Here is a 115,343-nt window from a genome sequence, read left to right on the forward strand (position 1 = left end):
TATCCTCAAACCTGTAATCTGCGGGTGTGGTTGTTGTCCCCTTTCCGTCAATGTACCCCACTTTTGACCATGTTCCGTCTAATACCTTTCTTTCTATTTCAAACCCTCTGTTGTTTGTTTCTCTTTCAGTCTTCCAGCTTAAGGATACATCACGCTTGTTTTCTATGTTCCCTGTAAATGATGCAAGCTGGACCGGAAGCGGGGTATCGGTTATTACCTCAAGTGTTCCCGTTGCTTGACTTGAACTCCATGGAGTTGCCGGGTCAAATGATGTTACTACAGTGCCTCCTACACCCGTAAGCCATGTCAGCCCGAAGTTTCCGCTGGTATTAGAAATTGTATATACCACAAACTGTCCGAGTTTATGCTTGCTCGGTGTTCCATCAATCTTTGCAATTCTTGAATTGAATTGTGTCTGGGTTGTAAACGTTGGCGGCTGCAAATTAATTATGAGCTGATTCACTGCAAGAAATGTCGGTGCAATATTTTCGTTATATGAAGTGGTTGCTGTTCCGTTTGAATTCCACAATTCATTCGACCCGTCTACGTACTCTATAGTTGACCCGGAAAAGTTTGCTACATTAAACGTAAACTTGAAATCAGAATTTGCAAGATATAATGGGCCCGTTCCTCCATCCTGCTGTAAGTACAGGTCAAAATACACACAGTTCCCGTATGTCGGATCTGAAAGAACTGCCTGTTGGTTTGTAATTGTTGCCTTGAACAACACCTGCGAAAACACATTCACGCTAATTATTAGCGTTATTACTGACACGAGAGAAAATAATTTAAATGTTTTCATGTTGTTGCTATTTAAATTGTTAATTTAATATTTATTTATGTGAATTTTATTCATTTATTATTGCTCTTTAATTTTCTTTTATATACTTCATATCATTTTTACAAACTTTTTACCAGTGAAAATCATTTTGCATCGTTTCTCACTTTTTTTTACTTTCTCACTGCTCGTAAAGTCACGCGTCACTGCTCTTCCATCAGCTACCAGCCATCAGCTGTTCTTATCTACTACTGCTTGTTGATTTTATTCCTTTTTGAATTCGAACCGTCAAGCTTTAAATCAAATCCTTTGTTCTTTTCTCTTTGGATTTCTTCATTACCTTTTTTCATGTTCATATTGTCACTTGCAGGTTTCTGTGCAGTTCTGTTCCTGTTATTCCAGCATATCGACCTATCCAGCGCTCCCACAGAACCATCACCGTCAAGGTCTGTTGAATAATAACCGCTTAAGTTCCTGTTGTTCCAGCAGGCTGACCTGTCAAGAGCTCCAACTGATCCATCCTGGTCGGCATCTCCGTTTATTATACAGTATTTTGTTCCTTTAAGAATCAGATTGCTTCCATATGCCTGTGTTATAGCTGTTGTGAAATCGTAACTTAACATTCCCGATACCTGACTGAATGAATTGCCTACTGCGCTCCATGTCTCAAGGCTGTTGCGGTGTTTAAATACTATCCAGTATTTTATCGAAGTACCTGTAAACTGGCCAGGGTATGCAGAGTAACTGTAAAATTCTGCCCCTCCAGTTGTGCTTGCACTGATAACAGTCTGGTCAATTAATGTGTATGGCGATGCTTCTGTTCTTAATTCTAAAGTGATTAAATCCGATACCATTGTGTTGGAAACATCATTATAGAATCCTGCTATTAATGCCTTTACATCAAGTCTCATCTTTTTCAACGGTGCTGTCTGGTCTGTTAGTGCAAATTCTGAGTAAAATGATGAGCCTCCGAAGTCTGTAAGTCCTGTAACTGTTACCGTTCTGTTTGCCCAGTTAACATTTGACTGGTATTCTCCTGTTCCTCTCGAATATGGTGTCCAAGTATGATTATTAGGGTCATACTTTGTCATTATTAGATTATTCTCAGGATCTGTTATACTGCCAAGTTCTTCATCTCCAAAGTATAGCGTTACAGCAAATGGCAACGAAGGTTGCGCGTCAACCGTTACTTTCCAGTACCCTGTGCCATATTTTGCGGGATTTATCCAGCTCGTTGTATCAACTTCATGCAATTCCGATCCGCTGTATTTCTGAACATTAACGTTTGCTGGCAATGATTCTGGATTCATAACTGTCTTCCATGATAATGCTCCCGAATGAAGTTTGTTCTCTTTCTTCTGCTTATTTTCAATTTCTTTCTTTATGGGTTTTTTATTCTCTTTGACGGATTCTCCCCACAGAATATTCAGTATGTTACGCTCTGACTGTGCATAAAATGTTGTATCCCCAGGAACAGGGCTCCCTGATGCCGAGGCTACTGGCGGAGCAACAGTAGAAGTAAATTCATACGCTCCGATACAGATTGATCCTCCTGCAACAGTTGTGCTTCTCGGCAGTCCGCGGATATCATTAGTAATAAAAGACAATGGGTATCCTTTTCCGTATAGGTTCCAGCTGTTAACAGATGTGGTATCAGGCAAAAGATTTGACGCCGAAATAAATCCCGGGTCGCCAAAATATGAATTCTTTTCTTTCCCTGTTACTTTTTGCCAGTTTGATAATGTTGAACAATTTTGAAGTGCAGCATAACCTATGTAATTATTTGTTTCTGAAACAGTGTAATAAGTATTGTGATTTAATTGTATTGGCGGGGACCCTCCTAAAAATATACAATATCTGCTGGAACCACTGTTTCCGGAAGAATAATTTGCAAATGCATTATTCATTATATTTGTACTATACCCGGGACCTGAACTATTATAGTAAAATACAGTTGATGACACTTTTGAATCTTCATCTATCCTTGCTGAATTGTTATATGCATTTACATCAATATGTTCCGTGTATATTCCATAAACGCAATTGGTATAACTTGGATTCTGAATATTCCAGTGATTTATTGCATAAATGATATTATTATTAATATTAATAACTGCTGCGGTATCCCAAGCCACGACATATATTCCGAAAACAGGTATTGAATAATGTGGTGACATAGTTTTAATATCGTGAACCATGCAATTAAATATTGATGAATTTCCCCCGCATAAAGATACATTAATTCCGTACACCTCATCATTATCCCTGTCTCCCAGGCAATTCCTGATTTCAGTATTGAATATTTTAAAATCATTCTGATATTTAAGGTTTATTCCATAAACATCATTTAAATTATCACTGCTGCTTATTGCACCAAGCACAGGAGCTCCGATCCTGGTTCCGATGCTTTCGGATGTGCTTCCTATTTCGCAATTTGAATCTTTATAAGTTATATCTCCGTACAGCCATATACCGTATCCTGCTTTTTGTACAGTGATATTATAATATTTATTATTTGAGTTTGTACCCGAATTTGAAGACGGTGTAATTCCATAACCATCGTAAATATTTGTTGACTGAAGAATACCAACTGAAAATTTGTAAATACCAGTATCACCGACAACAGAATTTTTAATCGTATTATTATTCGCACCGTCTGTTTCGGTTGCATTATTAATCAAATAACCATAGTCGAGAAGGCTTGAATTTGGTATGATATCGATTCCGTCAATCATAATGTAATCCCCGCCCTGTATCATAATACCTGCATCTTCTGAATATACATTATAATGAGTCGGTTTGATTAAAGGTTTTGAACCTGTATTATCCCTCTGAAAAATAATCGGATTTTCGGATGTTCCCGATGACCGTATGGCAGGACAATTCTCAATGAAAGTACATCCGTCTTTTATATTGAATGTAACGCCTCCTGTTCCAACACACTTTAAGTTTAAATCATTTATTGCAGATGTGAACGAAGAATAATTATTTTCTCCGCTTCCTCCAGGGTCAATTGTTTTTATTCCACTCAGAGGTCCATCTATATTGTAAATTGCTACCTGGTCAATACCTATATCACCGCTTCCTGAACTGACACGCGACGCAGTGAATTTTATTTTTATGTTATGCGAATTTATTGTGTTCAGAGCAACCGTAAATAGCGTCCAGCGTCTTGATATCTTTAAACATATTAACGATGTATCATAAGTAATTCCTCCGTCCGTGGATAGAAAAATATTTAGATAATCGTTTCCGTTACCATTTACATAATAGAATTGTAATTTTTAATACCCGGATACGACGAAAAATCTATTACCGGGGTTATCAAGTCCCCGTTACCAGCTGTTCCGTCGTAAGAATGAAATCTTGCCGATTGTGAAGTACTGTCAGCACCATTAGGGGGGCCATAAGAGCCATCGGAGCTTGTCCATCCGGTTGAATAATTATTCATATGCCATTCGTTATCACCTGTCTGAGGACAGGACCAGGCAGGATTTAATGTTGAAGGTGTTGTCCAGCTGCCTTCAAAATCCTCTTTAAAAATAATGAATTCATCCCGATAACAATAACTGTTCGGATTTGGCGGATGTGCAGTGATTGTATTAACATCCGTAGCTTCTACGCCTGAAGGATTTGAGCCAACGTTGGGAAGTATGATATTATCCTGTGCAATCACATAATAATAAACACTGTCACTTGAATTCAGCTGCCCGATTAACGATGTATCTATAGTAAAGTTCCAATTTTCCGTTGCTCTGTTTTCAGGATACTTTAACTCAGAATTTGACATCCGTATATTGCTCTTGTTTTCCTGATATTTTGAATTCCGTTCCGATAATCTGATATTGCTAATGTTTTCTGTCTGTTTTGAACCCTGTGTTGATACCCAGGAACCATAGTAATTCTTCTTGAAATAAATTCTCGGTTGATAAGAACCTGATTCAGGTACACCAGACGCATCGGAAATTGCTGTGATCAGTGTCCTGTTGCCTCTATATATCGTGTCTGACAGCAGAGTATAAGTAATAACAGGGGCAATTGTATCTCTAACAATAATTGTATAACTGTTCGGATTAGGCGGATGTGCAGTGATTGTGTTTACATCCGTTGCTGTTACCCCAGAAGGATTTGCACCGATGTTGGGCGGAGTTGATATATCCTGTGCAATCACATAATAATAAACACTGTCACTTGAAAACAACTGACCGATTAACGATGTATCTATTGTGAAATTCCAATTTTCCGTTACTCTGTTTTCAGGATACTTTAACTCAGAATTTGACATCCTTACATTGCTCTTGTTTTCCTGATATTTTGAACCCAGTTCAGATAAACTGATATGACTAATGTTTTCTGTCTGTTTTGAACCCTGTGTTGATACCCAGGAGCCGTTGTAATTCTTCCTGTAATATATTCTCGGCTGGAAAGAACCTGTTTCCGGAATACCTGAAGTATCGAATATTGTTGCAGTCAGTGTCCTGCTGTTCCTTGAAATGGTATCTGAAAGTGTAGTGTATGTAATGACCGGAGCAGTAAACTCATTACCTTTCTCATATGCACCTATTGATGGATTAGTACTGCTTCTTAATGTACCAAGATAATCATTTGTAATGCCTGTTACAGGAATTCCAACCGAAATAACAGGTGAATTCTGTTGCGGTATTAAAACAGTATCCGATTTAAGTACAGGATTTACGGATAAAGAATTACTGTCAGATGATAATGCAGCTTTCCATTCCTCAATTGTAATTTTATCAGCACCGTTATAATATCCTAACTTTCCATAAGGACCTGAGGCATAATAATCATTATAATTTATTTCACTAACTGAAGATGCGGACAATAGATATATTGCATACGATTTTGTACCGATTCCACCTGTCATTGAATTACATAACAAATTATCGAAGACACTACAATTAAGGTTCGCAGATATATAAAGAGAGTAAGATGACGTCGAAACATTGTTAATAAACTGACCGAATAAATTTACAGTGTTATAGTATATTTTATGATTATTACCTGCATTGATATTTATCCCTTTAACAGCATCAGAATTTCGATTGGAGTTAAGGTCATAAATAATATTATTGTATATAGTTATTGAGGTATCTTTTGAATCCCATATATCAATTCCAAAAGCAATTTGGTTTGAATTAAACATTCTAAAACCATGGATATTATTTGCCGATATATCAGCATAAGTTGTATAACCTATTGATATACCTCTTATATCATTAAAATTATCATCCGATCTTATATTGTATATTGTATTTTGTTTTATTTCAGGATTTAGGCAACCATTTATATCAATTCCTGAACGGGTAACAAAGTAAGCAGAATCATCAGAGCCAATATAATTTCCTATAATTTTCAGATTATCACTAAGACCATTTGAAAAACTTTCCAGATATATTCCGTATTCACACCTCGATATATTGTTATTTAAAATCACAATCCCATCATTATTCATTCCTTTCTGTTCGTCTAAAATATCAGGTCCTCCTATAAAAATACCACTGCTAATTTCTCCTACTGCTCCTACTATAATGCAATTCCTTACTGTATCATTTGTCACTCCGTTCGAATCCCCGATAAAATGAATTGCAGCTGTGTATGCTGATGTAGAATTATTTCTAATTGTTAAATATTTGCCTGAACCGTTATAACTCCCGTCAAGTGTAACTCTGTCACTATTATTAAATCGAATCAGCCCATTTCCACAGGAACCTGACAATGTTCTAGTAACAGCGGAATCCGGCTGGATTTTAATGTAATATTCTGCTTCCTCCTTCGTTTGATTTAAAGCAACGGTTCCGGGTTCGGTAATGTCTGATGTTATTTTTATTATCAGGTTTCCTCTTACAATTTCATTATTAATTGCGTTAAAAAGTCCATCGGAAGCGGTAAGAGTTGTATATCCCTTTCCCACACCAACTAATATTATATTAGAAATTCCGTAATTATTTATTGTTCCAACAATAGGATAAGCAGAGGATTCCAGATTCACACCTGATTGAGTTATACTGAATATTCCATTGTTAATACTTACATTCGGAACCGGTTCCAAATCCTGTGCTACTACAAAATATTGAATGACATCTCCTGAATCTACAGTCCCATCGGGATAAAGTTTTGAATAATCAATAATAAAGCTATATGGTGTAGAAGTATTTGTTGCTTCAGTCCATTTCCAGCCATTATTTATATTTGAATTTCCTGAATAAGAATTGTTATCTGAAGAATTTTTGTAATATATTCTGGGACGTTTTCCTGATGCTGTATCCACCCCCGATGAATCAGAAATCTGTGCAAAATTGTCAAGAGTTAAATTTGAAAACGAATTTTGTCTTAATATCTTGGTATATGAAATTACCGGACCTGACAAATCCCTGCTTTTTTCGTATGCACCTATTGATGGAGTGAATGTATTTCGAAGTGTATCAAGATAATCAAAATAATATCCAGATAAAGGTGTTCCGGCATTCAATAAAGAGGAATATAACTGCGGAATTAGATTTGTATCATTGTTATAATTTGGATTTACTGAAATTGAATTGCTGTCTTTCGGTACAACTGCTTTCCAGTCTGCAAGCGTAGTTTGATAATTTGAATTATAATATCCCACATAACCGTTAGAACCGCTTGTATAATAATCATTATAATTAATATTATTATTTGTAAAACTGCAGTTTGCATATATTATTGAATTTCTGATACTGGTTGACTGGAAACTGGCAAATGAATTGTTTTTTATATCGCAGTTTGAGACACCTGAACCCAGCCAAATGGTATAGACATAGTTACTTTGAAGCTGGTTAACATTTGTTGAATTGTAATATACAGAAATATCCGATCCGCTCTCTATTTTTATAACATATGTGTTATTGTCAGGCGTGTTATTGTAATCTCTAAAATCATATAAAATATTATCATAAATTTTTATATCGCTGTTTCCTGAATCGCCCCATAAATCAACACCCGTTCCCTGAACTGCCTGTATTGAGTTCTTGAATATTTTTACATCGTTTACCGAAGCCATTGCTATACCTTTTGACGGTGATTCATAGTGCAAATTTAAAATTTTATTGTCAGAGATAACAACAGTTGAACAGTATCCAATATTAATTCCAGAATTAGTAATAGATTTTTCATCAGTGTATGAACCTATTGTATTTCCCTTGATACACAGATTACTTATTACTGTATCAGGAAATCCTCGAACAAAGATGCCGTTATAGCAACTGGATATAATATTGTTTAATATCGCAATACTATCAGTTTTACCTCCAAAATAATATGAAGCGCCTCCCAGATAAATACCGTTATAAGGATATTCATAATCTGAGCTTTTTATTGTCTCGATATTACAATTTTTAATAGTATCTTTTGTAGCAGCATTTAATTTTGTCTCTAAAACCGAAGCGATTTGTATTGCTGCAGTATTACGAGTTAAACGATTTGTGTTTTTTATTGTAATATAATTTCCCGAGCCGTCATAACTCCCGTCAATAGTTACTCTGTCAGCAGCAAATAATTTTATTAATCCTTTATCGCAGGAACCGGATAATATTCTGTTTACAGGTGAATCAGGTTTGATTCTTAAAGAATAATTATTGGAAAATTCGTATAATGGATAAGTTCCGGGTTCAGTAATATCTGAAACAATGAATGCAGAAATATCTCCATTAACTATACCATTATTAATTGCCTGGAATAATCCTCCTTCTCCTGTGAGGGTAGTATAATACTGCCCAATACCAACATTGAATGTTCCTGATATGGATAATATTACTGAAAAGGAATCAAGTTTTCCTTCCATCGGGAAATTAGCAGGATTAAGGTTAATATCAGTCGGGGCTGAATCCAGCACTCCTTTATAATAACTGATATTTGCAGGGTTGTTTTGGTCTTCCGCAACAATAAAATAAATGATCATATCACCACGGGAAACCTGTCCGTTAGGGTAAAGAAGAGAATAATCAATTATATAACTAAAGGGTGAAGTCGTATTCGTCGCCTCCGTCCATTTCCATCCGTCATTAGAAGAGGAATTACCTGCATAAGTATTACTGTTGACGGATTTTCTGTAATAAATTCTTGGTCTTTTTCCTGAAGATGTATCTACACCGCTTGTATCAGATATGAAAGCAAAATCAGTCAATATTCTGTTGGTTGTGTCATTCTGGACGGATAAAGGTGTATATGTTATTAAAGGTCCGTAAAAATCAACACCTTTTTCATAAGCACCAATCGAAGGATGAATCGCGTTCCTTAACGAATCAATATAATCATCAGTTATTCCGGTAACAGGTATTCCTGCCGATATTAGTGGTGAACTAATATACGGAATAACATTATTTGATTTGAAAACAGGACCTTTAGATATAGAATTACTATCCTCCTGAACAGATGCCTTCCATTCCGCAAGAGAATATTTATCAGTACCCTGAAATTTTGCTATCCGGACTCCGGAATCTCTTGTGTAATAATCATTATAATTAATATTGTTATTCCAATCTGAAAACGAGCATTCAGAAATGATTGCATAAGCATAAATGCCACTAATACTATTGTGAGAATTTATTAATACATTATTTTCTATATCGCAATTTGTTATTCCGGACCCAAGAAATAAAGCGGAGGATAATACTTCTAACTTTGTAAGATTACTTAAATTTACTGTGTTATAATAAATTTTAACAGAATCTCCGTTCGCAATATTCAGTGCATTTACGTTACAATAATATTGACATTTAAAGTCAGATAAGATATTATTAAAAATCCTAATATTACTTATACCTGTCGACGACCATAAATCAATTCCCACAATATTATTGTAGTTTCTAAATACTTCAAAAGAGTGGATTATGTTTTTAAATATTTCGGCATCAGTAACATATCCAAGTGATATACCTCTAATCGTAATATCTTCACTGTAATCGGATATCATATTGTAAATATTATTTTTTGAAATAATCAGAGAAGTGCAGTATTTTATATCTAATCCATTCCGGGAAACACACAAATGTGAATAATCAGACCCTATTGTGTTTCCTGTTATCACCAGATTGTTAACTATGCCTGTATCTGCAACCCCATAAACAAAAATACCATTCTGACATTTTGATATATTATTATTTGAAATTACTATAAAATCATTATCATATCCTTTACCTGATGATGCGCAGGATGAATCACCGATAAATATACCGGAAGTAAACGTAATTAATGAACCTGCGGATAAATTACAATTTTTAATTGTATCATAAGTTGCTCCCAAATTATCTCCCATACTTGCAATTTGAACAGCAGCAGAATTAGCTGAGGAGTTATTATTTTGGATAGTCAGGTAATTACCTGAACCGTTGTAACTGCCGTCTATTGTAACCCTGTCGGCACCATATAATCTTATTAATCCTTTTGAACAGAAACCGGATAGAGTTCTATTCACAGGAGCATTGGGTTGTATTCTGATTTTGTAACCTGATTCTTCCTGTGTCTTACGCAAAGCAATTGTTCCGGTTTCGGTTAAATCAGATGTGATATTAACTATTAGATTCCCGGTAATTATACTATTGTTAATTTTATTAAACAATCCGTTCGCATCTGTTAATGTTTTTATCTCTTCCCCGATCCCCACATATACAGTTCCCTCAAGCCAATTTGGATTTGTCGTGAATTCAAATTCGTAAGGTCCTATACAGGTAGGACCGGTAAGCGGTGATGTGCTTCTTGGAATACCTCTGTAATCGGTAGGAACAATATCAAATGGTCTGCCTTTTTGATATAAATACTGACTTCTCGAATTTGTGCTGTCTATTAAAAAATCAGATGAGGAAATGAACGGAGGATATTCAGTATAGGAATCTATATCATTTGATGTTGCAGTTGTCCAATCAGATAATGTGTTGCGGTTTGCAGTTCCGTCATATCCTGCAATACAGCCGTTTCCGTTTATATATATATCATTATTATCGGAATTAAAATTATTCAGCATATTTACACTGTCAAGGTATAGCGCATAGTGTTTACCAGTACCCGCTCCGTTTGAACGTGTATTTATAAGTATATTATTATATACTGAATCATAACTCTGCCTGAATATATTGATACAGTACGAATTTCCGTTTATAATTCCCGACCCGCTGATTAAAACAAGATTGTTTAATATATTTATATAATTCAAATAACCACTGCTTGCAATTCCATAAACATATCCACGAGTATCGCTCGTATCAGGACATATTATATTATTAATAATATTAATCGTATCTTCTGCGGAGTTCACCAAAATTCCGTAATAGAAAGGAGAAAACCCCGAACTCTTGAAGTTATAAACCTTATTTCCGGATATGGTTGTATTTTTACATTCATATTGAAGGACAATTCCATATATTGTTTCATTAGTATTTGTTCGTGTCTGGTATATATTGTTACTCGTTATTTCAGTATTGTTAAAAAAATTACAAGAAATACCACAATATGAAAAATCAAAAATTTCATTCCTTATAATTTTGTTACTTGCTCCATATTTCAAAATATTTCCCATAAGAGATATCCCGAATGACGCCGCCGTATCTCCACCGTAAATCGAGCAATTCTCAATCACATTATTATTATATCCTGTTGCAATAATTGAATCTGAAAAAAATATTATCCCGTTGCTGCTGAGAGATGAACCGATTATATTGCAATTGATTATGGTATTGTAAGAAGCATCGTTCTTAAAACAAATTGTTACCCCATTATTTTCGCTTGTGCTTGTATTCTTAATAAAAAGATTCTTACCTTTTCCACCGTTTGACCCGTCAATTATTATATACTTACATTGATTCAGGTCCAAAATTCCACTCTCATTATTTCCACGGATTTCAGGTGATACACCAGAGTACGGCTTCAGTGTTAAAGTATTTGTTACTCCCGAGCCCGGTATCGAATCAATCTTCAGTGGAAAAGTTTCACCTGTTGAATACAATGTATCAATAAGTAGAAACCTCACTGTACCTGATATTCCCCTTGTTTTTGCATCACTAAGGGCTTCGGTTATTGTTGAGTAGTTTGATGCTGATGAAATACCGACTGTGTAATCTCCGGATGTCAGCGGAATGTTTAACAGCGGCTGATCGTTGTCAGTAAAAGCAAACCTAACATTGTCAATTTTGGTCAGACCATTTACAGTTATGGTTTTAGAAGAATGATCAACAATACTTACCCAGTTGCCCGAATATCCCCTGTAAAACGGTTTCCACATTTTTCTTTTAATGTCATACATTGCAAGAATGATATTGCTTGTATCCGTTATATTTCCAAGTTCGTGATTACCCCAATAAACTTTTATGGAATAAGGTGAAGCAGGATCGCGGTCAGTATCAACATAATAATACCCTTTCCCTATTTTTGCAACAGGAATATTGGCAGTATCTGGCGGAGTCTGCCCGCTGTAATACTGAAGCGATACGGTCGAAGGGAGCGTCAAAGGAGCCTGCCTGTTCTGAGATTTATTAATAGATTTTGATTTGGGTAATCCTCCTGATTTTAAAGTTTTATCCGATGCACCCCAGATAATTTCAAAAAGTTTTCTGTCTGACTGCGAATAAAAAGTTGTTCCTCCGGGTGAAGGCGCACCGGATGCAATTGTGACAGGAGGAGTTGTCAAAGTCGCAAATTCATATGCACCCAAACATATGGGACCCGAGTTTATTGAATTACTTCTCGGCAGTTCCCTGAAATCAGATGTGATATTTTGCACGGGTATTCCTTTTTTATATACATTCCAGCATCCGCTGTTTGTACTGTCAATTCTCAAAGTGGAGTCCGCAAGAAAATACGGATTGCCGTTTACAGAATAATTGTCCTGCCCAGTAGTTGCTTTCCAGTCCGCCAAAGTCGTTTTATCCACTCCTCCGGATCCATAGACTCCGTAATACCCAAGTGCTCCTCCTGTTCCCGATACATAATAGTCATTGAAGTCTATTGTGAGACGACTGGTTGACCAAAGGCTGATTGCATAATGCTTTCCTGTTCCAGTTGCGTTTGAACGGGCATTAGAAAATATATTATTTTTTAAATGAAGTTTATAAGTACCTGCTCCTATCCATTCATAATGATGATATATTCCGAAGGTATTCGATGATGAGCCTGTTATGCCGCTGCCACCTATATAGACAGAGTTATTAATTATAAAAAGTGAATCCCCTCCTTTTCCGTCTAAATAAAAACCATAAATTCCGCAATTCTTTGATACATTTGTCCCGATGTTAATTATATTATTGTTAAAATGCCTGATTTCGGTTGTGCCAGAAGTACCTATATCAATTCCTTTTAAAGCCGCATTTGAAGCCGAAGCAGCTAAAGTCAAATTATAAATCAAATTACCACTGATTTTTGAATTTGCTGGATGCCATCCATTTACAAAATATATCCCTGTTACATTAACAGCTTTTGCTCCGGTATATGTGTTTGACAGGTCATAAATAATATTATTGCTTACGGTAAGTGTATCGGGAGAACCTGAATACGCCGCAATATCTATAATTCCTGCTATTGAAACACTACTTGCGTAACCGTCGTATTTCGACGAAGTACTCAATTTTCTTATTAGGTTATTTTTGATCGCATAAAAACCATACCTTTCATTCCTTATACCATAAACGGAACTATATGATGTACCGCTTTCATCATTGTAAAGATTGCTGATAGTGTTTCCCGTAATAATCAGATACCCGTCTGATACATTAAAGATACCTCCCAGATCCTGACGGTCTGATATTGTGTGATTAGTAATTGTATTTATGCTTTTTTCAGTTTCCAGGCTTCCTATTAAATTATTTGAAACTGTCGATGCAACAACTCCATTACTGATTTGTGTGTAAATTCCCCTGAAACTGTGTGTCCCGGTACTGATGTTTGTCACGGTTATTGATCCGATAACATTATTTGATAAATTGACTACAGATGAGCCTGTTGATATACTATATATACCCGAGGACCACCCGCCGGCTGCAGTACATGCTGACTGAAGTAATATAGAACCTGTACCCGTTGACGAACCTATATAATTCGGGGATGATGTTCCTACGTCAAATTTCCCGTCAAGGAAATAAATTCCGTTAAACATAAACCTCGACGATGAATTTAATGCGGCAATATTTTTAATTGTGTTGCCCTGAATGGATGTAGTATTTACTGTATTATTATTTATATAAATTCCGTAAAAACCATATCCTGTTCCGTTAGCATCAATGGTCAGTGCGCTATCGCCGCATTGAGGCCCCCTGCCTCCTATATAATTCCCTGAAATATAAAAATTATCCCCGTTGCCTTCATTTGCCAAAATATAAATAAAGTAATCTGTTAAAGATGCCGTTAAGGTTTTCGGTGAAGTTTCATAGAAACTGTTGTCTGATACTGTCCATTGAGTGCTGTATCTGTTTATATTTAATCCGTAATAACTCGCATCAAGACGCAGTATATCGTAAAAATTATTTGCAGTGATTATATTTCCGCTGTTCAGGCGTCCTGAAGTCCCTCCCGAATATATTCCGTTATTAGCACCGTTTGTTCCTTCTTTGGTAATATCGCAGTACTGAACAGTATTGTTATCATTGCCGTTTCCTGTTGATGAAGTAGAGAAAAAGATAATGCCTGCAGTTGTGCATGTAGTAGAACCTTTTATATAACAATACTTAACAGCATTATTCTCCGACGAATTAATAAACCTGATTGTGCTCGTTCCGTCAGCGCTTCCGTTATTTGAGTTTGAAATAACCAGATTTTTATTTCCCGATTGATTTACACGTCCGTCTATAGTAACATTATCCGCACCGTTCAGATTAATCAAAGAACCCGATATATTTCCACTTATTGAATAGCCAGAACCTGTCGGATACACAAGTACAGAAGTATAATTTGCAGAACTGGAGCCGCTTACATTGAGTACAGCCGTTTCGGCCTCTGTCAGACTGCTTGTAATCTGCAGAACAACAGCACCCGTTAGCGTTCCTGCATTTATTGCGTCGAATGCAGATTTAAGGGTTGGATATGTCTGTCCTGCACCTACGGGTGTCTGTGCTTCAGTAGAACTGATTGAAGATAACAAAATAAATATCAGAATTGTAATGCGAAAATAAGACAATAAATTATTTTGGCTGTTTGTTGAGCCGCAGAGGGAATTGATTCTTACTTTCATAGCATTTTAGTTTTAGTTTAATAAAATAATTTTATAAACCGCTTCTGTAATGCAGAATGTGATTATCAACGGTATTTAGATGAATATCCGTATGCCCCTACAATTATATCGGAATAACCATCTCCGTTTACATCTCCTGCAGTTGATACACAACGGCCAAAATAGTTATCTGTTGCTTCTCCAGTTAAAATAATATCTGCGTTAAAATGCTGTGTTAATCCGCCGTAGTATATATAAACTCTGCCGGTACTTGATGAATATATATATGCCCCTACTATAATATCATCATACCCGTCCCCGTTTACGTCTCCCGCATTCGATACTGAATTACCAAAATATTCACCCGTTGTCATACCGGTATAAGTTCTGACTGATGTCGCTTCTATCGGTAAGGAATCACCCGGATTTAACATTCCATTTTCACCTGCATCCCCGAATAATTCCTGCGGCCTGAATTCCTCCGGATTAAACCCCGCTGAAATCAGAGTCCTCCTCGAGTCATAATTCCAGTCCCCGTTCTCTATAGCATTACCTTTTTCCCCGCCCTTATTAATCAATGATAATGGTGACTTTTCTTTTTTCAGCTCTTTTGCTGCCGATTTAAAATCTAAACTTAATCCGGCGCCTTTATTACTCATTGCATATAATCCATCTTTGCAGGATTCTATACCGAACACAATTAAACCCAGTAACAAACATGTAATTAGTATACGAAGTAAAAAAAATCTTGTCTTCATAATTCAAATAATTAAGTTCATAATTATTGTTTGTTAAAATAATTTTTTGAACCAATCTTCATCATGTCAATTTTTTATATACATCACACGTTATTCTCGAATTAAGTCAGTTTGTATTAAATTTCTGAAATATGCTGTCAGAATGCTCTTCTATGCATGGGATTACCTGTAGAACAATAAAAACAAATAAGGTAACTGAAGCCGAAGCAAATAATACCGGTAACCTTCTTTGTACTGCAATTATATCATATCGGAATTTTAATATTTCTAAAAAATGAAGCTTGAATAGGACGGTATAATCGTGATAATAAAATGGCTCAAAATTGATATTAGGATGCGATACATTAGAAATGTCTGACTTTAGAAAACTTTCCATGATGTTATCACAAGTTTTCATCTATCACTTGATTACATCTTTTTGCCTTTTTAGTTTATAATAAACTAAAGTAAATTAGTCAGAGCGAATTACACGGATAATTACATCAGATACAGATCACAGATGAAATACTCCATTAACTCAAGGGAATATAACTTATTATTATCATTTTATCAAGCAAAATTTTTTACAGTCGGATTTTCTATTCTGAATCATGCTTCGCAATATCAATCATAAAACCTTCATTCCTAAATACCCCCTCCTACTTATAATCACAAAATTTTTCGAAATCGTGCCACGAAAACTCTCATTTTTAAAATATTTTTCACCTTAAAAAAATCTTTTCCGTAAAATAAATCCCTGTATCTCCTGTCTTTTATAATTCGTACAAAAAAATCGACAAAAATACTCTTTGTCCAAGTTTTGGTTTTTGTTGTGATTATTAATGAAAGGAGTGTGTAAAATATGGTAATAAAATTTCTCTGTTATTTTTTAAGTTTTTAATCCCCGAAAATGTGCTGAAATCACACTTTCATTTTTTCTTAATCTTTCGGTTATCTTGTACTCAGATTGGTCTCAAATTGGTCTCGAAAAATATCAATCTGTGTTTTGTCAGATTTCTGTTCAAAGCGCGCTCTTTGCCTGCCTTGGCAGGACTTGGCGGAATTATTGCTCTACTGCCCTTAAGTTTTAACTATATGTTTTTAAGTTACTTAATCGCGAGTGTTGTTTGTTTTTCTTTTCGAGTCGCTTTTATAATTATGCCTTGAAAAAATCGTATTTTAGTTATATCTTTATTGATTATGATTACAATACTTATAATATTTTTGGTGCTCGTTTGCATCTTTATGTCAGTAGCGGTGCTTCTTCAATCATCAAAGGGTAGCGGTCTTGTTGGACCGATTGCAGGTACGGGTGTTACGACTATGTTCGGCGCAAGAAGAACTTCAGACTTTCTGTCGAAGGCAACGATTGTTATGGCTGTCATATTTTTGGCAGGCTCTTTATTACTGAATCTTTACATCAGCAAAGGCGGAAGCAGTACGGGCGAGAGTATAATTCAGAGGAATGCAGGATCGCAGACTTTGCCGCCTCCAAGCGTTCCTAACCAACAGCAACAACAGCCGCCTGCAGGAGATCAGAATCAGCAACAAAATCAAAATACGCCATAGAATTGAAACTTGAAGTATAGACTAAAGTTTGGGAAACCTGTTAAAAGCATCTTGCAGACGCAGGATGCTTTTTTCTTTTTGGGGTGTTTAATTGTTTTTCTGATGTTCAGCGGTGAGTCGAAAGCACAGCAGAAATTCTTTAATAGCACTCTTCCCGAATCAATGTATGAATTGAATGATTTTTTACTGAATGATACCATTACGAAAAAAGATACTGCGTTCACGTTTAAGATGACAAGGTCGCCCGGAAGGGCTATGCTTTACTCTGCCGTTATTCCGGGAGCAGGTCAGTTTTATAATGAATCATACTGGAAGATACCTATTATATGGGGTATCGGCGGATATTTTGTTTACGAGATTATAAAAAATAACAATAATTACATTGACTACAGGGATTTATACGCAAATTCACAAACGCCTGAAAATCCAAACGGGGATTTGCGTTACAAGAACTTGAGAGAATTTTATAGAGACCAAAGAGACCAGTTTTATTTGTATGCAGGACTGGTTTACCTGATTAACCTTGTTGATGCTTACGTTGACGCTCATTTGTTCGATTTTGATGTAAGCGATAAGATTCAGGTTCAGGGTTTAAAAGGTAGTAACAGTTTAATGAATTTAAAAATTAATTTATAAAATTATGTGGGTTTACATAGATAAGATAGCCGGCTTTGTTGACAAGGAAGTTACGATTAAAGGATGGCTGTACAACATACGTTCTTCGGGAAAGCTTATGTTCCCTGAGTTTAGGGATGGTACGGGCTTAATACAGGGAGTCGTTGCTAAGAACAGCGTTAGCGAAAAGATTTGGGAAGATTTCGGGAAATTGACTCAGGAATCTTCCGTCATCGTTACAGGCGTAGTCTCAAAACATCCTAAGAAGGAAAATGTTTACGAACTTCAGGTAAATGGTCTCGAGATTATATCAATTTCAGAACCCTATCCAATTACTCCGAAAGAGCATGGAGTCGACTTTCTCGCCGATAGAAGGCATCTATGGCTTAGGTCGCCAAAGCAGGCAGCTATTATGAGAGTAAGAAATGAGATTCTGCAATCCATACGTGAGTACATGTACAACAACGGGTTCATTCTTTTTGATGCTCCAATATTTACTCCTAATGCCTGCGAAGGCACATCAACACTGTTTTCGACCGATTACTTCGACCTTGGAAAAGCGTACCTTTCGCAGTCAGGACAGCTTTATGCTGAGTCGGGCGCACTTGCTTTAGGAAAGGTATATACACTCGGTCCAACGTTCAGAGCAGAAAACTCAATGACAAGAAGGCACATGACAGAGTTCTGGATGATGGAGCCCGAGATGGCATACTTTGATATAGACGATAACATGAATCTGATTGAGGATTTTCTTTCATACGTCGTGCAGAGGGTTATTAAGAACAAGAAACAGGAACTTGATTTTCTCGGAAGAGACCTTTCAAAACTTGAAAAGGTAGTTAAGCCGTTCCCAAGAGTAACTTATGATGAGGCAGTTGAAATTCTAAGAAAGAAAGATATACCATTAATAAGAAAAACTGATAACGGAGAAGAGCAAATCCGTCCGTTCCCATGGGGAGAGGATTTCGGTGCACCGCATGAGGAAGCTATCGTTGAGGATTTTGATAAACCTGTTATGGTTCACCGCTGGCCTTCGGAAGCAAAAGCATTTTATATGAAACGTGACCCCGACAATCCGAAGGTAGCGCTCGGAGTTGATGTGCTTGCACCTGAAGGTTTCGGAGAAATAATCGGCGGCTCGCAGAGAGAAGACAATCTTGATTACCTTCTTGAAAGGATTAAAGAACATAACCTGCCGATGGAAGAATTTGAATGGTATCTTGATTTAAGAAGATATGGCAGCGTACCGCATTCAGGATTCGGTCTCGGCATAGAAAGAATGGTTAGCTGGATTTGCAACCTCGAACATATAAGGGAAGCCATTCCTTTTGCAAGAAGACCAAACAGAATTAGACCGTAGTTAGATTGTTTTGATGATTGTTATATGAGAACAATAATAATAGATGGAAATAATTTGATACATAAGATGCAGGGCATAAGGAAACTCTTTTCGGAAAATCCCGAAGCCGCTCAGCTCTCATTGTATGAATCAATTAAAGGAAGAATTAACAAAAATGACAAACTCATTCTGGTATTTGATGGATTCAGCAATATTAAATCCAAAAATATTTTGTTCTCAGGAGTAAAAAAAGCCGACGATATTATTCGCGCCTATATCGAAGAAAATTATAATAAGAATGCTGTAGCAGTTGTCTCGTCAGACAATGAAATATTAAGCATTGCAAGAGCATGCGGCTGTGAAATACTAAAATCTGAAGACTTTATCCAGGAGAGAAAGATTAAAAGCACGGATAACATAAACCACTATATGCCGAAAAAGGAAGATGAAAAACCCGATGGCATGAGTAAAAAAGATTTTGATTTCTTTAAAAAACATTTCAGTTAAGATATGAATATTGAAAGAGATAGCTCGGTAGAACTTCTCGAAGAATATATTGAGAATCAAAACCTGAGGAATCACTGTTACCATGTTGAGAAATGCATGAGATACTATGCGGGATTATTAAACGAAGATGCTGATTTATGGGGCACTGCTGGCATGCTGCATGACCTTGACTGGGAAAAATTTCCCGACACGCATCCAAACACGGCAATTCCCGTATTAAAGGATAAAGGTTACAACGAGAATATTATCAACGCAATACTCGGACATGCGTATCCCGAAAGAACTGACGTACCGCGTGATACAACTATGGCAAAGTACTTATTCGCATGCGATGAAGTTACGGGGTTTGTGCATGCCTACAGTCTTATGAAAGAAAATGGACTTCAGGACGTACAGGCTAAAAGCGTCATAAAGAAAATGAAAGACAAAGCATTTGCTAAAAATGTAAACAGGGATGATATAAGAAAAGGTGCTGAAGAAATCGGACTTACACTGGAGGAACACATAACAAACATTATTAACGCAATGAAAGCCAACTGATAATAAATATGAATGTAATTGAAATTAATTCGCTGACGAAACACTTTCCGGGAAAAAAGTTTTCGGGTGATAAAATAAAAGCTCTTGAAAAAGTCTCTTTCAACGTTGGAAGCGGTGAGATTTTCGGTCTGCTGGGTCCTAACGGTGCGGGCAAAACCACCCTTGTAAAGATTCTCCTTGGGATTACTTTTGCAACAAACGGAAATGCAAAGCTTTTTGATAAACCCGTTACTAACGTCAGAAATAAGAAAAGAATCGGTTACCTACCTGAAAACCATAGGTTCCCCAATTATTTATCGGGTGAACAGGTTATTGACTATTTCGGCAGATTAAGCGGTCTTACTAAATCAGACCTTGATAAGAAAACATACAAGTATCTTAAGATTGTCGGTATGGACCAGTGGGGTACTACAAAAATTAAGAAATACTCTAAGGGTATGCTGCAAAGACTCGGTCTTGCGCAAGCTATGATAAACGACCCTGACTTGATATTTCTTGATGAACCGACAGACGGAGTTGACCCTATCGGGAGAAAAGAAATCAGAGATGTACTCCTTGAATTAAAAAGTCAGGGTAAAACTATTTTCCTTAATTCACACTTACTTAGCGAAATTGAACTAATCTGCGATAAGGTTGCCATACTTAACAAAGGCGAACTCATTGAAGTTGGCAGCGTTGCTGATATTACGACTTCAAGCAATAAATACATTTTCATTACAAGCGATTTATCTGAAGATATAATGAACAAGATTCTAACTGAATACAAAGGTACACTTCACGGGAAAAATGAATTTGAATGCATAATAAATTCAGTGGAAGATGTTAACAAGATAATTGACTATCTGCGCTCATCAAATGTACTGATACACGGTGTGTACAAAGAAAAGAATTCACTCGAGAGCATGTTTATTAACTTAATTGAACAAAAGAATTAGGAGGATATTATGGTATTAGCAGCATTTATAAAAGGAGTTTTCAAAGAAGCACTTGCCAAGAAAATTTTACTCACTATTTTCGGATTCTTTTCTCTGTTAATTATTCTGTCAGTTTTTGCACTGACAAACTCAACGGTTGAAGGTATGCAAATGATGCTTGAATCGAGCGGCGGAAACAGCCTGAGAGAAGCAGTCCTGACTTTTCAGTCGTACATCGTCGCAGGTATTCCTATGTTTATGCTTGTATCGTCCATGTTGATTATTACATCTTCGTTCATTCCGGATATGCTGAAGAAAGGTCATATAGATTTACTATTATCAAAACCGATATCAAGAACAAAAATTATTATTGGACATTTCCTTGCCGCTACATTAATAGTGCTGATAGCATTCACATTTTTGATGGGTGCTATCTGGATACTCGTTTCATCAAAAACAGGATTCTGGAATCCTTCATTCTTGTATTCGATATTATGGTTCACGCTTATATTCAGCGTGCTGTATTCTGCGGTCATGCTTATAGGAATTCTTTCAAGAAGCACTATACTTACTATTATAATTAACATGCTTTTGTTCTTTCCGGTAAGTTTTCTGCTGTATCTTGCCAACACATATTTTCAGAGTGATGAAAAGAGCATAGTTTTTGGTCCTGTTGCAGAATCATTGCTGAAATTCTTTTATCAGATACTTCCTAAGCCTTGGGATATGCAGGATATAACCGTAAGTTTTGTTACTCAGAATGCTGTTGTTAATTATATGCCTCTGATTTCATCGCTGTTGTTTATGACGATTATGCTCGTGCTTTCAATCTGGTATTTTAATAAAAAAGATTATTAAAAAATATATATGAGAAAGAATATTTATATACATTGTTTCATATTTTTTGCGGCAATTATATTTTTCTCATGCGGCTCAAACCCAACACCTGAAAAGCTTCCGTTATCGGTTAAGAACAACTTAAACCTTCTTCCGGAAAAGCCGCAGTTCGTTATGTACATCAACTTCAAGTATTTAAGAACTACAGATTTCTGGAAACAAAACATCGCCGATTCAATGCTTTCGAGCGAAAACACATTCGGCAGTATCTTAAATGTGTTCAAGACTGCAACAGGAGCTACTATATCAGACGGACTTGATGAAATATTTTTCGCTAATTCATGGACGGGGCAAAATGCTATTGTCATGAAAGGTTCTTTTGACAAGACTAAAATAACAGTATATCTGAGCAATGATTCTCTTTTCGAAAAGATTGATGGTGCAAACGGGTTCAGCTATTATAAGCATAAACCCAGCAACACAGCTTTCTTTTTGAAGGATAATTTTACCCTCTGTGCAAGCAACTACACTGAACAGCTGACGAAGATGAAGGATATATCCGACACCTCAAATACAGGGCTTGTCAGAAACGATGAGCTGATGAAAGCAATAAATGCAATTATGTACAAAGAAAGTATGTGGCTTGTTTCTGCAGAGAAAATGTTTATAAGGGGAATATTTGCAAACTTTATTGATATAAAATCCGGAAAAGCTTTTGATAAGGAAGGCACCGATACTTCAGCAACACAGCAGAAAGCAGATTCTTTATCCAAAACTGATGATGTGATTTTGAACAGGCTTTACGAAAAAGTTAATTCAATTTCGCTTAACGGAAAGATTAAAGAAGAAGTTGAGCTTGTTCTGCAGTTTGAATGTGCGGACAGGGAATCGACACTATACGTTGATAAACTCTTTAACGGGATTATCGGACTCGCTAAGATTGCATCTGCAGGAAATAAAGACAAAAAGGATACAGCATTCGAAAAAATACTGAACGATATAAACCTTCAGAATTTTGAGAATACATTTCTGATTACTGTTAAAATTGACAGCACAAATATTCAGGATTTCCGGAACAACAATCTGCTTATTAATAAATGAGAAAATAATAAATCCCCGAATGAATTCATCGGGGATTGTTTATAATTAAAGCATCAAAATTATATCGCTATTGCATTCCTTTTCTTTTTAGCAAAGCATCGATTGTCGGCTTCTTGCCCCTGAAAGCTACGTAATTTTCCATCGGGTCGCCATTAGCACCTTTTGAAAGTACGTTATCTCTGTATAGTTTTGCAGTCTTCTTATCGAAAATTCCATTTTCAACAAATGCCTGAAAAGCATCTGCATCGAGTACCTGTGCCCATATATAGCTGTAATAACCGGCTGAATAACCCGAGTTAAAAATATGATTGAAGTAAGTGCTCTTGTATCTTGATATAATTTCAGGAATTAAACCAATATCTGATAAGACTTTTTCCTCATATCCGATAGGGTTTTGTGTGAGTTCTTCCGTTCGGGTATAGTAAGCCATGTCGAGATAGCATGCCGCAAGATACTCTGTTGTTGTGAATCCCTGATTGAACTTAGAGCTTTTATCCATCTTGTCAAGAAGTTCTTGCGGGATCATTTCGCCAGTCTTATAATGCTTTGCGTAGAATGCCATTACCTCGGGCTCGCCTGCCCAGTTTTCCATAATCTGTGAAGGCAGTTCAACATAGTCTCTTGAGACATTAGTACCCGATGTACTTTTGTAGATACACTTCGAAAGAAATCCCTGTAAGGCATGCCCAAATTCATGGAAAAATGTTGCTACTTCATCATATGTGAGCAAGGCAGGCATATCACCTGTTGGTCTTGTGAAATTGCAGACAACACCTATTATTGGATAAACATTCTTTCCATTAAGTAAATACTGGTCACGGTAATTATTCATCCATGCTCCTCCCCTTTTAGTAGAACGGGGATGCATATCAAGATAAAATATTCCAATGTATGAACCGTCTTCATCCTTTACTTCATAAGTTGTAACTTCTTCATGATATTTCGGTACATCGGTTTTTTCCGTGAATGTAATACCGAACAGTTTATTCGCAAGTGTAAATATTCCATTACGTACATTATTAAGCTCGAAATATGGCTTAAGCATTTCTTCGTCAAGGTCATATTTTTCCTTGCGGATAAGTTCAGTGTAGTATCTCCAGTCCCATGGCTGGACTTTAAACTTGGCTCCGCTTTTATCGATTATGGACTGAATGTCAGCAGTCTCTTTTTTAGCCGTTTCTATAGAGGGCTTCCATAGTTTATCTAAGAGATCGTACACTCCGGCAGGATTTTTTGCCATATTATCTTCAAGTACAAAATCAGCATGTGTTTTGTACCCGAGCAGATTAGCACGCTCCATCCTAAGATTAACAATTTCTTTTATTATCTCATTGTTGTCGTAAGCGTTGCCGTTATTTCCCCTGCTCATATAAGCACGCCATATTTTCTCTCTTAATTCTCTGTTTGCTGAATACTGAAGAAAAGGCATTACACTGGGATTCTGTAATGTATAAACCCATTTTCCTTCCATGCCTGATTTCTTTGCCGTTTCAGCTCCTGCATCAATAAGTGACTGCGGAAGTCCGGCTAATTCATCCTTGCTTTCGAGTATAAGTTTATACCCGTTAGTTTCCGCAAGAAGGTTGTCACCGAATTTTAATCCGAGTAACGAAAGTTTTTCGTTTATTTCTCTTAATCTTGCCTGTTTTACATCATCGAGTCCTGCTCCGCCCTTGACAAACCTGTCATAGGTATCCTTTAGCAATTTCGCTTGTTCAACGTTAAGAGGTTCTTTGTTTTCGTAAACATACTTTACTTTTTCAAAGAGTCTTTTGTTTAAAAGAATATTATCGTTGTGACGCGATAACAAAGGTGCAATTTCCTTAGCTGCTGCTTGCAATTCCTCGCTGGTATTTGCGGAACGCATATTGAAGAAAACACCTCCTACTTCAGATAGTAGGATATCACTGTTTTCAAGCGCTTCAATTGTGTTCGAAAAGTCAGGAATAGATTTTTCACTTACTATGCGCTCTATGATTTGTTCCTGCTGCTTTATACCCTCTTTAAAAGCAGGAAGATAATGTTCTACTTTAATCTTGTCAAAAGGGGGTGCATTGAAAGGTGTTTCGTAAGGTTTTAAAAACGGATTATCCTCCGCAAACACATTCATAATAAAAATAAATAAAATTGAAAAAATGTTAAATAATGTTTTCATGGTAACAATACTTTGAAATTTATATTGAAGATCCTTTTATTTTCTATTTAATAAGTGTAAACTTTTTCTGCTCCGTAAAATTTCCTGCATGTAACCTGTAGACATAGACTCCGCTTGCAAGGTTGGACACGTTGAATTCCATTTCATAATAACCTGCGTTCATGCTTTTGTTTACCGGATTAGCTACTTCCTTACCTGTAAGGTCATATATTTTAAGTGTAATATTTACTCCTGATAATTTTACTGGAACAGCAAACCTGATTTTTGTCGTCGGATTAAATGGATTCGGAAAATTCTGCATAAGTGTAAGCTCTTCAGGCAGCAAAGTTGATATGAATATAATTCCGGTTTGCATGTTACTGAACCCAAGCAGATTAACTGTAATATTACTATCGGGATTTTGTATGGTTAACGCTCCGCTGTAAGTCTGATTTGTTTCTGTTGGCTTAAACTTAACCTTAATATACCTTAGTTCATTCTGAGGTATGCTTGTAGGAATAGATTCTACAATAAACTGTGGAGTGCTTGACGTAACTGAATTTATTGAAAGATTGCCAGTACCGTAATTCATCACTCCAACAAAATAACTTGCTGTATCATTAACTGCGAGAGTATCAAATATAACGTTGTTAGGCGAAGCTGATATTTCGGGTCTTGTTATTGCTGGTATTACAGAATAAGTGCTTTTGATACGATCAACTAATTCCGGATGATCAATAAAAGGATTAAAAACATTCTGGAAACTTTTTATTCTTGTATTTCTTAATCGTTCATTGGAGTTAACAGTATCAAGAACATTCCATTGTCTTAATATTCCTTCTTGCTTGGCTGTCATGAATCCTCCGTAATTTGCTGAGTATTTTACGCTGAAATAAAAAAGACTCCTGGCAACATTGCCCTTATGCACATTTCTTGGTTCAAAAACAGTTTCACCTTGTGAATCTTTACCGAGTTTTGAACCGCCGACATTATAAGTTATATTAGTAATAGGAAGTCCGAAGGGATAATTTCCCCTTGCATTATTTGCTGCATCATCTGTTGGATATAAATGAAATAAATCACTCACCATCGGGTCAGCTGAATTGAAAAAACCCTGAGGATAAGTATGCTCACAATTAAAACCTTGTGTCGTAGCTTGCGCTCTTGTCTTTACGTAAGCGCGCCTACCTGTGTAAACGCATTCGAGAGTATCGGGTGACTCGTAATGGTCTATCGTCCCGTACATGTGGTCACGAGCTGTATTGTAGCCCAGTGTAATGTACCCTGTTGTTGTAAAAGTCCGTAGTGCGGTTTTTAACGGTTCATCGATAAGTCCTTGAGTAAAGGAATATAGTGCATCAGGATATTTGGCTGTTGCTACAATATAGTACACTATAGGAGAATTCAGTCCATAATTCTCAAATATAATAAAATCTCTGTAAGTGATATTCTGATTGGTGTAAAAATTCATGGTTACTAGTACGCTATCGAATGGATTTATGTTAAAAGGTGCAGTACTACAAGTAAACTGTTGAGTTAATGTCCTTATGTTTGTAACTTGTATTACTCTATTAACCGGATTCTTCACAAAGAATGATTTGGATTTAATACTCTTTGTAACAGCAGTATCGACTGTAATAAGAGAAGGTGTATACTGTGCATATGTTCCTTTAATACAGAATATAAGAAGCAGAACGAAAAATTTGTTATACATTCGTTTATAAATTATTGTGGTTTATTTCGTAAAGTACATTAGGAAACTTTTCAGCAATGTGCTTTACCATCGCCTCAGCGGCATAAACCGACCGGTGCTGTCCGCCCGTGCATCCGAATGATATCATTAAATTTGTGAAATCCCTTTGAAAGTATTTTTCAATTGCATCATCCACAATTAAGAACACATTTTTCAAGAAACCGGTCATCTTTGTCTGCGTTTCAATATAAAATTTCACGTCAAAATCTTTACCTGTTTTTGTTTTAAATTCGGGATACCTGCCGGGATTTTCAATAAACCTGCAGTCAAATACAAAACCCCCGCCGTTTCCGGAATCATCTTTTGGAATACATCCGTGAAGGTAACTGAATGAAAATACTCTAACTTTTAGCAATATTTTTCGTTAAATTTAAAATAAGGACCCGTAATCAAAGGGAAATAAAGATAATCAATATTGACTTAAAATTAAACCAAAATGGATAAATCATTAATTACAACAGCTTTTGCAATTGACGGTTATAAAATAGTAAAAAACCTTGGAGTTGTGAGAGGAATAACCGTTCGCTCGAGAAACATGTTTGCAACTATCGGAGCTTCTTTGCAAACAATAGTCGGAGGAAATATAACTTTATTTACAGAACTTTGTGAGAAAACAAGAGTCGAAGCGTTTGAAATTATGGTAAAACATGCCGAAGAAATAGGAGCTAATGCCATAGTTGGTATGCGCTACGACGCAAACGACGTCATGTCAGGAGTAACAGAGGTCCTTGCGTACGGTACTGCTGTCATCATGGAAAAAGAATAAAATCCTTCCTAACGTATTAACCTTAAAAAGGTTTTTGATTATTGCTTTACGGATTTTTTCTGCTTTTTTCGTTGCAGAATTAATTTAATAATACGATAAAGGATGTATGCCAATAAAAGTACCGGTATTACAGAAATTACAAACATTATTAATACAGCTAGTACTTTTGTAAATCCGGACAATCCCTTCTTTATCGCTTGTTTAAGTTCATAAAAGAATCCTCCACCGGAGGAGGTGCTTAGCATTGAAGGCTCAAACACGTTAATAGTTAGAGTAGATAGATCTGACTGCGATTTGAGAAGTTTCATCTTGCCTTCTATACTTTCAATCTTTTGCCTGACAGAAGCAAGTTTTTCTTCTACTTCTATAACATCTGATAGTTTAACCGCTTTTTCATCTAGCAGTTTTATTAGTCTTTGCTCAAGCTCTTTCTGTGTTTTTAGACGTGATTCAAGGTCTACGTATTCTTCGGTAACATCGCTAGCCTGTATGTTCTGGTTTACAACTCTTCCGATTTTGCTGATTTCAATAACGAGCAAATCAAACTTATCAGTGGGTACTTTTACAGTAATTGTACCCGATTTGCTTCCGCTTGCATTCACGGTGTTATTGCTTTTAGACACGAATCCGCCCTGTGATTTTACAATCTCAAGAATTTTCACTTCCGTATCATCATACTTCTCTATATCAAGGCTCAAAGAACCTGTTTTAATTATCATTCTTTGGTCTTTTATTTCAGGAAGTTTGTCATCAGTCGAAGATTTATTGTCTGATAAATTGCCCGATTTAGAAGTTGAGGATTCGATATTCCTGGTCCCTGATTCCTGCAACAAATCAGTTGACTTCTCAACATTGACCGGTAGTTTGTCTGATTCGGTTTCACAGCCAAACAGAATCAAAACGAACAAGACCGGTGTTGCAAGATACAAACTTAATTTTCTCATATAATTGTTTTTGTTTAATACTATTGTTTTAAAAAGTATGTTCCCGATGAACGATAACACTACTATATGTGTTTGAATTTATGATTATAAATTAATTTTAAACGAAATAATATGAAAAATTATCAAGTAATGACTTTTAATGCTATTGTGTTAATAGCACTCGGAATATTTGGTTACATAACTTCCGGCAGTCCAACTGCTTTGATAGCTCCTGCAATCGGAGTAATTCTTCTCGGACTTGTAATACCGGTTAAAAAAGAGAATTCAATTACTGCGCATATTGGCGTAGGGCTTACTGGCCTTACTACATTAATGTTTTTCATTGTAGGGGGTATAAGAGGAAACACAATTATTATCATAATGGCAGCTGTATCCTTGATATCACTTATTTTTTACATCAATGATTTTATTAAGAGGAAGAAAGAAAGGGAAGCAGAATAAACTAAGTATTATAGGCGCACCTCTTAAATAAGTGCGCCTTTTTAAAATTTAAACCTTGTTTGTTTGAATTATATAGCCTTTGTTACCAACTTTATCGTAATCCATATCATTAATTCCGAATGCTTCTTTACAAAGTTCTGTAAATACTTCTTCAGAATTTTCAAATTTAAAATCAACTCCGAATACTTTAGCAATCTGTTTAAGTATTTTCCATGTCGGTCTTGCATTAAACCTGTTGTCTTTTGTCCATCTGTCATTTGGAGCACCGAATTTATCAAGTCTTGATAGCGAATATTCTCCCAGAAGCCTTTCCTGCTCAAGTGTTGCTAGAGCAGGTCTTAATCTTTGAATACGTCCCTGAAAATTCATGAACGTACCGTTTATTTCGGCATAAGATGATTCGGAAAATATTATATCCGCTATAGAATCCGAAAATTTGTTTTTAAGGCTGAGATGAAATACGGAAACTTCAAATTTTGAGATTAATCTTGAGAGTCCGGAATTCCTGCTAATATCATCATTTATCACGTATAAAGCCTTATATTTTCCCGAGTTAATATCATTCAGTGTGTCTTCCTGCAATGGCTTTATTCCAAGTGATTGCATTCCTTTGGAGTTAGGTGTTTTATCTGATTTCCTTAGTATATCGTCTCCAAAAGATTCATCAATTTGCGGAATGTAAAATACATCGCTGCTGTTAAACACTTCCTTTGCAAATTTCTTCAGCGCATAATTATCTTCAAGCGTTGAGAACGGAGAGGCGATAAAAAGTATATTTCCTTTCTTCCCGGTGAGTACAGATACTGCTTTTGAGACTGCCTCTTCCCATGCTACTTCTATTATTATTCGATCCTCAGATTCTTCCTCTTCGGATTTTATCATGGGTAGATTATATCTTTTCTCCGTATTACTTAAATCTTTAATAGTATTCAATCTACCCCAGTCGCAAAGCCACCAGTTATTCACTTCAAGGTTCTCCCTTGGTTCAATACGCAGTATCTCATTCTGTCTTACTCCTATAATACTATTGCATCCCCTTGAACAACCCGGACATATTGAATCAGTGAACGACATATCCCATACTCTGGAACGGAACCTGAAATGCTTTGATGTTAATGCACCGACCGGACAAATTTCAATAACATTCATTGAGTAAGGATTATCGAGTTCTTTTCCGGGAAATGTTTTTATTGTGACTTTCTCGCCTCTCTTGACAAATGTGAGCTGAGGTTCTTTTGCTATTTCATCACAAAATCTTATGCAGCGTGAACAGCTAATACATCTTTCTTGATCAAACAATACATTAGGTCCGAGTGATATTCTTTTATCTTTATGATTCTTCTCTTCATCAAAACGTGAAAGTCCTTTGCTGTATTTAAAAGAATAATCCTGAAGTTTGCATTCACCCGCTTCATCACATATAGGACAATCCAGAGGATGATTAATAAGAAGGAACTCCATAACAGCATTTTGTGCCTCTATTACTTTCGGAGATTTAGTATGAACAACCATGCCTTCTGTTGCTGCAGTCGAGCAGGCAATGGCAAGTTTCGGCAGCTTTTCTATTTCGACAAGACAGATTCTGCAGTTACCCGATACAGATAAACCAGGATGCCAGCAAAAATGCGGTATTTCAATACCGGAAGTCTTTGCTGCTTCGATTACAGTCTGCCCGGTATTGTATTCAACCTCTTTATTATCTATAATTAATTTCGGCAAATCTTAAAATATTTATATTAATAAATAAAGATAAAACTAAACACTGTATTCCTCGGTAATATCAGTCTTACTCTTAACAGTAAGAAAGCGAAAATCTGATAATGGAAGTTTTTCATCTACCTCAAGCTTAATTATTGTTCTGTATTTAATACATAACCGAAGAATCTTATTTATAAATCCACTCGTTAAATAATGTTTTATTAACGGATTTACGCGCATTCTCAGGAACATATCTCCGCCTCCACCCCTGAATCTTTGCAGCCATGTTTCAATCTCGGTAACAAATGCCATCTTAGACTGTACTCTGCCTGTACCAATGCACATAGGACAGTTGTCTGACATCCTGTTCAGAATGTTTTGCCTGATTCTCTGTCTTGTAATCTGAACCAGTCCGAAATCTGTCATTTGAAGAACTGTTATTTTTGCACGGTCTTTTCTGAACTCCCTTTTAAGCTCTTCGTGCAATTTCCTTTTGTTCGAATCCTCATACAAGTCAATAAAATCAACAACAATTATTCCACCTATATCTCTCAACCTTAGCTGTCTTGCAATTTCTTTTGCTGCCTCGAAGTTTATCCTTAATGAATTCTGTTCCTGGTCTCTTGATTTAGCATACTTCCCGCTGTTTACATCCACAACAGTCATTGCTTCCGTAGTCTCAATAACAATATAACCAGAATTCTTAAGCCATACTTTCTTGCTTAATGATTCTTCAATCTGCTTTTCAACATTGTAAACATCAAACAAAGGAGCTGAGTTTGAATATAACTCAACTTTTTCTGAAAATTCGGGAGAGTTAATATCAAGATTGCCTTTTATTTCCTTGTATAATTTTTTCGAATCAATTAAAACCCGCGTTACATCATCTCTAAAAAGATCACGAACAACGGAATTTGTTGTTGAAACATCTTTATACAAAATGGCCGGTGGTTTTAAAGTTTTCGCTTTGGCTTGCATTTCATTCCATGTGGAAACCAACTTCTTCAGGTCATCTTTTATAAGATTTTCGTCCTGAGATGCAGCAACAGTTCTGATGATAAGACCAAATCCTTCAGGAAGGAGAGGTCTGACTATCTGCTTAAGACGCCTTCTTTCTTTGTAATTATAAATCTTTTTGGAAATACCAATTCTTCTGTTGAAAGGAAGCAGCACAAGATACCTTCCCGGAAGTGAGACCTTGGAGGTTACGCGTACACCTTTATTACCTACAGGCTCTTTTATTATCTGGACAATAATATCCTGACCTCGTTCTATGTTAACCGGCGCTTTAGACCTGTTATATGCAGTCTTGACAGGGACAGTTGTTACTTCTTCCTCCTCATCGTCTTCGTCAACATCACTGTCATCTCCGAGTATTGAAGAATAATCATCAATTGATGTATCAATATCGGAAAAATGTAGGAAAGCATCCTGTTGGAATCCGAGATTTATAAATGCTGCTCTGATTCCCGGCATAACTTTCGCAACCTTGCCCCAGTAAAGGTCACCAACGTTTCGAGTTAAATCAGGGCTTTCGTAAAATAATTCTACAAGTTTTCCTTCTTCAATTATTGCAATTCTTACTTCATATGAAGTAGAATTAATTAAAATCTCTTTTTTCATTAAGAACTTATATATTCATTCAAAACAAGTTATGAATTCATAGAAGACAGGAACTCTTTATTTGATTTTGTTCCTCTCATTTTATCAAGCATGAACTCCATTGCTTCAACCGGATTTAGGTCAGAAGTAATTTTCCTTAGGAGATAGACCCTGTTAAGAACATCGGGTGATAATAAGAGCTCTTCTTTTCTTGTACCCGAACGATTAAGGTCGAGTGCAGGGAATACTCTTCGATCTGATAGTTTTCTGTCAAGAACACCTTCCATATTACCCGTGCCTTTGAACTCTTCGAAAATAACCTCATCCATCCTGCTGCCGGTTTCTACAAGCGCTGTCGCGATAATTGTAAGACTTCCGCCTTCATCGATGTTCCTTGCAGCACCAAAAAATCTTTTTGGTTTATGTAGTGCGTTAGCATCAACACCACCCGAAAGTATTTTACCACTGTGAGGAATAACGGTGTTGTGTGCTCTTGCAAGACGAGTTATACTGTCTAGTAGTATAACAACGTCTTTGCCTGCTTCTACGAGTCTTCTTGCCTTCTGAATAACTATTTCAGAAACCTGAACGTGCCTTTCAGGCGGTTCATCGAATGTAGAACTCACGACCTCAGCTTTGACGTTTCTCTGCATATCTGTTACTTCTTCTGGTCTTTCGTCAATCAGAAGAACAATTAATGTTACTTCAGGGTGATTTCTTGCAAGGCTGTTTGCAATGGTCTGCAGCAATATTGTCTTACCGCTTTTTGGTGGTGAGACTAGCAAGCCTCTCTGCCCAAATCCAAGCGGCATGAACATATCCATAACGCGCATAGAATACTCACTAGGAGTTGTTTCGATGTTAAATTTCCTAACCGGGTAAGTCGGAGTAAGATTATCAAAAAGTATTCTGTCCCTTATTTTTTCGGGATCACTAAAGTTTACTTCTTCTACTTTAAGAAGAGCAAAAAATCTTTCACCCTCTTTAGGCGGTCTTACCTGTCCTTTCACCGTATCACCGGTTTTAAGTGAAAATTTCTTAATCTGTGAAGGTGAAACATAAATATCATCCGGAGAAGGAAGATAATTATAATCAACCGACCTTAAAAAACCATACCCGTCGGGTAAGACCTCTAAAACACCAGATGAGAACGCAAATCCGTCTTTTTGGGTCTGAGCCTCAATTATTTTAAAAATAAGTTCCTGCTTTTTCAGATCACTATAGCCAGTTAATTTTAGCTCCTTAGCTATTTGAACTAACTCAGCTACTTTCTTTGTTTTTAAATTCTCAAAATTTTGAGCAATTAAATCATCTTTTGAATTCGTCCCCATTAGATCATAACCTTTCTTTCAATTTTAGTAAAAGGGATTAATTATTATTTGAAAACTATCAAACCGATAAATGTTTGGATAATTAAAATGAAATATTAATATTTATTTCTTGAAGTTTCAATACTGGAGTGTGATTAAGACATAACCCAGATTCCGATCAATCTATTAGAAATTAATCATACTTTCAAGTGAAAAAATGAAATTTTTGATAAAGAGGTTTTTTTCTGCTACTCTTCTTGATTTATTTTTAGCATTTTAAGAAAAGAAAATATTTATATTTACGATTTTTATGCCTTAAAACGGGATTGTTTTTAGAATAAATTTTGTTATCATTTAGTTATAGGGTCTTTTTTCAATTAAAATTTCTACCAATAGACCCAGCATTATTATGAAGGGAATAAATGTACAGAGAAGAAAATTTAAACAAAAAGATGGAAAAGACAAACACTGCAGTTTCAAAAAACGGAAAACTCACAGCCGAATATAAAATGGAGGCGCTTTCAGATTACAAAATTGCTTTTGAAAGTAGACAGTGCAGTATACTTGGAAGAAAAGAAACGCTCATGGGGCGCGCTCAGTTTGGTATATTCGGGGACGGAAAAGAACTTGCTCAGATTGCACTCGCTAAAACATTTAAGAAAGGTGATTGGCGTTCAGGATATTACAGAGACCAAACCTTCGCATTCTACACAGGAATGTCTGATAAACGACATTTCTTCTATCAGCTATATGGTGAAACAGACGTAAACAAAGAACATGCCTGCGGCGGAAGGTCAATGAATAACCATTTCGCAACAAGACTCCTTGATGAAAACGGCAAGTGGAAGAACCAGACTAAGATGAATAATACCACTTCCGATATTGCACCTACGGCTGCACAAATGCACAGACTCCTCGGACTCGCATACGCTTCTAAATTATACAGACTGAATCCAGAACTTGCATATTTAAAGGAGTTCTCCGTGAATGGTAACGAAGTTGCATTCGGTACTATAGGAAACGCAAGTACATCTGAGGGTGTTTTCTATGAAGCAATCAATGCTGGAGGAGTACTTATGGTACCTCTTGCAATGTCAATTTGGGATGATGGTTTTGGTATATCTGTACCGAACATTTATCAGATGACAAAAGAAAACATTTCTGAAATCCTTGGTGGTTTTGCTTACGATGAAAAGAAAGAACAGGGTTATAATATCTATAGAATTCCGGGATGGGATTATGAAAAACTTGTAAACACGTATAAAGAAGGAATATCAATAACCAGAGAAAGGCACATTCCTGCAATTTTTCATATTTTTGAAGTTACGCAACCACTTGGACATTCAACAAGCGGTTCACACGAAAGATATAAAACTAAAGAAAGACTGCAGTGGGAAAAAGATTACGATTGTATTGCACAGATGAAGAGGTGGATGATTGAGAAAGGTATTTCTACCAAAGAAGAACTCGATGAAATCGAAAAAGATATAATTGCAGACGTGAAGAAAACACAACAGGAAGTATGGAAAGAATATTGCGATCCGATTCTCAGCGAAAGAGCAGAAGTCAGCAAAATAATACTTGAGGTTTCGAAATCAAGCAGCAACAGCAAAAAAATAGATTTGATTAATAACTCTCTCAACTCTCATGATGCAAGAATGGAACGGAAAGTTACGGCAGAAGCTGTATTCGATGTTTTAATAGCTACTAAGGAAGAAAAAACAAATGAAAGACAAAAATTAAATGACTGGTACAACGAATATTTGAAATCTAATGAAAATAGATTTAACACCTTTCTATTCAGCAAGTCTGATGAGAGTCCGTTGCTCGTAAAGGAGATAAAACCTGTATATTCGGAAAAATCGCCTAAGGTAGCTGGAAGAGAAGTACTGCTCGCTTTTTTTGACGATCTCTTCAAGCGTGACCCGCGAGTATTTGCTATAGGTGAGGATGTCGGACAACTCGGAGACGTTAATCAGGGTATGGCTGGGCTTCAGGCGAAATACGGCGATATACGTGTTACCGATACAGGAATCAGAGAGCAGACAATCGTTGGTCAGGGAATAGGAGCAGCCCTACGTGGATTGAGACCGATCGTTGAAATACAGTATCTTGATTACCTTTTTTATGCAATCCAAATACTTACAGATGACCTTGCAAACCTTCATTACAGAACTCACGGCGGGCAGAAAGCTCCACTGATAATCAGAACGAGGGGTCACAGGCTTGTTGGTATATTCCATTCGGGCTCTCCAATGGGAACTATTATTAACTGCTTAAGAGGTATTCATATCTGCGTTCCTAGAAACATGACTCAGGCAGCAGGTTTTTACAATACACTAATAAAATCAGATGATCCCGGAATGGTAATCGAAAGACTTAATGCCTATAGATTTAAAGAAAAGTTACCTGATAACATTTCAGAAATATGCGTACCGCTCGGAATGCCTGAAGTACTTGAGGAAGGTGACGATGTAACAGTTGTCACATACGGTGCGACCGTGGATATTGTCAAAGGGGCATCAGCAAAACTTCGGGAAATGGGTATCAGTATTGAAGTCGTCGACGTACAAACACTTTTACCGTTTGACAGGTTTGGAATAATAATTAAATCTATTGAAAAAACAAACAGGGTATTGTTTGTGGATGAAGATGTCCCCGGAGGCGCTACAGCATTCATGATGCAGCAGATAGTTGATGAACAGGAGGGATATAAATATCTTGATTCTAAACCTCAATGTTTAAGCGCTAAAGCTCACAGACCGCCTTATGGAGTTGATGGTGATTATTTCTCAAAACCAAGTGTTGAAGATGTTGTGAAATCGGTTTATGAAATAATGCACGAATCATTTCCGGATGCATATCCGAAATTCTTTTAAAGATTGAACCTAATAAATATTAAAGGGGTGTTTTAGACACCCCTTTAAATTTAGCTGAAAATCATTCCTGATACAGTTGTTATAATCAGCCAAAAGACCCAAATCCCAAAAACAGTGATGTATGCTTTCCCAGCCGGCAGCTTTGCAATTTTTGAAAGTCCTATTGCTACAGCTATATAATACCAGATTGAGAATAAATCAATTTTAAAAAACAGCTCGCTCAGCTTCGTTCCTACTACATCGTCCGTAAGAAAAAGAGCAAGACTTGCTGACGACATTTTTCCCATAACAACCGACAACACAAGTGCTACAATCGAGCCTATACCCCCTATAATCATAGGTAGACCTACAACATTCATTAAGCTTCCGAAATCTGCATTTGCTTTAAATATCTTTAATACAAGCATATATACAAGCGATAATACAACAAGCATTAAAAAAGGTATCAAAATAGATCCACCATAACCGATTATCTGAAAAAATACTCCTTTAGGATCCATAAATTTTTCTGCCTGTTCTATTGCTTGTTGAGACTGCTCCTGTGTCATTTTGCCACTTTTTACATTTTCTTCCATACTCTTCTCAAGCTGTGCTTTTTGTTTATCCATCATTCCCGACATTATCTGCTCGTCTCTAAAAAAAATAAAGGTTACAATTAAACTAATAATAATTGTAATTAGAATCGATAAGAACCAATAATTCTTCTTCTTCGTTGCAGCTATTGTTTCAAATGTCTCTCCCGGACTCGAGAGTACACCTATTAAAGCATCCGTAGAAGAAAGTTGTTCTACTGACCCTTTTTGTTCTTCTAAGTTTGTTTCGTTGTTATTTTCCATAGCATTAGGATTTATATAGTTTATTTTTTATTACGTAATCTTCAACTTCAGGTTCCAACATGTATTTTACTGATTTTTTATCTTTGATTCTATGCCTAATGTCGGTAGAAGAAATTTCCAGTATCGGAACCGAAACATATCGGGCTTTTCTGGAGTACTCATCATTTACATCCTGAACAAAATATCCGGGTCTATTCATAACAATTACCTCTGATATAAGAAAAAGTTTGTTTGGATTCTTCCATTTTGGAAATTCAATGAGATTATCTATTCCGATAATAAGATATATTTTAATAAAATCTTCTTTGAACTTTTCGTACAGATCAATGAGAGTATCCACAGTATAATTGGTTATACCATTTTTGGCTTTTTCAATTTCAATATCCGACACCTCAAAATTCGGGTCGTTTTCGAAAGCAAGTTTAGCCATGTTTAGTCTGTGCTCAGCATCTTGAATAGATATAGCATCTTTCAGAGGATGTTTACCCGAAGGTATGAATATAACTTTATCGAGTGAAAGTTGTTCCCTTACATTTTCTGCTAATATTGAATGCCCTATATGGGGTGGATTAAAACTCCCGCCAAATATACCGTATCTCTTCATCAATTATTATTCATTAGTTTTAAATAAACTTGTTCTGTTTTTTCTGTCATAATTTTCTCATCATACATAATAGATGAATTGATTGCATTATCAGATAGATACTCCCTCTTTTCTCTGTTATTGAATAACGAAACGATCAATTCCAAAAGTTCGTTTTTATTATGTAAATTAAACAACATTCCGTTTTCTTCATTTATTATAACTTCTGCATTCGAAGGAATATTACTCGCAACTATGCATTTTCCAGAAGCAAGAGCTTCGATTAGTGATAGAGATAGACCTTCCCACAAAGAGGGAAAAATAAATACATCCATCAAAGGATATATTTTTTCAAGATCTTTTCTTGTGCCAGCAAAGATAACTTTATCCGTCACACCCAGAGACATTGCAAGACGCTTTGCAGAGCCCAGCAGCCGACCGTCCCCAACAAGAAGAAGCTTTAATTCGGGTATTGCTTTAATCAGGTTCGGCATTATTCTAATTAAAATTTTTTGATTTTTCTGTTCATCAAAACGTGAAACATTTCCTATAACAAAATCATCATTAGCAATTTTCAGTTTATTGGCAACAGATTCATCCTTTGTTTTATTCATAAACCTTGAAAGATTAATTCCATTGTTTATTATTGTCGATTTAGAAGGGTCAATTATCTTCATATTTGTCGCGGCGTGAAAATCACTTTCTGTTTCGCAAATATATGCATCACTGTAACCAGCAAGATATTGTTCGATATAGAGTGAAGAATATCTTCTGAATACATTATTTGAATGTATATAATGAATACCATGTATTGTATGAAGAATCTTTGCTCTGCAGCCGAACTTCTTCTTTAGAAACCTTGCATACATTCCTGCGACTCCTCCGTGAGCATGAACGATGTTTACATTTTCTCTTTCAACTTTTCGCAGCAGTTCATTTAGATACTTCGAACGATATAATTTCGGCAGGGTTATATCTATGAATTCGAAACCGCTTTCTAGTACTAATTCTTTAAAACCACCTTTTGACGATGCGCACACAACAGAGTAAAATAACTCTTTATTCAGATTTCTGCACAATGCAAGAGAATGTATCTGTCCGCCTCCTATAAATCCCCCGTCAATTAAGTGCATTACTTTTATCATTTTTCGACCTTTAATAATAGTTTTAATATTTTCCTGTTTATTTCCCTTTTCTCAGTCATTCTTCTGAAAGTAAACTTCACAAGAAGATATATCCGGAGTAATATCCTTTCGTATAATCTGTTGTGTTTTTTATAATATAATAATTGTGATTTCTTAGAGAAATAATATGTTTCTGAATAAAATCTTTTGTTAACATTCTCACCCTTGTAATGAATAAGTCCATTAAATGGGAAATAATACGATTTGAGTCCCTTATCATACAGTCGTTTACACAAATCCGCATCCTCATAGAAAAGGAAAAAATTCTCGTCAAATCCGAAAACTCTTTCAAATGTTTCTCTCTTAATTATCAACGCGGCTCCGCTTACCCAATCAACTTCTTTTATTCTGTTGTTGCCCGTATGATCATTTATTACTGCAATATCGTTCTTAATAAAAGCAGTTTCAATATTTTTATTCTTTATCTCATTCGAGAATTTGTTTTCTTTCCAGTAAGAAAGCTGGTATCTTCCGTCGGGATAAACAAGTCCAAGCCCTGCTACACCAAATTCCATTCCATTAAATACTTTTAGAAAGTCCTGCGAAAAATCCTTTTTCAGTATTGTATCTGCATTCAGAAAGAATAGATATTCCCCTTTTGCATACTTTGCAGCTAAATTGTTTGCCTGAGAAAACCCTTTATTCAAATTATTTAATATTGTCACACCCTCAATCTTTGATAAATCATCCTCAGGCGAGTTATTAACGACTATAATCTCGAACGAACATTTCAGATTCTTCCTGACTGAATCAACGCAGTTAAATGTGAAATCCCTCTGTTTATAATTGATTATGATTACAGAAATATCCATTTACCTTAGTTCGATTACTCTTATATTTACTATTTTCAAATAAGCCAGCATTAATATATTAAGTGCATTCTCTATAAAATTATTTCCATTCGTCGCTTTACCGCTAAGGTACATAAGCACTTCTTCTTCGCTTATTCTCTTTATTGTTTTAAGTTTTGAGTTTTCTGTTTCAATCCATTTGCAGTTCTTTATTATCCAACCATAAGCTTTTATTATACCTTTTACTGAATACCTGCGCGAAATTAGACCGTAAAACAATTTAAGCAATAAATTGTACAACATCAAAGGATAATATTTCATCCTGAAACTATCAGAAAAAAACACAAGAAAATTCAAAAGCCGGTTTCTCTCCTGATAAAAAGTAACGAATTCACTTTTGTATTTACCCATTGTTGCGCCTCCCTTATGCTGTACTAACGACTTTGCATTATGGTAAATATTATATCCTGCAAATTTCACCTTAAACGACAGGTATGTGTCTTCAGCATAAGCAAAATATTCATCGGGGAAAAGTCCACCTAATTTATTCAGAAGTTTCTTTCTTATAATTAAAGAGCAGCCGTTAACCTGAAATATTTCTCCCACCCCATTCTCGTTAATATCAAACACCTCCATTATATTGTTACCGAATAGATTAATCGTTCCGTTCTTTTTATAATACTGCAAAGGTATCCCTTCTGTTATCACAAGCGACTGAACCATTCCGGCATTTTCAGATTCATTTAAACATTTTACAAGCTCCGACAACCATTCTTTATCAACGACGGTATCATTATTCAGAAGGACAATCATTTCACCCGATGCGTGTTGCAGTGCTGCGTTATTTCCTCCTGCAAATCCATGGTTTATTTCCGAAGATATGATTTTAATTCTCACATCATTAAACGTTTCCGCTACATACTCAATACTCCCGTCAGTAGAGCAATTATCTAGAAGTATTACTTCAAAATCCGAATAAGTCTGTGAAAGTACTGATGTAAGACAATCATTAAGATATTCCTTCCCATTATAGTTTAATATCAGTATTGAAACCATCAGTTGGTTAAATGTTTGTTGAGATAATCTTTCAGTAAATTAACTCTTTTTTCCCACGTGTTTTCATTTGCAAAAGCAATCGCCTTTTCTTCGGTAACAAGAGCAGGTAGATTATTTCGTATGAGTCTGTTAACATACTCATAGAATTCATCCTCCGATTTGTACAGATACACATAATCTTTAAATTTTGCAGTTTCCTCATAATAAACTATAAGCGAAGGTGTACCGCTGTACACATATTCATACACTTTTACGGGATTCACAGAACGAACAAGTTCATCAACGGCAAAAGGCATCACAAGTAAGTCTGCTTTTTTCATTACATTCATGATGCTGCTGTGAGGTATCTGAGTATATATTTGCAGGCGCTCGTGACAAGGAATATCTGTATCACAAGGACCCACAATTACAAAATTAACATTCTTAAACCTTCTGAGGGTTTCAAGCAAAAGGTTAAAATTGAACCAATCGGAAACAGCACCTATATAACAAATGTTTTTCATGCCTTCCTTAAAAAGAGGCAAAAGAGTTGCCGGAAAGGTGTTCACTGTATCATCAATACTTAGTTCAACAGCATTGTTGATTACAAGACAATTTTCTTTCTCGTAGTACCTTGTTTTAAGTTTTTGCTTCAGGTATTCAGAAGAAAAAATAACAAGGTTGCTCCTTGAATACAGCATTTTTTCCTGCCGTAATATTTCTTTTTGAACAGTTTCGCTTCTTTTTGAACCCTTAAATTCAACAAAGTCGTCCATGCAATCATATATGACATAATCGTCTGCATGTATAAAATCTTTTATCAAGTAGAAGTGTTTGTAATTGTTTATCAGTATTACATCATATTTATTTTTGTTTATAATCCTCTTAAGAGAATTCTTTAGCAGTGCGGTATTTAAACGATATATTAATGGATTATGTGTTTTAGGTAACTTAAATATCTCATGGCATTTTATATTTGGCGGGATTGGATTTTCTACTCTCTTGGTATACCGCTTTTCAAACACAAGGTCGATATGGTGATCTTCGCTCAGGTATTTGGCAAAGAAATGGGGTCTCTGTTTTATCCAGTACCAGCTTTCGCCCATTATGAAAAGCATTCGTTTCAACTCTTTATCCGCTCCACTATTCCTGTAAAGTATCCCCTAAGAAGTGAAAAGTATATACTGTACCTTATTACAAAATCCCCTGTCATTAAGTACTTAACCGGTATCAATGCATGAAAGATTAGTTTTAAATAGTACATTTTATGAAGCTTATAGTATCCGTCACCTGTTCCGTAATTATAATACTTTCTGCAAGCATCTTTCAGATTAGCAGGGGCATGCCAGTACGCAACTGCTTTAGGTGCAAAGTAAAACATAAATCCTTTTTCTTTAAGCATAATGTCAAACATCGTATCCTCACCGTAGTGACATTTGTATGGATAACCGTTAACAGCTTTCCAGCATGATTTTTTAAAAGCAATGCTCCTCGAAGAAGGAAGAAAATCTAATGAATTTGTTTCATCTTTCTTCGGCAAAAATATATCCGCAAATTTTCTCTGGAATTCATTATCGCGAATCGCTTCATACCACCCGGAAACAACATCAACAGTGTTTTCCTCAAAGGGTTTAACTATTTCATAAAGCCAGCTTTTGTCAAGCAGACAACCTGCGTCAGTAACAGCAATGTAATCGCACCGTGCAAGCTCTATCGCGGCATTGCGTGCATCGGCTATCGGCGAATCTGAATAAGATTTCGAAAACCTGACTTCACTTGTAATTTTTAGTTTTAAATCAGGATTAGATTCAGCGTACTTTTTAAGAATCTCAAAAGTACCGTCTTCGGAACCTCCGTCAATAACAATAAACTCTTCCGCATAAAACTCCTGCTCAAAATAACTTTGCAGAAAATTAGTAATATTATCCGCCTCGTTATAAACGACCGTAATTAGACTTACATTCTTTATGTATTTATTGTTTATAAATTCCAAAGTCTGTAATAATCCTGTTTTAAACTATCCCATGAATATTCCTTTGCAAAGCTATATGCAGAATTTATCTTTTCGTTACTTGAAAGCATATCTTCAAACATTTTGATTACTTCATCCTTGCTTCCTGCCGTCCACATTAAATCCTGACAATGTGGTATCATCTCAAAGTAATCTTTCTTTAGCTCATTATTATAATATCCGAGTACTTTTTTCTTCATTATAAAAGCTTCCAGCATCGATAGATATCCCGAGGCAAAAACAACTTCGCTTTTTGATATGTATTCCGCCGTATCTTTTACCCACCCTTTATAAATTACATTGGGATAATCCTTTAGTGTATCTGTAAGTGTACCATTCCCGAGTATAACAAATTTATATTCAGGATGTAGCTTATTAATTTCACCGAATGATTCAAGCAACACCGGAAATCCTGTATCCGGTTCGAGTCTTCCTGCGTATAAAATTGTATTTTCGGAATTGGCATCTGATTTCTGCTCTTCAACTGCTCCGTATGTTATTATGTCAGCTCTTGTTTCATACCACTTTTCAATGAAATGTCCGACACAAATATTTCCGTTCGTCTTTTCAGATGCATATTTTCTCTTATTCTTTATATAATCAGTCAAAGGAAATATTCCCTCCCATCCATGGAAAGTTATATATGTTTTATTCTTTCTTATCTCACGATTAAGCGAAAGAATTGGATGCATTATATTGAAAACCGAATAATCATGGTAATGAATTATGTCGTAAGTACTTTTTAATATGTCCTTCGAGAAAATCTGAAACATTATTCCCGCAAAGTTTGAGTACTTGCCGCTTGTTTTTGATAGCCGGTATATTTTAATCCCTGATATATTTTCTTTATCAGCATCGCCTTTTTTCTTTTTATAAGTCAGTACTGTAACCTTATGTCCGTCCTCAATAATCTTCTTGGATAGTTCAAACACATGCTTTTCTACCCCTCCTGCATACGGATAGAAACTGTCTGTTATAAATAATATATTTTCTTGTTTATGCATTCGCTTGCTTTATTTTATGTCTTATTATAAATACAGAGGCTGTAAATCCAGTAAGCTCATTCACAATAAGTGCTAATGCTGATGCATAGACTCCGATTACAGGAAGTAAAAAAACATTAATAAGAACAACGAATATCAGCTGTATGAGATTAACTTTCCAGTATATACGGATAAAACCAAGATTATACCCGATAATTCCAATGGGACAAACAAGTATTGATATGCTGTATCGGAAACAAAGAATACGGCTGAGCATTATTGAACCGTCATATACAAGTCCGTATATATAAGTTATGAGCATAGGAGCAAAAAACGAATATATAAGTACAAACAAAAAAACAATAGAACTTACCTTAACAGTTTTTTTAAGCAGTAACATCGTCTCTTCCCTGCTCGTCGCCGCGGAAGCTCTCGGCCAGAGAACTGTGTTAAATGCATTTAGAAACATCATCAGCGGCAATGCGAGCTTAGTCGCAACATTGTAAATACCTATCTGGTCTTTAGTAAGATAGCGTCCCATAAGCCATACGTCAGCCTGCATGGTAAGAATTACTATTATTGATGTTATAACCATAAAAAATGCAAATGACTCTGCTGATGACTTATCAACCGTAGTCTCATTTAGGTAATGTTCTTTAGGTGCACGGAATATTTCTTTGAAGCCGTTTTTAAAATCCTGCATTTTGAATATTGCACGTCGCGGCACTATCACAAGAAATACAAGCATTCCTGCCAAGTTCGATATTACTGTTACAATAATGACATTGTAGATAGACCACATTCCCGTAATCGCAATAAACGTTATTCCCGAAAAATTAATTAAAGCCTGCCCAACGGCAACAAATGCATTCTTTCCGAATAACCTTTTAGATTGAAAGTAGATAATTGGTATTGACGAGAATACATTAAAAAGAACTATCAGCAAATAAATTCTTATTAAACTTATAAGTTCTGAACTACCCCAGAAATCCTTTGCAACCACTTCAGCAGCAAAATATGAAATAACGAAAAGGATGAGAACAAGCGAAAACCTTATCCGCAACGCCCAGCGCAGTACAGCATACTGAAGCTCATCATCATTCTTAGATACCGCTCTTGACGCAAACCTTATTGCAGTCTGGTTTATGCCAAGGTCCGAAAATCCGGTTATTAGAGCAGCGAAGCTTGTTATGAGTACATATTTTCCAAGACTTTCAGCACCAAGTCCGCGAGCAAGAAGTATGGACATTGCAAAACCAAATACTGCCGAAGCTATCTGCGGTGCAAAGGAGACTGCCATATCCCTTATACCGGTCTTATTAGAAATGATATTATCCTGTATGTATTTAAAAAGTTTTAGCAAATTAACTTTTAACTCATAAATAATTTTGTTAACAATAACCTAGTTTTTAATACCGGCGAGAGAAAATATGCTTTCGAACCATGATTCAATCTGTAATATCGGTAAATATCATCATACATTATCTTCCTTAGCTTATAATCGGCTTTGCTCGTTGAAAGACTTCCATGATGATAAACTTCGGCATCATGAATAAACATTACTTTCTTTCCTTCAGCGCTTATTCTTTTGCATAAGTCAACATCATTGTACATTATTCTGTAGCTTTCGTTAAATCCTTTTAATTTTTTAAGAAGGTCGCCGCGTACCATTAAAAATGTTGTGGCTATCTGATCAACCTGTATGGTCTTATTATATCCGAATCCCCGCATATCATATTCATAATTAAATCTGTTTAAAGATGTATATGTTAAGAAAGCATTCGATAATTTCGGAAATTTCTTGCAGTTGCCCTGCAGCGTTCCGTCTGGATACAAAAGCCTGCAGCCCGCTGCTCCTGCTTCCGGATTAGCATCCAGAAAGTCAATTGTCTTTCTCAAACTGCCGGGTTTAAGAATTGTATCACTTCCTAAAAGTAGTACATACCTTCCCATAGACTCACGTATTCCATGGTTGCATGCAGGAGCATATCCGACATTTTCTTTATTAATTATTATTTTTACCCGAGGAAATTTCTTACCTATTAATCCTGCCGTACCGTCATTAGAATTGTTGTCAATAATTATAATTTCAACATTTCCGTTGTATTCAGGAAGGTTTACTATTGACTGAATGCATTCTTCAGTTTGTTTTCTTGAATTCCATGTAGCTATTACTACTGATAATTCAGCATTATCGTTCATGAAGTAAATGCTCAGGCTTTATTATTGTAATAATACTGCACGTGCGCATTATAAAACATCATCTTAATATCATAACGGAGTTTTTCAATATCCTGTTCATATGAAGCACGTTTAGAGCCTTTAAGGTTCTTTACCTGATATTTCCTTAATGCAAGTGTTATTGCTGTACTAACATAATCCTTCTGTTTTACTCCTTGCGGACACCATCCGTATTTATTCCGCCTGAAAACATAAGGCAGATGGTTCATGTGTTCTGAGGGAATCAAACCGCTGGCCGACTCTTCCTGAAGTTCCTTTGTAATTGTTTTTCCTTCCATGTAAACCGCAATCTGAAATATTGCAATCCATGCGACAAAATACATAAAAAGAAATATGAACCCGAGCAATGCTGTACTCTCGAAACTTACTGTCAGGTTCCAAGAAAAGTGCAAAAACACTGCTGCTATGTAACCAGCAGGAATAAGCAGCAGCTTATACCCCGCAGGTTTAAACTTTGCCATTCCAATAAATCCGCCGAGTGTTGCTGTTGCCATGCAGTGCATCACCGCAGAAAACAGTGTTCTTATTATTACGAGTACCAGCCATGAAACCGGCTCCTCGCCGTATGCCAGAAAATATAAAAAGTTTTCGGTCATTCCGAATCCAAGACCAATCGCACCTCCGTAAACGACCCCGTCGACAACTCCGTCAAACCTTTTCGAAGTTGAGATTATTACTAAGAATAATCCCTTAGTCAGTTCTTCTACAAGCGGTGCTGTAATAACGGCCCCCGAAAGGTCTGTCAATCCCCCTGCGTTCTCACCAAAGAAAGCCCAGAGTCCCAAAGATAAAGGTATCTGAAAAATCAAACTCCCTATAATACCAAGAATAATCGCACCTGTAGCGCCCCAGAAGAAGTTAAGAAAGACAATCCAGAACGGATCTCTTTCGTTCCTGTCCATCCACCAGATAATAAACAGGTATGTTACCATTGGTATTATTGCCGCGAATATTGAAGCAAAAGCTAACATATATAATTCTTTATTTAAACATCAAACTTAATAAGCAAATGATTCTTGTCAACTGATTCTTTTTCTTCAACGAGTATCTTCGCTATCTTGCAGTCCCCTGCTGCTTTAAGTTCGTTTTCCATTTTCATTGCCTCAAGTACTACAAGCACCTGTCCTTTCTTTACTGCATCGCCTTCTTTTACGTTAATCTTCACTATAGCACCGGGCATAGGCGAAAGAAGTTCGTTCTTTATCTTTACCGTACCTCGGCTCTTTGCGAATTTTTCCATAAGGACTTCCATCTCATTCTTGCAGACTGTGTGATAGTAACGCGAATTGTACTCGAGCATAAATTCGGTGTGTTTTAATTCGCTCTCTACCGTTTCATCTGCCTTAAATATATAGTTCTTATGGTCAAGCCTTACAAGGAGCAGTTCATCTGTAAGGAATTTATACTCAAATTCTTCCGTGTCGTTGTCCGCAAACTTAACGTTATTACCCGAAAGCATTACGTCCATTGGAGTTTCATTACCGTTAATGCTTATAAAATACTTTTTCATATTAATGCAACTCCTTTCTTCTTAACCAGCCGCCTTTGGTTTTGTGCTTGTTGTTGCCTCCTGTGTTTACTGCAGAAGTACTTTCATGTTTTTCTTTCATAATAATAGAGCCTATTGCAAGAGCTTTCTTAAGCTCATCGCTGATCTCATTCTTCTCCTTCTCAAGTCTCGGCATGAATGTTCTCTCAACAAACTGCGTATTGTATGCTCCCTCAAAATATTCGGGACATTTAAGAAGTTTTAAAAGAAAACTTATATTTGTCTTAACACCGACTATAGTATAATTCAGCAGGGCACGTTCCATCTTGTCTATTACGCTCTTCCTGTCGGGGGCGTATGCTATTAGCTTTGTTATCATCGAATCGTAATAAACTGATATTTCATTGCCCTGTTCTATTCCCGTATCTTCTCTCATACCATTGCCAAGGTTGCGGCTCATGTATTTAATCTTGCCTATTGAAGGCATAAAATTATTATCGGGGTCTTCAGCGCATATACGGCACTCTATCGCAGCACCCTTGAACTTTATATCTTCCTGTTTAAGTTTAAGCTTCTCTCCTGAAGCTATCCTTAACTGCTGCTCCACAAGGTCAAGACCCGTCCTCATTTCCGTTATAGGATGCTCTACCTGCAGACGCGTATTAACTTCAAGAAAGTAAAAGTTCTTATCCTTATCCACCATAAATTCTACAGTGCCCGCATTTGTATATTCTGCAGCAAGTACTATCGTCTTTGCACACTCTCCCATTCTGTGCCGAAGGTCATCATCCATAATAGAACACGGAGTCTCTTCAATAATCTTCTGATGACGTCTCTGCATTGAGCATTCCCTCTCGCCGAGGTGAACTGCATTTCCATGCTCATCTGCAAGCACCTGAAACTCTATGTGCTTAGGCGAATCAACATACTTTTCAATGAAGACGCTTTCATCTCCGAAAGATGACCTTGCCTCGTTCTGAGCCATGCGGATGGCAGCTTCAAGCTCTTCCTCCTCTCGTACTACCCTCATCCCTTTACCTCCGCCGCCTGCACTTGCTTTTATCATAATTGGAAAACCTATCCTCTTCGCTACTTTCTTTGCTTCTTCTATATCGGTTATTGCTGAGTCGGTTCCCGATACAACAGGCACCTTGTTTTTAATCGCAAGTTGTTTTGCTTTTGTCTTACTGCCAAGGTCCTCTATTGCCTGATGAGGCGGACCTATAAACTTTATTCCGTTATCCTCGCATGCTTTTGCAAATACTGCACGCTCGGATAAAAAACCATATCCCGGATGAATTGCTTCTGCTCCGCATTTCTTAGCTGTTTCAATAATTTTATCTGCAAGCAAATAACTCTGCGCTGCGGGCGACTGCCCTATATAATAAGCCTCGTCAGCAAGTTTTGTGTAAAGCGAATATTTATCGAAATCTGAATAAACGGCAGCTGTCTTTATACCCATTTCTCTTGCCGTGTTAATTATCCGTACGGCAATCTCTCCCCTGTTAGCTATTAATATTTTCTTAAACATAATAAGTTAATTTATTTGTTTATTTCTTCCGTTTCCTTCTTTTTTCTTGAAATAAATATTCCCGCAACTCCGCCTATCAGAATAATAGTAACGAGTACATTAGCAGCAATACTTATTTTCTTTCCTGTATAATATGTTTCAGGATAAAACTTCAGTTCAACTTTATGCTTTCCCGCAGGCACGACAATCGACCTCTGGAAATAATTTGTTTTGTATATCTCTGTTTCCTTACCGTCAATAAAGGCTTTCCATCCTGCAGGATAGTATATTTCATTCAGTACCAACAGGTTATTTCCAGAAGAGCTGACTTCGTATTCAATATCGTGTATTCCGAACTTTGTAATGCGTACTGTATTTGTTGAATCTGCCCTGTCAATATTAACATCAAGTTTCTTCTCAAGGAATGCAGTGCTGCGCGGGTCGAAGTTAACTGCTCGTATGTTGTTCAGTATATCAATTCCCTTCTCCACTTTATATTCATTCACAAAAAAAGCTCTAGGCATCATAAACTTATTCATGTAGATAATACTGCTTCCCCTGTAAACTTCCGTGTATGCAAGAGTATCATTAAACGGACTGTCCGATATTACGTACTTCACGTTCGCAAGCCCCATAAGAAAAGGATTCTCGCCTCCCGCAACATCAACCGCATCCTGATAAATTCTTATCTTTGCACCCTGATATCCGTTGAACTGATGCAGTCTGAAATACGCAAGGTCGTTCGACGTTATCAGATTACCTTTGTTCATAACTGCTACTCTGTAATTATAAGTCTCGGGTTCTTTGTTCAGCAGCCATTTTGTGTAATCCGTTTCCGCAAATGTATCATCACGCTGCTTTTTATCGTCCCAATGAAGTGTTTTTGCGCTCACTCCCAAAAGGTCAAAAAGTCCGATTACAATTATTCCCAGCAGCATTAAATTCCGTGCAATATTCCGCTTTGCATAAAGATAGATAAGTACCGCTATTATTAATATTAGAAACCCGTGTAAGCGTAAATCGGAAATAACATTCTCGTAAGCAATCGGTGCAACCTGCTGTTTCAGATATCCTGATACCTGCTGTGCCGGATAGCCCTGTGCAGAGAGCTTCTGTGCCATGGGTCCGTTCAGAACAGAATTAGTGTACGACGATTCAAAACCAACAAGCGATATGAAAAACATCAGTAAGGCTATACCGCCTACAACGTATGAAGTTTTTAGAATTTTGTTCTCATCTTTTGTATTTTTCAAAAATGTAATTATAGATACAAGTCCGTATCCTGCAAGTATCACAAAAGCAAGGTCTATATAATAATGTATCATCACAGGCGCTCTGAAACTGCTGAAGAACGGCATGTAATTATAGAATAAATCGTAAATTAAAGGAAACGTTCTTCCAAATGACAGGAAGAGAAAGAAAATAATAATAAACGTTGTCGCTTGAACAAATGGATTCTTTTTAAAGTTATAAATCATACCTATCACAGCAAGCAGCAGTACAATCACTCCGAAGTAAACCGGTGAATCTGTAAAAGGCATTTGTCCCCAGTACAGGTTTGCTCTCTGACCTTTCACTTCAACTCCTCCGAATCCGTAGTAATAAGGCAGAACAAAAGTCAAAACCTCTCCCGGACTAAACGACCAGTTCGTTGCATATTCATAGCTGAGCGGTTTCTGGTCTCCCTTGCCTTCGGAGATTGCAGTAATGCTCGGCTGTCCGCGCATCGAGTACTGGTTGTATTCCTTTATTGAAAGAATAATATCCGCATCCATGGCAAATGCTATTATAAGACCGGCTACGAGCATAAGAAATGCTTTTACAATATTTGCTTTCTGAAGTTTCTTTGCAAAAGCATATATTAAAAGATAAAGCATATAAATGCCTATCATCATAAATGAATAGAAAAGCATCTGAATATGATGAAAATGTAACTGCAGATAAAGTATTATCGTCAGTAGGGCAAAGAAGAAGAACAAATTGTACCAGCTCTTTTCTTCTTCATCGGCAACCTTTTCAAGTATGAAAAGTACAAGCGGGAAAAATGCAAAAGTCATCATCTTAGTGTGATGACCTACTATTATCAGTTGAATTATTCCCGTTGCAAAAACTCCGAGCAGCGACACAAAAAGCGATATAAGATTATTCTTGAACTTATACCTTGCATAAAGAAACAGTGTAAGCCCGAATATGAAATAGTACGGCAGTGTCAGAGCAAATAAATTTCCACCCGAAAATATCTCAAATGCTTTATCCCAGATGAACGAATAAATATTATGCAATGAAGGAACAGCAGCAGTCATTGAAGCAAGGGAAGGCATCCCCATGAAAATATAGGGAATCCACAAAGGTAAAATCCCCTGCTCCTTTGCATCATTCAGAAATGTCCTGAACGTCAGAGGTGAAAGATTATCAGCCGATGCAAATATCTTGCCCTCAAAAACACCCTTATTAAAGAATAAAAGAATTGCGAGCAGAATTATGCCTATAAGCGTTAGAATAACAATAGATTTATTGTCATCGAAAAAAGTAAAACCGGTTTTTTCCTGTGTGCTTTTTGTCACTGTTGACTTGCCTTTTGTGACCGGAGTTTTAGTTTTTGCCATATAAAATATTATTCAATAAAACATAAAATAATGGTTTTATACCATCAAAAAAACATATTAATTCGTTATCATACTCCACTGATTTTTCTTGCTCCTATTAATCTTATTTCATCGTTCCCAAGGTCTCTATGTGAACGCATTTATTACTCAATCTATATTTATGAATTCCTATTTCGTAGAATTTGTAATAAAAACAAACTTTTTACAAAAATAAAAACGCTCTTTTATTTGTACTTTTTCATAGGTTTGAATAATTTTCTATGTTCTCTTTGCGGTCTTTGCTCTTCTCTGCGGCCTCTGCGTTAAAATATCTATCATTTGCTTTTCTTTGTTTTGTTTGTAGATTTATCTACGCCGTGTGCTTAGTGCTTTTGTGATGAAAAAATATTTTTTATCACCTCATCGAGCCGTCATTGAGCTTACGTCGAGCCGTGATTGAACGGCAATCGACAAGCAATCGAGAAGCAATCGAGAAACAATCGAGAAGCAATCGAGAAACTATCGAGAAACTATCGACAAATGCATTGTAACCAAATCTGAACAACTTAACCCCTTTACATATATACAAAAGTTTCATAATTACAACGAAATAGAAATTTCCAATAAGCATAAATAACTGATATTACAACTTGTTATAAAAATGCAGGAAGTAAAATAAGTTTCGAGATATGAAAATATTAATGCGAATTTATTTCATCATCGAATTTAATATGTATCTTTTTAACTGAAGAGATTTAAAAATTCTAAATACATATAAAAGTAAGTGAATTTACTATTATGTATATTTACCATCAAATTACATATTACACTAATAATATTTCATTTGAGCAGCTGTATATCATTACCTCACCAGAATCATCCGCTTCGTCTCACTAAAACCATCAGTAATCATTCTGTAAAAATAAACACCGCTTGGAAAGGCACTCGCATCCCAGAAGACTTCATATAAACCCGGTGTATGCTTTTCACTTACAAGAGTCTGTATTTCCTTTCCAAGTATATCAAAAATTTTCAACGTTACATATTTAGTTTCTTTTACCTGAAATCTAATTATCGTAGCTGGATTAAACGGATTTGGATAATTCTGGAATAAGCAATAACTGTCAGGGATTTCATTCGAAATGTTGCTAATAAAAACATTCCCGCCATTAGTTGTTTTATAAACCTCTGTCCAGCCGCCCGAAACCCATCCTGTGGTGTTGTTTATAAAACATATCGAATACAAATCGCTCCACATTCTGATGCCGCTCGGTCTGTAAGAATCCCAATTTGAAAAATTATTTGTAATTTTTGTTATAATCGGATATGAGTTAACATCCCTTCAAACAGCCCATAATAAATTATTTAATTGGTAAAAATTAAAAATTGCTGCTAAGTTGCTGCCTACATATATGCTGTCCCAGTTAATTCCTCCGTTAAAAGTTCTGTGTATGTAGTTAATTTTTTCGTTTGAAGCTTTGTAAGGAATTACAAATCCTGTATTCTGATTTATAAAATAACTTGTAAAAAAGCTTACAATATTAGGAACATTAATCTGCTGCCAGCTACCTCCCCCATTGGTTGTTTTCAGAAGTTTGTCTTGTTTGGAAGCCCACATATTATTGAAGTCGCATATCGTAACATTATAAGCGGCATCCATCGAATCTAATGTCCAGCTGACTCCTAAGTTTGTACTTCTTAAAATTGCTTCTTTAGTAACAAATGGTCTGCTTATATATCCATCTAATACAATATTCGACGATTCAAAAAACTTTATTTTAATCAAAGAAGCTATTTTATTTGACGGATTCGCATAAAACCAGTTCCCTCCTCCGTTTGTGGATTTATATAAATAGACAGAATCTGTAATCTTTTCATACGAAGTTACCCACCCGGTTTCATCATTTATAAACAAAATATCGCTTATTTGTCTGGCATTCGGGACCGGGTATGTATTCCAGTTAAATCCTCCATCTGTAGATTTTATTACATCAAAAAATAATGTACCCCAACCTGTATTTTCATTTTGAAAAAATATATTACTGATTGTTTCTGACAACGGGACTAAATTGTATGAAACTGTGTCCCACAATATTCCATTATTAGAAGTTTTAAATATCTCGTACTGCTTTGTCCCCCATAGATTATTTCCATCCGCTGCTTTAAAATACCAAGAAACAAAATTACTGCTTACCCAGTTATATCCGGCATTGGTAGTTTTATACATAACGTCCCATCCAGAAACCCAACCTGTACTTTGATTTATAAAATCCATATCAAAAAAACCTGATACGGAATCAATATATTGCTTATTCCAGTTAGAACCGCCGTTTGTTGTTTTTAGAAAAAATCCTCTGTTATATGATGGAGAACCGTTACTGCCAGCTGCATAACCCGTGTTTTCATCAAAAAATTTAACTTTCGAAAGTGTATATGCATTATATTGTACAGTCCAGTTTATCCCTCCGTTTGTTGTTTTGTAAAGGTTTGCATTTGAATATGGTCCCGACATACCCCATTTTATAACCCAGCCTACATTCTCATTTATAAAAAAGGGTGATATGATGTTTCCGTTTCCATATATGCTACTCAAGAAAAACCAGTCAACACCTCCATTCGTTGTTTTCAAAATATTATTTCCTGACGATATTACATATCCTGTTGTAGAATTTAGGAAATATACTGAATTGAAATAATTTGATGCAAATCCTGGATTGTTATATCTCGTCCAGTTATCTCCTCTGTTTGTCGATTTGAAAACAACTCCCGAATCGCATACGCACCAACCTGAATTTCCGATAAAATAAACAGAATTAATACTGCCATAGAAATTGTTAATATATCCAAAACGTGTCCAGTTCAATCCTCCATTTGTGGTCTTCATTATATTCCCAAAATCACCGACAATTAATACTTCATCACTGGAAAAACAATACATGTCCTTATACTCAAATCTCGCGGGTCTGGGTGTTATTAATTCCCATCCGTTTTGTGCATTAGAAACAAAAGGAATTAACAAAATCAAAACGAATAATAACATCAAACTTTTCATTGTAACTCCATAAAAATTATTTATTGATTCTCAAATTAATATTTTATAAAATACTTATCATTAAAAGCTACCTCACCAAAATCATCCGCTTCGTCTCACTATACTCCCCCGTCGAAGATCCGCTGTGGTGGACCTGTATCCTGTAAAAATAAACACCGCTTGGAAAAGCAGCAGCATTCCATTGCGTTTGATATGTTCCTGCCTGAAGCCTCTCATTTACAAGCGTTTCCACTTCCCTTCCCATCAAATCATATATTTTAATTGATACTTTACTATCAACGGGCAACTTAAAACTAATAACTGTCCTCGGATTAAAAGGATTTGGATAATTCTGTGATAACGAATATGATGAAGGAACTTCTCCCGAAACACTCACGACATTCATTGCGCAAGATGTGAAGGTTGTTCCATAAATTCCGCTTTCCGAGGGACTCAAATTTTTTCCGAAAACAATCCAATACCTGAAACATGCTGTATTTGGTACATTTTGACACGTACTGAATCCTGTCCTTGATTTATAGTTCGTATCGTTTGAAATCAAAGTTGTTAATGAGTCTCCCCAAAATCCCCCCATCTTCACTTTTGCATATAATGAATTGTTTTGTTTTGAAATAAATGCGAAAACCCCGTTAGTTGTATTTTTCCCAAGAAAAAATTCAGTGCCTGAATATCCCCACATATCAAAATACTGTGATGTTAAGACATCATAAGATACACTGCTCTGACCATTGAATTTAATCTGTGTTCCGAATATATTTCTATTGCCGTTTTTATTTGATTCGTATATAAATAAATAAGGCGAAGGATAAAAAAACATCGATGCTATACCGGCATTATAATTCACACCCGAATACCGGACAGTATCAATCATAAAGTTCAGTGGAGCAGGCAACGATGATTTCAAACAATAAATTGAATTTTGACTCGCTGAGAATTCCCTTTCGTAAGTTATAAACATTGCAGATGAACTGCCCTGTGAAATCACAATATAAGGATTTCTGCAAATATCATTTATACCAGAAGTTATATTCGTGTCGAGTAAAACACTTTGATTATCAACATTTATTAATTTCAGTTTTATATCATCTACTGATTGATAAACAACCGCATAAGTATTCTCATTAAACATTGCAGTCTTCGGATTGACCTGTTCGCCTGCGGAATTATCTATTGCAAATTCAGGAAGCCATCCCTGAGATTGCTTATAAATACGTGCATAGATATCCTTATTACCGTTTTTATCCGTTTCCCAGACAGCAAGAGCTGTGGTAATTTCAGTAACCTGATAACTCTGGAAATAATAACCAATCGAGGGATTTATATTTGAGAAAACATCATTCGTCAAATAATAACCGCTGTCAAGAGCACCATTAGTATTGATTTTCGAAACCAGAATATTTGAAGCATTATCGTTCACCCTTTCATATATCAGAAATTCGAACGGAATATTCGAGATATTATAACCGTCATCTCTTACCCTGAATGAAGGATTTCTATCATTTCCAAATGAAAGTTTCTTGAGGTTTTGTAAAAACTGAGAATACGAGATGTTTATATTCAATAAAAATAAATTTATGAATACAAAATAGAAAACTATTTTCCCTGTATTTTTCATAATGTTTTTTGATTTTATTTAATTAACATCATCCTCTTCGTCTCTCTAAAATCCCCTGCCTGAATTCTGTAAAAATACACTCCGCTTGGAAAAGCAGCAGCATCCCATTGCGTTTGATATGTTCCTGCCTGAAGCCTCTCATTCACAAGCGTTTCCACCTCTCTTCCTTGCACATCATAAACCTTTATTATCACATCACTTGTCGAAGACCCGCCGTGGCGGGGCAGCTGAAAACTAATAACTGTCTTTGGATTAAACGGATTTGGATAGTTCTGTGACAAAGAAAACGACGAAGGCAGATTTGTACCAATCTGATTTACGAATACATTCCCACCGTTTGTTGATTTCAAAATTTGAGCCTGCATTATATCTCCGGCTCCGATAAAAAAATTATCAGAATCCACTAATGCCAATCCATAAGCCATAAGCTTTGGTTCAAATTCTGCCGACACCCAGTTCAATCCCCAATTAGTAGTTTTTAATGTAGTAATTTTTCCCGGAAGAAACATAACGGTATCTATATTATTACCAATTGCAAACGCTGTCCCGGTATTTGGTAACGATACTAAGTTATTATAAAGTTTCGGACCTGTAAAAGTATTAATGATATTCCAATTGTCACCTGCATTTGTTGTTTTATACACATTATTGGAAGCACCATCATTTGTTATTCCTATTGCTATACCTGTTGTCGAATTAAAAAATGTTATACCATCAATCTGAGTCGGCATGTATGTATTACTCCAGTTTAAACCTGCATTTGTGGTTTTATAAATATGCCCTCCGCTGTAAAAACCTTTGGCAATGCCGGTATTCATATCGAGAAATATCATTCTTTCAACTTCTGCCGGCGATCCAACTGAACTTATAAACTGCCAGTTTGCTCCGCCGTTTGTTGTTTTACAGAATTTTGAATTATAAGAAGAACCGGAATCAATTAAAGCATAACCTGTATTTACATTAAAAAAATGTATGTCAATTATATAACCTGTTGTAGTATCAAACTGACTTGCTCTTTGCCAGTTTTGACCGCCATTTGTAGATTTTATGAACGCTGACTTGTATTCCGAAAAAAATTCTGTTCTTCCTTCTATTAATAATCTATCTCTGATGTTCTTGGGAAAAGACAGAAAATCATTTTCCGTTTTTGTATTACTGCTAAAAGCTACAGTCTCAGCCCCACAGGCATATATAATATTTTCATTAATATATTGTACATCAGCAATGGCTCTCAATTCGACCGGATAAGCTGCTTGAATCCAGCTCAAACCCGAGTTTGTTGTGTAAAAAATATATTCATTGAACGGTGAAATACTGTGGCCAAATGAAACACCTCTGTTTAAATCATAAAACCCTAAAGTAAAGGGAATTCCCGAATAAGGAAGAGTATATGATACCCATTGAGCATTCGCATTCATCGCAGCGAACACTATTAAAACAATAAATAATTTTTTCATAATAGCTTTTGATTTTTACTTAATTAACATCATCCTCTTCGTCTCACTAAAATCACCCGTCGAAGATCCGCTGTGGCGGACCTGTATCCTGTAAAAATAAACTCCGCTTGGAAAGGCAGCAGCATTCCATTGCGTTTGATATGTCCCCGCCTGAAGCCTCTCATTCACAAGCACAGATGCCTCTTTTCCTGTTACATCAAAAACAGTAATCTTCACTTCCGAACTCTTCGGCAAGTCAAACCTAATCTTCGTCGTCGGATTAAACGGATTTGGATAATTATTAAATATCTTGTATTCTTTTGGAATTTCACTGCTTGATAGTAAAACAGAATTCGGATGTACATTAAAATTCCACACTATAGACCATGGTCCTGTGCCTGCTAAGTTATTCGCATTCACACGCCAGTAATATTTTTGATTCCATCCGAGAATGTTTGGCCTCAACTGCAGCCTTGACGGTATTATACCCGTAGTATCAAATACTATTGCACCAAATAATGAATCTGCCGATATCTGAAGTCTGTAATTGTTGGCAGCCGCTAGACTGTCCCAATCCATAAACGGTGTCGGAGATTGATTTGTCGCATTATTTAACGGAGATACGAGTACTGGCTGTGGAGGAATTGATACTACTCTAAACGACCACACTGCAGACCAGTCGCCGTTGCCTGCTTCAGTTACACCCCTTGCTCTCCAGAAATAAGTAGTGTTTCCGTTTAGTGTTCCTGCAGGAATCTGATAACTTGAACTGACTAAACCGCTTTGATTGACAACAAAAGAAGAAAAATTGTTGTTTAATGATACCTGAACTATATATGATGTAGCTCCTGATAAGTCACCCCAGTCAAGAACCGGTACGAATGATAAAATGCTTGAGCCGTTTGCAGGACTGTTTAATACCGGACCGATAAGCGATCCCTGAGTAGAAAAATTCCATGGTGTACTCCATGATCCGATTCCGTACATATTTTCTGCATTTACTCTCCAGTAATAAAGCGTGCCATACTGCAAAACACCTGATGTAATCTGATATTGCGAAGCAGTCAAACCGTATAAATTAATTACTGTCGTCGAAAAACCAATATCAGTTGATACCTGCATGCCGTACGTTTCTGCACCAGTAACTTCAGTCCAGTTCAATGTTGGTGTAAGTATCTGCCCGATCGAACCATTTGGAGGGTTCAGTAATGCCGGAGCATTAGGTACACCTAAAGTTGTAAAGTTAAATGATTCTGAGTATATACCCGTTCCGTTTGAATTTGAGCTGCTGACATGCCAGTAATAGGTTGTATTTAATTGAAGTAATCCGTTCGGTATCTGATATTGAGAACTTGTTAGCCCGCTTAAGTTGACAAGATTATTCGTAAAGCCAGAATTCGTGGAAACCTGCAAGTTGTATGTGGCACCGCTTATATCTGACCAGTCAAGAATTGGAGTTTGAGATATATAAATAGAGTTATTTGCCGGTGTCAATAGGTTTGGCGGAGGTGGAGGAAGTGGTCCGATGTATACTAATGCTCTTATTGACCAGAATTCTTCATTTGATTCTCCGTTTTCTACACCGTTCACATAAGAACCCGGAATATGTCCTCTTAGTGCAACCATGTTGCAGTAATAGTTTGAGCCGCTTACGTCATTCCATTTCGACATACTTACATATCTCCAGTCTTTTCTTGGGGAAGTCGGGTTTATTTTTTCGAGTACAGGCCAATTCAAACCACCGTTAGGCGAAGCAGCAAGCCATATATCCATAAACACAGTAGTATCAACCGTACCTCCGAGTTCTTCAGAGGGAACAGAGAATGAAACAAACAGTACATTTCCGTTTGCAGATACACCAATATTAGGTCTGCATATAGATGCCATTACATCGTTAACGCCGATGTATGGATGAAATCCGACTGTGTTTGTATCAGCCAAAACAACACTTCTGTTTGGGTCTGACCCGGGAAGCGTATTTGACCAGAACCTTATATTAGCCGTTGAATTGGGAAAGAATGAGCCATCTTGCGTCTGCTTTACAGTTTCAAATACGACTGAGGGTGAATTACCTCTGTAAACGATGCTTATCCCTCTTAGCATACCAAGTGAATCCGTTGAAAAGTTAGCATCAAAAATTTTCAAGGGCGTACTGAAAGATGTACCGTCGTTTGTTGATTCCATAAACCATACATCCGCGTAACTTGAAGGATTAGATTCGTCATCATTCTTATAAACAAGACCAATTCTGCCGTCTGTGCCTCTTCCAAGAGCGTATGTTTCTGCCTGATCTGAGATGATCGTCGTCCAGCCTAACCATGTGCCGGGTGTAAAATTTATATCTGTGTTAACATTATACCTGGTTATATACGGTATTTCATGAGATGCTATAAAAACAAATTTATTAGTAAGGATTAAACTTTTTGTAGAAATAACCCTCGGCCAGATATAACCATCGTTACCGGGTGCATCAAGCCTTGTAAAAGAACCGATGCCGGGTGCTAAATCCTTATACGCCTGTGCCCTTGTTGTTCCTCCCCCGTCAGCACTGTGATTGACTATCAATGCTGTACCGTCTGAAAATCCGTCTAACGAGGGGTATCCACTTCTGACATTTGGTACATCAGCAAGAAACGACCATGAATAGCCCCTATCCGTTGATAAATAATATTTTGATTTCCTGACAGTAAATGAAGGATCTCCCGGAGGACTATGAACAAATACAGCGTGAACATAATCCGGATTCGAAGGATCCTGCCATACATTAACGGGAGAACCGTTTGAACACAAATCATAAATTGTTCTTGCACCTATGTCTGTAAATGTTGCTGTTACAGAATTTGTTGACTTTTCCCTTACTGTCTTATATTTCTTCACGAAATCCTTTACCGAGGGTAATCCGTATGTATTAGGCATTCCGTCAGCCCGTACTCCGGCAAAGGCATCATCATTCAAAACAATCTTATACCTGGCCCGTAAAAAAATTTTTTCGGCATTCGAGAATTGGGCGTATAGTTCATTTACAGTGAAGAAAAATAAAAGGACAATAAATACTATCTTTATGCTTTTCATAAGATATTATTTTAATTTGTTTTCATAATAGCAGATGTTTATAAATGTAAAAGTATTTATTTTTATTATCAAGCAGTTAATTAATCCTTAATGTCATTTCATTACACTTTTAGATGAAATTTAGCACCCCAACTCTTTAATTCCCAAGCAGCAATTTCTACTCACAGCATTTTAACTCATGCAGAGAAGAAGCCGAGAAGGAACTTACTTAAGGCTGATTCAAGGCTGATTAAGGCTGAAACATGGCTGATTAAGGCTGAAGCATGGCTGAATAAGGCTGAAAAAGGCTGAAAAAGGCTGAAACATGGCTGAATAAGGCTGAAGCAAGGCTGACGAATAAGTCAACTATTAATTAAATAAAGTAGTTATGAAAATAACAATTTCATTCTTTGACAACTTCCCGGTATTTTCACCTAATTAATCCGTCATTATGAGAAATTATTCAAACCGAGAAAAAAGAATATCTATTTATTGAACTTAGAAAAGTATTCATCTATTTCAGATCTCATCTCAATACCAACTTGCTCAAAGCAATCGAGTAAGTTTTCGTAGGCACCTTCTCCTCCAAGGAAATCCCAAAATTCTTTTCCAACTTTTAATTCATTATCAAGATCAAGCATTCCCCGCATAGTCCATCTTTTATAAGGTGCTGGTTCATATGGATTGTATGTAATTGCAATAAGCGTGTTTACTTTTGCTTTGAGATTTTTTGCAAAGATAGCCGCTGTCCATTCAAGCAATGTTCTTTTAAACTCACGGAATCCTCCGGCATTTGGATTTGCAGTTTTGATGTCAATTAAATAAAGTTCTTCATCTTTGCTTTCAAGCCATAAATCAACTTTTGTTGGGCGAACTGTATTCATCTGGCCTTTTTGAGCGACTTCTCTTAATCTTTCAATCTCGCTTTTCTTATTAGTTTCTTTATTAAATGTTAAAAAACAATATTAGCATTTCCATACAAAACAGAGCGGATGGATGAAAATATTTACCTGTTTAACTCCCATTTTTTGAATTCCTCATTTCCTAAGAATTCAAATTTTTTCTCAAATAGACTCGCCAATTTTGAACTCGCGGTTGCAAAAAATATTTGACGGTTTTCTTTCAAAATAAAGAAACGAAGGAAATCAAGAAAGGAAAGTGCATTAAGATCGTCAATATGAGAAATTGGGTCATCAAAAATGAGGAGATTTGGACCGTTTTTCAACTGACGGTTCAAACTTATAAAAATAGATAAAGCAAGGGCGGCTCGCTGACCAGTACTGATTTCAGTTAATTTATGCTTTTTGTCATTCTCATTAATAAGATAGAACTGTCTATCTTGGAAAATTAGAGATTTAAATTCTCGCGGAGCATGGATGGTCTTAAAAATGTCGACAATTTCCTTCAAATTGCTTTCGAAAAAACTGTTTAAATGATGCGTCCCGTCTGATTGACTGATAGTTTGGAGAGTATTGAAAGCTATCTTAATTCTTTCGAAGTTTTTTATATTGTTATCTAAAAAAGTCTGTGATAGCTGCTTTTCATTTTTCGCCTGATTATATTCATATTGATTTTGTTTTTCTATTTTGAGAGAAACGATGTTTTTTTGCAACATTGCCAATCCAAGGTTAATTTCCGAGAGTAAATTCTCATCCTTCAAATCTATTAATTGGGAAATCTGAGAAAAATAATTATCAAACAGGTCGATGTTTTTCTTTTCTCTCTCCATTAACGAATAGAATTCTTGCAAAGTATAGGTTTTATCATCATCCAGTCCAATCGTTTTTTTGAAATTTGTGATAAGTTTATACCTGTCCTCTTGAAGTTTCACCAAACTCTCTTTTAATATTTTAATTTCTGATGATAGTTGTGTAGCTTTTTCTTCAAAAAGTTTTTTGTTGTCAAATACAAATGTAAACTCTGGGCTTAAGTCTGTAATCAGTTTATTGCTGAGAAATAGGAATTCTTCTTCTGTGATATTAAATGATTCGGCCATTTCACGAAAACCAACGAGCTCCTGTTTTTTCTTTATATAGAAATCCTCCTGATTTATTAATTGAGAAATCTCAGTGATAATTTCCGAAACTGACATTTCTATTGAATCTTTACTGAATGTGTTTTCATATAATGTTTTGATGCTAGTTAATCCATTATAGAAATAAGTCACATTTTCAACATTTTCTTTCGCAGTCTGCTGTTTCTGGTGAAGGATATCAATTCTTTCCTGATTTTCCTTGGAATTTGTCTGTAAAATTTCTTCAATCCTCTTTTGTAACTCAGAATGTTCATAAGATGACTGACAAAGAGGGCACGAAATAGCGTCAGGAGCAAGAGCCAAATATTCCTTTCCTAATAATTTTATTTCGTTAATTATCTTATCGGTATTGCTAAAATGTGCAAGAAGTTTTTTCAAATCAGCCTCACATATATCAAGATTCAATCTGGCATCAGAAAGATCAATCTGGGTTTTATCCAGTAAATCATTAATATTTGCTTCGGAGGAAAAAGTCTGGAGATCTATTGAATTCAAACCTCTTTTCACTACATTCAACTTTCTGATTAATTCCTCATTATCAGAAAAGCGTTTGCTAAATCCTTTAATATCAAAAAGTTTGGGTTCACTGAAATACTTTGTTGAAGATTCAAGTAAACTTGACACTTTTGTCACTTTAGTGATTTCATTCTCCTTTAGGGAAACCTGTGAGGATAGTAGTTCAAGATCAGATTTTAAATTATTTAAGGCAGTATCTTTTATTGCAAATAAACTTATTGCATTATTTAGATCATTCTTGCTGTCAATGGGATTATTTTGATTCTCCGATACTTTTTCAGTCAGTGTCTTTACCTGATTAATTAGGACTTCCACTTCTGCCGTATCTTTTTCGATATCAAAGTATATATTTTTGAAATGGAGAGAATGTAAAGTTTGGTTAATAGTATCAATCAATGATCTGACTATTTCAGATTTTCCCAATTTGGAAATAATTATATCAGATTCTTTAATTTTCTGTTCGGCTTCCTTTATTTTACGATTAAGTTCATTATAAATTGGTTTTATTCTGTCAAAAAATCCGTCTATCCTTTCAGAAATATAATTAAATTCACTACCGAGTATGATATTTGACAGCGACTTTTTTACATCATCTTCGATGTTGCTTTTTGCAAAGTCGATAGATGCATCCGTATTAAAGAAATTAAACCTATTAAAGGAAGAAAAAACAAAATTATCTCTTGGATAATTATTACTATACCAATAGGCATCTCGCAAGCGGTATTTAGTATTATTGGTTGGGGTGCATATTTCGATCTCCCTTGAATTGTTAATTATTGCTTCCACACAATTATCTGGTTCTATTTTGTCTGAATTTCTGAATGCTCTTCCACAAGCGATTAATTCCAAAGATTCCAGGACGCAGGTTTTTCCAACTCCATTGATCCCTTTTATAAGGTTTACTTTTCCAAATTTAAAAACCCTAGGTTCCCTTGGGTATTCCCGATATGTTGGCTTTAATATAATCTGGTTTATGAAATTAATTTTTATATTATCCAAAGAATCTAAAAGTGTTTCTGTACCCTCTATTTTTCTGGTTTGATTTAATAGAAATCGATCTACTGCTTCTGTATATTTTGCCTTTGAATACACTTCCTGAAGATCAACTTTATTAAGTTGTTCTTTCCATTGTAATACAACATTTGAAGATACTTCCGCATCAGATTTTTCCAGTTTGAAGAATTCTTCAAATTGGGGTTCAGTAAAAATATATTTGCGGGCATACTTATCATTTCGTTCAACTCGTTCTTTGATTTGTTGGTTAACATCATCCTGAAGTAACAGCAAGTAAAGATTCCATTGAAGAGTTCCTGATAGGCTATAATACTCATCAGCAAGTAAATTTTCCTGATACTCGTTGAATTTATCAAATGGTACATGCCCACTTATATCCATATAATATATACCGGCAGATTTTCCGGATATCTTTAATTCACCTCTATACAAATCATCCCGAACATATTGTATATCGGGAAAAATATTTCTTGCAAGAGCGATAATATTTTGCTTATTCATAATATTATTATTTAAAAATTGTTGGACCATCAAAATCGCCAGTAGCAGATATAATACCTGCATCTGGGTCTGACTTTGATATGATCATATTGTCCCGTTTGTAAAAAACAACAACTCTCCGTTTATTATTATTATCATTATCGAACAGAGCTTGTAGAAAATTAAATGTTTTATTAATTACAAATTCTGGCATAGAACCCAAAAAACATATAGTGGCAACTTTTCCTACCCCTGCGGCAGTCAAAAGATTATATTTGTAATTATCTTTTCGGGAATTAGTGTTATAGCCTATTACTAGATCATCATCCTTCAAGTCAGCAATGCTTTCAGGATATACAGCTTTATTAGGTAGTATTTCATTGGTTAATACAGTAATGACATCAATATACTTTGACCTGAATTCAATGCTTTCGTGATGAGTATCTTCCGTGAATGTAATTCTGCAATTGACTTCCGAATTTTCATTTAGTTTTATCGAAAATAAATTTGAAATTGTGCACCAACTATTTCCTAATTCTTTATCGATTTTGCCAGAAGTTAGGCAGACAAGCTTTTCTTTTTCCAATATGCAATTCTGATCAGAAATTAGAAAATTGCAAGCACATCCCACCCCAGTTAAATAATTAACATGTCCATCAGTAATTCCGTTATCTAAAATATCAAAAGCATCTCGGTTCGCATTTAAAACAAAAGTTTCAATTAACTCTGGTCCTTCCCGCATAATTTGCTGAGGCATAGCATTTACAATATCAACTGACGGATTAGCAATATGAAAAACTACTGCAGAACTGTTTAACAGAAAAGCATGCTTCTTTATTCCCAAATTGAAATAGTACAAACCGTGTTTATGATTATGTTTTATTCTCTGTTCTGACCGATTGATCTCATCGGATTGAATATAAAAACCGCTTCTTGCAGAATTAAACTCCAGAAAAGAATGCCCATTAAATGTAGTTTTATTATTCCAGTTAAGAGATATGATTTCTTTTTTAGGAAACTGGAAAATAAACTTTCTGAATGTTGTAAAATTTGTATGTATGGGATTTGGATTTAATTGTGGATTAAAAATTAAATAAGGTCGATCAATCCAGTCTATTTGTCTTTGTTTTTCTGGGGTTAATTCATTCTGAAAATTCATTGCTTCGGAACAAATCAAAGATAAGAAATTAATAGAATCAATAGAATTTCTCAAAACGTAAATCTCATTTCCCTGTATTAGATTATCCCTTTCCAATGTACTTCCCCAAACACCCATATGTCGAGTTTTAAATTGCAGCAAAACTATTAACTTATTTTGTCCCAAATGAGAGCCTTTGAACAAATAAATTAGTGGATCTACATAATTTAGATGGTTGGTTAATACAGCATTATCAAAATGAACATAAACATTTTCATTGTTAAAAGTAGTTTTCAAAGAAGACAGTTGTTCTTTTGTCATTGATTCACAACCAATAGCCCAAAGTTTTTCAGCCGTAGGCCACTTATCAGGATGATTGATAATATCTACAATAATTGACCAAGGACATGAATATTCAGGTGTAAGTGCTAAATCGCAAGATGTTGAACGTGATTTTTCAAAAAAAAGGCTTAATTCAACTTCAACATTATTTAGATTACCAATTCGAGCATTATCTCCAAAAATTGAACCTTCATGCTGATATAAGATTATAGAATGGCGTTGTGTACTTCGTCGAAGAATTGATAAGTCACATCCAATGTCAAGATCTTCTACATACCTAAATTCCACAATTAATTTTACCCTTTTGTGTTATGATTTATTTGAATGTAACACAAAAATTCTGTTTTCTCTCTTACAGAATTCCTTATTGTTTTGCAGAACCATGAATAACAAGTTTTCCAATTTAAAGTTCTTTTGCAAATATGCATTTTCATAACCAAAATAATATTCTGCAAAAATCGTAGCTAAACATAATGAAAAATGTAGTGTTATTTTCTAGTTTACTACTCAATATGAAAGTTACATTCATATTTTCACATCATCATTTCTTTCAGGAGGTTCAATTCCTAAATACTCTCTGTAAATTCTCTCACGATAATCTTTCCCTAAATTATTTATTTCGGAAATAAAAAGTTGATAAGTTCCTTTTCCGCCGATAAAATCCCAAAATTCTTCACCGATGAAAACAGTCTTATCTTGATTCATATTAAACCATCTAAAAGGGAAAGTCCATTTATAATCTTCTTTTCTGCCATAAGGGTTGTAAGGCAAAACAAAATAGGCGGCATCTACTTGTAAAGGTTGCATTGAAAGTAATTTCAGAATTTTTTCTTTACTTACCTTAGTTTGGTCACTGTTAGGTAATGGTGCTTTGATTTCAAATGCATAGATTTTTTTGTTTTGAGTATCTTCTGCAAACACATCACAAATAACTGTCACTGGAATTAATCCTCCATTACCTTCCAGTATATATTTTATTTCTTTATCCCAATTAGGTCTAATGCGTTCAATTCCTTTTTCTTTGTGCTCTAATTTATTTAGAACTTCCGAAATTCTTCTCAACCTTTCTTGAGGAACATTTCCGGTTATTGATTTTTGCAATTCACATTTCCCCAATCCCTGGATGGCTGCAACCTGTGCTAATTTCTCCCAAACCCCACCAAAAGGAGTTACAAACCTTCTTTCAAAATGCGAACCTTTGAAAATTTCGTCCGGAACAAGAGCAGCGTATAAAGGTTTTTTGGCTCTGTGTTCATCGGCAATAAATGGGTCATTGTTGAGCACATTATCCATAACTCTGTCCATAAGAGTTTGAATAACTTGTTTAATCGCATCTGATATTTTTTGGGGGGTTTTTGCCATTACTTGTTCTTTAAGTGGAAAATAATTTCCGAATATGCCCCTTTAACCTTTTCAGTACGATTAATAACAGGGCGTTTGAATTGGTTTACTATTTTTAATCCTGATTTTTCTGCAATTGTTGGGTAAAGATTATATTTGTCGTTGGCTACAAGAAATATATAGAAATCTTCTGCAAGATATTTCTTGCAATTTATCAACACTTCGGATATACCATTTACATAACTTTCTTTTGCTTCTTTTCCCTGCCCTTTAAATAGTGGACCTATTTCAAGTTCATCTTTTCTATCGAAACCAAATAAATCGTATGCATAAGCATGCTGTTCGTGATAGTCAATTAAACCTACGTATGGAGGACTCGAAAATATTCCTTTAATTTTTTGATTGCTTGCGAGATTGCCAAAGGATTCATATTTTTGGGTAAGCTCCTCAAATATATTAATTGTTCTGCTATCACCTGTTAAACAATATTGATAAGTATTAGTTTTAAGTTTCTCAAATTGTTTTATTCTTTTAATAGTATCGTTAGAGTAAGATTCCCACCATTTTAATATAGAGAATAATGGTTTACAAACTTTGCCGTGTTTTCCACAATAATATGTAGAAGAGATTGGTCCTTTTAGTGTGGCTAAATCGGCGTGTGTTGTTGCTCTACATGAACGGATTGTTCTGCTTAATATTATACTTACAAGTTTTTTCGTTTGTAAGTTATTAATCTTTTTAATTTCATTGAAGACAACCTCTATTTCTTCTCTTACACTTTTTAGATACCATTTATCTAGAAATGTCTTCGTGTTTCTTTGTGTTACTTCAATTTTATATTTATTAAGAAGATTGTTATAAACTTTCAGAAATAATTCTTCCTTTTCCGAACCATATTTATCTTCATCTATTTCGTTTCTTCTAAGTTTGTACTTATAATCAGGAACTGGGAAATATTTCGAATTGAATATTGACAATTCTTCCAATAATTCATTATCAAATTCTATAATATGTGAATTATTTAAATACGATTTTAGAACATCTGTAATTTTGTTAAGCTCTATTTGAACATCTTTTAGATTAAATCTCGATACTTTACAATTACTAATAAGAGAATTAAAGGCAGATATATCTATCCCTATTGCATGCATTCCGGATTCCGAAGATTGAACGAGTGTTGTTCCGCTTCCGGCAAATGGGTCGAGAATTATATCACCTTTTTTAAAATATACTTCCTTTTTAAATTTATCCGTGTGGTCGTCAATAAAATATTCAACTAATTGAGGAATAAATTTACCTTTGTATGGATGCAATCTATGAACGTGCTTTGTCGTTTCTGCTTCTTTGAATTGCTGGAAAGATAATTCCCAGTTTAAATCATCTCCAAGCTTTTGTTTCCAATCTGATTCGCGGTTTCCATTGTAAGATTTATAATATTCTTGTAGTTCGTTTACGGAAATTTGTGCATTACCATTATCACCATATTTTTTAATCAAACCATATTGCACAAGATAGGATATGTTGGAAGTGGTTACAGTTTTGCCTAAATGGTCTGTAGCCCATTTACTAGCTTCTTTAATTGAGAAATATTCTCTTTCCGTGCTCATAATTTTGATAAATATTATAAATTAAATTTAATTAGTATATTTTACAATGAAGATTTAACTACGTCTTCATTTTGATTTAGCATTTATACCTCAAAAATAATAAAATTTTACTTGCAAATATTATCATTTTATGATAATTTTTTCTAATGAAGTTCCAAACAAATTTCCACTCGTTTTAAATCATTCTAAATAAAGAGTATTAATTCATTTTCAGTATTTGGAATGTTAAATTTTTCATTCCTCATTAATTCATAATTCCTTAATTTCCCCTGTCCCTTTCCCTATGCTCTTATATACCTCCCCCTACTTATAGTCACAACAAAATTTAAAATTTGGACACGATTTTTGAGTACCAAAATTTTTACCCTTTCGATTTCAACTTGTTTTTCCATAAAATCCATTAAGAAAAATTTTTACCCTATTTTAACGTGACACAATTTCTTATTCCGTTGTGATTTACAATAGAGAGGGACATATGAAAATCCATGTAATACATTTACTGACAAATCCGTCAAAAAACCTCATTTCTTTATTTTTGTTACTATGTGGGTTTTCCTTGCACTCTCCTTGCACTCAAATTGGCCTTGTGACTTATATCGTTTTACACTGACAAATCCGTCAATTTCACACCTGCTTTTCCCCATAAAAAAGCCCGTCATTTTAAAATAACGGGCTGCTTTTACTAAGTCTTCTTAAATACTCGTTTCTGACTATTTAACCACCTTGAAATTGAAGTAGCTGTCACTCACGTCGTTATTGTATTCATCCGAAAGCCTTACGTAATACATCCAGGGTCTTGTCGTGTTATAAAAAAGTGTAACAGGCTGTCCGTTTGAAAGACCGATTGCATTCGCTACTTTCACCTGCATACTGTCGTATAGTTCCACAACCATCGTAATTTCAGAAGGTACCTGTGTTACTGCCACCTGCATCTGTCCCGCTGTAGGAATTTGCAGTTTAAACATATCAACATCAGCAACGGGTTTTATTTTTCCCGAAACATTCTGATTAAGTCCAATATCTTTTGCATAACCGAATGTATTGTTTATTTCCCAAAAGTCAGATGTATCAAGATTCATTTTAATCTTATAAAAATCGTTGCTGTATGCGTCAGTAAATCCGTCTTTGAACTTTATGAAATACGTCCCCGCAAACAGCAATGAACCGAATGAATAGCTTTCGCCCATTCCACCTGTAATTCCGCCTATGTAATTGTTCTGATAATCGTAAAGGTCTGAAACCAAATCAATATTAACAGGTACGTTGCTCAGTGTAAAATTAACTATTCCGTCTTTCGGAGAGTAGAACTGAAATGCATCTTCATCATTTTCAGGTTTGATTTTCGCCTGAACCTCTAAGTCAATCCCTATCGTTCTTGCAGTTGCGAGAGTGTTGTTATATTCATATATATCCGTTGAATCTAAATTCAGTATGAAACTGAAAGGCTGCTCGCTTGTTTCATCTCCATCACCGTCTTTTACAACCGCGTAATAAGTACCCGGCGGGCAGACTGCATTAATATTCACGGTTTGCCCCCACGTCCCGTAGTTTCCGTAAAGCCAGTTCTTCTGAGAGTCATAAAAATCAAGTGTCAGGTTAAGATTACCCGGAACTGTGTCAACTTTTATCTCTATAACACCGCCCCTTTTGTTCGTAAACCTGTAAACACCGTAACCGCCTTTTGTGGTTATGTACCCTTTCAAAGATGTTCCGAAATTAACGCTAACAGCACTGTTAAAATTTATTACGGGATTTGGATTGTTTCCGCCTTTATCCTCTGTTGATGTAGGCTCTTCACATCCACCGAGCAAGAATGCAATGATTAATGCAAAAACAATAACGATATTCCTTGCAGCTGCTTTTTTGCTAAACATATTTAAACTCAAATTAATTTTTCTCCCTTAATGCAATTTAAAACATAAAATTCATATTTAACATTCAAATAGTATTTAATATAATATCGGGTCAATGATCCGTTATTTGCTTGTTAAAAACACTTAACTCAGTACAATCTAATAAAAATTGATATTGCTTTTTAATACTAAGGAGGACTTTTTACTCCATTTACAAAAGCAACTAACGGAAATCTTCCCTATTGGCATAAGAAGTGTTTCATCCGTTGTACCTTTGGAGTATTCCCTTTCACAGAATTATCCAAACCCGTTTAATCCGGGAACGGTTATCAGGTTTGATATTCAGAAGTCAGAAATCAGAATTCAGTAGTAACGCTAAAAATTTACTACGTGATGGGCAGAGAAGTTCAAACACTTGTAAACGAAAAGATTCAACCGGGAACATACGAAGCAACATTCGACGGTTCGGCACTCAACAACGGTGTATATTATTCTTTAATGACAGCAGGCGATTTCAAAGCAACAAAGAGGATGATACTTTTGAAATAATTAAAATTGGAAATTATATTTTCCTAAATAAATAGCTCTTAAGGTAAAGAAAGCATCCTTGCTTGCACAATCAACATAATAAGTTGTGTTGCTGAATTACATTTTTTAGTTAAACGTCTCCAGACGGTATTCTTTCCACTGCGACTTTGCATAATCAAGAAATCCATCTGGTGCGCTGTTAAAAGACTTATCAACCTTATAATTTCCGCCTGCAGTATATCCTTCCATCTTAATCAGCATTTCACCGCGGAGTGCATACTTAACATCGTTTTCGTGCATCATTAATTTTAATTCCGAAGGAGAAACATCACTGCGGCATGACATCTTGTAGAGAAATGTGCTTTCCGCAATACCATTCTCGTTTATATCTGTTATGCTTAATGAACCGGGTATGAAATCAAGAGTCAAATCAAACCAGCATTCTTTTACAAAGTCCTGTGTTTTCCAGAGCAGCGAATAAGAACCGCCTGTACTTACGTAGTGATATCCGTAAAGCTCGCATTCTAAATCGATTTCTTCATATCCTGATTTTCTTGACTTCTTCTCTTTAACATTTGTTCTTGTAAGCAGCAGAATGTTCTCTCCGTTCTTATCGTTCCATCTTTTTCCTGTAACGATATAACCCGTGTACTGTATAGATGAGGGTATATTAGATTTATCGAAAACCAGCATTTCAACCCCATTATTAGATGAAGGTTTTCTTTCCGGAACTACCTCATCATTCTCGGATGTTGTCGAATTTGACTTTTCTGTTTTCTTCTCCTCTATTGCTCTGCTTTTATCGTTTGAAGTCTTCTTTGTCAAAATACCGCAGGAAAACAGTACTGCCGCAGATAATAATATAATTATAAAGTTTTTCATGAGTAATTAATTTGTTTTAAATTAGTAATATTTACTTGAATTTTAAATGTTATATCAAACCTCTATGCTGCATGAATTTATTTCTGCTATTTCATGTTTTAAGAAGAAAATATAAGATATTTTAACAGAAACTATGATGATGAAGGCTTTTAAAAGTTTTATGAACGGTATTATTGATTATGCGGGAATGTTTCCCCCTGCTAATCTCGAGCTAAAACCGGCATTCCAAAATTATCTAAACTATATTAGTTCAGATGATGAATGGATGATGGATAAGTTTGTCTGTTCAATGAAGTCTTTCGGAACAATTGCAGATACTAATACAGATGTTTATAAATTACTGAAGAATTATACTTCAGAAAGACGTGTTTCATTCTCGCTTCTTCTGACCGGAGGGAAGACAGCTAAAGAATTTCTGAAATCATTTGAAACCGACCTGAAACAAGTAAACGATTTTATAGGAAATAATGACGTTGAGATTAACAGTTTTGAAGTAAAGATTCCAAATGAACTATTCGATAAATTCAATACGAACGCTCTTAAAATTTTCTTTAAAGATTATCGTGATATGTTGAATAGTTTCGATAAGCAGGAAAGTAGTGTTTTCTTTGAACCTCCTGTTAATGACAATTATAAGTTTGTGTTTGAAAAGTTTGCTCACACTGCTGCTGAAATCATTGATGAGAACAGAAAAGGTTTTAAACTAAGAACCGGCGGCATAACACCTGAGCTTTTTCCTTCAACTGAACAGGTTTCATTTGCATTAAAAACTTGCAGGGATAACAAGGTAAGGTTTAAAGCAACAGCAGGACTGCATCATCCTGTAAGACATTACAATGATTCGGTATCGACAAAAATGCATGGCTTTCTGAATATTTTCGGAGCAGGAGTTCTTGCATACTCAAATCTGCTTTCATTGAAAGAAATTAATGAAATTATTCAAGATGAACATTCCGTTTCATTCGTGTTTACAGAGGATAAATTCAAATGGAATGACATTCCTGCGGACGCGGACAGTATCACGAATGCAAGAAAAGAGTTCGTGAATTCTTTCGGTAGCTGCAGCTTTGACGAGCCGAAAGATGACCTTAAAAATTTAAATTTATTATAATATAATATGAAATCCATTATTGAATACAGCAAAGATACACACTTTCCAATAGAAAATATTCCTTTTGGTGTTGCGAGAATAAACGGCGAATCTAGGATTGTTACTGCAATCGGTGACTATGTGCTTGACCTTAAACTGCTTGAAGAAGAAGGATTCTTTATACATACACTTTTAAAAGGCAATAGAGTATTTCTTTCTAAAACTCTCAATGAGTTTATGTCGTGCGGAAAGCCTGTATGGACAAACGTAAGAAACAGAATTCAGGAAATTCTTAGTTTGGAAAATTCTGAGCTTCGTGATAATGAATCACTTAGAAAAAGGTGCTTTCATAAAATCAATGATGTTGAGATGGTTTTGCCTGTAAGCATTGGAGACTACACAGACTTCTATTCATCTCGTGAGCATGCTACAAACGTCGGAGTTATGTTCAGAGGAAAAGATAATGCATTAATGCCAAACTGGCTTCATATTCCGATTGCTTACCACGGAAGGTCGAGTTCAATAATAGTAAGCGGTGAGAACATTCACCGGCCTAAAGGACAAACCAGGCCTAATCCTGATGCACCGCCTGTTTTTGGACCGTGCAAGAACATGGACTTTGAACTTGAGATGGGTTTCTTCGTCGGAACCGGTAATAAACTTGGAGATAGTATTCCTGTTGAAAAAGCTGAAGACCATATATTCGGAATGGTTGTTGTAAACGACTGGAGCGCAAGAGACATACAAACATGGGAATACCAGCCGCTTGGTCCATTCCTTGCAAAAAACTTTGCTACTTCAATTTCGCCTTGGGTTGTAACTCTTGATGCACTGAAACCTTTCAGAACTGAAGGTCCGGTACCTGAGAAAGAACTCCTGCCCTATCTTCAGACGAAGGGTAATCCGACTTATGATATTAATCTTGAAGTTAAACTGCAAAGCAGTAAAATGACTGAACCGGTTACCATAACAAAATCAAACTACAAATATCTTTACTATAACATGAGCCAGCATCTTGCACATAATACAGTAAATGGATGCAATACACTTACGGGCGACATGATGGCATCGGGAACAATAAGCGGACCGGACAAGGATTCAAGAGGTTCAATGCTTGAAATTACATGGAGAGGTACAGAACCCCTCAAACTGCCTTCAGGCGAAGTAAGAAAGTTCATTGAGGATGGTGATACAGTTATTATGACTGCATTTTGTAAAGGAAACGATTTCACTGTCGGTTTCGGAGAAGTAAAATCTAAGCTCCTTCCTGCAAGATAAAAGTTATATAATGAATGAATAAGTATATACTTTGAAAAGATAAGTCTAAAATGTATAAGAATAAGGAGCTTATTGCCAAACTTTAGATAGAAATTGTTGCAGTTTCTTTTTATCCAGTTTACCATTTGTTCTAACACCGCTGCAAAGGTCAACACCATAAGGCTGAACTACTTCGACAGCTCTTTGAATATTATTAACATTAAGTCCGCCTGCAAGATACACAGGAACACTTGAGCGTTCAACAATCTTTCTGCTAAGATACCAATTATGAGTGCGGCCTGTACCTCCGAGTTCTTTTACTTCAAGAGAAGGATTACCGCTATCGAGGAGCAATGCATCAACGGATTCTGAAATCCGAACGGCATCATCAACCGATTTATCATCAAGCACATGTATGACCTGAACTAATTTAACAGAAGGCAGCGATGAACGAATATCAAAATAAGTACCTTCTTTTAATTCATCAACGAGTTGAATTGTATTTGTGAGTGTTCGACTATGATGCTCTACGATTTTCTTTGCTGATGTTTCACAGGTAAGCAAAAATGTATCAACACCTTCAGGAACGGAGTAGGCAATATTTTTTATTAATTCATCAGAAATGACACCGGGTCCGCTGGGCATATTCCCGACAAGACCGATTGCATCAACACCTGTTGCAATAACTGTGTTCGCTTCATCTACAGAACTTATGCAGCATACTTTAACTCTTATTCTCATTAATCTTTTCCGATATTATAAGCAATTCTACAAAGTTCGTTAATAGTTTTCCAGTTGCGATTAGTAGCGTTTACTTTTAGTTTATTCTCAAAGAAATTATTGTTTAACTTAGTGTTGCCATAACCCCCGGAAATGTATAAATAGACAATATCTTCTTTGACAATAAATACATCGGGGGAATAATCATACTCTTTTAATTTATCCAATTCAGACTTAGAGGGAATTGCTGAAAGAAAAGTAACGTGGAGCAATGATGGGTCAACATCTTGGTTACTTAGAAACGGATTATTTCTTATTACATTTTTTAATCCATCGGAATCTTTGACAATAACAGGGACTTCAAAGCCATAATCATCGGATATTTTTTTCTTAATCATATCTGCAACTTTCTTTTGATCGTATTTTTTGAATTGGAAAATTACATTACCGCTTTGTATGAAAGTACGAATGTTTGTGAAACCCAAATCAGCATAGGAGTTCTTCAGCGCATCCATTTTAATTACTCTTTTCCCGCTGACGTTTATACCTCTTAATACTGAAATGTAAGTATGCACTATTTTGATTTTAAGTAATTTTTCTCGTAGAGCTTAATCCAGTCTTTAACGCTCATTTTCTTCATTAGTTTCCCTATAAGTTCATAAGGAATATGTTCCGGCTTTTTAAAGCGGACGCAGCTTTTTCCCATATCAAGTTTAGCTTTTGTGTGTCTGGGATATTCGGTCGTGAACCATTTTAAAAGCTCTGGGTCTGCATACATACCCATGTGATAAAACGAAATAAAATTCTTCTGTGAAGCCATTCCTGCAAACGGAAGAGGAAGTTCGGGCGAACAATGATATCCATTAGGATAAATACTGTGAGGGACATAATATCCCATCATTCCATAACCGATTCCCTCTTCGAATCCTTTAGGAAGATTCTTAAGAATGGATTTCCTTAATTTAGTAATCGCTTCTTTTCTGTCCGGCGGTAATTCTTTTATGTATTCGCTCACCGTTTTTGCTTTAGACTGCATGATTTTTTAATAATTTAGTTCTAAATATAATTTATAAAATAATAAAATAAAATTGAATTTCAGGGAATTAATATTCTTTTATCGTGGTTGAATAGCTATCAAAACAATAAACATACAATTAAACAAAGGGAGAGAAAATGAAAAAGCTATTATTTCTGTTTATTCTGCTTGCGGGAATTTCTTTGTTTTCAGCAAAGAATTCATCTGCACAGGCATTAACCTATCAGGTTGTCAACAACACAGGATTTACACTCGTTGACATTTATCTGTCACCCGCAGAATCAAACAACTGGGGAAGTGATATTCTTCCGAACGACTTGTTTGAAAACGGTTCAACTGTTACTGTCAATATTCCTGCAGAGTTCGGAGAATCGTGCATGTTTGACATGAAGATTACAGACACCGAGGGAGCATATGTTGTATTTACGAACATTGATGCCTGTAAACTGGTAACACTGCAAATAAACGGGGATGGGACGTATACTTACGCACAGACCAAGTAAGCAGATCTTATTAAAAATAAAAAGGGGCTCAAAGCCCCTTTTTAATTCATATAGATTAATAATCTATTTCTTTAAATAATTGATAACCTCTGCATAAATTCCTTCGCCGTCGAGTCCTGCCTGTTTGAGTACTATTTCAGCAGTACCGCTTCCGAGGAATTGACCTTTGCGGAACGGATGCAGAATTCTCTTTCTGCCCTCGAATGATGTAATCCATTTCTCCATAGTCGGCAAAGTGAATCCCGTAATACCAAGAGCAGTCTGAGCAACTTCCTGTGGATAAATCTTTTCCTTTTCCTTTTCAGGCAGCAGGTCAAAAAGTTCTGCACTCGATATGTAGTAAACATTAACATTATATCCTTCAGCATCAAGTTTCGGGAGAACATAGGATACAAACTCAATCGTTACGCCGCTTTCCTGAAGAACAATACTTCCGTCGAGTTTCTTCTTCGGATCTGCCTTTCTGAGTAGATACATGCCCTTAGCAGCCTCAGAAGCGGGTGCAAGGTTCAATGCTTTTCTGTCAAATATCTTCTCATTTGGTCTGGTAACGTATGGTGAAAGAACCGCGGGACGCTTCATTAAACCGGCAACGAGAAGACTCCAGACTTCGCCCGGTTCCCATGGTGTTAAAGTTATAACAGTGCCTTTCGGGAAATTTCCCTGAAGCAGCTGCAAACATTGAGGATCGGCATGTGTAGGACCGTCTTCACCGGTTTTTAATCCTGCGTGAGCGTTCACGAGAATCCATGTGTTGTAATTACCGCCGTAATGTTCGACCTTGCTCATTTCTCCTATAGCATGAAGTCTTGCGGCTGTATGCTCCATAGCAGAGATGAAAGCGCCGTAAGACGAACTAACTCCCATGTGCCTGCCATAAGCGCCGACTCCTGCCATCATCCCGCCCATTGCGTCTTCACAGATACCGCCGACGGCTAAAATCCTCGAACCCGGATTTGATTTTGAATTGAAGTAACCTTTCTCGAATCCTTCGCCTACAAGATTAACACTCGTTGAACCGAGAAGGTCTGCAGCTACACCAAGCACAGCTCCATTCGTTTTCTTGTTTATGTATCCGAGTGATGAGCCGAGCGCTGCCCTGATTGTAGTTACATTATTCGGAACTATTTTAAGCTCTTCGGGAATATCATTTGAATTTATAGATTTGTCGCTGTATAGTTTATCAAGCTCGGGTTTGTTTTCGCGCGGTTTTCTGTTAAGTTTTTCAAGTCTCTTCTTTGAATCTTCAACAGCATCAGCAAAGAAACTCAAGTCCTTATTCTTTTCGATAACGTCTCTGACTATCAGCAGTGTATCCCAGTAATATTTTTCAATATTTATTCTGTTCCAGTCGCCTTCAAATTGCGGAACAAGCTGACCAAATTCATTCTTTAGTTCGGTTGTGCTCTTTGCAACAAAGACTGGCATTTTTACGCCAAATTTATTTTCAAAAGTAGAAAGGAAATTGTAATATTCTGGCGAACAGAATTTATGTCCTGCACCGTGCGAGCCTCTTCCTTCAATTCCATACTGCCAGCCTTTTATTGTTCTGTAAACAATGGCTGTGGGCATACCGTTGTTTAACTGCTTTGCGAATGCTTGTGCAGCTATACATTTATTGTGGTCTTTTCCGTCATCTACATATATCACGTTGAAGTCATGCAGATATGCAAGTTCTGCGGGATCCCATTGCACATAATCTCCCTTTAAGTCACCGTCACGGCATACACGGTTACTGTCGATTGACGCCTGATTGAAATCGATATGCATAATTATATTATGCAGGCACATTGATGAAGCAGCAGCGAGAGCTTCGGCTACACGACCGGGAGTCATACCGCCTTCACCTTCAACCATGTGAACCTTCGGAGCACTATCACCAAAATAATCTACTGCACCTAACGCAAGTCCGAATCCTGAAGGAACACCAACTCCGCTGGCACCCGTTGCAACCTTCACAAAAGGTGTCAAAGGAGTCGGATGACCGTCAAGAGCTTTTGATTTTAACTTCATGAACAGAGGAGTATCATTTACGGGATTTCTTCTGAAACCAAGTAAATCCTCAAAACGCAATTGGTTTGTTTCATCGGGTAACAGACCGGGTTTATACGCTCTTACAAGTTCATTTCTTAAAGCATACATAGCATAAAGTCCCATTGCTTTATGACCCGCTGCATAAACGACCATATCGTTTGACTCAAGTCTCGGATCAGAGAAATTGTAATCGGCTGTTTTGTAAATAACAGACTCAACAAACCTTCCTGACGAGATTGAACCGCCGGGATGTCCGCTCGTTGGAACGAAGTTATAGAGTATTCCGCAAAGAGTTCTGTAGATTAAGTCAAGCTTTTCAAACTTGTCCAATTCACTTTTTTGAACAGGTTCAACACTTTTAAGAATATCGTTAACATCATAAAACTGACCTCTGCGCGGTCCTAATGTAAAAGGCTTTGATTTAATTGCTTCCATATGTGATTATTTAAAAAGTTTTGAGGAAATTGTATTTAAACTTACTTAATTTAATCCTTAAAATATACCTAATAATAATGGTACAAAAGATAGAAAATATTTTTATGTATTTATGTCTTCGATTCTGTTTATGTTTCTCAATATTCCTTCATCATCAACATCAATTCTTATTTCGGATAATCCTGATTCTTTGATTATTTCGTTCAGAGTTTTTATGTTATCACTATTAACTATGTACTGAAAAAGAATGCCTGGAATAATTAACGGATGCCCGGACTTTCCTTTGTAATAAGGCTTTATAACAAGATTATTGTTCTTTTTGAAATTGCCGATTAACCTTTTGATTGTATCGGCAGTAACAAAAGGATGATCAACGGGATATAATAACACACCGTCCTGTTTGAGATATTTCTCAACACCCAGTTTCACTGAACTTATCATACCTGATTCAGGACTATTGTTCACAATATACTCTGAACAATCCGCGTTATCATTGAACCATCCTAAATCATCATTTCTAATCACACAGCAAATATCATTTATACACGCAGATTTAAGATTTCTTACAACAACGTTAACAAAGAAATCTTTTCCATGTTTAAGTTTTAGCTTTGGAATTCCGATCCGTTTTCCGCTGCCGGCTGCGAGTATTACTGCCGATATCTGCAATCGCTATAATTTATTAAATTCTTCTATCATCTTATCGAAATACTCAACTTCATCTTCAAACAGTTTTGTCCAGTAATCAGGATTCCACTGTGCATTGAGTTCTTCGACAGTCTTTCCCTGCTGTTCAACCCACGTATAATACTTCAAGTTGTGAATGGCTTTCCTGTCATAGTATGAAAGTTCCTTTGTGAAATCTATAGTCTGCTTGTGAAGGCACGCTCCAAGGTCAACAGCTGCTTGTGTTTTGCTGTATTTTCCTTTTTCGGCTCTTGCTTCTTCAATTCGTGATTTATACAAGTCCATAGAGTCCGTAAACATAGTAAAGACAAAATCATTCTCATCCATTTCATAGTATTTAGCAGTCTTAATCGCCGATAAAAGATTTGAAATACATGAGATACCAAGAAGTTCAAGGTTATCAACCTTATCTTTAGCAATTCCAAGCGACTTAAGAAATTCTTTGCCCTCATCTTCATTAAACAGCCTCATTATTCTCATGCAGTCTTCATCATCAATAGCAGTCACGATATCAGTGTTTCTTGTATTGTGTACCCAGGGAACATGCTTATCTCCTATTCCTTCAATTCTGTGGCCGCCAAACCCGTTCATGTAAAGTGTCGGACACTGCAATGCCTCAGATGCTGAGATTTTCATATGCGGATGGAGTTTTTTGAGGTAATCACCCGCTGCTATTGTACCCGCAGAGCCCGTTGCAGAAATGAATGCGGACATCCTTGACTTATCATCCTTTAAATATCCATATACTTCTTCCACTGCGGGTGCAGTCACATTATAATGATATATAGGATTGCCGAATTCTTCAAACTGATTAAAAATTATATTGTTAGGGTCTTCTTTTAATTCCCAGCACTTGTCATATATTTCTTTTACATTAGATTCACAACCCGGAGTCGCGATTACTTCTGCCCCTATCTCCCGAAGCCACGTAAACCTTTCCTGCGACATCTCTTCGGGAAGTATAGCAATGGGCGTGCATCCAAGCAAAGCACAATCAAACGCACCGCCGCGGCAGTAATTACCCGTTGACGGCCATACTGCTTTGTGTTTTAACGGGTCAAACTCACCGCTTACGAGTCTCGGGACTAAACAGCCGAATGCCGCACCTACTTTATGCGCACCCGTCGGGAAATACTTTCCGACAAGTCCTATTATTCGAGCCTTTACACCCGTAATCTCATTCGGTATCTCAAAATAATTTACTTTCCCGTATTGACCTGTAGAAACTTCATTCTTCCATGTTATTCTGTAAAGATTAAGTGGATTCAAATCCCATAACCCGACAGACTTTAGTTTGTCTTTTATTTCGTTCGGTATCAGTTCGGGATTTCTTAATTGTTTAAATGTAGGTATTGTTATTCCTTTTTCCCTGCATCTCTTTGCTGATGACTTTCTTACGGATTCATTTATATTCTTTATTATTTGTGACATATTATATTCTTTTTAATAGTTCTTCTTCAAGATTGTTAAACTTAGACGTTAATATCATTGCTGCTATTACAAATGGTTTGTAACTCGCTTCATGATATGTATGGATTCTGTATTTCTCAAACACTTCTTTAGAGACTTCTCCTTCTTTGCAGCTCACATCAGTTATATCGGCAGGAAGACAATGCATGTAAAGTGCCTCGCCTCCTTTTGTTAACTTCATTTTCTTTTCATCACATTCCCAGTTCTTATATTTTGCATTATTGGCAAGACATTGTTTTTCCAGTTCTTTCAGTCCTTCTTTATCGCTCTTCTGCAATAATTTTGTTCTGTGTTTCATAACTTCGAACGGTGCCCATGATTTAGGATATACAACATCTGCATCCTTGAACGCCTCTTCCATTGAATTCACAATCTTAAAGGACGGATTTTCTTTCTTAACTTTTTCTTCGAGTTCGGGAATTAAGTTATAACCCTCGGGATATGCAAGAGTGACATCCATACCCAGCCTTGTCATAAGAGTAATTATCCCCTGTGGAACAGAAAGAGGTTTCCCGTAGCTTGGAGAGTATGCCCAGGTCATCGCAAGTTTTTTACCTTTCAGATTTTCAAGACCTTTAAAATAATCTTTCAACTTGCCAAGGTCAGCAAGCGATTGCGTAGGATGGTCTATATCACACTGCAGATTAATAACATTAGGTCTTCTATGCAAAACACCCTTATTAAATCCTTCCTGTACTGCGTCTGATACTTCCCGCATGTATTTGTTTCCTTCTCCGAGATACATATCATCGCGAATACCTATTATCTCAGCAAGGAAAGAAATCATGTTTGCTGTTTCCCTTACAGTTTCTCCGTGTGCTATCTGGCTTTTTACTTCGTCGAGGTCAGAAATACCGAGACCCGTCGCATTCACGGCTGAGGCATAGCTGAAACGTGTTCTTGTTGAATTATCCCTGAATATCGAAATACCAAGACCTGTATCGAACAGTTTAAATGACTTTCCCTGTCTGTGAAATTCTTTAAGTATTTCTGTAAGTTCCGTTATGTACTTGATTTCATCAAGTGTCTTCTCTGTTGTGAGAAGAAAATCCTTTCCGTACAGACTCTGTTTGTAATTCTTAAGTTCTTCTAATTTAGTTTTTAATTCCATTCTATAAATTTATTTATAATAAACCGATGCTGCTTCAATTGCATCTACTATTTGCTGATATCCTGTGCATCTGCAAAGATTGCTCTGCAATGCTTTTCTGATTTGTTCGCGTGTTGGTGAATGATTCGAAAGAAGCAAAGCATGAGCAGTAAGTACCATTCCCGGCGTGCAAAACCCGCATTGTATAGCCCCGTGATCAATGAATGCCTGCTGTAAAGGGTGTAAACTACCGTCTTCATTTTCCATTCCTTCGATTGTAAGCACTTCACAGTTTGCTATATCATTTACTGTTGAATGACATATACGCATTGTCTTGTTGTTAATTAGCACCGCACATGCACCACATGACCTCATCTCACATCCGTTCTTTACACCCGTAAGATTCAGATGCTCTCTTAAGTATTCCGTAAGTTTTAATTCTTTTAACTCATCGGGAATGTTATACACTTTTCTGTTTATGGTCGTCTGCATATAACTTCCTCCTCTTCTTCTATTTTAACTTTAATAGGAAGTTTGAAATACCTGTGACCCGTTGCATTATAGATTGCATTCGCGAGTGCGGGAGCCATGAGTTCGTTCGTCGGCTCACCGATTCCTTTTGCTCCTGACGGAGAATTAGGGTCGGGATTTTCTATCAATATTGCTTTCATCTCGGGCATGTCCGTTGCACGCGGCAGCCTGTATGAATTAAAGTTATCGTTAATTATCTTGCCGTCTTTAATTTTTACCTCTTCAAATATTCCATAACCAATCCCCATTGCCATTCCGCCGTAGAACTGGCCGAGTGTCATTCCAACGTTAGCAGCTTTACCGCAATCATGAGCAGCTATAGCATTTAAAAGTTTTAGCTTTCCTGTTTTCTTATTTATTGATATCTCTACTGCCTGACAGCCGTAAGTCCATGAGAAATAAGCATCGCCCTGTCCGTTATGCTCATTCCATGAAACCGCAGGCGGTCTGTAAACACCCATCACATGAGGATACTCACGGGAGTTAAACATCTCTTTAATAACTTCGTTAAAAGATTTCTCTCCTTTTTCAAAATAAACCGCATTATCTCTTATATCAAATTTCTCTGATGAGCAGTTATATTTCCTCGATAAAAACTTTGATATTTGTGACTTTAAATCTTCAACTGCTTTTACTACAGCTCCGCCACCAAGTACCGTACCGCGTGAAGCCACAGTGGTTCCGCCGTCAGGGATTGTCGAAGTTGAGGGCCTTCTGTAAACGATTCTATCAAGACTGACTCCGAGTTCTCTCGCAAGAATTAAGCACATCGCACTTTCAGAACCTTGTCCGTTTTCATGAATTCCTGTTTCGAGTATAATTGAACCGTCCGGCTGAACATTAATAATAGCGGAATTGAAATCAACACCTTCCGCACCGATACTCATCCCTCTGTAGCTCATTGCCAGACCTACACCATAGAGTTCATCGCCGTCTGTTTTGCCGTATGAGCATTTCTTAAGCTTATTCTCAACATCAAATTCGTTTAAAACTGTATTCAGAGTTTCTTCCATTGCAACTTTATGGTTATCAAGATTCTGTCCTGTTATCGTAATGCTGCCCTGCCTTACCATATTCTTTCTTCGAATATCAATCACGGATAAATTGCATTTGCGCGCAGCTATTTCAATCATCGATTCAACAACATAGTTCATCTGAGGGGAGCCGAATCCGCGCATCGCACCCGTGAATACGTTGTTAGTATAAACTCCGTATGTATCGCAGTGTACATTTTCAACCTGATAGGGTCCGCAGCATTGAACGGTAGAGCGCCATGTGACCCATGGGGTTACCGAGCAGTACGCACCGCCGTCGGCAATAATTTTGCAGTTAACAGCTTTTATTATTCCGTCTTTTGTCAGCCCCATTTTGTAATAAACTTTGTAAGGATGCCGCTTGTAACTCTCTCTGATCGACCACTCTCTTGAGTAAGAACACTTTACGGGTTTCCCTGTTATCATTGCAGCAAGAGCAGTTCTTGCGCAGACAATCGCAGCTGTATCATCCTTCCCTCCAAACCCGCCGCCCATAGGCGTACCTATCACTTCAACTTCTGCGAGACTGCAGCCGAGTGTAGATGCGACAAAACGTCTTGTGCTGAATGGATGCTGCATACTTCCGTAAACTTCCATTACACCGTCATGACGCGGATTGCATACAGCAGCTTCCGGCTCCATGTATGAATGCTCAATGAACTGAGTCTGAAAAACTTCATCAAGAATTATATCACATTCTTTGAATGCATCATCCGCATTCCCTTTTCTTACAACATGTTTATTAATAATGTTCGAGCCATGCTCTTTATGTATAAGAGGTGTGTTCGGGTCCATTGAAACTTCCACATCAAGTACCGGAGTTAACTCTTCAACATCAACTTTTACAAGCGCAGCCGCTTTGAGTGCGTTAGCACGTGTATCTGCTGCAACAAGAGCAACAACGTCGCCGTTAAAGTAAATTTTATCCTTCGCAAATATCTGGTAATCTTTAATAATCTGACCGAACGTAAGCGCACCCTTAATATCTTTCCATGTTATTACTTTAACAACTCCCTCAGATTTTTCAGCTGCCGAAGTGTCAATATTCTTTATGAGCGCATGAACGCTGTCGGTATAAACCGGCACTGCGTGTAGCATAAACGGAAACTTAATATCGTCCGTGTACTTTGTGCGACCCGTTACTTTTGCATAAGCATCATTCCGCCACGATTTTGGGTTTTCCTTTTTCATATAATTAATTTCTTTTATTTCAAATAATTTAACGCCGAATCAATATCTTTTAATCCGCTGCCTGTAATCAACAAAACAATCTGCTCCTTTTTATCAAACTTATCTTTTGTTTTCTTTAATGCCGCTAATACTGAAGAGCATGAAGGCTCTGCAAATACACCCGTTGTCTTCGCAAGCTCCCTCTGCGCCGTCATAATTTCCTCATCTGATACAGTTATAGAAAATCCTTTTGATTCCTTAACTGCTCTCGCTGCCATAAAAGCATTGCTTGGTGCCGAGACTGAAATTGAATCAGCAACAGTTTTGGGGTGTACTGCATTTCTGTAAACACCTGTGTTTATAAGGTTATGAATAGCATCTGAGTTCTCAGCCTGTACACAAACTAACCTTGGTATCTTGGATATTATTCTTGCTTCTCTTAAATCATGGAAAGCTTTGTTTATTCCCGATATAATAACACCATCACCTACGGGAACAAATATTACATCAGGAGTCTTGAAATTATTCTGTACGAATATTTCAAGACCTGCAGATTTCTTTCCTTCGATTGTAAGAGGGTGATAAGCGGTGTTTCTGTTCAATCCTTTGTTCTTTTCTGTGTATTCAAGTGACAATCTGAAAGCATCGTCATACGTACCGTTTACTTTTCTCACATCAGCACCATAAATATACATCTGCAGTAATTTTGCTTTTGGAGCCGTCTCCGGAACAAAAATAATTGCTTTCTTGCTTGCTGCTGCGCATACTGCCGCCAGAGAACTTGCAGCATTGCCAGTTGAAGCAGTAACGATAGTATCTTCGTTTATCCTGTTTGCCTCCGCTGCAACAAGGAATGAAGCTCTGTCCTTAAAGGAACCGCTCGGATTAAGCGAATCATTCTTTATCCATACATTATTCAAACCAACAAACTTATTAAGGTTAGAATATTTTACGAATGGAGTTCCGCCGCATTTATACTCAGGGAAATACTTTTCTTCAACCGCAGAAAGAAGATTCATATCAGGATTATCCTTCGTGAACTTCTTTCCTATAATATCATAGTCGAACTTCGCAAGAAGTACACCCTTCAATGGTTCTCCGGGCTTATAGTCAGCCGAGCACGAAGGACAAAGATATTTTACTTCATCCCGTTTAAATGTTTTTCCGCAATATGAGCACTCGTAAAACATGTTATGGATTATTCAATTTGTAAACAAACCCCGCATAAACAGCCGCACATTCGCTCAGATGCTCAACTGGAGAATTTTCATTCGGCATGTGTGCAAGTACTTCATTGCCGGGACCAAGACCAATACAAGGAATGCCATGCATGCCGGCAATAGCAACACCGTTAGTGCTGAAAGTCCATTTATCAACTTTTGGTTTACGTTTAAGAACATTCTCATAAGCAAAGACTGCATCCTGCAGGAATAAAGAGTTCTCTGAAATTTTCCATGTCGGATAATATTTCTCTGTCGGATATACAAGTCCGGTGAATGCTTTCTCTTCATACATCAGAACTTCGACTTCCGCATCGGGATACCCTGCGAGTTTTGCGGCTTCTTTTACTTCTGCAACTGCAGATTCTTTCGTCTCGCCGTAAGTCAACCGCCTGTCAAGCTGTATGCTCGCTGCATCGGGCACGGCACACTGTGAAGGAGAATTGAAGAATACCTGCGTTACACAAACAGAACCCTTGCCGAGAAAATCATCGTACGCAAGTCGTTCATTTAACTTTTCTATTTCAAGTGCTATGCGGGATATTTTGTATATTGCATTATCGCCCCTTTCGGGAGCTGAACCATGACAGGAAAAACCTTTTATCTTCACCAGAATTTCCATTCTGCCTCTATGACCGCGGTATAGATTCATGTTCGTCGGTTCAGTAATCACAACTACTTCAGGTTTAATATTATCTTCTTTGATAATATACTGCCAGCATAGCCCGTCACAGTCTTCTTCCATTACAGTTCCCGTGAAATAAATAGTGCAATCTTTGTTAAGCCCGAGTTCTTTTATAAGCTTTCCTGCATATACCATCGATGCCATTCCGCCTTTCTGGTCAACCGAACCGCGTCCCCAGACTTTGCCGTCTTCTATCTTTGGCGTGAATGGGTCGAAGTTCCATAATGACATCTCACCGGGATAAACAGTATCTATATGAGCATCAAACGCTATAATCTTCTTTCCATTTCCGATTCTTCCTATAACGTTTCCGAGTCCGTCTATTTTAACCTCATCAAATCCTTCTTTAATCATCTTAGCTTTGATAAGTTCTATCACATCTTTTTCTTTTCCCGAAAAGGATGGAGTTCTTATTAAATCGCATAGAAATTCAGCAGTATCTTTTTCAAGCTCTTTTGCTCTCTTATAAATCTTATCGTACATTATTTAAAACCTTTCCCAGAGTTTAACTGTTAGTTCTCTTGATTTAGCCGAAGCTTCTTCTTCGTTTACATCAATCTTTAATACTTTATTTTCCATTAACACCTTTCCGTTTGCAATAGTTGTATCAACAATCGATTGTGATATACCAAATATGATATGTCCTAAATAAGTTGTTTCGTCAAGAGGCGTTGGCGGATAATAATCAATAAGTACTATATCTGCCGCTGCATTTTCCTCGATTGCTCCGAGCGGGATATTCCAGTACCGTGCAGCAATTTTCCTGTTATTATTCAGAAGTGTATTTGCTGTCTCCATGAATCCGCACGTGGGATTATTATTCCTTAAATGCTGCGCCCATAATGCAACGCGCAAAGATTCTGTCATGCGAACTGTCATAGCGTCCGTGCCAAGTCCGACAAGAATACCTTTTTCCTGCATCTTTATTATATCCGCTATACCAACAGCATTGTTCAAATTTGACTGTGGATTATGAACAACCGCAGTACCATTCTCTGCAAGTATATCCATCTCTTTATCGTCAATATGAACGCAATGAATCGCAAGACTCTTATTGCCCATAATACCAAACTTATCGAGACGTTCGACAACTCGCATTCCAAAATTCTTTACGTTGAAATCTTCGTCAGATTGCGCTTCGGCAACGTGGACATGAAAACCCGTGTTAAGGTCATTTCCAAGCGTTGATGCTTTTTCTAACGTCTTATCGCTAAGCGTAAAAGCCGCATGAAGACCGAACATTGCTTTTAGCTGCTCGTCATTATTCTTCTGACACTGTTTAATGAACTCTGTGTTCTCTTCAAGACCATCTTCAGCAATCTTCTCGCCGTCACGGTCTGAGACCTCATAGCATAGCGAAGCACGAAGACCCGTTTCCTTTACTGCTTTGGCTATAAGATTAAGCGAACCCCTCGCTGAAAAAGGACTTGCATGGTGGTCGATTAAAGTCGTTGTCCCGTGCTTTACCGCGTTGATAGCCATTATCAAAGCGCTGAAGTAATTTGTATCTGCGTCAAGCTTTTTATCAAGCCGCCACCAGAGGTTTTGCAAAACCTCGTTGAAATTCTTTGAAGGATTTGCTTTGCCAAGCCCGCGGACAAGCGTGCTGTAAAAATGCATGTGAGCATTAATGAATCCTGGCATTACAACCTTGCCGTGTGTATCTATTACTTTATCGTATTTATCGGTAAAGTTTTTCGACTCACCTATCTTTTTTACTCTTTCACCCTCTATTAGTATTGAATGATTATAGAGTACTTTCGGATTTTCACCGAGAGTTATTATTATACCGTTTTTTATTAATATTGTGTTCAATGTTTTTGTTTATTTATGCTTCGTTTAAGACATTCATTTCCTCTTCTGTTCTTCCCCTCATGAACAGGGCTCCCGCAAAGCACTTCTGAACGCAGATGGAACACCCTATGCACCGTGAAGCATCGGTAACAGGTATTTTCTTATTATCGAGTTCGATTGCAAGGTACGGACATCTTTGACAGTTCCCGCAATGCTCGCATAAGTCTTTGTTCACCGCCGAAATCTTCTTTACAGGGGAAAGCTCCATGAAACCGGTTATTGGGTTCGGAAATGCATAACCAATAAGTTCAGAAACAGAATTCAATCCACGCTCTTTTAGAAGATAACTTAACCCTGAATTCAAATCATCAATAATTCCATATCCGTATTTCATTACTATTGTACAAAATTGTACTGTCTTTGCACCAAGTGCTAAAAAGTCCGCTGCTGCTTTGTAATCCATCGGTCCGCCGTTTCCGGAGACTGTTATGCCGTGACGCGCAACGTTCGCAAGTGTAAGATTGCTTATAGGTATTACTCCCTCGCCCGATAAACCAACTACTACTCCTTCTTCCCAATTTTCTTTGCTGCCTTTTCTGAATGAAAGTGCAGGGAATGTATTTGCAAGAGTAACGCCTGCTTTTTTATCCGGGTATCTTTCAAACACTTCCTTTATAGCAGCCATGATTGGATAAATAGAAGTAACAGCAGCAGTGAGTTTAAACAGCTTCGGGATATCGGGTTTGCTGATTTGCATAACCCAGTCAATAATCTTTGCCGTAAGTTCTGCATCCTGCGATACGATATCACCCTTCGTACCGTCGCCGCCCTGCGGACAGGAAAGGCTGTATTCGATTCCCATAACGCCCGATTCTTCAAGCTTGCGTGTGTTTGATTGCCATACTTTCATGTCATCTTCATCGTTTCCCGTTACGGGTCCGCCTGTTGAGGCAAGTGTCAACCTGTCGGGATACTCGGCAACAAGTTTTTTGATTTCACCGCATACTCTGTCTAACGGATGTCCGGAGACGTTATCGCAGTTGCCGTATGTTGATTGTGTTACGGCAAACATATACTCGGCTGGAATGTGTATGTCAACATTATCGAATGCTGTCTTCATCACACCGCCTGCCCATCCTGCTTCGTATGCTTTCTTCATCTGCTCATACCCGTCGCTCGGTGGAGCGGCAGAAAGTAGAAATGGTGATAATATTTTTCTGCCAAAGAAATCAGTCCCAAGCGAAACTGGCTGTAAATTTTTTCCGGCAAGTTCTACCCTGCTCTTTACATTCTTTTTAATTACAGGTTTTGGTGTATTGAATACATAAGAATCTACTTTAACGGCTGTATTCTTGCCCGCAGCAACGCTCTCTACTACAGTTGTCGGTCCGTTTACCATATCGCCTGCAAAGAAAACGCCCTTCTTCTTTGACGGCTTTATTGATGATTTACTCCCAACCGATATTATAACAACATCGAACTTTCTTGTCTGCGGATTTGCATTCTTATCGGATTTCATCTTTGCGGGATGAAACTTCTCTCCCTTAGGCAATATAACTTTAGATGTCTTGAGCGATTTTATTTTCTTAACTTTTCCTTTTGACGCACCGCTGATAGAATCAACTTTTGTTCTTCCCGTTATTTCAATTCCGTATTCAAGAATAAGGTCACGCTCATGCTTGGTCAAAGGCATTTCATCAAACTTCTCTAAGCATATCAATTCTACGCTCTGTGCTCCGCATAACTTTGCAGTTACGGCAGCGTCAACGGCTATCGCACCCCCGCCGACAACCGCAGCTCTCATTCCTTTTATATTCAGCGACTTGTGATTTTCAAGATATTCAATCCAATGATAAGCAAAATCCTCGCCCTTAATATTAAGTCTGTTTTCAACATCCAGTCCTGAACTTACTACTACTGCGTCATACTCGGCAAGCAGCTCTTCGGGCTGTACTACATTCGCATTAAAAATAAAATTTATATCACCAAGTTGTTTTAGAAATTCTATATCAGAATGTAAAACGTTTTTATCGAGACGAATTTCAGGAATAAGATTGCACATGCCACCGGGCTTTTTGTCCTTCTCAAATACATCAACCTGATACCCTTTCTGGGCAAGCACCGAACAGGCACCAAGTCCCGCAGGACCTGAACCCACGACAGCCACCTTTTTCCCGTTTGAAGGTGCAAGTTTAAAATCAGGCATCATACTAATTTCTTTTGCCTTCTTAATAATAGTCGCCTGAACGGGCGGTATGCTTACAGCATTATCAAAAGTCCTGTGCACGCATGCTTTCATACAGTGGTAATCGGGACAAACATACCCGCAAATACCGCCGAGGGGATTGCTGCCCATAATAATTGCTGCAGAACGCTGAAAATCCTGAGGTAATCCTCTCTTTGCAGCCATAATAAAATCAGCCGGGGAACAGTCAACGGGGCACGCTTCCTTGCAAGGTTTTTCCTCGCAAAATTCGCACCGGGAAAACTCTGACCTTAGCTGAGCATCTGTCAAGAAATTTTGCATAAATGAGTTTAATTTATACAAGTTACAACTATCTAAACTGATTTTAAATGCAAAAATCCTAATGTCTCCAGCTCATCCTGTTCATCTGTACGCTATATGCTGTACGATTGTTCTTCTGTACACTGTACGCCTGTTCTTCTATACGCTGAACACTTGCTCTTTTGTCCGCTGTACGCTATCCGCTGAACGCAATCTCTTCTCTCTTCTGTCCGCTGTACGCTGTACGCTTAACGCAATCTCTTCTCTCTTCTGTCCGCTGAACGCTGTACGCTGTACGCTGTCTCTAATGTCGGTAGCAAACAATCAGCCAAACTAAAAAGAATGCCGTTAGGTATTCCATGTGATTTTATATTCCCATCATCCAAAATAACAACGTCTCTTCTGTGCTCTAAAATATTGCCGTTGCCTTTAGGCCTGCCTTTTGGCTCAAGATCTGAGCTATCAACTGACAACCAACAACTATCAACTAACTTGCTCCCTTCATTATTAATCACAACATTTTTCGAAATTGTGCCACGAAAATTCTCAATTCTAAAATATTTTTTCCCTTAAAAAAATCTTTTTCTTAAAATAAATCCCTGTATCTCCTGTCTTTTATAATCCGTACAAAAAAATCGACAAAAATACGCCGTGTCCAGGTTTTGGTTTTTATTGTGATTAATAATGAAAGGAGTATGTAAAATATGTTGATAAAAATTTCTCTGTTATTTTTTAAGTTTCAAATCCCCGAAAATGCTCAAAAATTGCACTTTCATTTTTTCTTAATCTTTCGGTCATCTTGTACTCAGATTGGTCTTAAATTGGTCTTGAAATATTTTTCGCTATTCACAGCTTACAACTCACAACTCACTGTTTATTCGTTCTTTGTAGAAGAATCACCGCGGAGAACATCCCAGCTTGTTGGGACAGCTGAAAGTTGTAGATTCGTCATGGCGAATTCAATTATGTAACACAAGTTTCTTTCTTACTTAACGGTATTATTGTCGTGGGGGCTATCAACTAACAACTGACAACTACTTGATAAGTATCATTTTTCTCGTCTCGCTGAACTTTCCTGCTGTCAACTTATAAAGATACACGCCGCTGTTGAGTGCCGAGCCATCGAATGTTGCTTCGTACGTTCCCGGCTGAAGTCTTTCGTTTACAAGTGTTTGAACTTCTCTGCCCATCACATCGTAAATTTTTAGTGTTACTACTGAATTCTGACTTCTAACTTCTGGCTTCTGAATATCAAACCTGATAACTGTTCTCGGATTAAACGGATTCGGATAGTTTTGCGAAAGTGAATATTCTGATGGTATTTCTGTGCTGATATTTGGGATGCCGGTGATTTCCGATAGGGATCGGCGCCAGACGTCATAAGTTCCGGCAAAGACGTAGTTGTTTGCAATGAGAAATGTATAGACGCTTGGGATTGGATTCCAACCCTGATTTATTTGAATCCAGCTTACGCCGTTATTTGTGGAGAGCCAGGCGCCCGAACTAACATAGCAGCCTGCAAATATATTATTTTCGCTAATTGCAAGAGTATAAACATATTGATTATTCAAAGCAGTTTGCGTCCAGCTTAAGCCGTTATTTGTGGAGAGCCAGACGCCGCTGGGATTAGGATAATCATGTGTTCCTGCAAAGATATTATTTCCGCTTATAGCAAGGGAAAGAACTGATTTATTACTCAAAGCAGTTAGCGTCCAGTTTGAGCCGTTATTTGTTGAGAGATAGACGCCCCCTGAACCAAGAGGGAAATCATATGCCCCCGCAAGTATATTATTTCCGCTTATGGCTAGGGAAGGAACAGTTTTATTATTCAAAGCAGTTTGAGTCCAGGTAGAGCCGCTATTTGTGGAGATATAGACACCATTATCATTAGTCCCCGCAAAGATATTATTTCCACTTATGGCAAAGGAAAGAACCCATTGATCATTTAAAGCCGTTTGCGTCCAGGTTGTGCCGTTATTTGTGGAGAGATAGACACCATTATATGTCCCTGCAAAGATATTATTTTCGCTTGTAACAAGGGAAAGAACAGATTTATCATTCAAAGCAGCTTGCGACCAGTTTTGTCCGTTGTTCGTGGAAAGATATATGCCTTGAAAAGGGGGATTACTAGAATAAGAACATCCTGCAAAGATATTATTTCCACTTATGGCAAGAGAAGTTACCGAACAGTTAGATATGCCAGTACCTTGCACCCACTGCCCACTTGCATTCATAGCTGCGAGCATTGTTAATATGACAATGAGTTTTTTCATAGTCTGATAATAGAATTATTTTATTAATAACATCTTCTTCGTTTCAGTATAATTTCCCGCTGTCATTTTATAGAAATACACGCCGCTGTTGAGTGCCGAGCCATCGAATGTTGCTTCGTATGTCCCGGGTTGCAGTCTTTCATTTACAAGTGTTTCAACTTCTCTGCCCATTACATCGTAAATTTTCAGTGCTACTACTGAATTCTGACTTCCGACTTCTGACTTCTGAATATCAAACCTGATAACAGTTCTCGGATTAAACGGATTCGGATAGTTTTGTTTAAGAGCATAGTCATTCGGGAGTTCGCCATTTTGATTTTGTACGATTGTCGGAGTTGATGTCAACTTTATTTCCCAGATGCCGCTGCCGTGTGTGAGTGCGCGCATTTTCCTGCCGACCGGAACGTAGGAAAGGTCAAAGACAATTGAATAAGGCATTCCGTTTCTGAACTCGCCCCAGTTCGCTCCGCCGTTTGTGCTTGCGTAAACTCCAAGATCGTTGCCTACATAAATATTGTCCGGGTATAATGGGTCTGAGAAAACTGATTGTGTCGGAACATCAGGAAGATTCGATGTTATATCAATCCATGTCGTTCCCGCATCCGATGATTTATAAACGTGTCCTGTTCCAAATCCTCCGTATGTAACATATACTTCGCTCGCCTTGTAAGGATTTGTCGCTATTCTTGTCGGATACCTGTTCGGCAGCGTTGCTGTTATATTTGTCCAGTTAGTACCGCCATTAATAGAACGGAATACTTTTGCTGAAACGCTTGTCGTTGGTGTTGTGCCGACATATATGGTATCAACAGACAGCCAGGAAGTCGCCATAGACAATGCTTTCCCGCCGCCGAAGTTGTAAAGCGATGAGCCGAAGCTCGTTCCCGTGTTTGTTGATTTATAGAAATTTGTGCCCGCTATGTAAACTATGTTGGGATTTGAAGGGCATACAATAAACGGAGTATTAAAACAATAGTATGTTTCAGAGCCGGAATTTGGAACGTTAAGATAATTAAATGAAACACCTCCATTTGTAGAGCGGGCAAGGTCGCCATAAGTGTATTCAGTGTAACAAATAAGCGGATTTTGTGAATTCACCTGTGAGCAGAAACCATCGCCGCCAAATGTCTTGTACCATGCGGTTGTACCCTGATAGAATGCTGCACGGTTATCCTGAAGCCCGCCTAAACAGAAAACAGAATCAGTGAATGAATTGCCAAGCACTGCATAAAACTGAGATGTTACGTATCCTCCGTTGCATGAATAAAATGTTTCCCCGAAATTATTCGAGCGGTATAGTCCTCCGTCAGCTGCAATATATATTTTATTGGGATCTTTGGGATTATCAACATAGTAATGAACGTCTGCATGTACAAAGTTTGTAGGACCTTCGGGCTGCCCTGGAGGAGTTGCACCTGTATTCCATGCTGACCAGCTCGATTTTTTTGTGAAACTCGTCCCGCCGTTCGTTGACTTATGTACATCAAGACATCCGACAAGTATTGTATTCGGGTCGTTTGCTTTTACAAAGTGACCTTGATTGTACCAGCCCTGATTGCTCGATGGGACTGACGTAGAGCCGGGTGTCCAGTTTGCGCCTGCGTTTGTGCTTCTGTAATATCCGACGTACGATGTAATATCATTTGCTATGTTTGCATAAATATAATTTGGATTGCCCCTGTACATCTGAAGCGTTGCCTTTCCAGACCAGAATGAAGGCAATCCGCCCGTGAGCTTTGCCCAGTTGATTCCTCCGTTAGTGGTTTTATATATACCGACATTTGCGTTCGGCATGTTGTTGCTGAGATTTCCGACAGATGCATAAAGAATATTTGTGTCAATTGGATTAATTAATAAATCCATTACCATCTGATAGTTCAATACATTAACCCATGATACACCTGCATCATAGGATTTATAAACACCCTCGCTTGTTGCCGAGTAAACTATGTTTGAATTTTTAGGATTGATTGATACGTTCCAGACTCCGCGCTGGTTGTTGTAAGTCCAGTCGAGAGATTTTGTCCATGTCGCACCGCCGTTAGTGGTTTTAAGAATACCTATACCGTACATGCCGCGCGTCAGACGGGCATTCACGCCGTTGTTTATTGAATACTGGTAACCGTAGTTTTCTCCTGTTCCAATATACATAACATTGTGATTTGCCGAATCTATTGCTATCGAACTTACTGCTAAAGAAGGATAACCAGTATTTACAATGTCCCATGCATCGGCACCAAGTCCTCCGGTTGTGGACTTCCAGAGACCGCCCGATGCGGAGCCGATATAAACTACACCCGTATCCACAGGATGTACCGCAAGCGATAGACTCCTGCCGCCTATGTTATTCGGACCGATTGATGTCCACTGCTGCGAAGAAGGATTATCAAATACATCAGCAAGATTATTCTGTGAATACTCATATGCTTTATAGAATTTATCCGCAGGTATATCCTTATCGGGATAAGCACGGGCTTCACTGTAGAATTGTAATGACTGCATAGCACCCGATGGTTTACCGAATCTGCTCTTGCCCTTTCTGGGACCTGGATTCAGAAAATCGGAGGAGTCAAGCAAGAAAAGCATTGCAGAGATGAATACAAAGATGATAATTGAACCTGAGACGTATTTCTTCATGGTTGAAATATAAATTTATTTATATCATAATCTACTAAATAGAGTTTAAGATAAAAATACATTTATGCATGCAGAGTGAGGGGGAATGTGCCTTATGAGATTGAATTCTTAATTAATTGCCGCCCTCTGAATGTTGAGCCTGCAGCGGGAAATGAATACGCATTTGAGGAATGAAATATCGTTGCGGACGACAATACAGTGTTTATAAGGGTTTACGGATATAGTAGATTGTGTGGATTTACTATGTTTACGGGAAATCAATACAGATTAGGGAAAACAGGGGGTCGGAAAAAAGTGTCATTTGTTTACTTCTTGCTTTTTTCATATTTCAATACTATTTTTAACTGTTTAATAAATTAAATTACATAACTATGAACAAAGAACAACTCATCGACAAATTAGCAGGTGATGCTAAAATCACAAAAGTAGCCGCAAGAGCAGTACTTGAATCATTCATGACAGCCGTTAAAAAGGCAGTTAAAAAAGGTGACAGAGTAGGTCTCGTTGGTTTCGGTACTTTCTCATCTGGAAAGAGAAAAGCAAGAACAGGTAGAAACCCGCAAACAGGAAAACCGATTAAGATTGCTGCGAAGAAAACTGTTAAATTCAAGGCAGGTAAAGAATTTAGCGATTTCGTAAACGGAAAATAAATTTAAGACAGTTTAACGAATAGAAGGCACTGCTTTGCAGTGCTTTCTTATTTTATAACCGCGAATTTACTCATGTTGCTTTCGACTTCCACGCCTTGGGAATTCTTGCCCTCTACTTTATAAATATAAATTCCGGAAGGTACTTCGTTTCCTTTGGAATCCCTGAGGTCCCACTCAACACCGCCGTTACCGTCGTTCTCCGTCAGTTCGGCTACCGTTACCCCGGTAAGACTGTACACGTATATTTTAGCGGTCTTTGTCAGGTTTGCGAAAGTAACAGACTGTTTTGATGCTTTGCTTTTGCTGAAAGGATTCGGATATACTGAAATTCCCGAAAGGTCTTCTTTTACAAAACTGAGACTGAACATACTGCCACTTCCGTTAACTATTTTTGCGCCGCTCTCGGAAAATATATTGTTAAGTCTTATGAAATAAGTCTTTCCGCTCGCACCGATATTTCCTTTGCTGTTAACACCGAGGTGCAGAAGTTTTTTATTTGAATTATCCCTTCCCGCGGAAATTACTTTCAGGTTAAACGGCTCAATAACATAGTTTGAAAGATTATAAGCTGATACTGTATCAACATTATCGTTAAATTCTACTGTAAGCATATCATTGCTCACAAGCTTCAACGTGCTTATATAAAATGAAGATGAATCATATTCCTGAACTGTAAATGATACAGCATTAGTATCAACAGGCGACGCATTGTAATCTAACAAACCCTTTGTTGTTATCGCATTCGTACCGTTACTGATTTTATCCTTAAAACTTAGAACATATTCATAATTGCTTTTGATAGCAACGCTGTTTGGATTTTTTATACCGTTTAAGAAGAACGAATCAGGATTTGGAACCACAACAGGGATTTTTTCGGAGAACTTAAGAAATACGCTGCCTTTGTCATAGATGGCACTCAATAGTTTTGACTTGTTGTGAACATAAACTTTTACTGAACCTGACAAAATGCTTTCTCTTACTGTTTTGGTTGTATCAATCGCAGAAACTTTATAGTAGTAATCTCTTTTATTGCTTACTGAATTATCACTATAACCAAATGATGAGGTTGAATCTATTAGTGTGTATCCCGTTGAATCGCTATTCCCTTTGTAAATTCTATAGTACTGCGCACCGATTACTTTCTGGAATGAAATATTCACAGAGTTTGAGTCAGCGCTGTAACCCTTTAAACCCGTTGGCGTCGAAGGACCTGCAAAGGGAATATTCTTTTCCAGAAATATCAGAGAGTCGGCAGTGTTCACACCGACTTCTTTTATTCCGTTATTATCAAAATCATATGTTATCGAATTGTACGAGTTAATACCTTCTTTGAAGAATACAGGTTCATACTTGTTTGACGTCTGATTATATTTAACCACGTATAATGAATTTCCCTCGCTTATTATTAACTCATCTTTAATATCGTTATCTGTATCACCTGACTTCGAGGAAATTTCAGACTGCGGGTTGTTGTTGTACAATTCAATCGAAGCATATTCAGAGAATGAATTATTGCCTGTACTTTTTATAAACAGCACGGAAAAAAGTCTTACGGGTATGGCAAGTTCAGTACTGAAGCCGACAGCTATTTCTTTTTGTCCGTCACCATTAAAATCGCCGAGACTTAAGTTATCGCCTTTGATTACAAGAGGATACTCTTCATGGAAAAATAAAGCAAATGTATTTCCGTTGACATATTCATATATATTGACAGAGGTTTTCTGTACACCATCGCTGTCGAAGAAAGAATTCGTGAAAACAATTTCAATCTTGCCGTCATTATCGAAATCATGAACAAGTGTATTCTGTGAGTTGGCAAAATTAGAAGCGTTTGAAGGAAGATAATTTAAATATGCAAAATCAGATACGTTAACCTGATATTTCATTATACTGAGTCCGTTAACATCAAAACCAAGAATCTCTTCACCACCGTCTCCGTCAACATCAGCATACCTTGACGACCAGAATTCATTCTGACTACCGCTTTCCCATATCTTTACAGAAGGCACCTGATAATCGTTTGGAGATTGATAAATGCTTCCCGCTCTTTGCTGGGATGATGTAAGCAGACTCCATTTGTTATTCCTTAAAATAATATCACGTATTACGTTACTTCCAATCCATGCAGGTGTGGAAAGATTAAATTTATTTCCGTTAAATTCATATATCTCTGCTGTTAATCCGGTATTAAGATTGTTTATAAACACATTCTTTCTGCCGGAATTACTAATATCAACTACTTTGTCAAATACCTGTGACTTCGGCAGGCTATAAGGTTTCTGTATATACGAGTATATATCAATCTGCTTCTTTGTTTTGAAATGAAATGAGGAATCATTGAGAATTGTATTCTTTCCGTTTAACGAACTTGCTTCCAGATAGTATTCATAATCGGTTTCAGCCGAAAGTTTAAAATGCTCAAGCTGTGCGAAATGATTGGTTGTTATATAACCGATATTGCCTTCATCAGCCGGAATTGAGGTGTATGGTTCGTTTACATTCCTGCGTTTATAATAAATAAAACCTTTAGTCGGAACGTTTGTATTAAACGTAATGAATTCCGAGAAACCGTCTTTATAAACTATCTCTCCGTTTGTATAGTTGGTTATTTGCGGAAGGGCTTCACTCTTATTAATTATAGTGCTGTGCTCAATTATTTTTCCGCTTCCGGAAAAGATTTGAAGTTTAAGTGTATAGATAGTGTCCTGTAAAGATGATGTATTCCATTTAAAAACTGTATCCCTTATAACCTGAACAGAAGATGAGAAAAGATTTGTATAATTATCCGGCTTTAGTCCTGTACCAAACTTTAAAGAATAAGAATTAAAAAAGGCAGAGGCAGCCGTTAAAGCAATATTCACGGTATCGTTCGTAAAACTGTAGTTAAGATAAGGAGAATATATTCTTACAGTTGTAGGATTATTATAATTCTGATAAGCAGATAACGAATTAAGAATTCCGGAGGAGTAATAGTCATCCCAGTTTGTCTGATTAGGAAAATATCTTGTTGAAGAGACAAGAATACCTCTTAAATCTTCGTTTGATAGTGTAGGATTCTTTGCCATCAACAATGATGCTATTGAAGCAACAATCGGTGCGGAGAATGAAGTGCCGTTTGCATACATATAATCATTGCCAAACTCCTGTGAACCCTGACTAAGCCGCGATGTTGTAAGGATATTAACGCCGGGTACATAAAGGTCAACTGTCACTCCATAAGCAGAGAATGATGCCTTGTTATAATTTTCGTCGTTTGCCCCAACAGAAATTACCTCATCGAAAGAAGAAGGATAATGTAGTACATAAGAATTATCGTTGCCCGCTGAAGCAACAAGTACAACATTATTAGCATAAGCAAATTTTATAACATCACGAAGTAAATCGCTGTATATGTAATCGCCGAAGCTCATGTTGATGACTTTTACTCCCTGCATGACAGAGTAAAGTATTCCAGATGCGATATGGTCTTCGTAACCTATACCCTGTGAATTGAAGCATTTCAGTATTAATGATTTTGAACCCGCAGTTACAGATGATATACCTATGCCGTTATTGAATCCTGCTGAAATAACACCTGCAACGCATGTTCCATGAGAGTATATATTATCATCATCAACATTGTTGGTATTTGTAATAAAATTCCAGCCGCGCCAGTTATCAACGAATCCGTCATTATCATCATCAATCCCGTTATTCTCTTTGCCGTTGCCGTATTCTCCCGTGTTTATAAAATAGCTTTGCTGAAGGTCAGGATGAAGGAAATCCATACCTGAATCTATAATACCGACAAGCGTTCCACCCTGCTGCGAATCCCAGATAGGAGGAACATTTACCATGTTTAAATAATATTGATTGGAAAAGTATGTATCGTTAGTAGTCACAGACTCAAGATTCAGGCTCCTTATTTCGTTAATGTATTCAACGTATTTATTCATCTTAATTTCTGAAACAAGGTTGTTCACTTCCGATGTGTTGGCGCTGAGTATGAATATTTTATCAAGACCATTGTTCTCATTATTCTTAAGATTAAGCTTGGAAACATACTTATTAAAAAGCCGGGCAGACGTAATAATATTGTATTTTTCTATTGATTTCAACAAAGGATTTTGTGAATTTCTTAGGTTATTATTTGCGAAATCACTAAGAACGGTTTCAGGAGTATTCTGTTTGAACTTAATTACTAATCTTGCAGACTGCGGAAAAACTGAGGAGGCAGCCGATAGTAATAACAACAGCAATATGAGCTTTTTAAAAAACATTGATACGTAATAATAACAAGTTCATACTTTAAAAAATATTACAAATTAAATATATTTTATTGGAAAACTACATCATGAAAAATTCAAGATTCTACATCTTTATTGTAATTGCCATTTTAAGTATGGTTACTTTAAGTTCATGCTTAAACATTGACCGGAAAATTAAAATAAACAGCAACGGAACAGGAACAGAGGTGCAAACATTTGATATTGATAGAAATTTTTATCAGATAATATTTACGATGGTACAATCTCTGGATTCGTCTAAAGCAATATCGGTTAAAGATTCTCTTTATAATCACGATGTGATGCTAATTCCGATAAGGGAAAATCTCGGCGCAAAAGAAGGGATTCAGCTTATATCATTGACAGGAACGACGAATGAAGACTCTTCGGTTACATACAGGTTTGAATATAATTTTGATGACGTTTCAAAACTTGGTTACGCAACAAACATGTCTGCAAAAGAAATGTCCGGTGAACAAGAAAGTAAATCTGAAATCGTCTGGAAAGAAAACGAGAATACGATAAACTTCAGTTTGTTATACAAACCCGACCCGGGTAATGATATGGACCAAGAAGACAACATGAAGGCATTTTCATTTTTATTCGCTAATAAAAACGTAAATTTTGAGATTGAGTTTCCATACGAGATTGAAAGCAGCAATGCTTTGAGTACTGAAGGTAATAAGGGAAAATGGTCTTTTCCTGTTTCAGAACTAATGCTCGATAAGACAAAGAAACTTTACCTTGAAGCCGTACTGAAAAAGTAGTATTACTTGCTGTAAATGATTTTGCCGTTGATGAACGTTGTTTCAACAACGGCATTTTTAATCTCATCGGGACTGATTTGAAATATATCTCTATCAACCACTATCAAATCTGCCTGCTTGTCCTCTCTTATACTGCCTTTAATATTTTCCTCATAACTTGCATACGCATTATTAATAGTATATGCTTTCAGGCAGGTCTCGAGATCGAGACACATATCAGTATTAAATCCATTTTCAAAACCTGCTGCCTTGCGGGTCATAGCATAATATATATTCTCAAACGGATTTTCAGGAACAACAGGAAAATCAGTCCCGAAACATATTATATTGCCTCTATCAACAAGTTTCTTAAATACATGTGTGGTTTCGGGGTGGACAAGATTCTCAGTTGCTACTTTTGCGTCAAAGAAAAGATGAGCCGGCTGGACAGATGAAATAATGTTAAGTTTTTTAAATCTGTCAAGGTCTTTTTCAGATACGTGTTGAATATGTTCAAGCCTCACTCTTCTGTCCCAGATACCGCTTTTCGTTTTAAGCTCTTCCACAAGGTCAAGCGCTTCGCTGACGGCTCTATCCCCGATTACATGTACAACAAGCTGGAGACTTGCTTTATCAATTTTGAAAGCCCGTTCTTTTAGTAAACCGCTTGTTACTTCTTCTGTACTTAAACCGGAGGATTCAGTACCTTTGTAATTATCGAAGAACAAAGCAGTCTTACTGGAAAGGGATCCATCGTAAAAAGCCTTCATTCCACCGAAACGTATGAATGATTTATAAGGAGAAAACTCGTTTCTGTATTCGTCCACCTTTTCATACTCGGTAAAAGGCACAACAGAATTAATCTTAAGATTCAATTCTTTATCATCAAAAAGTGATTTGTAAACATCGAGGTCTTCGCGCCAGGAAATATCGGTTACCGATGTGATTCCGAATGAATGGAGTCTTTCTATCTGTGTTTTAAGAATTTCCTTTTTCTCTGATATGCTTTTTTGCGGCAAATTATGAATTACGAAGTACATAGCTCTTTCTTTCAATTCACCGGTAAGATTACCATCGGAATCTTTTATAACTTCATCAGAGGAAAAATTATCGACAACATTTCTTATATTAAGTTTTTCAAGAGCAAGAGTATTACAGACAATAGAATGCAGGTCTGTACGGAAAAGAACTACAGGGATATCGCTGCAGATGCTGTCTATAAAGTTTTTGTTTATTGTAATGTCTTCATTGAAATTAGCTTCCGAGAAATAGCCTCCTAAAATCCAGCTGCTTTTCTTCAGATTACTTCTGTAAGAATGGATTTGGGTTTCAAAATCTTTGCGGGAGGCAGAATATCTAAGATTTACTTCTGAATTGACAAGAGCACCTTTTAACAAATGGCAATGCCCGTCAGTGAAAGCAGGCAGAACAAGTTTTCCTTTAAGGTCGATAGCATCAGAATAAATATTCTTATCATCTGCTTTACCTTTGCCAACGAATATAATTGTTCCGGTATCTGAATCTATTCCGACCGTTGAAGCATAATATCCGCTGCTAAGCCAGATTTTTCCGTTATAGAGTAGTGTTTTCATAGACAAATTTATTTAATGCCAGAGAATAGAACAACGTAAAAATATATTAATTTAGATACTATTTGAAACCAAATAATTATAATGGTTGTTGATTATAATAAGACTATATTGTCTGATAATAAACATTAGAATTTTATGAGTGAATTAATAAACAACAGCAGCGAGAGAGTACAAAAACTTAAACAACTTCTACTGAAACTGCATGAGGATGAAAGCCTTGAAAAAACAAAAGCTGATCTTGAAGAGATGCTGGGTCAGGTTCCTTACGGAGAGGTTGTACAAGCAGAGCAGGAGTTAATAAATGAAGGACTTCCGCCGCAGGAAATACAGAAATACTGCGACATGCATTCACGAGCACTTAAAGATAACATTGACCTTACATTCATGAAGCCCGTTCCGGAGGGGCATCCCGTGGATACGTTAAGAATGGAAAACAGAGCTATTGAAGCAGAACTAGCAAAATTAAAGGATATATTTATTAAGTGTAAGTTCAACAAGGATTCGGTAAACATTCCGGAAGTTGTAAATCAACTAAAAGGAATTTTCAATCTGCTCATGGACGTTGAAAAGCATTACATGAAAAAGGAGAACATAATATTTTCTATTCTTGAAAAGTATAATATAACAGGACCTTCGACTGTGATGTGGGGAAAAGATGATGAGGTAAGGCAGTTTTTAAAGTCATCAATAAGCGTGCTTAACGACAATGAGAAGGTAGGTGCAGATACTCTTCAAGGATACATAGACCTCATGCTATCACCAACTGCAGAAGCATTACAGGAAATGATTGACAAGGAAGAGAAGATATTATTCCCAATGTGTCTGGATAAGTTTACTGATATTGACTGGTATGATGTTTATAAGCAAGCTGATGATATCGGCAATTGCATTTACGTACCAACAAAAGAGTGGAAGCCTGAAGGAGTACTGGTTGAAAATGAGGGAAGCAATGTAACATCAGATAAGATAAAACTTTCGACGGGATCATTTACTGTTGAAGAACTTGAATCTCTTTTAGATTCGGTGCCATTTGACATAACATTTGTTGATAAAGACGACAAGGTGAAGTTCTTTTCGCATGGTAATCAAAGGATATTTGAAAGAAGCAAAGCTATACTTGGAAGACAGGTTCAGTTTTGCCATCCACCATCAAGCGTACATATAGTTGATAAGATAATTGATGATTTCAGGTCAGGGAAACAGGATTCAGCAAAGTTCTGGATAAACTTCAAAGGGATGTTTGTTCATATAGCTTACTATGCCATAAGAAATAAGAACGGTGAATATCTGGGAACTGCAGAAATAACTCAGGATATAGCAGAACTAAAAAAGACAGAAGGTGAAAGGAGATTACTGACTTATGACAAGTAAACTAATTATTACACCTGATATAAAAGTAGCGGAACTGCTGAAAGAATATCCGCAACTTGAGGATAAACTAATTGAGATTGCACCGGTATTTGTAAAACTTAAGAACCCAATACTAAGGAAGACTATTGCAAAAGTCACAACACTTAAACAGGCATCAGTAGTGGGAAAAGTAAGTATAGGAGATTTAATTAATAAGTTAAGAGCAGAGGTTGGACAAGGAAATACTGATTTATCAGCTGAAAAAAGTGAAGAGGGAGAAAAGCCGGACTGGATTGACGAGACTAACATAAGAAAATTTTATGATGCGAGAGAAGACCTTGAAGCAGGAGTACATCCGGTAAATAAGGTTGTTCAGGAAACAAACAAGCTTAAGGCAGGAGAAATATATTTGTTGGTTACATCATTTACACCCGCACCGCTGATTGATATGGTGTCGGCAAAGGGATTTCAGGTATATTCAGCGGATATGATGGATGGGAGAGTTTTGACCTATTTCAGAAAACAGTAAAAATTTGAAGAGTATTAATTTCTGCCCCTGCTTCTTAATAGCAGGGGCAGGTTATATTAAAATATTATCTTCTCACATCGTTATTCATCTTTTCAATTGATTCAGAATCAGTAGGATGTCCGAGATTGTCTATATTTTTATGGTGAAATAAATATTCTTCTTTTGTTATCTTGTTTTGCCAGTAACCAGTTATCATACCGAAACCCGTAACAAGCATAAATAATCCTACTACTCCTATTGCAACCCACTTCTTATTGATTGTTTTCTTAATGACAATATTTTTAAGTTCAAGAGTATCCTTAACAGGGCAAACGTCAACGCAGTTCATACATGAAGAACATTCATCAGAAATTACAGTTTTAATTTTATGAACATTTATAGAAGATGGGCATGCTTTTGTACATAGCTTGCAGTCTATACATGAGGTAGTGTTCCTCTTAATTTTATTGGGGCTCAACAAAGTCAGAATTCCAAGCAGGGCACCATAAGGGCAGAGAAAGCGGCACCAGAAATTTCGAATAAGAATTGACAATACAAAAAGAATTGAGATGACTATGAGTGAGAATCTTGATATATCAGCAAAGAAATAATACATTTTGATGTCTGCCATAATATTATAAGTATCTTCAAGAAAAGCTTTAATAGCCATATCCGTCATCAGGAAGAAAATTGAATACACGAAGAAACCAAGAAGAAGATATTTAAGGCTTCTCAGAAGATAATCGAGAAACTTAGGAAGTTTAAGTTTTCTCTTAAAGATTTTTTCTCCAAGGTCACCGAGAAGTTCAGAAAGAAAGCCGACAGGACAAAACCAGCTGCAGAATGATTTCCCGAAAACAAGCGATATTAAAACTATTGCGGTAAAAATAAAGAATCCTGCTGGATGAACAAGACTGATTTCTCCGGTCATAAGAAAAAGGTAAAAACTCATGAGGGAACTTATAGGCAGAAAGCCGTCAACCCCGGGGGGACGGGAATAGAAGGGAGCCGAGCCCTGCGATTCAAGAAAATTTATGAATAAATAAAATTCAACACCTATCCATATACAAAGTAGAGCAAAGGCAAGCTGAATGTAGAACCTGTAATCACGGATTTTGAATTTCTTAGATCTTTTAGATACTGTTTTCATTTGAATGAATAAATTTAACTTATTCCTCCTAAGTTAATTTATTCCTCTGCTAAACTTAGTTATTGTTTATCGTCTTAATCTTTGCGATGGTCTTCTTTCTGAATTGGTCCAGAGTTTCATTTGACAACATTTCATAAGCATCTTTCCTTAGTTTGCCCCACTTATTATGCACTGGGCAAGGGTTCTTTGGAGTGCAATTAGGAAAGCCAAGCACGCAGTTGTTGAATAAAGACAGACCATCAATAGCCTCGACAATTTCTATGAGCTTAATCTGTGAGGGCTTTCTGTCAAGAAAAAAGCCTCCTGAATTTCCCTTCTTGGAAGCAACGAGTTTTTTCAAAGTAAGACTCTGAAGAATCTTAGAAACAAACTCCCTCGGGATTTTTAGTTTTTTTGATATTTCATCCGCAGAAGCCATAGTATGATCTTCAAGGGTTGAAAGATAGAGAACTGCTTGCAGTCCATACTCACATTTTTTAGAGAATATAACAGTCATATTGTAATCAGATATATTTATCTTATTAAATATAATTACTTTGTCCGATTTAAACAATAGAAAAATAACTGAGCATAGATTTTTATGATATTTTTAAAAAAGGACTTTATTAAACACAAATATAAAGATGCAGATAATAGTACAGGATAAAAGGTAATAAATATGCGTACTTTATGCGCACTTATTGCATACATATATGTGATAACAGTTTATCAAATTAATGAAATCTATTTGGATTTTGAATTAAAGAAACAAAATAAATATGAGACTTTTAAAATAAAAAGTCCGCACTGAAATCAGTGCGGACTTTCAACTACAAAAATATTTGATATTATTTCAAGTGCTTCTTTAAGAATGTTTCCATAGCACCGTAGAAATCAAATCGGTTTTCTTCGTTGCGGAAACCATGACCTTCGTTGTCTTTTACCATGTATTCAACATCGACTCCGCGTTTCTTCATTGCCTCAACCATCTGGTCTGACTCGGCGATGTTTACTCTCGGATCCATTTTTCCCTGAACCACTAACAAAGGAGCGACAATTTTATCTGCATGGAAAACGGGTGACGCCGAAACGAACAGGGCACTATCAACCTCCGGATTACCAACCATTTCATACATCATTTTTCTGAAAGGTTCCCAGTAGGGAGGAATGGTCTTCATGAATGTGAAAAGGTTTGAAACGCCGACATAGTCAACGCCGCAAGCGTAAAGTTCAGGCGAGAATGCAAGACCCGCAAGTGTAGCATAACCGCCGTAACTGCCTCCGTAGATTCCTACTTTCTTAGGATTAGCAACGCCTTCAGAGATGAGCCATTTTACGCCGTCTGATACATCATCCTGCATTTTCTTTCCCCACTCCCTGAAAGATGCTTCCCAGAATTTTTTTCCGTAGCCGGTTGAACCTCTATAATTCACCTGCAGGACTGCAAAGCCTCTGTTTGCAAGGAATTGCACTTCAGGGTTGAATCCCCAGTTATCACGTGCCCAGGGACCGCCGTGAATATTCATAACTACAGGAAGATTCTTTGGTTCAACACCGACAGGCAGAGTTAAATAACCGTGTATAGTGAGACCATCTCTGGATTTATATGTTACGGGTTTCTGTACAGATAATTCATTTTCATTCAACCATGGGCTTACCTCGACTATTTTTGATAATTTATCTGACGCTGCGTCATAAAAATAATATGAACCCAATGATCTATCGCTGTATGTTCTAACGAGGAATTTGTCTTCATTTTTATTTAAACCTGTAATAACAACTTCATAGTCACCCAGCTCTTTTTTTAGCCTGTCATATCTTTTTTCGGTTTCAGAATCGAGAAACTTCAATTCTCTTTTTTCTTTAACGTAAGAAATTGTTGTTAATACTTTTCTTTTTCTCGAATAACTCAAACCGCTAACATCAACGTCCGGATTTTCATACATTACTTCAATTTCTTTGCCGTTTGCAATATCATATTTCACAATAGCGCTTTTATCACGTCCGAGATTAGAGGATGCATACATGAACTTATTATCGAAAGTAAAAAACAGAGGATTGAGTTCATCCCTGAAGTTTGTTACGAGGACCTCTTTGAATGGCTCGTCCTCCGTCCCCCTGTAAAGCACTACGCTATTAACACCGTCTGAGGCGGTCGCAACTCTAAGTTTTCCGTCGTGGTCGGTAATCCATCCCATAATATTGCCGGGATTTTCAGCAATCATTTTCTTTTCGCCGGTATTCACGTTTAGTCTGTAAACATCGAATGCCTGCGGATTTCTTTCATTCATGCTGATAAGCATGTAATCATCAATGTCCTCAAGGTCATCAACAATTCCTGCTCTGACTTTGTCTTCGGGTGTAAGCAGTTTTAAATCACTTCCGTCTTTGTTAACGGAGTAAAGCTTGAAGTTTTCATCACCTGCTTTATCCTGAAGGTACATTATTTTGTTGTTACCCTTCCAGAAGTAGGAGGTAATATCTCTTTCTTTAGCTGAGGTAATTCTGACGGCATCATTATCGCCGATTTTCTGAACGAAGATGTTTAAACGAGATTCCCATGGTGCAAGAAAAGAAAAATAATTTCCATCGGGAGATATTTGATAGCCCGTCTTTTCGGGATTTTTGAAGAAATCCTTTAAAGGAATTTCCCTTACCTGTGCATTAAGAGCAAATGATACTAACATGAAAATTGCAAGATTAAATAATATTAATTTTTTCATAATAGTTATAATATTAAAAAGTTTATAGATAATAGATTATACGAATATATTACATATAAAGTTATGTTACTATTATAATTTAAATACACTAACCCGAGGATTATCCCGGTATATATTAAATAGTGTTTTTAATCTTAATAATTTCCGCGGCAATACTGATTGCGATTTCATCCGGCGTTTCACTTTTAATCTTTAAACCAATCGGTGAATGTACTCTTTCAATCAGCAAGGGATCGATTCCTTCTTTCTTCAGCTCTTTATAAAGTGCTCTTACTTTTGATTCACTTCCCATCATCCCGATGTACTTCACATTCTTGTTCAAGACTGCACGTAATACATCTTTATCCTGCAGGTGTCCGGGAGTTACAATAACGACGAAAGAATAAGCATCTTCAATTATGTTATCAGTGGATTTTACAAAATCCTCGATAATAATTTCATCTGCGTATTTATTTTCCTTCAGTGTTTCAACATCTTTGCGGTTATCAACAACTATGACTTTAAAATCAAGTTGTGACATTACTTTTGAAATTGCAAGTCCCACGTGCCCCCCGCCGAATACATATACTCTGTTTCTAACTCCAATTCTTTCGGAATATACACCGGTTTTTGCGTCGAACCCTGTCAAGTGCGTTGGTTGATCCGAATGAACAAATGAGTTTTCCGAAATTATTAAGCTGCCTTCTTTGTGTGTGTCAGAAGCTTTGATGATTTTTTCTACTGTTGCGACATCTTTATTTTTAAGCATTACAAAACCTATTATTTGTACGCCGTTGCAAATCATGCCGATGCTTTCGGGAGCGTCGCCAAGAAGCTTGTATTCTTTGAAGTAATTCTTTGTAACAGATTTAATGTAAAGCTCTTTGCATTCATCTATAACCATACCTTCAACTTTACCTCCTCCGACGCTTCCCCGGGCACTGCCTTCCGGTGTTACAAACATTTTGAACCCTGCTCTACCGGGCGTTGAATGGTCAGCATCGTAGACCACGGCAAGTGCAAGACTACCGTGCTTATTAAGATTATCATTTAACTCCTGCCAGAAATTTATCTGTTTCATTACGTGATTGATTTTTTAAGTGACTTTCCTTTGTACAAACTCATCAATACTCTTTCCGGTGTCATCGGTGATGTATAGTTGAATTCTGCATCTTTATTAAATGCTTCAATTGCATTCCTTAAAGCAAAGTAAGAAGCTATACCGTACATAAACGGAGGTTCGCCGATTGCTTTAGAGTTTAATGGTCCCGGTTTATTAAATGAGTTTTCGAGAAAATCTATTTCAAAAACTTCGGGAGTATAATTTATGTCCGGTACTTTATAAGCAGAAAGTGTGCTCGTAAGAAGTTTTCCTTCTTTGTCATGAATAATTTCTTCCATTGTCATCCACCCAATACCCTGCATTAACGCACCTTCTGCCTGACTTCTGTCGATAACATTATTGATGCTTTGTCCGAAATCGTGTACTGCATGAACTCTTTCAATCTTGTAAGTTCCCCTGAGACAGTCAACTTTAGCGGTTATCAATGCAGTACCGTAAACGTGATATGCAAATGGTTTACCCCTATTAATTTTCGTATCAAAAAATATTTCAGGCGTTGCATAGAATGCGTGTTCAGAAAGGTCAATCCTATTAATGTAAGCCTGCAGAACAATTTCTTTCCAGGTTTCTTCTCGTTCAACACCGTTCAGATACACCTTTTCATATTGAACTTCGACTATATCAGTTTCTTCAAGATTATTCTTCGATTTATAGAACTTCACGAGTCTTTCGAGAATGTTTCTGCAAGCTATAAGCGTTGCGTTACCGTTCATATCCGCACCGCTGCTTGCCGCCGTGGCTGATGTGTTAGCATTTCGTGTGGTGTTCGTGGTTTCGGATTTAATATTAGAAACATCTATCCCAAAAACAGAAGCTGCAATCTGCCGAATTTTCATATTAACACCCTGTCCCATTTCAACCGCACCCGTACTGACGCCAACGCTCCCGTCATTGTAAACATGAACCAAAGAACTTGCTTGGTTCAGCATTGTGTTTGTAAATGATATTCCGAAACATATCGGCATTAATGCAAAACCTTTCTTAAACAGTTTGTTCTCTGAGTTGAATGCTTCTGTCTCTTTCTTTACTTTTTCTATATCAATCTTCTTATTAAGAGTGTCAAAGCAAATCCGAGCTTTACAGTTTTCGGTTTTCTGACCGAAAGGAAATTCTTCACCTTCATTGAAAAGGTTCACGGATTGTATCTGATGAGCATCAAGTCCAAGTATTTTGGCTGATTTATGAATAGCCGATTCAATAACAAACATTCCCTGCGGACCACCAAATCCCCTAAATGCAGTGTTTGGAGCAAGATTCGTTTTGCAGCACCATCCTATTGCTTTAACGTTTGGAATAAAATAGCTGTTTGTACAGTGTGCAAGGGTTCTGTCAAGAATAGCAGTTGATAAATCTGCGGCAGCACCCGAATTCTGATAATACGTTACTTCATAGGCAAGAATTTTACCCACTTTTGAAAGACCAATTTTGTAATCGGAAACGTATGGATGCCGCTTGCCTGTCAGCCTCATATCATCATGTCTTGCAAGTATAAGTTTTACAGGCCTCTTCAGCTTGTACGCAGCGAGTGCCGTCATTACAGCCCAGGCCGTTGCCTGATCTTCCTTGCCCCCAAACCCGCCGCCGAGCCTTACAACTTCCGATTCTATGAAATGTGCAGGGAGGTTTAAAACTCTTGACGCTATTCGCTGAACAGTTGACGGGCTTTGAGTTGAGGATATTATTTTAATTCCGTTACCTTCTGCTGGTAAAGTAACAGCAGCCTGAGTTTCCAAATAAAGATGCTCCTGCCCCCCCGATTCAACGGTATCTTCTAATATTAAATCGCATTTTTCCCACACTTCTTCGATATTTCCGTTTTGATAAACTTTTGGTGTTTTAACAATCAGACTGTTTTTCTTAAAAGCTTCTTTAGGATCAGTGATAACTTCAAGAAGTTCGTACTCGGCTTTAACTTTTTTAACCGCAGCACGCGCCTGTGCCTGAGTTCTCGCCACTATAAAGGCAATCGGCTCACCAATAAATTCAACTTCATTCACAGAAAATAGTTTTTCATCCTGTATTATACCGCCTATCTGATTTTCACCAGGAATATCTTTGTAAGTAAATATCGCTGCAACTCCTTCAGAACTTTTTGCATCTTCAAAGTTAATGCTTTTTATTTTCCCGTGAGCTATCGGAGAAGAATAAACAGCTCCATGCAGGGTTGATGAGGGAATGCTTAGGTCGTCCAGGAATAAAGACTCGCCCTTTACGTGCCTTATTGAATCATAATTGTTCATATCAGCACCTCCTCATTAATAACTTCGGGGAAAAGCTTTATAAAATGTGAATACATCAGGTTTCTCAGAAGCAGTTTTTTATAATCCGCAGAACCCCTAACATCTGATATAGGCGATATTTCTTCTTGTAAGAATTCCATTGCTCTGTTAATATTTTCAATATTAATTATTTTTTCTTCGATTAACTGAGAAGTTTTTTCGAGATACAAAGGTACAGGGGCAACTCCGCCAGCTGAGATGTGAACATCTCTGAATTTATTTTCTGAAACGTTGCATGAGAAGGCAGTGTTCACACTTGCTATATCAAGATACTTTCTTTTACAAACTTTTTCAAAACTGTTTTTAAAGGTACTGTCTGGAATACTGAATGCTAGTTTCGTCATTACTTCATCGGCATTCTTATCAAGAGACTTATATCCTTTAAAATAATCCTTCAGGTAAATCTCTCTTGCATTACCTTTACCGAGCAGTGTTATTCTTGCGTTCAGGGAAAGGAAGAATACTGTCATATCTCCTATAGGCGAAGCATTGTTTATATTACCTCCGACAGTAGCCCTGTATCTAATTTGTCTCGAACCGAACAGCTCGGCGACATTTTTAAATTCAGGGAACATTCTGCTAAATATTGCTGAAGATTCAAGGTCTGCCACCGAAGCCGCTGCAGATACAATGCAATTATTTCCGGCAATTTTAACCATCTCATCGGAAATCATTTCAGACATCAGAGAAATATCACTATTTGAAATTGTATCTCCCTTCTGAACATAAATATCCGTACCGCCTGATACGATTTGCTTTACGCCATCGTAAGAATGCAAAGGTTTTGTTTTTGCAATCTGTTTCAGCTTTGATGCTACTAATTTAAAATATTCAGGTATCAGTTTATTATCAGACAGAAACATTAATCTGTCTGAACTGATTTCCTTCTTGTTTAATATATTAATTACTTCTTCAGCGGAACTCAGAATACCCTTATGCCCTGTACATCTGCAGAGGTTCCCCGTCAGGTAATCTTTTACCGTTTTTATATCGAACACATCCGAAGTTAGTAAATATGTAGAAAATGACATTACAAATCCGGGAGTGCAGAACCCGCACTGCGTCCCGCCGTTACTCACAAGAAACTGCTGGAACAGATTCATCCCGTCAATATTCAGACCTTCAACTGAAACAAGATGCTTGCCGTCTATATCGCCAAGTGGCAGCAGACAGGAATTAATATTTTTATAGTGTACGTAATTTCCAGTTAGCTTACCAACGAGTACTGTACAAGCTCCGCAATCGCCTTCTCTGCAGCCTTCTTTAGTACCCTTCAGTTCCTTCATATTCCTTAAAAAATCAAGCACTGTCATTGCAGGATTGAAGTCACCTGAAATAATTTCCTTATTGCAAATAAATTTTAGTTGTACCTTCATAATGATTTAAATTCTTATATTAAGCTTAAAGACTGCTTTAATACATTCTTCTCTGAATCCGAATAAACTGCATATTCAAATCCCTTCTGAATTGCAAAAGCTCCGTGCTCTCCAAACTTATTCAGAGCAAGAAATCCGACCTGAAGGTCTTTAGACTTCTCTTTGTTTATTCTAACAATTCTCTCTATAGCCCCTTTGCATGCATCAGCAGGACTGTAACCGTTGCGCATTAATTCGACAACCGTATGTCCTCCTGCAATACGTATAACCTCTTCCCCCACTCCTGTTGCTACAGCAGCACCAACTTCATTATCGACATAAAGAGCAGCGCCAATAATCGGTGAATCACCAACTCTGCCGTGCATCTTAAACTTCAAACCGCTTGTTGTACATGCTCCGGAAAGATTACCGCTTTTATCAATTGCAATCATTCCAATTGTATCGTGAGAATTTTCCTCATCCCAGTCTTTCTTCTCCCATGGCTTATATATACCCGTCTTGAGCCACTCTTTCCATGCAGCTTCTGATTCAGGCGTTAGAAGATTCTCCTTTTTAAAATCGTTCTGCAAAGCAAACTGCAGGGCACCTTCACCCGCAAATACTATATGCGGTGTCTTTTCCATCACAGCACGAGCAACTGAAATTGGATGCTTGATGCCTTCAAGAAACATCACAGAGC

At 36.9% G+C, this 115,343-nt stretch carries 82 protein-coding genes and 1 pseudogene (1 of these 83 running past the window's edge); 20 read left to right on the forward strand and 63 right to left on the reverse strand.

Annotated elements, in window-relative coordinates:
• From WC644_00005 to WC644_00020, 4 genes are all read right to left on the reverse strand, one after another.
• The coding region (locus WC644_00005; GenBank protein MFA5010309.1) for a hypothetical protein at positions 1 to 802 on the reverse strand (802 nt) is incomplete at its 3' end.
• 224 nt (positions 803 to 1,026) lie between these two features.
• Positions 1,027 to 3,537: a hypothetical protein gene (locus WC644_00010; GenBank protein ID MFA5010310.1), complete on the reverse strand. Its 2,511-nt coding sequence runs from the start codon at positions 3,535 to 3,537 to the stop codon at positions 1,027 to 1,029.
• 503 nt (positions 3,538 to 4,040) lie between these two features.
• Positions 4,041 to 14,969 carry a right-handed parallel beta-helix repeat-containing protein gene (locus WC644_00015; GenBank protein ID MFA5010311.1) on the reverse strand — a complete coding sequence of 3,643 codons (10,929 nt, stop codon included), beginning with the start codon at positions 14,967 to 14,969 and terminating at the stop codon, positions 4,041 to 4,043.
• A 65-nt stretch (positions 14,970 to 15,034) separates the two neighbouring features.
• Entirely contained in the window at positions 15,035 to 15,664 is a 630-nt protein-coding gene (locus WC644_00020; GenBank protein ID MFA5010312.1) for an integrin alpha, read from the reverse strand.
• A 1,221-nt stretch (positions 15,665 to 16,885) separates the two neighbouring features.
• Here WC644_00020 and secG point away from each other — a divergent pair.
• From secG to WC644_00060, 8 genes are read left to right on the forward strand one after another with little or no spacing between them, the layout of a single operon-like run.
• Positions 16,886 to 17,254, forward strand: coding sequence for a preprotein translocase subunit SecG (secG, locus tag WC644_00025; GenBank protein MFA5010313.1), 369 nt, complete (start codon positions 16,886 to 16,888; stop codon positions 17,252 to 17,254).
• Positions 17,255 to 17,263: 9 nt separating this feature from the next.
• Positions 17,264 to 17,890 carry a DUF5683 domain-containing protein gene (locus tag WC644_00030; protein MFA5010314.1) on the forward strand — a complete coding sequence of 209 codons (627 nt, stop codon included), beginning with the start codon at positions 17,264 to 17,266 and terminating at the stop codon, positions 17,888 to 17,890.
• A gap of 4 nt (positions 17,891 to 17,894) precedes the next feature.
• The gene (asnS, locus tag WC644_00035) at positions 17,895 to 19,229 is read left to right on the forward strand and encodes an asparagine--tRNA ligase (GenBank protein MFA5010315.1); all 1,335 of its coding nucleotides are present in this window, start codon (positions 17,895 to 17,897) and stop codon (positions 19,227 to 19,229) included.
• 24 nt (positions 19,230 to 19,253) lie between these two features.
• Entirely contained in the window at positions 19,254 to 19,715 is a 462-nt protein-coding gene (locus WC644_00040; protein MFA5010316.1) for an NYN domain-containing protein, read from the forward strand.
• 3 nt (positions 19,716 to 19,718) lie between these two features.
• On the forward strand, positions 19,719 to 20,255 hold the full coding sequence (locus tag WC644_00045) for an HD domain-containing protein (protein MFA5010317.1): 537 nt from the start codon (positions 19,719 to 19,721) through the stop codon (positions 20,253 to 20,255).
• 8 nt (positions 20,256 to 20,263) lie between these two features.
• Positions 20,264 to 21,190, forward strand: a complete 927-nt coding sequence (locus WC644_00050) for an ABC transporter ATP-binding protein (protein ID MFA5010318.1) — start codon at positions 20,264 to 20,266, stop codon at positions 21,188 to 21,190.
• Between the two features lie 9 nt (positions 21,191 to 21,199).
• Positions 21,200 to 22,027 carry an ABC transporter permease subunit gene (locus tag WC644_00055; protein MFA5010319.1) on the forward strand — a complete coding sequence of 276 codons (828 nt, stop codon included), beginning with the start codon at positions 21,200 to 21,202 and terminating at the stop codon, positions 22,025 to 22,027.
• Between the two features lie 9 nt (positions 22,028 to 22,036).
• A complete protein-coding gene (locus WC644_00060) occupies positions 22,037 to 23,107 on the forward strand; it encodes a hypothetical protein (protein ID MFA5010320.1) in 1,071 nt (356 codons plus the stop codon).
• 67 nt (positions 23,108 to 23,174) lie between these two features.
• Here the strand turns inward: WC644_00060 and WC644_00065 are convergent, their stop codons facing one another.
• The 3 genes from WC644_00065 to WC644_00075 are packed head-to-tail and all read right to left on the reverse strand — an operon-like array spanning position 23,175 to position 27,349.
• Positions 23,175 to 25,262 (reverse strand): M3 family metallopeptidase, encoded by a 2,088-nt coding sequence (locus WC644_00065; protein MFA5010321.1) that lies wholly within the window; start codon positions 25,260 to 25,262, stop codon positions 23,175 to 23,177.
• Positions 25,263 to 25,305: 43 nt separating this feature from the next.
• On the reverse strand, positions 25,306 to 26,955 hold the full coding sequence (locus tag WC644_00070) for an endonuclease (protein ID MFA5010322.1): 1,650 nt from the start codon (positions 26,953 to 26,955) through the stop codon (positions 25,306 to 25,308).
• Between the two features lie 4 nt (positions 26,956 to 26,959).
• A complete protein-coding gene (locus WC644_00075; protein ID MFA5010323.1) occupies positions 26,960 to 27,349 on the reverse strand; it encodes an RNase adapter RapZ in 390 nt (129 codons plus the stop codon).
• Between the two features lie 81 nt (positions 27,350 to 27,430).
• Between WC644_00075 and WC644_00080 the strand changes: the two genes are divergently transcribed.
• Complete coding sequence (locus WC644_00080) at positions 27,431 to 27,760, forward strand: YbjQ family protein (GenBank protein MFA5010324.1); 330 nt, start codon at positions 27,431 to 27,433, stop codon at positions 27,758 to 27,760.
• 38 nt (positions 27,761 to 27,798) lie between these two features.
• Here the strand turns inward: WC644_00080 and WC644_00085 are convergent, their stop codons facing one another.
• Positions 27,799 to 28,704 (reverse strand): DUF4349 domain-containing protein, encoded by a 906-nt coding sequence (locus tag WC644_00085; protein MFA5010325.1) that lies wholly within the window; start codon positions 28,702 to 28,704, stop codon positions 27,799 to 27,801.
• Positions 28,705 to 28,815: 111 nt separating this feature from the next.
• Between WC644_00085 and WC644_00090 the strand changes: the two genes are divergently transcribed.
• Positions 28,816 to 29,145, forward strand: coding sequence for a hypothetical protein (locus tag WC644_00090; GenBank protein ID MFA5010326.1), 330 nt, complete (start codon positions 28,816 to 28,818; stop codon positions 29,143 to 29,145).
• 48 nt (positions 29,146 to 29,193) lie between these two features.
• On the opposite strand, the gene WC644_00095 is transcribed toward WC644_00090, so the two are convergent.
• From WC644_00095 to rho, 3 genes are read right to left on the reverse strand one after another with little or no spacing between them, the layout of a single operon-like run.
• Positions 29,194 to 30,864 carry a 2Fe-2S iron-sulfur cluster-binding protein gene (locus WC644_00095; GenBank protein ID MFA5010327.1) on the reverse strand — a complete coding sequence of 557 codons (1,671 nt, stop codon included), beginning with the start codon at positions 30,862 to 30,864 and terminating at the stop codon, positions 29,194 to 29,196.
• A gap of 36 nt (positions 30,865 to 30,900) precedes the next feature.
• Positions 30,901 to 32,466 (reverse strand): Rne/Rng family ribonuclease, encoded by a 1,566-nt coding sequence (locus WC644_00100; GenBank protein MFA5010328.1) that lies wholly within the window; start codon positions 32,464 to 32,466, stop codon positions 30,901 to 30,903.
• Between the two features lie 29 nt (positions 32,467 to 32,495).
• Positions 32,496 to 33,776: a transcription termination factor Rho gene (rho, locus tag WC644_00105; protein MFA5010329.1), complete on the reverse strand. Its 1,281-nt coding sequence runs from the start codon at positions 33,774 to 33,776 to the stop codon at positions 32,496 to 32,498.
• Between the two features lie 431 nt (positions 33,777 to 34,207).
• Here rho and WC644_00110 point away from each other — a divergent pair, with 431 nt between their 5' ends.
• The gene (locus tag WC644_00110) at positions 34,208 to 36,634 is read left to right on the forward strand and encodes a thiamine pyrophosphate-dependent enzyme (protein MFA5010330.1); all 2,427 of its coding nucleotides are present in this window, start codon (positions 34,208 to 34,210) and stop codon (positions 36,632 to 36,634) included.
• 50 nt (positions 36,635 to 36,684) lie between these two features.
• Here WC644_00110 and WC644_00115 read toward each other — a convergent pair whose 3' ends face one another.
• The 26 genes and pseudogenes from WC644_00115 to WC644_00240 form a co-directional block, all read right to left on the reverse strand.
• Positions 36,685 to 37,470, reverse strand: a complete 786-nt coding sequence (locus WC644_00115; GenBank protein MFA5010331.1) for a YIP1 family protein — start codon at positions 37,468 to 37,470, stop codon at positions 36,685 to 36,687.
• Positions 37,471 to 37,474: 4 nt separating this feature from the next.
• Positions 37,475 to 38,074, reverse strand: coding sequence for a nicotinate-nucleotide adenylyltransferase (gene nadD / locus WC644_00120; protein ID MFA5010332.1), 600 nt, complete (start codon positions 38,072 to 38,074; stop codon positions 37,475 to 37,477).
• The gene (locus WC644_00125) at positions 38,074 to 39,198 is read right to left on the reverse strand and encodes a glycosyltransferase (protein ID MFA5010333.1); all 1,125 of its coding nucleotides are present in this window, start codon (positions 39,196 to 39,198) and stop codon (positions 38,074 to 38,076) included. The genes nadD and WC644_00125 overlap by 1 nt, the downstream gene beginning before the upstream one ends.
• The gene (locus WC644_00130; GenBank protein ID MFA5010334.1) at positions 39,195 to 40,049 is read right to left on the reverse strand and encodes a glycosyltransferase family 2 protein; all 855 of its coding nucleotides are present in this window, start codon (positions 40,047 to 40,049) and stop codon (positions 39,195 to 39,197) included. The genes WC644_00125 and WC644_00130 overlap by 4 nt, the downstream gene beginning before the upstream one ends.
• Positions 40,050 to 41,084, reverse strand: a complete 1,035-nt coding sequence (locus WC644_00135; GenBank protein MFA5010335.1) for a glycosyltransferase family 2 protein — start codon at positions 41,082 to 41,084, stop codon at positions 40,050 to 40,052.
• Positions 41,084 to 42,181, reverse strand: a complete 1,098-nt coding sequence (locus WC644_00140; GenBank protein ID MFA5010336.1) for a hypothetical protein — start codon at positions 42,179 to 42,181, stop codon at positions 41,084 to 41,086. Before WC644_00140 ends, WC644_00135 begins: the two co-directional genes overlap by 1 nt.
• 5 nt (positions 42,182 to 42,186) lie before the next feature.
• The gene (locus tag WC644_00145) at positions 42,187 to 43,056 is read right to left on the reverse strand and encodes a glycosyltransferase (protein ID MFA5010337.1); all 870 of its coding nucleotides are present in this window, start codon (positions 43,054 to 43,056) and stop codon (positions 42,187 to 42,189) included.
• Entirely contained in the window at positions 43,044 to 44,078 is a 1,035-nt protein-coding gene (locus tag WC644_00150; GenBank protein MFA5010338.1) for a glycosyltransferase family 4 protein, read from the reverse strand. The genes WC644_00145 and WC644_00150 overlap by 13 nt, the downstream gene beginning before the upstream one ends.
• Positions 44,071 to 45,420 (reverse strand): oligosaccharide flippase family protein, encoded by a 1,350-nt coding sequence (locus WC644_00155; GenBank protein ID MFA5010339.1) that lies wholly within the window; start codon positions 45,418 to 45,420, stop codon positions 44,071 to 44,073. The genes WC644_00150 and WC644_00155 overlap by 8 nt, the downstream gene beginning before the upstream one ends.
• Before the next feature lie 8 nt (positions 45,421 to 45,428).
• Entirely contained in the window at positions 45,429 to 46,259 is an 831-nt protein-coding gene (locus WC644_00160) for a glycosyltransferase family 2 protein (protein MFA5010340.1), read from the reverse strand.
• Between the two features lie 11 nt (positions 46,260 to 46,270).
• The gene (locus tag WC644_00165) at positions 46,271 to 47,269 is read right to left on the reverse strand and encodes a PrsW family intramembrane metalloprotease (GenBank protein MFA5010341.1); all 999 of its coding nucleotides are present in this window, start codon (positions 47,267 to 47,269) and stop codon (positions 46,271 to 46,273) included.
• A gap of 14 nt (positions 47,270 to 47,283) precedes the next feature.
• Positions 47,284 to 47,808, reverse strand: a complete 525-nt coding sequence (locus WC644_00170) for a biotin/lipoyl-containing protein (protein ID MFA5010342.1) — start codon at positions 47,806 to 47,808, stop codon at positions 47,284 to 47,286.
• 1 nt (position 47,809) lies between these two features.
• On the reverse strand, positions 47,810 to 49,318 hold the full coding sequence (locus WC644_00175; protein MFA5010343.1) for an acetyl-CoA carboxylase biotin carboxylase subunit: 1,509 nt from the start codon (positions 49,316 to 49,318) through the stop codon (positions 47,810 to 47,812).
• Between the two features lie 11 nt (positions 49,319 to 49,329).
• Positions 49,330 to 51,903, reverse strand: coding sequence for a YfhO family protein (locus WC644_00180; GenBank protein MFA5010344.1), 2,574 nt, complete (start codon positions 51,901 to 51,903; stop codon positions 49,330 to 49,332).
• Positions 51,904 to 52,297: 394 nt separating this feature from the next.
• Positions 52,298 to 52,480 (reverse strand): hypothetical protein, encoded by a 183-nt coding sequence (locus tag WC644_00185; protein ID MFA5010345.1) that lies wholly within the window; start codon positions 52,478 to 52,480, stop codon positions 52,298 to 52,300.
• Positions 52,481 to 52,744: 264 nt separating this feature from the next.
• On the reverse strand, positions 52,745 to 53,140 hold the full coding sequence (locus WC644_00190) for a T9SS type A sorting domain-containing protein (protein ID MFA5010346.1): 396 nt from the start codon (positions 53,138 to 53,140) through the stop codon (positions 52,745 to 52,747).
• 84 nt (positions 53,141 to 53,224) lie between these two features.
• Entirely contained in the window at positions 53,225 to 54,922 is a 1,698-nt protein-coding gene (locus WC644_00195) for a YCF48-related protein (protein ID MFA5010347.1), read from the reverse strand.
• A gap of 79 nt (positions 54,923 to 55,001) precedes the next feature.
• Positions 55,002 to 56,495 (reverse strand): T9SS type A sorting domain-containing protein, encoded by a 1,494-nt coding sequence (locus tag WC644_00200; GenBank protein ID MFA5010348.1) that lies wholly within the window; start codon positions 56,493 to 56,495, stop codon positions 55,002 to 55,004.
• 68 nt (positions 56,496 to 56,563) lie between these two features.
• On the reverse strand, positions 56,564 to 58,006 hold the full coding sequence (locus WC644_00205) for a T9SS type A sorting domain-containing protein (protein ID MFA5010349.1): 1,443 nt from the start codon (positions 58,004 to 58,006) through the stop codon (positions 56,564 to 56,566).
• 15 nt (positions 58,007 to 58,021) lie between these two features.
• Positions 58,022 to 61,057, reverse strand: a complete 3,036-nt coding sequence (locus tag WC644_00210) for a T9SS type A sorting domain-containing protein (protein ID MFA5010350.1) — start codon at positions 61,055 to 61,057, stop codon at positions 58,022 to 58,024.
• A gap of 464 nt (positions 61,058 to 61,521) precedes the next feature.
• A pseudogene (locus WC644_00215) lies at positions 61,522 to 61,971 on the reverse strand (TdeIII family type II restriction endonuclease).
• A 71-nt stretch (positions 61,972 to 62,042) separates the two neighbouring features.
• Positions 62,043 to 65,102 carry a hypothetical protein gene (locus WC644_00220; protein MFA5010351.1) on the reverse strand — a complete coding sequence of 1,020 codons (3,060 nt, stop codon included), beginning with the start codon at positions 65,100 to 65,102 and terminating at the stop codon, positions 62,043 to 62,045.
• 7 nt (positions 65,103 to 65,109) lie between these two features.
• Positions 65,110 to 66,849, reverse strand: a complete 1,740-nt coding sequence (locus WC644_00225; GenBank protein ID MFA5010352.1) for a hypothetical protein — start codon at positions 66,847 to 66,849, stop codon at positions 65,110 to 65,112.
• A gap of 237 nt (positions 66,850 to 67,086) precedes the next feature.
• The gene (locus tag WC644_00230) at positions 67,087 to 67,923 is read right to left on the reverse strand and encodes a TdeIII family type II restriction endonuclease (GenBank protein ID MFA5010353.1); all 837 of its coding nucleotides are present in this window, start codon (positions 67,921 to 67,923) and stop codon (positions 67,087 to 67,089) included.
• Positions 67,923 to 69,509 carry a DNA methyltransferase gene (locus WC644_00235; protein MFA5010354.1) on the reverse strand — a complete coding sequence of 529 codons (1,587 nt, stop codon included), beginning with the start codon at positions 69,507 to 69,509 and terminating at the stop codon, positions 67,923 to 67,925. Before WC644_00235 ends, WC644_00230 begins: the two co-directional genes overlap by 1 nt.
• Before the next feature lie 710 nt (positions 69,510 to 70,219).
• Entirely contained in the window at positions 70,220 to 71,383 is a 1,164-nt protein-coding gene (locus tag WC644_00240; protein MFA5010355.1) for a PPC domain-containing protein, read from the reverse strand.
• Positions 71,384 to 71,531: 148 nt separating this feature from the next.
• On the opposite strand from WC644_00240, the gene WC644_00245 reads away from it, so the two are divergent.
• Entirely contained in the window at positions 71,532 to 71,732 is a 201-nt protein-coding gene (locus WC644_00245; protein MFA5010356.1) for a hypothetical protein, read from the forward strand.
• 23 nt (positions 71,733 to 71,755) lie between these two features.
• Complete coding sequence (locus WC644_00250; protein ID MFA5010357.1) at positions 71,756 to 71,911, forward strand: hypothetical protein; 156 nt, start codon at positions 71,756 to 71,758, stop codon at positions 71,909 to 71,911.
• 105 nt (positions 71,912 to 72,016) lie between these two features.
• Here the strand turns inward: WC644_00250 and WC644_00255 are convergent, their stop codons facing one another.
• Positions 72,017 to 72,772: a hypothetical protein gene (locus WC644_00255; protein ID MFA5010358.1), complete on the reverse strand. Its 756-nt coding sequence runs from the start codon at positions 72,770 to 72,772 to the stop codon at positions 72,017 to 72,019.
• Between the two features lie 160 nt (positions 72,773 to 72,932).
• On the opposite strand from WC644_00255, the gene WC644_00260 reads away from it, so the two are divergent.
• Together WC644_00260 and fahA are read left to right on the forward strand one after the other, a co-directional pair.
• Positions 72,933 to 73,883, forward strand: a complete 951-nt coding sequence (locus WC644_00260; GenBank protein MFA5010359.1) for a hypothetical protein — start codon at positions 72,933 to 72,935, stop codon at positions 73,881 to 73,883.
• A gap of 6 nt (positions 73,884 to 73,889) precedes the next feature.
• Positions 73,890 to 75,140: a fumarylacetoacetase gene (gene fahA / locus WC644_00265; protein ID MFA5010360.1), complete on the forward strand. Its 1,251-nt coding sequence runs from the start codon at positions 73,890 to 73,892 to the stop codon at positions 75,138 to 75,140.
• Positions 75,141 to 75,209: 69 nt separating this feature from the next.
• On the opposite strand, the gene WC644_00270 is transcribed toward fahA, so the two are convergent.
• Genes WC644_00270 through WC644_00280 form a run of 3 tightly spaced genes read right to left on the reverse strand, consistent with a single transcriptional unit; the run spans position 75,210 to position 76,875 of the window.
• The gene (locus WC644_00270) at positions 75,210 to 75,860 is read right to left on the reverse strand and encodes a phosphoribosylanthranilate isomerase (protein MFA5010361.1); all 651 of its coding nucleotides are present in this window, start codon (positions 75,858 to 75,860) and stop codon (positions 75,210 to 75,212) included.
• Positions 75,860 to 76,414, reverse strand: a complete 555-nt coding sequence (locus WC644_00275; protein MFA5010362.1) for a DUF1697 domain-containing protein — start codon at positions 76,412 to 76,414, stop codon at positions 75,860 to 75,862. Before WC644_00275 ends, WC644_00270 begins: the two co-directional genes overlap by 1 nt.
• The gene (locus WC644_00280; GenBank protein MFA5010363.1) at positions 76,414 to 76,875 is read right to left on the reverse strand and encodes a DUF1801 domain-containing protein; all 462 of its coding nucleotides are present in this window, start codon (positions 76,873 to 76,875) and stop codon (positions 76,414 to 76,416) included. Before WC644_00280 ends, WC644_00275 begins: the two co-directional genes overlap by 1 nt.
• A gap of 137 nt (positions 76,876 to 77,012) precedes the next feature.
• On the opposite strand from WC644_00280, the gene WC644_00285 reads away from it, so the two are divergent.
• Positions 77,013 to 77,378: a hypothetical protein gene (locus WC644_00285; protein MFA5010364.1), complete on the forward strand. Its 366-nt coding sequence runs from the start codon at positions 77,013 to 77,015 to the stop codon at positions 77,376 to 77,378.
• A gap of 63 nt (positions 77,379 to 77,441) precedes the next feature.
• Here the strand turns inward: WC644_00285 and WC644_00290 are convergent, their stop codons facing one another.
• The 13 genes from WC644_00290 to WC644_00350 form a co-directional block, all read right to left on the reverse strand.
• Positions 77,442 to 79,847, reverse strand: coding sequence for a hypothetical protein (locus WC644_00290; protein ID MFA5010365.1), 2,406 nt, complete (start codon positions 79,845 to 79,847; stop codon positions 77,442 to 77,444).
• A gap of 102 nt (positions 79,848 to 79,949) precedes the next feature.
• Positions 79,950 to 80,516, reverse strand: coding sequence for an NTP transferase domain-containing protein (locus WC644_00295; protein ID MFA5010366.1), 567 nt, complete (start codon positions 80,514 to 80,516; stop codon positions 79,950 to 79,952).
• Between the two features lie 3 nt (positions 80,517 to 80,519).
• On the reverse strand, positions 80,520 to 81,965 hold the full coding sequence (locus WC644_00300; GenBank protein MFA5010367.1) for a pyridoxal-phosphate dependent enzyme: 1,446 nt from the start codon (positions 81,963 to 81,965) through the stop codon (positions 80,520 to 80,522).
• A 1-nt stretch (position 81,966) separates the two neighbouring features.
• Positions 81,967 to 83,115, reverse strand: a complete 1,149-nt coding sequence (gene ygeW, locus WC644_00305; GenBank protein MFA5010368.1) for a knotted carbamoyltransferase YgeW — start codon at positions 83,113 to 83,115, stop codon at positions 81,967 to 81,969.
• 9 nt (positions 83,116 to 83,124) lie between these two features.
• Complete coding sequence (locus WC644_00310; GenBank protein MFA5010369.1) at positions 83,125 to 83,586, reverse strand: (2Fe-2S)-binding protein; 462 nt, start codon at positions 83,584 to 83,586, stop codon at positions 83,125 to 83,127.
• A complete protein-coding gene (locus tag WC644_00315; protein ID MFA5010370.1) occupies positions 83,571 to 85,850 on the reverse strand; it encodes a xanthine dehydrogenase family protein molybdopterin-binding subunit in 2,280 nt (759 codons plus the stop codon). Before WC644_00315 ends, WC644_00310 begins: the two co-directional genes overlap by 16 nt.
• Before the next feature lie 14 nt (positions 85,851 to 85,864).
• Positions 85,865 to 87,019 carry a threonine synthase gene (gene thrC / locus WC644_00320; protein MFA5010371.1) on the reverse strand — a complete coding sequence of 385 codons (1,155 nt, stop codon included), beginning with the start codon at positions 87,017 to 87,019 and terminating at the stop codon, positions 85,865 to 85,867.
• Position 87,020: 1 nt separating this feature from the next.
• Positions 87,021 to 88,217: a YgeY family selenium metabolism-linked hydrolase gene (locus WC644_00325; GenBank protein ID MFA5010372.1), complete on the reverse strand. Its 1,197-nt coding sequence runs from the start codon at positions 88,215 to 88,217 to the stop codon at positions 87,021 to 87,023.
• A gap of 3 nt (positions 88,218 to 88,220) precedes the next feature.
• Positions 88,221 to 89,549 carry a putative aminohydrolase SsnA gene (ssnA, locus tag WC644_00330; GenBank protein ID MFA5010373.1) on the reverse strand — a complete coding sequence of 443 codons (1,329 nt, stop codon included), beginning with the start codon at positions 89,547 to 89,549 and terminating at the stop codon, positions 88,221 to 88,223.
• A 13-nt stretch (positions 89,550 to 89,562) separates the two neighbouring features.
• On the reverse strand, positions 89,563 to 92,055 hold the full coding sequence (locus tag WC644_00335; protein MFA5010374.1) for an FAD-dependent oxidoreductase: 2,493 nt from the start codon (positions 92,053 to 92,055) through the stop codon (positions 89,563 to 89,565).
• 227 nt (positions 92,056 to 92,282) lie between these two features.
• Positions 92,283 to 92,507, reverse strand: a complete 225-nt coding sequence (locus WC644_00340; GenBank protein MFA5010375.1) for a hypothetical protein — start codon at positions 92,505 to 92,507, stop codon at positions 92,283 to 92,285.
• A 561-nt stretch (positions 92,508 to 93,068) separates the two neighbouring features.
• Positions 93,069 to 94,307, reverse strand: coding sequence for a T9SS type A sorting domain-containing protein (locus WC644_00345; protein ID MFA5010376.1), 1,239 nt, complete (start codon positions 94,305 to 94,307; stop codon positions 93,069 to 93,071).
• Between the two features lie 15 nt (positions 94,308 to 94,322).
• Positions 94,323 to 96,944, reverse strand: a complete 2,622-nt coding sequence (locus tag WC644_00350; GenBank protein MFA5010377.1) for a T9SS type A sorting domain-containing protein — start codon at positions 96,942 to 96,944, stop codon at positions 94,323 to 94,325.
• 371 nt (positions 96,945 to 97,315) lie between these two features.
• Here WC644_00350 and WC644_00355 point away from each other — a divergent pair, with 371 nt between their 5' ends.
• Complete coding sequence (locus WC644_00355) at positions 97,316 to 97,594, forward strand: HU family DNA-binding protein (protein ID MFA5010378.1); 279 nt, start codon at positions 97,316 to 97,318, stop codon at positions 97,592 to 97,594.
• A 47-nt stretch (positions 97,595 to 97,641) separates the two neighbouring features.
• Here WC644_00355 and WC644_00360 read toward each other — a convergent pair whose 3' ends face one another.
• On the reverse strand, positions 97,642 to 101,826 hold the full coding sequence (locus WC644_00360; protein MFA5010379.1) for a S8 family serine peptidase: 4,185 nt from the start codon (positions 101,824 to 101,826) through the stop codon (positions 97,642 to 97,644).
• Between the two features lie 101 nt (positions 101,827 to 101,927).
• Here WC644_00360 and WC644_00365 point away from each other — a divergent pair, with 101 nt between their 5' ends.
• Positions 101,928 to 102,626, forward strand: a complete 699-nt coding sequence (locus WC644_00365) for a hypothetical protein (protein ID MFA5010380.1) — start codon at positions 101,928 to 101,930, stop codon at positions 102,624 to 102,626.
• A 2-nt stretch (positions 102,627 to 102,628) separates the two neighbouring features.
• On the opposite strand, the gene WC644_00370 is transcribed toward WC644_00365, so the two are convergent.
• Entirely contained in the window at positions 102,629 to 104,197 is a 1,569-nt protein-coding gene (locus WC644_00370; protein ID MFA5010381.1) for an amidohydrolase, read from the reverse strand.
• A gap of 135 nt (positions 104,198 to 104,332) precedes the next feature.
• Between WC644_00370 and WC644_00375 the strand changes: the two genes are divergently transcribed.
• Positions 104,333 to 105,568, forward strand: coding sequence for a DUF438 domain-containing protein (locus WC644_00375; protein MFA5010382.1), 1,236 nt, complete (start codon positions 104,333 to 104,335; stop codon positions 105,566 to 105,568).
• Entirely contained in the window at positions 105,558 to 106,076 is a 519-nt protein-coding gene (locus tag WC644_00380; protein ID MFA5010383.1) for a DUF1858 domain-containing protein, read from the forward strand. Before WC644_00375 ends, WC644_00380 begins: the two co-directional genes overlap by 11 nt.
• Positions 106,077 to 106,140: 64 nt before the next feature.
• Here the strand turns inward: WC644_00380 and WC644_00385 are convergent, their stop codons facing one another.
• The 7 genes from WC644_00385 to WC644_00415 all read right to left on the reverse strand — a co-directional run.
• On the reverse strand, positions 106,141 to 107,205 hold the full coding sequence (locus tag WC644_00385) for a 4Fe-4S binding protein (GenBank protein ID MFA5010384.1): 1,065 nt from the start codon (positions 107,203 to 107,205) through the stop codon (positions 106,141 to 106,143).
• Positions 107,206 to 107,260: 55 nt separating this feature from the next.
• Positions 107,261 to 107,701: an Rrf2 family transcriptional regulator gene (locus WC644_00390; protein MFA5010385.1), complete on the reverse strand. Its 441-nt coding sequence runs from the start codon at positions 107,699 to 107,701 to the stop codon at positions 107,261 to 107,263.
• 331 nt (positions 107,702 to 108,032) lie between these two features.
• Positions 108,033 to 109,907 carry a S9 family peptidase gene (locus tag WC644_00395; GenBank protein ID MFA5010386.1) on the reverse strand — a complete coding sequence of 625 codons (1,875 nt, stop codon included), beginning with the start codon at positions 109,905 to 109,907 and terminating at the stop codon, positions 108,033 to 108,035.
• Between the two features lie 115 nt (positions 109,908 to 110,022).
• Positions 110,023 to 110,967: an XdhC family protein gene (locus WC644_00400; GenBank protein ID MFA5010387.1), complete on the reverse strand. Its 945-nt coding sequence runs from the start codon at positions 110,965 to 110,967 to the stop codon at positions 110,023 to 110,025.
• Positions 110,967 to 113,249, reverse strand: a complete 2,283-nt coding sequence (locus WC644_00405; GenBank protein MFA5010388.1) for a molybdopterin cofactor-binding domain-containing protein — start codon at positions 113,247 to 113,249, stop codon at positions 110,967 to 110,969. The genes WC644_00400 and WC644_00405 overlap by 1 nt, the downstream gene beginning before the upstream one ends.
• Positions 113,246 to 114,664, reverse strand: coding sequence for an FAD binding domain-containing protein (locus WC644_00410; GenBank protein MFA5010389.1), 1,419 nt, complete (start codon positions 114,662 to 114,664; stop codon positions 113,246 to 113,248). Before WC644_00410 ends, WC644_00405 begins: the two co-directional genes overlap by 4 nt.
• A gap of 14 nt (positions 114,665 to 114,678) precedes the next feature.
• Positions 114,679 to 115,343 carry the 3' portion of a N(4)-(beta-N-acetylglucosaminyl)-L-asparaginase gene (locus WC644_00415; GenBank protein ID MFA5010390.1) on the reverse strand. Its footprint extends 325 nt past the window's final position, so only the last 665 of its 990 coding nucleotides appear in the window; the start codon falls outside the window, past its right edge — the gene reads right to left on this strand; it ends in the stop codon at positions 114,679 to 114,681.

It is taken from the genome of Ignavibacteria bacterium (genome assembly GCA_041649015.1).
GTDB lineage: Bacteria > Bacteroidota > Ignavibacteria > Tepidaquicellales > Tepidaquicellaceae > CAIKZJ01.

Excerpts from the sequence above, each read along its gene's own strand:
- WC644_00010 (MFA5010310.1), bottom strand. The coding sequence starts at position 3,537 with ATGATACAGGGCGGGGATTACATTATGATTGACGGAATCGATATCATA.
- WC644_00015 (MFA5010311.1), bottom strand. The coding sequence starts at position 14,969 with ATGAAAGTAAGAATCAATTCCCTCTGCGGCTCAACAAACAGCCAAAAT.
- secG (MFA5010313.1), top strand. The coding sequence starts at position 16,886 with ATGATTACAATACTTATAATATTTTTGGTGCTCGTTTGCATCTTTATG.
- asnS (MFA5010315.1), top strand. The coding sequence starts at position 17,895 with ATGTGGGTTTACATAGATAAGATAGCCGGCTTTGTTGACAAGGAAGTT.
- WC644_00040 (MFA5010316.1), top strand. The coding sequence starts at position 19,254 with ATGAGAACAATAATAATAGATGGAAATAATTTGATACATAAGATGCAG.
- WC644_00045 (MFA5010317.1), top strand. The coding sequence starts at position 19,719 with ATGAATATTGAAAGAGATAGCTCGGTAGAACTTCTCGAAGAATATATT.
- WC644_00050 (MFA5010318.1), top strand. The coding sequence starts at position 20,264 with ATGAATGTAATTGAAATTAATTCGCTGACGAAACACTTTCCGGGAAAA.
- WC644_00055 (MFA5010319.1), top strand. The coding sequence starts at position 21,200 with ATGGTATTAGCAGCATTTATAAAAGGAGTTTTCAAAGAAGCACTTGCC.
- WC644_00060 (MFA5010320.1), top strand. The coding sequence starts at position 22,037 with ATGAGAAAGAATATTTATATACATTGTTTCATATTTTTTGCGGCAATT.
- WC644_00065 (MFA5010321.1), bottom strand. The coding sequence starts at position 25,262 with ATGAAAACATTATTTAACATTTTTTCAATTTTATTTATTTTTATTATG.
- WC644_00070 (MFA5010322.1), bottom strand. The coding sequence starts at position 26,955 with ATGTATAACAAATTTTTCGTTCTGCTTCTTATATTCTGTATTAAAGGA.
- WC644_00080 (MFA5010324.1), top strand. The coding sequence starts at position 27,431 with ATGGATAAATCATTAATTACAACAGCTTTTGCAATTGACGGTTATAAA.
- WC644_00085 (MFA5010325.1), bottom strand. The coding sequence starts at position 28,704 with ATGAGAAAATTAAGTTTGTATCTTGCAACACCGGTCTTGTTCGTTTTG.
- WC644_00090 (MFA5010326.1), top strand. The coding sequence starts at position 28,816 with ATGAAAAATTATCAAGTAATGACTTTTAATGCTATTGTGTTAATAGCA.
- WC644_00100 (MFA5010328.1), bottom strand. The coding sequence starts at position 32,466 with ATGAAAAAAGAGATTTTAATTAATTCTACTTCATATGAAGTAAGAATT.
- rho (MFA5010329.1), bottom strand. The coding sequence starts at position 33,776 with ATGGGGACGAATTCAAAAGATGATTTAATTGCTCAAAATTTTGAGAAT.
- WC644_00110 (MFA5010330.1), top strand. The coding sequence starts at position 34,208 with ATGGAAAAGACAAACACTGCAGTTTCAAAAAACGGAAAACTCACAGCC.
- WC644_00115 (MFA5010331.1), bottom strand. The coding sequence starts at position 37,470 with ATGGAAAATAACAACGAAACAAACTTAGAAGAACAAAAAGGGTCAGTA.
- nadD (MFA5010332.1), bottom strand. The coding sequence starts at position 38,074 with ATGAAGAGATACGGTATATTTGGCGGGAGTTTTAATCCACCCCATATA.
- WC644_00125 (MFA5010333.1), bottom strand. The coding sequence starts at position 39,198 with ATGATAAAAGTAATGCACTTAATTGACGGGGGATTTATAGGAGGCGGA.
- WC644_00130 (MFA5010334.1), bottom strand. The coding sequence starts at position 40,049 with ATGGATATTTCTGTAATCATAATCAATTATAAACAGAGGGATTTCACA.
- WC644_00135 (MFA5010335.1), bottom strand. The coding sequence starts at position 41,084 with ATGGTTTCAATACTGATATTAAACTATAATGGGAAGGAATATCTTAAT.
- WC644_00140 (MFA5010336.1), bottom strand. The coding sequence starts at position 42,181 with ATGCTTTTCATAATGGGCGAAAGCTGGTACTGGATAAAACAGAGACCC.
- WC644_00150 (MFA5010338.1), bottom strand. The coding sequence starts at position 44,078 with ATGCATAAACAAGAAAATATATTATTTATAACAGACAGTTTCTATCCG.
- WC644_00160 (MFA5010340.1), bottom strand. The coding sequence starts at position 46,259 with ATGAACGATAATGCTGAATTATCAGTAGTAATAGCTACATGGAATTCA.
- WC644_00165 (MFA5010341.1), bottom strand. The coding sequence starts at position 47,269 with ATGTTAGCTTTTGCTTCAATATTCGCGGCAATAATACCAATGGTAACA.
- WC644_00170 (MFA5010342.1), bottom strand. The coding sequence starts at position 47,808 with ATGAAAAAGTATTTTATAAGCATTAACGGTAATGAAACTCCAATGGAC.
- WC644_00175 (MFA5010343.1), bottom strand. The coding sequence starts at position 49,318 with ATGTTTAAGAAAATATTAATAGCTAACAGGGGAGAGATTGCCGTACGG.
- WC644_00180 (MFA5010344.1), bottom strand. The coding sequence starts at position 51,903 with ATGGCAAAAACTAAAACTCCGGTCACAAAAGGCAAGTCAACAGTGACA.
- WC644_00185 (MFA5010345.1), bottom strand. The coding sequence starts at position 52,480 with ATGAAACTTTTGTATATATGTAAAGGGGTTAAGTTGTTCAGATTTGGT.
- WC644_00190 (MFA5010346.1), bottom strand. The coding sequence starts at position 53,140 with ATGTGGAGCGATTTGTATTCGATATGTTTTATAAACAACACCACAGGA.
- WC644_00195 (MFA5010347.1), bottom strand. The coding sequence starts at position 54,922 with ATGTTATTATTCGTTTTGATTTTGTTAATTCCTTTTGTTTCTAATGCA.
- WC644_00205 (MFA5010349.1), bottom strand. The coding sequence starts at position 58,006 with ATGAAAAAATTATTTATTGTTTTAATAGTGTTCGCTGCGATGAATGCG.
- WC644_00210 (MFA5010350.1), bottom strand. The coding sequence starts at position 61,057 with ATGAAAAGCATAAAGATAGTATTTATTGTCCTTTTATTTTTCTTCACT.
- WC644_00220 (MFA5010351.1), bottom strand. The coding sequence starts at position 65,102 with ATGAATAAGCAAAATATTATCGCTCTTGCAAGAAATATTTTTCCCGAT.
- WC644_00230 (MFA5010353.1), bottom strand. The coding sequence starts at position 67,923 with ATGGCAAAAACCCCCCAAAAAATATCAGATGCGATTAAACAAGTTATT.
- WC644_00235 (MFA5010354.1), bottom strand. The coding sequence starts at position 69,509 with ATGAGCACGGAAAGAGAATATTTCTCAATTAAAGAAGCTAGTAAATGG.
- WC644_00240 (MFA5010355.1), bottom strand. The coding sequence starts at position 71,383 with ATGTTTAGCAAAAAAGCAGCTGCAAGGAATATCGTTATTGTTTTTGCA.
- WC644_00250 (MFA5010357.1), top strand. The coding sequence starts at position 71,756 with ATGGGCAGAGAAGTTCAAACACTTGTAAACGAAAAGATTCAACCGGGA.
- WC644_00255 (MFA5010358.1), bottom strand. The coding sequence starts at position 72,772 with ATGAAAAACTTTATAATTATATTATTATCTGCGGCAGTACTGTTTTCC.
- WC644_00260 (MFA5010359.1), top strand. The coding sequence starts at position 72,933 with ATGAACGGTATTATTGATTATGCGGGAATGTTTCCCCCTGCTAATCTC.
- fahA (MFA5010360.1), top strand. The coding sequence starts at position 73,890 with ATGAAATCCATTATTGAATACAGCAAAGATACACACTTTCCAATAGAA.
- WC644_00270 (MFA5010361.1), bottom strand. The coding sequence starts at position 75,860 with ATGAGAATAAGAGTTAAAGTATGCTGCATAAGTTCTGTAGATGAAGCG.
- WC644_00280 (MFA5010363.1), bottom strand. The coding sequence starts at position 76,875 with ATGCAGTCTAAAGCAAAAACGGTGAGCGAATACATAAAAGAATTACCG.
- WC644_00285 (MFA5010364.1), top strand. The coding sequence starts at position 77,013 with ATGAAAAAGCTATTATTTCTGTTTATTCTGCTTGCGGGAATTTCTTTG.
- WC644_00290 (MFA5010365.1), bottom strand. The coding sequence starts at position 79,847 with ATGGAAGCAATTAAATCAAAGCCTTTTACATTAGGACCGCGCAGAGGT.
- WC644_00300 (MFA5010367.1), bottom strand. The coding sequence starts at position 81,965 with ATGTCACAAATAATAAAGAATATAAATGAATCCGTAAGAAAGTCATCA.
- ygeW (MFA5010368.1), bottom strand. The coding sequence starts at position 83,115 with ATGGAATTAAAAACTAAATTAGAAGAACTTAAGAATTACAAACAGAGT.
- WC644_00310 (MFA5010369.1), bottom strand. The coding sequence starts at position 83,586 with ATGCAGACGACCATAAACAGAAAAGTGTATAACATTCCCGATGAGTTA.
- WC644_00315 (MFA5010370.1), bottom strand. The coding sequence starts at position 85,850 with ATGAAAAAGGAAAACCCAAAATCGTGGCGGAATGATGCTTATGCAAAA.
- thrC (MFA5010371.1), bottom strand. The coding sequence starts at position 87,019 with ATGTTTTACGAGTGCTCATATTGCGGAAAAACATTTAAACGGGATGAA.
- WC644_00325 (MFA5010372.1), bottom strand. The coding sequence starts at position 88,217 with ATGTACGATAAGATTTATAAGAGAGCAAAAGAGCTTGAAAAAGATACT.
- WC644_00335 (MFA5010374.1), bottom strand. The coding sequence starts at position 92,055 with ATGCAAAATTTCTTGACAGATGCTCAGCTAAGGTCAGAGTTTTCCCGG.
- WC644_00345 (MFA5010376.1), bottom strand. The coding sequence starts at position 94,307 with ATGAAAAAACTCATTGTCATATTAACAATGCTCGCAGCTATGAATGCA.
- WC644_00350 (MFA5010377.1), bottom strand. The coding sequence starts at position 96,944 with ATGAAGAAATACGTCTCAGGTTCAATTATCATCTTTGTATTCATCTCT.
- WC644_00355 (MFA5010378.1), top strand. The coding sequence starts at position 97,316 with ATGAACAAAGAACAACTCATCGACAAATTAGCAGGTGATGCTAAAATC.
- WC644_00365 (MFA5010380.1), top strand. The coding sequence starts at position 101,928 with ATGAAAAATTCAAGATTCTACATCTTTATTGTAATTGCCATTTTAAGT.
- WC644_00370 (MFA5010381.1), bottom strand. The coding sequence starts at position 104,197 with ATGAAAACACTACTCTATAACGGAAAAATCTGGCTTAGCAGCGGATAT.
- WC644_00375 (MFA5010382.1), top strand. The coding sequence starts at position 104,333 with ATGAGTGAATTAATAAACAACAGCAGCGAGAGAGTACAAAAACTTAAA.
- WC644_00380 (MFA5010383.1), top strand. The coding sequence starts at position 105,558 with ATGACAAGTAAACTAATTATTACACCTGATATAAAAGTAGCGGAACTG.
- WC644_00385 (MFA5010384.1), bottom strand. The coding sequence starts at position 107,205 with ATGAAAACAGTATCTAAAAGATCTAAGAAATTCAAAATCCGTGATTAC.
- WC644_00390 (MFA5010385.1), bottom strand. The coding sequence starts at position 107,701 with ATGACTGTTATATTCTCTAAAAAATGTGAGTATGGACTGCAAGCAGTT.
- WC644_00395 (MFA5010386.1), bottom strand. The coding sequence starts at position 109,907 with ATGAAAAAATTAATATTATTTAATCTTGCAATTTTCATGTTAGTATCA.
- WC644_00400 (MFA5010387.1), bottom strand. The coding sequence starts at position 110,967 with ATGAAACAGATAAATTTCTGGCAGGAGTTAAATGATAATCTTAATAAG.
- WC644_00405 (MFA5010388.1), bottom strand. The coding sequence starts at position 113,249 with ATGAACAATTATGATTCAATAAGGCACGTAAAGGGCGAGTCTTTATTC.
- WC644_00410 (MFA5010389.1), bottom strand. The coding sequence starts at position 114,664 with ATGAAGGTACAACTAAAATTTATTTGCAATAAGGAAATTATTTCAGGT.